The organism is Nostoc sp., assembly GCF_036916575.1.
GTDB lineage: Bacteria > Cyanobacteriota > Cyanobacteriia > Cyanobacteriales > Nostocaceae > Nostoc.
This window is the reverse complement of the sequence record NZ_JBALGC010000041.1, coordinates 1-115,343: the sequence shown is the minus strand read 5'-3', so window position 1 is coordinate 115,343 and position 115,343 is coordinate 1. Positions and strand designations below refer to the sequence as shown.

At 41.4% G+C, this 115,343-nt stretch carries 96 protein-coding genes and 2 pseudogenes; 57 read left to right on the top strand and 41 right to left on the bottom strand.

Going from position 1 to position 115,343, the window contains the following annotated elements; translation table 11 throughout:
• Window positions 1-128: 128 nt before the first annotated feature.
• The 3 genes from V7L29_RS10995 (at window position 129) to V7L29_RS10985 (ending at window position 5,263) form a co-directional block, all read left to right on the top strand.
• Complete coding sequence (locus V7L29_RS10995; RefSeq protein WP_334735479.1) at window positions 129-1,097, top strand: helix-turn-helix transcriptional regulator; 969 nt, start codon at window positions 129-131, stop codon at window positions 1,095-1,097.
• A gap of 313 nt (window positions 1,098-1,410) precedes the next feature.
• A complete protein-coding gene (locus tag V7L29_RS10990) occupies window positions 1,411-4,065 on the top strand; it encodes a TonB-dependent receptor domain-containing protein (RefSeq protein WP_334735478.1) in 2,655 nt (884 codons plus the stop codon).
• Between the two features lie 34 nt (window positions 4,066-4,099).
• Complete coding sequence (locus V7L29_RS10985; protein ID WP_334735477.1) at window positions 4,100-5,263, top strand: PepSY-associated TM helix domain-containing protein; 1,164 nt, start codon at window positions 4,100-4,102, stop codon at window positions 5,261-5,263.
• Window positions 5,264-5,484: 221 nt separating this feature from the next.
• Here V7L29_RS10985 and V7L29_RS10980 read toward each other — a convergent pair whose 3' ends face one another.
• Window positions 5,485-6,201 carry a Uma2 family endonuclease gene (locus tag V7L29_RS10980; RefSeq protein WP_334735476.1) on the bottom strand — a complete coding sequence of 239 codons (717 nt, stop codon included), beginning with the start codon at window positions 6,199-6,201 and terminating at the stop codon, window positions 5,485-5,487.
• A gap of 573 nt (window positions 6,202-6,774) precedes the next feature.
• Between V7L29_RS10980 and V7L29_RS10975 the strand changes: the two genes are divergently transcribed.
• The 4 genes from V7L29_RS10975 to V7L29_RS10960 all read left to right on the top strand — a co-directional run bounded on the left by V7L29_RS10975 (window position 6,775) and on the right by V7L29_RS10960 (window position 9,289).
• Complete coding sequence (locus V7L29_RS10975) at window positions 6,775-7,365, top strand: hypothetical protein (RefSeq protein WP_334735475.1); 591 nt, start codon at window positions 6,775-6,777, stop codon at window positions 7,363-7,365.
• Window positions 7,331-8,743, top strand: coding sequence for a TonB-dependent siderophore receptor (locus tag V7L29_RS10970; protein ID WP_334735493.1), 1,413 nt, complete (start codon window positions 7,331-7,333; stop codon window positions 8,741-8,743). The genes V7L29_RS10975 and V7L29_RS10970 overlap by 35 nt, the downstream gene beginning before the upstream one ends.
• A gap of 180 nt (window positions 8,744-8,923) precedes the next feature.
• Window positions 8,924-9,043 carry a PepSY domain-containing protein gene (locus V7L29_RS10965; RefSeq protein WP_334689117.1) on the top strand — a complete coding sequence of 40 codons (120 nt, stop codon included), beginning with the start codon at window positions 8,924-8,926 and terminating at the stop codon, window positions 9,041-9,043.
• A complete protein-coding gene (locus V7L29_RS10960; protein ID WP_334689118.1) occupies window positions 9,044-9,289 on the top strand; it encodes a hypothetical protein in 246 nt (81 codons plus the stop codon).
• On the opposite strand, the gene V7L29_RS10955 is transcribed toward V7L29_RS10960, so the two are convergent.
• Window positions 9,286-10,209 carry a nucleoside hydrolase gene (locus tag V7L29_RS10955; protein ID WP_334735474.1) on the bottom strand — a complete coding sequence of 308 codons (924 nt, stop codon included), beginning with the start codon at window positions 10,207-10,209 and terminating at the stop codon, window positions 9,286-9,288. The two genes, V7L29_RS10960 and V7L29_RS10955, sit on opposite strands and share 4 nt — an antisense overlap.
• A 15-nt stretch (window positions 10,210-10,224) precedes the next feature.
• Between V7L29_RS10955 and V7L29_RS10950 the strand changes: the two genes are divergently transcribed.
• The gene (locus V7L29_RS10950) at window positions 10,225-10,656 is read left to right on the top strand and encodes a nucleoside deaminase (RefSeq protein WP_334689120.1); all 432 of its coding nucleotides are present in this window, start codon (window positions 10,225-10,227) and stop codon (window positions 10,654-10,656) included.
• 192 nt (window positions 10,657-10,848) lie between these two features.
• On the opposite strand, the gene V7L29_RS10945 is transcribed toward V7L29_RS10950, so the two are convergent.
• Entirely contained in the window at window positions 10,849-11,973 is a 1,125-nt protein-coding gene (locus tag V7L29_RS10945) for a metallophosphoesterase family protein (RefSeq protein ID WP_334735473.1), read from the bottom strand.
• 399 nt (window positions 11,974-12,372) lie between these two features.
• On the opposite strand from V7L29_RS10945, the gene V7L29_RS10940 reads away from it, so the two are divergent.
• Both V7L29_RS10940 and V7L29_RS10935 read left to right on the top strand, forming a co-directional pair.
• Window positions 12,373-13,245 (top strand): S-methyl-5'-thioadenosine phosphorylase, encoded by an 873-nt coding sequence (locus tag V7L29_RS10940; protein ID WP_334735472.1) that lies wholly within the window; start codon window positions 12,373-12,375, stop codon window positions 13,243-13,245.
• Window position 13,246: 1 nt separating this feature from the next.
• A complete protein-coding gene (locus V7L29_RS10935; protein WP_334689123.1) occupies window positions 13,247-13,414 on the top strand; it encodes a hypothetical protein in 168 nt (55 codons plus the stop codon).
• Window positions 13,415-13,703: 289 nt separating this feature from the next.
• On the opposite strand, the gene V7L29_RS10930 is transcribed toward V7L29_RS10935, so the two are convergent.
• Together V7L29_RS10930 and V7L29_RS10925 are read right to left on the bottom strand one after the other, a co-directional pair.
• Complete coding sequence (locus V7L29_RS10930) at window positions 13,704-14,303, bottom strand: hypothetical protein (RefSeq protein WP_334689124.1); 600 nt, start codon at window positions 14,301-14,303, stop codon at window positions 13,704-13,706.
• A gap of 129 nt (window positions 14,304-14,432) precedes the next feature.
• The gene (locus V7L29_RS10925; protein WP_334735471.1) at window positions 14,433-14,969 is read right to left on the bottom strand and encodes a DUF6658 family protein; all 537 of its coding nucleotides are present in this window, start codon (window positions 14,967-14,969) and stop codon (window positions 14,433-14,435) included.
• A 342-nt stretch (window positions 14,970-15,311) separates the two neighbouring features.
• Here V7L29_RS10925 and V7L29_RS10920 point away from each other — a divergent pair, with 342 nt between their 5' ends.
• Window positions 15,312-16,232 carry a lysylphosphatidylglycerol synthase domain-containing protein gene (locus V7L29_RS10920; protein WP_334735470.1) on the top strand — a complete coding sequence of 307 codons (921 nt, stop codon included), beginning with the start codon at window positions 15,312-15,314 and terminating at the stop codon, window positions 16,230-16,232.
• Window positions 16,233-16,244: 12 nt separating this feature from the next.
• Here the strand turns inward: V7L29_RS10920 and V7L29_RS10915 are convergent, their stop codons facing one another.
• From V7L29_RS10915 to V7L29_RS10895, 5 genes are all read right to left on the bottom strand, one after another.
• Complete coding sequence (locus V7L29_RS10915) at window positions 16,245-17,561, bottom strand: hypothetical protein (protein ID WP_334735469.1); 1,317 nt, start codon at window positions 17,559-17,561, stop codon at window positions 16,245-16,247.
• Window positions 17,562-18,300: 739 nt separating this feature from the next.
• The gene (locus V7L29_RS10910; RefSeq protein ID WP_334735468.1) at window positions 18,301-20,322 is read right to left on the bottom strand and encodes an ATP-binding protein; all 2,022 of its coding nucleotides are present in this window, start codon (window positions 20,320-20,322) and stop codon (window positions 18,301-18,303) included.
• Window positions 20,323-20,470: 148 nt separating this feature from the next.
• Window positions 20,471-20,650 carry a hypothetical protein gene (locus V7L29_RS10905; RefSeq protein ID WP_334735467.1) on the bottom strand — a complete coding sequence of 60 codons (180 nt, stop codon included), beginning with the start codon at window positions 20,648-20,650 and terminating at the stop codon, window positions 20,471-20,473.
• A 103-nt stretch (window positions 20,651-20,753) separates the two neighbouring features.
• Window positions 20,754-21,056: a helix-turn-helix domain-containing protein gene (locus V7L29_RS10900; RefSeq protein ID WP_334735466.1), complete on the bottom strand. Its 303-nt coding sequence runs from the start codon at window positions 21,054-21,056 to the stop codon at window positions 20,754-20,756.
• Entirely contained in the window at window positions 21,053-21,610 is a 558-nt protein-coding gene (locus V7L29_RS10895; protein WP_334735465.1) for a hypothetical protein, read from the bottom strand. The genes V7L29_RS10900 and V7L29_RS10895 overlap by 4 nt, the downstream gene beginning before the upstream one ends.
• Window positions 21,611-21,728: 118 nt before the next feature.
• Here V7L29_RS10895 and V7L29_RS10890 point away from each other — a divergent pair, with 118 nt between their 5' ends.
• From V7L29_RS10890 to V7L29_RS10860, 7 genes are all read left to right on the top strand, one after another.
• Window positions 21,729-21,953: a ribbon-helix-helix domain-containing protein gene (locus V7L29_RS10890; RefSeq protein ID WP_334735464.1), complete on the top strand. Its 225-nt coding sequence runs from the start codon at window positions 21,729-21,731 to the stop codon at window positions 21,951-21,953.
• 295 nt (window positions 21,954-22,248) lie between these two features.
• Window positions 22,249-24,492, top strand: coding sequence for a type I restriction-modification system subunit M (locus V7L29_RS10885; RefSeq protein WP_334735463.1), 2,244 nt, complete (start codon window positions 22,249-22,251; stop codon window positions 24,490-24,492).
• On the top strand, window positions 24,489-25,637 hold the full coding sequence (locus tag V7L29_RS10880) for a restriction endonuclease subunit S (RefSeq protein WP_334735462.1): 1,149 nt from the start codon (window positions 24,489-24,491) through the stop codon (window positions 25,635-25,637). The genes V7L29_RS10885 and V7L29_RS10880 overlap by 4 nt, the downstream gene beginning before the upstream one ends.
• A 23-nt stretch (window positions 25,638-25,660) precedes the next feature.
• Entirely contained in the window at window positions 25,661-26,077 is a 417-nt protein-coding gene (locus V7L29_RS10875) for a XisH family protein (RefSeq protein ID WP_334735461.1), read from the top strand.
• Entirely contained in the window at window positions 26,065-26,400 is a 336-nt protein-coding gene (locus V7L29_RS10870) for a XisI protein (protein WP_334735460.1), read from the top strand. The genes V7L29_RS10875 and V7L29_RS10870 overlap by 13 nt, the downstream gene beginning before the upstream one ends.
• A gap of 650 nt (window positions 26,401-27,050) precedes the next feature.
• Window positions 27,051-28,775, top strand: coding sequence for a type I restriction endonuclease subunit R (locus V7L29_RS10865; RefSeq protein ID WP_334735459.1), 1,725 nt, complete (start codon window positions 27,051-27,053; stop codon window positions 28,773-28,775).
• A 39-nt stretch (window positions 28,776-28,814) separates the two neighbouring features.
• Window positions 28,815-30,263 carry a type I restriction enzyme endonuclease domain-containing protein gene (locus tag V7L29_RS10860; protein ID WP_334735458.1) on the top strand — a complete coding sequence of 483 codons (1,449 nt, stop codon included), beginning with the start codon at window positions 28,815-28,817 and terminating at the stop codon, window positions 30,261-30,263.
• A 12-nt stretch (window positions 30,264-30,275) separates the two neighbouring features.
• Here V7L29_RS10860 and V7L29_RS10855 read toward each other — a convergent pair whose 3' ends face one another.
• Window positions 30,276-30,485 (bottom strand): hypothetical protein, encoded by a 210-nt coding sequence (locus V7L29_RS10855; protein ID WP_334735457.1) that lies wholly within the window; start codon window positions 30,483-30,485, stop codon window positions 30,276-30,278.
• A gap of 1,117 nt (window positions 30,486-31,602) precedes the next feature.
• Here V7L29_RS10855 and ndhL point away from each other — a divergent pair.
• From ndhL to V7L29_RS10835, 4 genes are all read left to right on the top strand, one after another.
• Window positions 31,603-31,815, top strand: coding sequence for an NAD(P)H-quinone oxidoreductase subunit L (ndhL, locus tag V7L29_RS10850; RefSeq protein WP_334691763.1), 213 nt, complete (start codon window positions 31,603-31,605; stop codon window positions 31,813-31,815).
• Between the two features lie 24 nt (window positions 31,816-31,839).
• Window positions 31,840-32,151 carry a DUF3007 family protein gene (locus V7L29_RS10845; RefSeq protein ID WP_334735456.1) on the top strand — a complete coding sequence of 104 codons (312 nt, stop codon included), beginning with the start codon at window positions 31,840-31,842 and terminating at the stop codon, window positions 32,149-32,151.
• 131 nt (window positions 32,152-32,282) lie between these two features.
• The gene (trpA, locus tag V7L29_RS10840; RefSeq protein ID WP_334735455.1) at window positions 32,283-33,110 is read left to right on the top strand and encodes a tryptophan synthase subunit alpha; all 828 of its coding nucleotides are present in this window, start codon (window positions 32,283-32,285) and stop codon (window positions 33,108-33,110) included.
• 235 nt (window positions 33,111-33,345) lie between these two features.
• Entirely contained in the window at window positions 33,346-34,014 is a 669-nt protein-coding gene (locus V7L29_RS10835; protein ID WP_334691724.1) for a heterocyst differentiation related protein, read from the top strand.
• Window positions 34,015-34,181: 167 nt separating this feature from the next.
• Here V7L29_RS10835 and V7L29_RS10830 read toward each other — a convergent pair whose 3' ends face one another.
• Window positions 34,182-36,104: a serine/threonine protein kinase gene (locus tag V7L29_RS10830; protein ID WP_334735454.1), complete on the bottom strand. Its 1,923-nt coding sequence runs from the start codon at window positions 36,102-36,104 to the stop codon at window positions 34,182-34,184.
• A 163-nt stretch (window positions 36,105-36,267) separates the two neighbouring features.
• Between V7L29_RS10830 and V7L29_RS10825 the strand changes: the two genes are divergently transcribed.
• On the top strand, window positions 36,268-36,756 hold the full coding sequence (locus V7L29_RS10825; RefSeq protein WP_334735453.1) for a hypothetical protein: 489 nt from the start codon (window positions 36,268-36,270) through the stop codon (window positions 36,754-36,756).
• A 101-nt stretch (window positions 36,757-36,857) separates the two neighbouring features.
• Here V7L29_RS10825 and V7L29_RS10820 read toward each other — a convergent pair whose 3' ends face one another.
• A complete protein-coding gene (locus V7L29_RS10820) occupies window positions 36,858-37,118 on the bottom strand; it encodes a hypothetical protein (protein ID WP_334735452.1) in 261 nt (86 codons plus the stop codon).
• 136 nt (window positions 37,119-37,254) lie between these two features.
• On the opposite strand from V7L29_RS10820, the gene V7L29_RS10815 reads away from it, so the two are divergent.
• From V7L29_RS10815 to V7L29_RS10805, 3 genes are all read left to right on the top strand, one after another.
• The gene (locus V7L29_RS10815; protein ID WP_334735451.1) at window positions 37,255-37,950 is read left to right on the top strand and encodes a helix-turn-helix domain-containing protein; all 696 of its coding nucleotides are present in this window, start codon (window positions 37,255-37,257) and stop codon (window positions 37,948-37,950) included.
• Window positions 37,951-38,321: 371 nt separating this feature from the next.
• Window positions 38,322-38,615, top strand: a complete 294-nt coding sequence (locus V7L29_RS10810) for a BrnT family toxin (RefSeq protein WP_334735450.1) — start codon at window positions 38,322-38,324, stop codon at window positions 38,613-38,615.
• Window positions 38,602-38,898, top strand: coding sequence for a hypothetical protein (locus tag V7L29_RS10805; RefSeq protein WP_334735449.1), 297 nt, complete (start codon window positions 38,602-38,604; stop codon window positions 38,896-38,898). The genes V7L29_RS10810 and V7L29_RS10805 overlap by 14 nt, the downstream gene beginning before the upstream one ends.
• Window positions 38,899-39,053: 155 nt before the next feature.
• Here V7L29_RS10805 and V7L29_RS35485 read toward each other — a convergent pair whose 3' ends face one another.
• Entirely contained in the window at window positions 39,054-39,326 is a 273-nt protein-coding gene (locus V7L29_RS35485) for an ATP-binding protein (protein WP_442944173.1), read from the bottom strand.
• A 125-nt stretch (window positions 39,327-39,451) separates the two neighbouring features.
• On the opposite strand from V7L29_RS35485, the gene V7L29_RS10800 reads away from it, so the two are divergent.
• Window positions 39,452-42,910, top strand: a complete 3,459-nt coding sequence (locus tag V7L29_RS10800; RefSeq protein WP_334735448.1) for a GAF domain-containing protein — start codon at window positions 39,452-39,454, stop codon at window positions 42,908-42,910.
• Between the two features lie 409 nt (window positions 42,911-43,319).
• On the opposite strand, the gene V7L29_RS10795 is transcribed toward V7L29_RS10800, so the two are convergent.
• Complete coding sequence (locus V7L29_RS10795; RefSeq protein WP_334735447.1) at window positions 43,320-43,541, bottom strand: type II toxin-antitoxin system HicA family toxin; 222 nt, start codon at window positions 43,539-43,541, stop codon at window positions 43,320-43,322.
• Complete coding sequence (locus tag V7L29_RS10790; RefSeq protein ID WP_334691741.1) at window positions 43,531-43,737, bottom strand: type II toxin-antitoxin system HicB family antitoxin; 207 nt, start codon at window positions 43,735-43,737, stop codon at window positions 43,531-43,533. Before V7L29_RS10790 ends, V7L29_RS10795 begins: the two co-directional genes overlap by 11 nt.
• A 136-nt stretch (window positions 43,738-43,873) precedes the next feature.
• Here V7L29_RS10790 and ygfZ point away from each other — a divergent pair, with 136 nt between their 5' ends.
• Window positions 43,874-44,869, top strand: coding sequence for a CAF17-like 4Fe-4S cluster assembly/insertion protein YgfZ (gene ygfZ, locus V7L29_RS10785; protein ID WP_334735446.1), 996 nt, complete (start codon window positions 43,874-43,876; stop codon window positions 44,867-44,869).
• 89 nt (window positions 44,870-44,958) lie between these two features.
• Here the strand turns inward: ygfZ and V7L29_RS10780 are convergent, their stop codons facing one another.
• The 4 genes from V7L29_RS10780 to V7L29_RS10765 form a co-directional block, all read right to left on the bottom strand.
• Window positions 44,959-45,990 carry a DUF5331 domain-containing protein gene (locus tag V7L29_RS10780; protein ID WP_334735445.1) on the bottom strand — a complete coding sequence of 344 codons (1,032 nt, stop codon included), beginning with the start codon at window positions 45,988-45,990 and terminating at the stop codon, window positions 44,959-44,961.
• A gap of 54 nt (window positions 45,991-46,044) precedes the next feature.
• On the bottom strand, window positions 46,045-46,377 hold the full coding sequence (locus V7L29_RS10775; protein ID WP_334735444.1) for a (2Fe-2S) ferredoxin domain-containing protein: 333 nt from the start codon (window positions 46,375-46,377) through the stop codon (window positions 46,045-46,047).
• Between the two features lie 126 nt (window positions 46,378-46,503).
• Entirely contained in the window at window positions 46,504-47,478 is a 975-nt protein-coding gene (locus V7L29_RS10770) for a cysteine synthase A (RefSeq protein WP_334691745.1), read from the bottom strand.
• Window positions 47,479-47,808: 330 nt separating this feature from the next.
• A complete protein-coding gene (locus V7L29_RS10765) occupies window positions 47,809-48,393 on the bottom strand; it encodes a Uma2 family endonuclease (protein ID WP_334691746.1) in 585 nt (194 codons plus the stop codon).
• A gap of 279 nt (window positions 48,394-48,672) precedes the next feature.
• Here V7L29_RS10765 and V7L29_RS10760 point away from each other — a divergent pair, with 279 nt between their 5' ends.
• The 4 genes from V7L29_RS10760 (at window position 48,673) to V7L29_RS10745 (ending at window position 54,302) form a co-directional block, all read left to right on the top strand.
• Entirely contained in the window at window positions 48,673-48,990 is a 318-nt protein-coding gene (locus V7L29_RS10760) for a DUF3040 domain-containing protein (RefSeq protein WP_334735443.1), read from the top strand.
• A gap of 46 nt (window positions 48,991-49,036) precedes the next feature.
• On the top strand, window positions 49,037-51,118 hold the full coding sequence (locus V7L29_RS10755; protein WP_334735492.1) for a dynamin family protein: 2,082 nt from the start codon (window positions 49,037-49,039) through the stop codon (window positions 51,116-51,118).
• Window positions 51,119-51,177: 59 nt separating this feature from the next.
• Window positions 51,178-53,424 (top strand): dynamin family protein, encoded by a 2,247-nt coding sequence (locus V7L29_RS10750; RefSeq protein ID WP_334735442.1) that lies wholly within the window; start codon window positions 51,178-51,180, stop codon window positions 53,422-53,424.
• Window positions 53,425-53,627: 203 nt separating this feature from the next.
• On the top strand, window positions 53,628-54,302 hold the full coding sequence (locus V7L29_RS10745; protein ID WP_334735441.1) for a DUF305 domain-containing protein: 675 nt from the start codon (window positions 53,628-53,630) through the stop codon (window positions 54,300-54,302).
• Between the two features lie 234 nt (window positions 54,303-54,536).
• Here the strand turns inward: V7L29_RS10745 and V7L29_RS10740 are convergent, their stop codons facing one another.
• The 4 genes from V7L29_RS10740 to V7L29_RS10725 form a co-directional block, all read right to left on the bottom strand.
• On the bottom strand, window positions 54,537-54,761 hold the full coding sequence (locus V7L29_RS10740; RefSeq protein WP_334735440.1) for a hypothetical protein: 225 nt from the start codon (window positions 54,759-54,761) through the stop codon (window positions 54,537-54,539).
• 341 nt (window positions 54,762-55,102) lie between these two features.
• Window positions 55,103-55,681, bottom strand: a complete 579-nt coding sequence (locus V7L29_RS10735) for a hypothetical protein (protein ID WP_334691750.1) — start codon at window positions 55,679-55,681, stop codon at window positions 55,103-55,105.
• 644 nt (window positions 55,682-56,325) lie between these two features.
• Window positions 56,326-56,910 carry a Uma2 family endonuclease gene (locus tag V7L29_RS10730; protein WP_334691751.1) on the bottom strand — a complete coding sequence of 195 codons (585 nt, stop codon included), beginning with the start codon at window positions 56,908-56,910 and terminating at the stop codon, window positions 56,326-56,328.
• 117 nt (window positions 56,911-57,027) lie between these two features.
• Window positions 57,028-57,666 (bottom strand): peroxiredoxin, encoded by a 639-nt coding sequence (locus V7L29_RS10725; RefSeq protein ID WP_334691752.1) that lies wholly within the window; start codon window positions 57,664-57,666, stop codon window positions 57,028-57,030.
• A 283-nt stretch (window positions 57,667-57,949) separates the two neighbouring features.
• Between V7L29_RS10725 and V7L29_RS10720 the strand changes: the two genes are divergently transcribed.
• A complete protein-coding gene (locus V7L29_RS10720) occupies window positions 57,950-58,684 on the top strand; it encodes a hypothetical protein (protein WP_334735439.1) in 735 nt (244 codons plus the stop codon).
• Here V7L29_RS10720 and hpsP read toward each other — a convergent pair.
• The 6 genes from hpsP to glmM all read right to left on the bottom strand — a co-directional run bounded on the left by hpsP (window position 58,681) and on the right by glmM (window position 67,393).
• On the bottom strand, window positions 58,681-59,859 hold the full coding sequence (gene hpsP / locus V7L29_RS10715; RefSeq protein WP_334735438.1) for a hormogonium polysaccharide biosynthesis glycosyltransferase HpsP: 1,179 nt from the start codon (window positions 59,857-59,859) through the stop codon (window positions 58,681-58,683). The two genes, V7L29_RS10720 and hpsP, sit on opposite strands and share 4 nt — an antisense overlap.
• Before the next feature lie 77 nt (window positions 59,860-59,936).
• Window positions 59,937-61,112 carry a hormogonium polysaccharide biosynthesis glycosyltransferase HpsO gene (gene hpsO, locus V7L29_RS10710; protein ID WP_334691755.1) on the bottom strand — a complete coding sequence of 392 codons (1,176 nt, stop codon included), beginning with the start codon at window positions 61,110-61,112 and terminating at the stop codon, window positions 59,937-59,939.
• Window positions 61,113-61,213: 101 nt separating this feature from the next.
• The gene (hpsN, locus tag V7L29_RS10705; protein WP_334691756.1) at window positions 61,214-62,194 is read right to left on the bottom strand and encodes a hormogonium polysaccharide biosynthesis glycosyltransferase HpsN; all 981 of its coding nucleotides are present in this window, start codon (window positions 62,192-62,194) and stop codon (window positions 61,214-61,216) included.
• Window positions 62,195-62,439: 245 nt separating this feature from the next.
• The gene (locus V7L29_RS10700; protein ID WP_334735437.1) at window positions 62,440-63,513 is read right to left on the bottom strand and encodes a glycosyltransferase family 4 protein; all 1,074 of its coding nucleotides are present in this window, start codon (window positions 63,511-63,513) and stop codon (window positions 62,440-62,442) included.
• 86 nt (window positions 63,514-63,599) lie between these two features.
• Window positions 63,600-65,255, bottom strand: a complete 1,656-nt coding sequence (hpsL, locus tag V7L29_RS10695; protein ID WP_334691758.1) for a hormogonium polysaccharide biosynthesis protein HpsL — start codon at window positions 65,253-65,255, stop codon at window positions 63,600-63,602.
• Between the two features lie 668 nt (window positions 65,256-65,923).
• Window positions 65,924-67,393: a phosphoglucosamine mutase gene (gene glmM, locus V7L29_RS10690; RefSeq protein WP_334691759.1), complete on the bottom strand. Its 1,470-nt coding sequence runs from the start codon at window positions 67,391-67,393 to the stop codon at window positions 65,924-65,926.
• Between the two features lie 570 nt (window positions 67,394-67,963).
• On the opposite strand from glmM, the gene V7L29_RS10685 reads away from it, so the two are divergent.
• Window positions 67,964-68,680 carry a biliverdin-producing heme oxygenase gene (locus V7L29_RS10685; RefSeq protein WP_334735436.1) on the top strand — a complete coding sequence of 239 codons (717 nt, stop codon included), beginning with the start codon at window positions 67,964-67,966 and terminating at the stop codon, window positions 68,678-68,680.
• A gap of 298 nt (window positions 68,681-68,978) precedes the next feature.
• On the opposite strand, the gene V7L29_RS10680 is transcribed toward V7L29_RS10685, so the two are convergent.
• The 3 genes from V7L29_RS10680 to V7L29_RS10670 form a co-directional block, all read right to left on the bottom strand.
• The gene (locus V7L29_RS10680; protein WP_334735435.1) at window positions 68,979-71,066 is read right to left on the bottom strand and encodes a LysR family transcriptional regulator; all 2,088 of its coding nucleotides are present in this window, start codon (window positions 71,064-71,066) and stop codon (window positions 68,979-68,981) included.
• 23 nt (window positions 71,067-71,089) lie between these two features.
• Entirely contained in the window at window positions 71,090-72,139 is a 1,050-nt protein-coding gene (locus tag V7L29_RS10675) for an LLM class flavin-dependent oxidoreductase (RefSeq protein ID WP_334735434.1), read from the bottom strand.
• Window positions 72,140-72,218: 79 nt separating this feature from the next.
• Complete coding sequence (locus tag V7L29_RS10670; RefSeq protein ID WP_334735433.1) at window positions 72,219-72,485, bottom strand: hypothetical protein; 267 nt, start codon at window positions 72,483-72,485, stop codon at window positions 72,219-72,221.
• 231 nt (window positions 72,486-72,716) lie between these two features.
• Here V7L29_RS10670 and sfnG point away from each other — a divergent pair, with 231 nt between their 5' ends.
• From sfnG to V7L29_RS10655, 3 genes are all read left to right on the top strand, one after another.
• A complete protein-coding gene (sfnG, locus tag V7L29_RS10665; protein WP_334735432.1) occupies window positions 72,717-73,814 on the top strand; it encodes a dimethylsulfone monooxygenase SfnG in 1,098 nt (365 codons plus the stop codon).
• Window positions 73,815-74,074: 260 nt separating this feature from the next.
• On the top strand, window positions 74,075-75,283 hold the full coding sequence (locus tag V7L29_RS10660) for an SfnB family sulfur acquisition oxidoreductase (protein ID WP_334735431.1): 1,209 nt from the start codon (window positions 74,075-74,077) through the stop codon (window positions 75,281-75,283).
• Between the two features lie 247 nt (window positions 75,284-75,530).
• Window positions 75,531-76,583, top strand: coding sequence for a hypothetical protein (locus V7L29_RS10655; RefSeq protein ID WP_334735430.1), 1,053 nt, complete (start codon window positions 75,531-75,533; stop codon window positions 76,581-76,583).
• 151 nt (window positions 76,584-76,734) lie between these two features.
• On the opposite strand, the gene V7L29_RS10650 is transcribed toward V7L29_RS10655, so the two are convergent.
• Window positions 76,735-78,429 carry an iron uptake porin gene (locus V7L29_RS10650; protein WP_334735429.1) on the bottom strand — a complete coding sequence of 565 codons (1,695 nt, stop codon included), beginning with the start codon at window positions 78,427-78,429 and terminating at the stop codon, window positions 76,735-76,737.
• Window positions 78,430-79,068: 639 nt separating this feature from the next.
• Between V7L29_RS10650 and V7L29_RS10645 the strand changes: the two genes are divergently transcribed.
• Window positions 79,069-80,253, top strand: coding sequence for an acyl-CoA dehydrogenase family protein (locus tag V7L29_RS10645; RefSeq protein WP_334735428.1), 1,185 nt, complete (start codon window positions 79,069-79,071; stop codon window positions 80,251-80,253).
• A 453-nt stretch (window positions 80,254-80,706) separates the two neighbouring features.
• Here V7L29_RS10645 and V7L29_RS10640 read toward each other — a convergent pair whose 3' ends face one another.
• Window positions 80,707-81,123 carry a hypothetical protein gene (locus V7L29_RS10640; RefSeq protein ID WP_334735427.1) on the bottom strand — a complete coding sequence of 139 codons (417 nt, stop codon included), beginning with the start codon at window positions 81,121-81,123 and terminating at the stop codon, window positions 80,707-80,709.
• A 572-nt stretch (window positions 81,124-81,695) separates the two neighbouring features.
• Here V7L29_RS10640 and V7L29_RS10635 point away from each other — a divergent pair.
• The 4 genes and pseudogenes from V7L29_RS10635 (at window position 81,696) to V7L29_RS10620 (ending at window position 86,854) form a co-directional block, all read left to right on the top strand.
• A complete protein-coding gene (locus V7L29_RS10635; protein ID WP_334689256.1) occupies window positions 81,696-82,526 on the top strand; it encodes a phytoene/squalene synthase family protein in 831 nt (276 codons plus the stop codon).
• 572 nt (window positions 82,527-83,098) lie between these two features.
• Window positions 83,099-84,703 carry a serine/threonine-protein kinase gene (locus V7L29_RS10630; protein ID WP_334735426.1) on the top strand — a complete coding sequence of 535 codons (1,605 nt, stop codon included), beginning with the start codon at window positions 83,099-83,101 and terminating at the stop codon, window positions 84,701-84,703.
• 412 nt (window positions 84,704-85,115) lie between these two features.
• A pseudogene (locus tag V7L29_RS10625) lies at window positions 85,116-85,232 on the top strand (IS982 family transposase); the annotation flags it as partial.
• Between the two features lie 887 nt (window positions 85,233-86,119).
• Window positions 86,120-86,854 (top strand): FHA domain-containing protein, encoded by a 735-nt coding sequence (locus V7L29_RS10620; protein ID WP_334735425.1) that lies wholly within the window; start codon window positions 86,120-86,122, stop codon window positions 86,852-86,854.
• A gap of 245 nt (window positions 86,855-87,099) precedes the next feature.
• Here V7L29_RS10620 and recA read toward each other — a convergent pair whose 3' ends face one another.
• A complete protein-coding gene (recA, locus tag V7L29_RS10615; protein WP_334689260.1) occupies window positions 87,100-88,179 on the bottom strand; it encodes a recombinase RecA in 1,080 nt (359 codons plus the stop codon).
• A gap of 500 nt (window positions 88,180-88,679) precedes the next feature.
• Here recA and V7L29_RS10610 point away from each other — a divergent pair, with 500 nt between their 5' ends.
• The 6 genes from V7L29_RS10610 (at window position 88,680) to xseB (ending at window position 93,064) form a co-directional block, all read left to right on the top strand.
• Window positions 88,680-90,383, top strand: coding sequence for an ATP-binding protein (locus V7L29_RS10610; RefSeq protein ID WP_334735424.1), 1,704 nt, complete (start codon window positions 88,680-88,682; stop codon window positions 90,381-90,383).
• The gene (locus V7L29_RS10605; protein ID WP_334735423.1) at window positions 90,383-90,760 is read left to right on the top strand and encodes a hypothetical protein; all 378 of its coding nucleotides are present in this window, start codon (window positions 90,383-90,385) and stop codon (window positions 90,758-90,760) included. The genes V7L29_RS10610 and V7L29_RS10605 overlap by 1 nt, the downstream gene beginning before the upstream one ends.
• A gap of 217 nt (window positions 90,761-90,977) precedes the next feature.
• Complete coding sequence (locus V7L29_RS10600) at window positions 90,978-91,247, top strand: type II toxin-antitoxin system Phd/YefM family antitoxin (protein ID WP_334735422.1); 270 nt, start codon at window positions 90,978-90,980, stop codon at window positions 91,245-91,247.
• Window positions 91,234-91,515 (top strand): type II toxin-antitoxin system RelE family toxin, encoded by a 282-nt coding sequence (locus tag V7L29_RS10595; RefSeq protein ID WP_334735421.1) that lies wholly within the window; start codon window positions 91,234-91,236, stop codon window positions 91,513-91,515. Before V7L29_RS10600 ends, V7L29_RS10595 begins: the two co-directional genes overlap by 14 nt.
• Before the next feature lie 60 nt (window positions 91,516-91,575).
• Complete coding sequence (gene xseA / locus V7L29_RS10590; RefSeq protein WP_334735420.1) at window positions 91,576-92,844, top strand: exodeoxyribonuclease VII large subunit; 1,269 nt, start codon at window positions 91,576-91,578, stop codon at window positions 92,842-92,844.
• Window positions 92,837-93,064, top strand: coding sequence for an exodeoxyribonuclease VII small subunit (gene xseB, locus V7L29_RS10585; protein ID WP_334689267.1), 228 nt, complete (start codon window positions 92,837-92,839; stop codon window positions 93,062-93,064). The genes xseA and xseB overlap by 8 nt, the downstream gene beginning before the upstream one ends.
• Before the next feature lie 447 nt (window positions 93,065-93,511).
• On the opposite strand, the gene V7L29_RS10580 is transcribed toward xseB, so the two are convergent.
• Entirely contained in the window at window positions 93,512-94,522 is a 1,011-nt protein-coding gene (locus V7L29_RS10580; protein ID WP_334735419.1) for a chemotaxis protein CheB, read from the bottom strand.
• A gap of 443 nt (window positions 94,523-94,965) precedes the next feature.
• On the opposite strand from V7L29_RS10580, the gene V7L29_RS10575 reads away from it, so the two are divergent.
• Complete coding sequence (locus V7L29_RS10575) at window positions 94,966-95,136, top strand: hypothetical protein (protein ID WP_334735418.1); 171 nt, start codon at window positions 94,966-94,968, stop codon at window positions 95,134-95,136.
• Window positions 95,137-95,599: 463 nt separating this feature from the next.
• On the opposite strand, the gene V7L29_RS10570 is transcribed toward V7L29_RS10575, so the two are convergent.
• Window positions 95,600-95,953, bottom strand: a complete 354-nt coding sequence (locus tag V7L29_RS10570; RefSeq protein WP_334735417.1) for a hypothetical protein — start codon at window positions 95,951-95,953, stop codon at window positions 95,600-95,602.
• A 72-nt stretch (window positions 95,954-96,025) separates the two neighbouring features.
• On the opposite strand from V7L29_RS10570, the gene V7L29_RS10565 reads away from it, so the two are divergent.
• The 4 genes from V7L29_RS10565 to V7L29_RS10550 all read left to right on the top strand — a co-directional run bounded on the left by V7L29_RS10565 (window position 96,026) and on the right by V7L29_RS10550 (window position 103,661).
• On the top strand, window positions 96,026-96,784 hold the full coding sequence (locus V7L29_RS10565; protein WP_334735416.1) for a sucrose-phosphate phosphatase: 759 nt from the start codon (window positions 96,026-96,028) through the stop codon (window positions 96,782-96,784).
• On the top strand, window positions 96,784-97,416 hold the full coding sequence (ruvA, locus tag V7L29_RS10560) for a Holliday junction branch migration protein RuvA (protein ID WP_334689272.1): 633 nt from the start codon (window positions 96,784-96,786) through the stop codon (window positions 97,414-97,416). The genes V7L29_RS10565 and ruvA overlap by 1 nt, the downstream gene beginning before the upstream one ends.
• A 70-nt stretch (window positions 97,417-97,486) precedes the next feature.
• Window positions 97,487-98,683, top strand: coding sequence for an 8-amino-7-oxononanoate synthase (bioF, locus tag V7L29_RS10555; protein WP_334735415.1), 1,197 nt, complete (start codon window positions 97,487-97,489; stop codon window positions 98,681-98,683).
• Window positions 98,684-99,401: 718 nt separating this feature from the next.
• The gene (locus tag V7L29_RS10550; RefSeq protein ID WP_334735414.1) at window positions 99,402-103,661 is read left to right on the top strand and encodes a PAS domain S-box protein; all 4,260 of its coding nucleotides are present in this window, start codon (window positions 99,402-99,404) and stop codon (window positions 103,659-103,661) included.
• A gap of 61 nt (window positions 103,662-103,722) precedes the next feature.
• Here the strand turns inward: V7L29_RS10550 and V7L29_RS10545 are convergent, their stop codons facing one another.
• Together V7L29_RS10545 and V7L29_RS10540 are read right to left on the bottom strand one after the other, a co-directional pair.
• Entirely contained in the window at window positions 103,723-104,331 is a 609-nt protein-coding gene (locus tag V7L29_RS10545) for a hypothetical protein (protein ID WP_334689275.1), read from the bottom strand.
• A 192-nt stretch (window positions 104,332-104,523) separates the two neighbouring features.
• Window positions 104,524-105,111: a thylakoid membrane photosystem I accumulation factor gene (locus V7L29_RS10540; RefSeq protein ID WP_334735413.1), complete on the bottom strand. Its 588-nt coding sequence runs from the start codon at window positions 105,109-105,111 to the stop codon at window positions 104,524-104,526.
• A gap of 553 nt (window positions 105,112-105,664) precedes the next feature.
• Here V7L29_RS10540 and V7L29_RS10535 point away from each other — a divergent pair.
• The 4 genes and pseudogenes from V7L29_RS10535 to V7L29_RS10520 all read left to right on the top strand — a co-directional run bounded on the left by V7L29_RS10535 (window position 105,665) and on the right by V7L29_RS10520 (window position 112,105).
• A complete protein-coding gene (locus V7L29_RS10535) occupies window positions 105,665-107,023 on the top strand; it encodes a Mur ligase family protein (protein WP_334735412.1) in 1,359 nt (452 codons plus the stop codon).
• A gap of 110 nt (window positions 107,024-107,133) precedes the next feature.
• Window positions 107,134-107,948, top strand: a pseudogene (locus V7L29_RS10530) (type 1 glutamine amidotransferase).
• 84 nt (window positions 107,949-108,032) lie between these two features.
• On the top strand, window positions 108,033-108,647 hold the full coding sequence (locus tag V7L29_RS10525) for a Uma2 family endonuclease (RefSeq protein WP_334735411.1): 615 nt from the start codon (window positions 108,033-108,035) through the stop codon (window positions 108,645-108,647).
• 413 nt (window positions 108,648-109,060) lie between these two features.
• A complete protein-coding gene (locus V7L29_RS10520) occupies window positions 109,061-112,105 on the top strand; it encodes a COR domain-containing protein (RefSeq protein WP_334735410.1) in 3,045 nt (1,014 codons plus the stop codon).
• Between the two features lie 129 nt (window positions 112,106-112,234).
• Here V7L29_RS10520 and hetF read toward each other — a convergent pair whose 3' ends face one another.
• Entirely contained in the window at window positions 112,235-114,745 is a 2,511-nt protein-coding gene (gene hetF, locus V7L29_RS10515) for a cell division protein HetF (protein ID WP_334735409.1), read from the bottom strand.
• Between the last annotated feature and the right edge of the window lie 598 nt (window positions 114,746-115,343).

The following is a 115,343-nucleotide window of genomic DNA, read 5'->3' as shown; positions in this document are numbered from 1 at the left end:
AATACAAGTTGTTAAAATTGCTACAGATATTTGAGCATCTTTATTTAGAACTCTCAAATATTACCTTATTTAGTTGACAGTTATTAAGTATATTGGTTAATGAGGATCTCTAGCAGCTAGGGAAAAGTATGGCAAACATCATTTCACAATCAGATTATGCACAACTGTGGCAAGCAAATGTTCAATATTTAGATCCGTCTGATAATTCTGATGCTACTCAGGTTTGCCCGCAGCAATTCGGTAAAGGATATGAACGAGTAATTCAATTGCACGGGATAAAAGTGTTAATTATCAATGAAGAATTTCATCAAGATTTAGATGTAGAATACCCATCTGGCAAAACGGAAGGTTTAGTAGAATTTGGCTTTAATCTCACAGGTGTACGTGGTTGGATTCCTAGTTGTGTTAGTTTTCTGGAGTTGGCTGTACCTGGAGCCGATTGTGAAGAATATTTATCAGAGAGAAAAGCTGGAGAGCGTATACTCAAGATAGATATTGCCTTAAAACCTGCTGAATTTTTACAAAATTTTGCTCCAGAACATCTCACTCATTTATCCTCAGAATTAAGACAGTTTTTTGAAAAGCCAGAAGAAGAAATATCTGTTGATATTAATACAATCACTCCCCAAATGCGAGTAGCAATTGAGCAGATTTTTAATTGTCCTTTTCAGGGATTAATTAAACACCTTTATTTTGAAGCAAAATGTATAGAACTAATAGCTTTGAAATTAGAACAATTGAAACAAATTGAAAAAACTTCACTTAAATCAATTATTTTAAAACCAGATGATATTGATAGAATTCATTATGCTAAGGAAATTTTAATTCAAAATATAGACAATCCACCTTCATTATTAGATTTAGCTCGACAAGTAGGATTCAATGACTACAAACTAAAGCTAGGATTTCGTCAGGAGTTCGGGACAACGGTTTTCGGCTATTTGCATCTACAGCGTATGGAAAAAGCCCGTCAACTGCTTTTAGAAGGGCGAATGAGTGTGAAAGAAGTGGCGTGTACCGTTGGCTATGCGAACCAAAGTCGGTTTGCTGCTGCTTTTCGCAAACGGTTTGGGGTAAATCCTAAGTCGTATCAATAAACTTAGTGATGCGTAAATTATTTTTTGTCTCACACAAAGGTGCAGAGTCCTTCTAAGTAACGGACAGTTTGCTCAACGGGGAACCTCCGCACGCAACTGTCCTTGTCTGTACGTGAGTTTCTTGTCCATATATATAGCAAGTTGCTATCAGTTTTCTTAAAAATCCGTTTGTGGCTCAAAAAAATCCGTTTGGGATTCAACTCAGTTGTAAAAACAACATTCATTTCAGATAATCTTCTTGAAAGCAGTTCTTAACTAGAGTAAGCAAAAAACCTTTAACTCAGGCTTAAGAACGTTTATGTATGAGGAGATTATGGGGAAACAACCGCAACTGTTGATTAGTTTATGGTTAGCTGGGATAGTCATTGCTGCTCAACCAGCTTGGGGGAATGAAGCAAATAGAGCAATTCGCAATCTCAATAAACTAGAACGCCCTGCTACTACTGTTAAAGATTGGTTATCGCAAACCCCAACTACTCAATCTCCAATTATTATTACTGGTGTGCAGGTAAAATCCAGCGAAAAGGGTATTGAAGTAATTTTAGAGACAAATCTTGGTGACAAGCTGCAAATCACAAATCGCAGTGTTAATAATAGCTTTATTGCAGATATTCCCAATGCTCAACTGCGGTTAGCTAGTGGTAATAGTTTTCGGCAAGAAAAACCAACTACGGGAATTACGGAAGTTATAGTTACAAATCAGGATGCAAACACTATCCGAGTAATGGCTACTGGTGAGGCAGGATTACCGCAAGTTGAGTTATTTGATAGCAATGAAGGTTTAATTTTTAGTTTCATTCCAACTGCATCATCTTCGCAACAGCTACCGCAAACACAACCTACACCATCGGCACAAAAGCCACAACCGTCAGTACAAAATGACGAACCGATTGAATTAGTAGTAACAGCAACGCGGACAGAGGAAACCCTGGAAAACATTCCACGTTCTGTAACAATAATTACTCGCGAACAGATTCAACAGCAAGCTCAGTTGAATCGGAACATCACTGAGATTTTACCCTATTTGGTTCCGGGGTTTCTTGCTCCCACTGGTCGCCCTGGTTATGCTGGTCTGCGAGGAGGAGGTGTATCGGTGATTGTGGACGGCGTTCCTCAAGTCGCCAATAGTACTGATACTTTTGGTAGTAACGTGCTGACGGGAATTGACCCAGACAACATCGAACGCATTGAAGTAATTAATGGTGCTAACGCTATTTACGGAGGTCAGGCGACAGGAGGATTGATTAATATTATCACCCGTAAACCAAGCCGGGGGAAAGTAACTTCCACAGCCGAAATCGGATTAAATACATCGTTAAGAAATTCCGAAGACGCTTTTGGATCTAACCTGCGGTATGAACTTTCTGGAAATCAAGGCATATTTGACTTTTTTGGTGGCTTTTCTGTTACCACCCAAGGAGCATTTTACGATGCAGTGGGCGATCGCGTTGCGAATAACTTTGGTTTTGACGATACGACAACTATTAATCCCTTGCTTAAGGTTGGGGTGAACTTTAGTGAAGATCAACGTCTGGAACTGCGGTTTACTCACTCGCGTTTGTCGCAAGACACTGACTTTACTGATGACCCTAGCACCCTTGATATTCCAGGAATTCAAAAGGCACGTCGCATAAAGAAACCTGACGGATTACAGATTATCGGTTATGACGATGGATATACGCAAATCTCCACAGATACGACCTTGGTTTATACCAATGAAAACCTGTTGGGCTGTCGAGTACAAGCACAAGGTTTCTATCGAACCACCAGCAATGGTGGTTTTCTACCCTATGATAATCGCCTATTCGATGGGGGGACGGATATCACCAGCCAATCTGGAAAAACCGAGCAGTTAGGTGGAAGACTCCAAATTGAAACACCCTTCAACCAAAAGAAAACGATTAGTTTACTTTGGGGTGTAGACTATGATCGTCAGCAAATTTCCCAAACGGCAAATATATTTGACACCGCAGAGTATGATGCCAGTGGCGGACGGATTTATCGCAAAATCGGTGAAATTCCGTTCATACCCTCCTACACATTTAATGATTTGGGCATCTTTGCTCAGTTACAGACACAATTGGGTAATTTTATATTTAGTGGTGGAGCGCGTTACATTAAGTTGACAGCCAGTGTTGATAACTACACAACCTATAACTTTGGTATTACTGAACCTAGAGATATTGAAGGTGGAACTTTAACTGCTGATGACGTTTTGTTTAATCTTGGTGGCGTTTATAAAATCACCGATGAAATTGGTCTGTTTGCTAGCTTTTCCCAAGGTTTTTCTTTTCCAGATATAGGTCGAATTCTACGCCGTCCTGAGCAAGGTTTTGTCAGTCTTTCAGATTCTGTAGAACTAACTTCTCCCATAGATGTCAATAACTATGAAATTGGGATTCGAGGTAACTGGAATAATTTGCAGGCTTCTTTATCTGGTTTTTATAGCACGTCCGATTTAGGATTTAGTCTTGTCTACAATGAAAACGGAAGATTAGAGACAGTTCGCTCTCCCCAAAGAACTTACGGTATTGAAGCAAGTTTAGATTGGCAACCAATAAAAACTTTGCGACTAGGTGGCACTGTTGGTTGGACAGAAGGTGAAAATGATGAAGATGACGATGGTAAGTTTTTACCATTAAGTAGCTTAGACCCATTGAAGCTGACGGCATATATTGAGCATCAAACCACACCAGGATGGCGTAATCGTTTGCAATTACTTTATATAGGCAACCGCAGTCGCGCTTTTGATGAAGGAGTTGATCCTCTACCTGTCACTGAATACTCAACTGTAGATTACATCAGCAGTATCAAACTGGGTGGAGGTGAATTACAAATTGGTATCCAAAACCTCTTTAACACCTACTATTTTCCAGTTTATTCCCAAACAACTGCGTTTTATTACGATGCCTTGAACTATGCCGGTGCTGGTAGAAGTTTGAGTGTTGGTTATCGCATTAGTTGGTAATGCCAGATACAAGCAAATAAACAGAGTCTCTACCATGAAAGCAAAACAACTCCGCAACTTAGCATTCACGTTACATCGCTACATTGGATTAGCGATAGGACTAGTGTTGATTGTAATTGGCTTGACAGGGAGTTTACTGGTATTTAATGGGGAAATCAGTGAATTCATCACAACTTGCAAATTTGGTCAAGTGATTCCTCAAGCACAAGAGCAACTTATTGCACCTGAAAAAATCTTGAACATAGCTCAAGTTGCTCATTCAAATTGGCGGCTTCGGAGACTATTTCCTCCAGAAGATAATCACCATCCCTATACTGTGGAGATGACATCGCCTGATGAAAATCCAAACCTGTATGTTCATGGTTGGCAAGAAGTGCTAATCAATCCATACACAGGCGTTGTGATGGGCGATTACCCAGAGCGCTATAGCTACGATCGCTTCTTAGTCAACTTGCATTATCGCTTGTTTGCTGAACATATTGGCATTGCGATCGCCGGAATTTGCGGTTTACTTATGGTCTTTTTGACGATTACGGGTTTAATCTTATGGCCTGGTTGGCGCAAACTGATCTCAGGCTTCAAAATTAAATGGAACGCTCATTCTAAACGAGTTAACTTTGACATTCACAAAGTCGTTGGTGTAATTACTGCTGTGTTTTTGGTTCTAACATTCTTTACAGGTTTTTGCTGGAACTTTGCTGGATTTGTGAATCCGATCATTTATGCTGTCACCTTCAGTCCCCAAAAACCTGTTGAACATATTGAACCAGTTTCTCAACCCATTCCCGGCAAACAGCCGCTAACTTTGACTGAACTCCTTGATCAAGTCAACACTGCTTTACCAGGTGGTATTGTCAGCGAGATCGGAGGGTTTTCTACCCCAAAGGATGGATTGTACGTGAGCCTAACTTTTCCTCAGCAGTCGGCTGACAGCTGGGTAGAGATATATCTTGATAAGTATAGTGGCAAAGTTTTACAAATTGACAAGCACGAAGGAGCTTCGCAATCGCTAGGTGATAAAATTTTGAATTCCTTTGATACCCTACATTTTGGTACCTTCGGCGGTTTACCTACCCGGATTTTTTACGTCTTTGTCGGTCTTGCACCATTTATTTTATTTATCACAGGCTTTGTCATGTGGTGGTATCGCAAAAGACCTACGACTAGTTTACTTACACAAGCGAACGCTCAAAAGTAGAAACGCTTGTATTTTATCTCTCAACAATTTTTACATGCTTAAACACAACGCTGCAATGATATATGCGATCGCTTTGGCGATATGAGTAACTCTTATGAAGCTTGCAGCTATCTCTGCACAGATGCCACCATTAGCTTTGTGATTGTGTTGGTGGAGCTAACTTTCAGCTATGTGATGGCGTTTCTATTCTGGTAGGTGATTGGGGTCGATACCTGCGATGTCTAACGACAAGCCGCTTCGCGTCTACGCAAAAATGCTTCCAGTCGCTCTTGTTTTTGTTTTGCTTGAACTTCTCTAAGTTCTGCTTGCTCCTTAGCCTGTCGTTCTGCTTCTTCTGGCAACGGGATAAGCTGACCTTCGGTGCTAAACCAGCGCAACTGCCGCTGATGAATGCCTAAATATAGACTCAGTTGCCGACTCCATAGCCAGCCTGTGTCTGTGGGAGCGATTGCCTCATATCGACCATTGACCAGATCAAACCCCGCAAATTCCATAGTCTCTGGATGAAACCAGAAATAGTTAGGTACGCGCCACACATCCTGATATAGTTGCTTCTTTGCGCCTCGATCCACTGTGGCCGTCGAGCTTGAAAGTAACTCTATTACTACATTTGGGTACATACCCCCTTCTTCCCAGATTGCCCAACTGCGGCGATCGCGCTTCTCGGCTCCCAAAACCACAAATACATCTGGCCCTCGGAAGTCGCGCTTTTTTAGCTGTTGTTCGTTGTAGTATACTGTCAAGTTGCCAGAGATGTAAAAATCTGGGCGATCGCGCCACCAATACTTCAGCAGCCGAATCAATAGGTCAATCTGTTCGCGGTGAAAATCTGTTTCCAAGGGTGGCTCATCGCTATATAAATTGGTGGGAGGGAACTTAATTTCGTCAGTGACTTCCTCACAAACAGATGGTGGTGGATTAACATCAAGACCAACCATTGCACGGCTCTCCAGCAAGACTGTTGCTAATATAGCTTAACGAGAATTGAGCAATATTTCATCCTCACTTCTAAGTTAGCGATCGCAAAAGCCCTACGACTAATTTACCTACAGAAGCGTTTGCTGTTTGATTTTTCAGATTTTTTGTTAATCTGGAGCTAACTTTCAGCTATGCGATCACGGTTAACACCTCTTGACAACATCCATCGCATTTCCTCCCAGTTTTCATGTTTAACATTAGGTGCTCAAATTTATATTTTCCCCACCTACTTGAGAAGTATTATCTATAAATGCTAGTTTAAATCTAAAGCTAGCGGTATAAAGACAGCAGTGGTACACATCATTGACAAAGCCGAGTACGATAAACAATGGTGAGCAAATGCCCAATATTTAGATCCTGATGATAGTGCTGATATCACCAAAAATTGCCCAGAGAATTTTGGTAGAGGATATGAAAGAGTTATTCGACTGCGTGGGATAGAAATACTCATAATTAATCAAGTACTTTACCAAGATTTAGATATTTTTTATCCATCTGGCAAAGTCGAAGAATTGCTAGAATTTGGCTTTAATATGTCAGGTCAACGTGGTATCGTTCCGAGTTGCACAAATTTTCTGGAGTTTGTTCCACCAGGATGGGAGGATGAAGAACATATATCTGAAATGAAATCTGGCGATCGCATCGTTAAAATAGATATTGCTTTCAATCCTGCTGATTTCTTAGATAATTATGTTCCAGGATATCTGAGCAATTTACCTCCAAATTTAAGACAACTTCTGGAGTCTCCAGATGCCAAACCTTATTGGGAAAATGATGATACAATCACCCCCCAGATGCGAATTGCACTAGAGCAGATTTTGAAGTGTCCTTTTCAAGGAGTAACTAAACATCTTTATTTAGAAGCTAAGTGTTTAGAATTAGTAGCTTTAAAAATTGAACAATTACAGAGCAAAGAAGAATCTGTTGCTCAGTCTAACATACTCAAATCTGATGATATCAATAGAATTCATTGGGCAAGAGAAATTTTATTGAAAAATCTTGCTCATCCCCCATCATTACTAGAATTAGCCAAAGAAGTAGGACTGAATGACTACAAGTTAAAACTAGGATTTTGTCAATTCAGAAACAATTTTTATTGCTCCAACCTTATCCTGGCAAATTAGCCCGCGAACCAAGATTAGGTTTAACGCTGAATACAACCGATACAAAAGCATTTACGATTACGGTCTGATTCCAGAGCCAGAATCCTTGCTAGTGCCCATTAGCCGCTTTATTGGTGAACCAGATTATGGGGATATTAAGTTCGACTCTTACCGGGTTGGTTATCTTCTAGAACATCAATTTAGTGACAGTTGGAAGTTTCGGAATGGATTTACAGCCATCGTGAATGACAGTAGAACTCCGACAATTTTTGGTTTTGGTCTCAATGAAGATCGTCGAACTATTGATCGTTCTACAAACAACCGAAATAATTTCTACGCATCCTATTCGCTACAAAATGAGATTGTCGGTAAGTTTAAGACTGGCTCAGTAGAACATCAGCTTTTGTTAGGAGCAGAAATCTTCCGAGATAGTCGAACTGATGACTACTTTGACAATGAATCCACGATCGCCTCAATTGATTTATTCAATCCAGTCTACGGCGCTAGAGCAGAAAATACTGGGGGAGAAATTTATAGTCGATCCTATGTGGATGATGCACTTGGTTTTTATGTTCAGGATCAAGTCACTCTGACCAACAATCTCAAACTATTGTTGGGAGGACGATTCGATCTAACTCGATTGACCGCCCAAGATACCGAGGGAAGAAACGATGAAGCAACTGCCTCAGCCTTTAGCCCTCGTGCTGGGATTGTCTATCAACCGATTGAACCCGTCTCACTCTACTTTAGTTATGCAACTTCATTCTTTTCTCAACTGGATGCGGATGCACAGGGCAATCCCTTCGATCCAGAACGCGGTAGACAGTTTGAAGTCGGCATCAAAGCAGATTTAATTCCCAACCAACTATCCACAACAGTAGCAGCTTACCAAATTAAAAAACAAAACGTTTTGGTGAGCGATCTACAAAATCCTGATTTCAGCATTCAAACTGGAGAGCAAACTAGCCAAGGTATTGAATTTGATTTGGTCGGTCGCCCGCTAGATGGTTGGAACATTGCTCTTTCCTATGCCTACATTGATGCTTTTGTCAGCAAAGACACCGATCCCACGCTAGTGGATCAAAGATTAGTTGCCATTCCCAAGCACCAGTTTGGTCTATGGACAAGTTATGAACTCCAGCGTGGGTCTCTAAAAGGATTAGGAGTGGGTTTAGGACTTTACTATACCAGTGAAACTGAGGGGCAACTGCCTAATACTGCTTTGCAAATCCCCAGCTATTTCCGCGTTGATGCATCTGCTTTCTACAAACGGGACAACTGGAAGGTGCAACTCAATGTGAAAAACCTGACGAATATTGAGTACTACAGATCCAGTGGATACTGGATTGTGCCGCAAGAACCACTGACGGTTTTAGGTTCTATTTCATTTGAGTTTTAATTATCATCGGCCAGCCCTTTCAGGGAAGTCAAAAGGAGCCAGTGCGTTGGGCGGCTCTGCCGACTTGAAGCAACTGGCGTTCAAAAGTCAAAAGTCAAAAATAAGAATCCCATAAATAAATTTATTGGCTCTGTAACTTTTTCTTTCTGGCCAGTTTTATAATACTTGGGAGCGATCGCCATGAAATCTAAAATCTTTCGTCACTGGATATTCTTGCTACATCGCTATCTTGGTTTAGCTGTTGGCTTTGTGATTGTGTTGGTGGGTCTTACTGGAAGTCTGTTGGTGTTTCAGCCATAGTTGCAGCAATGGTCGCTTCAGGAAAAAATAGGTAATATTATTCCTCAATCTCAACGCATCTCTGCTAAATCTGCCATTGATGCCGTTAAAGCAGCCTATCAAAATAAGGGATTTACGCCCTTTTATATTCAGCTTCCAGGTCATGCCGAGCAGCCTTATAATATTTCACTAGAAAATATGGACAAAATGCCAAGCGATCGCAAGTGCTGCATAATTACTTGTAAATTTCAAATCTGGATTGTTTAACGTGCCCATTGCTGCAAAATATAACCATAAAAAGCCTCTTTATCTACCTGATCCATTGCATAAATTTTCCGACCACTAGAAACTACTTTAGTACGCCCCTGACTAAAACCACTGGTGATAATTTCTGTTTCCCATTCGTGCAATTGATAGAATTCTGGGTGTCCTAGATAAGCTGTTGCCAGTACATCCCAGAAATAATAATCTTGGGGGATAACTAGTGCATAACATTGTCCGGCTAAATCAGAGATGGGATAGTGGCGTTGTCGCCCTATTTTTTTCACTAATTCCGATGTGAATGGGACATTATTAGTTAAATCCAAAGGACACATAATAATTTCAATTTGGGTTTGCCATACCCGCGCTGCTGAAATTGAGTCCCAATAAACATTCCATTCGGCAGAACCATCTTGTCCTGCTTCCAGACTTTTTTCCACATTACCACCGACATTTAACGCACCTCCCATCCACACAATTTTGTGAATCTTAGCTTCAATGTCTGGTGCTTTGTCCAAAGCCACTGCAACCGTCGTCAACGGCCCAGTTACCATCAACGTTACGGGGTCTGATGCCTCCCGCAACACCTTGATCATAAAATCTTGACCTGTTTCGGCAACCAAAGGCGTAGTGATGGTTTCGCTTTGATTGAGAATGGGAAGATGGTCAACGATAAACGAATCACGGCGATAGAGAGTAGGAAATGGATTGATACCGCGTACAGTGCTTTCTGCAACCGAGATATGAGAAAATCCCATCAAATCTATAATTTTACGTGTGGCGCTAACAGCTGGTTGAATGTAGCAATCTGCTGGAGTGACGACAACACCAAGGAGTTCAATATGATCCATTGTCAACAGCAGCATAGTTGCTAAATAATCATCTACACCACCATCATGATCCATTAATACAAGTTGTTTTGACATAAAAGGAGAATTAATATGAATGAGTTTATGGAAGTTGCAATTCAAGAAGCAAAACAAGGCAGACAAGAAGGTGGAATTCCCATTGGTTCGGTTCTCGTCAAGGATGGCAAAATTCTCGGCAGAGGACACAATAAACGCGTGCAAGACGCCGATCCTGTCACTCACGCCGAAATCGATTGTCTCCGCAATGCTGGGAGAGTTGGCAGCTACAAAGGTACAACACTCTATTCAACTTTAATGCCGTGTTACCTCTGCGCTGGAGCAGTGGTACAATTTGGCATTAAAAAAGTCATCGCTGGAGAATCCAGAACTTTTCCTGGTGCTAAAGAATTTATGGTATCTCACGGTGTGGAAGTAATTGATCTTAATCTTGACGAATGCGAACAAATGATGAGTGAGTTTATTGAAACTAACTCGGAACTTTGGAATGAAGATATCGGTAATTAGTTAGGAGTAGCCTTGTTAAGGTGACTTTTGATCAGAGAATTATGGCAGGAGCGATCGCTATCTAAAAAGGAACACACAATAACAGGGTAAATACTGTGTGCAATCTTTGAAGGAGTTGTCGAACCAAGTCCAGTCAGCGTGCCAGTCAGCGTGATAGTCCGGGGGCTGATGCAAAGAGGCTACCGATCACTCCTAACCCAGCAAAAGTGTGCTGTTATTATCAATCAGGGTAAAAGTTCCATTAGTAGCCATACCTGGGTTGGGCTGCGCCAATGCATTATAGGTCTGAATATAACGCTGCACTTCTAGCGGAAAGTGGGGGTAATCTAATACTGCATCCCCATCGGCAATAATTGACCAGAAGTCTCGCAAACCAGGAGCTAATTCTTTTGCCTGTGATAATGGTAAGTTTAATGGAGAGTGAGTTAATAGCTTGACTAAGAAGGGAAAAGAGCGATCGCCCATCCACTGCCGCGATGACTGTTGCAAGTTGGGGAACTCAGGCACTGACTCTACCCGATGCGATAAAATTTGTAACGATTCTTTACCTTGGTTATCTCGATGAAACTCTAGCACCCGATAAGCGTGAGGATAACTAACTAAAGAGCCAGTGGTAATATCATATACTCCGTTTGAGTAAGCAATATCCTGAACGTGCAAATGCCCGGTAAACACTAGTTTGACTCCATAGCGCCTCAGCAACTGCAACAGTTGTGCTGAATTCGCCAACATGTATCGATTTGCCAGTGGATGGCTTGATTGATTGGGCAAATGCTCGACCACGTTATGATGCACCATCACCAAAACTAATTCATCACCAGACGCCGCCAGCACCTCTTCTAACCACCGTAGCTGTTTGGTATCCAAATACCCCACCTGCTCCCCCTGGTCATTAAAGGAGTTAGAATTCAGTCCAATCAGCTTAACTCCAGGCAATAACTGACGAATGTAGTAAATCTGCCGTGGATCGTCATAGCCAAACTTCGTGTAATAGTAGGGAAAATCCGCAAAAGCAATTGATTGCTGATCAGCCGACAGCACAGGAACGTCATGATTACCAGGAACAACATAGACGGGAAAAGGTAGCTGGGCTAAACATTGTTGTAACCAGGCGTGGTTCTCCGGTTCGCCGTGCTGAGTTAAATCTCCTGGTAACAACAAGAAATCTAAATCGAGTTGTGTTAAATGTTCTAATACAGTTTTAAACGCCGAGATGCTGACTTCCACTAGATGAAATCGGCTGGGATGATCCCAGATTGTGTGGGGAAGTGCCAAGTGTAAGTCGCTGACTACCGCAAAGCGAAAATTGAGAGCCATTGATTTATGAAAATGTTAAAAGCAGGGGTTAAAACAAGTCTTTTTCCAAAAGTATAACCCTTACTTTCTCTCCCTGATCAGGAGTGCGTCTACTTAACATTTATATACATTAAACATCAACGATTACACGCTATGATGACAATTAAGTGAAGGACTAATCATAACCATATAATCTGCAAAAATTATCAGAGATTTGATTGCTAAAAATTAATAATCAATCCTCGAATAATTGGGTGATGACTTTTATCTGCACGTAAACAAATTTTTTGACTTCCCCGTACCCCTCCGGGGAAGCAAGCTACGCGTAGCGTCTCCTAGAGTTGGGGCTGACTGCCTTTGCTGCTACTCCCATTTTCGATAAAATAACTTAGCAGATCAGCAAAGAACAGGTTCAGAATCATGCCTCAAGCTAGTATTGGGATTATTGGTGGTAGCGGTCTGTATAAAATGGACGCGCTCAAAGATATAGAAGAGGTGCATGTCCAGACTCCTTTCGGTTCACCATCTGATGCTTTGATTCTGGGAACTTTGGATGGTACACGGGTAGCTTTTTTGGCGCGTCATGGTCGCAATCACACGCTTTTACCGTCTGAGTTACCGTTTCGCGCTAATATCTATGCAATGAAGCAATTGGGCGTGGAATATTTAATCTCAGCTAGTGCTGTGGGTTCCTTGAAGGAAGAGGCAAAACCACTGGATATGGTGGTGCCAGATCAGTTTATTGACAGAACGAAAAATCGGATTTCGACGTTTTTCGGTGAAGGAATTGTGGCTCACATTGCCTTTGGTGATCCAATATGTAAGAATTTGGCTGTTGTGTTGGCAGATGCGATCGCATCTCTCAATTTACCAGAAGTTACCCTCCATCGCGGCGGTACTTATGTGTGCATGGAAGGGCCAGCTTTTTCCACAAAGGCGGAATCGAATCTTTACCGCAGTTGGGGTGCAACAATCATTGGGATGACGAATTTACCAGAGGCGAAGTTGGCAAGGGAAGCGGAAATTGCTTATGCAACTTTAGCGCTGGTAACAGATTATGATTGTTGGCATCCAGGCCATGACACTGTGACAGTGGAGATCGTGATTGGCAATTTGCTGCGGAATGCGGTGAATGCTCAAAGGGTGATTCAAGAAACTGTGCGGCGCTTAAGTGAAAATCCACCAACCAGTGAGGCGCATTCGGCGTTGCAACATGCGATTTTGACTCAGTTGGATAAAGCACCAACGGCGACGAAGGAAAAGTTAGGATTATTGTTGCAAAAGTATTTGTAAGTTGTGTCTAGCTGATAATGGTGCGATCGCACCATTATCACAAATCATACAAGCGATCGCTCTATCTCAACTCGGGCGTAAATCTCTTTGCGTAGGTCAATCAAAAGACCTTTCCCTAGTTTTACTACGCAAAACCGTCCCTCTCAGACTCAAAGAGAGACAGACTTGAACTTTAGTTCAAGGCAGGGAGAGGTTTATCACCTGCGTGTGCTTTTACTCAAACCTAACCCCCCAGTACCCTTTCCTTCATAGGGAAGGGGGAAAGTTCAAAGCCTCTCTCCTCTTACGAGAGAGGTTAGAATATTAAGTTGCACATCGCGTTAATTATGTTTTAACTGGGGAATTAAATCCCCCTAAAAACTCAAACAAAGCTTGCGTAGGCAGGCTTTGTTTAGGTAGCCCCAGACTAAAAGTCTGTGGGCGCTTTCATATTTTTATAGGAGATTGAATAATTAATTTCAATCAACGTCTTTGACTGTTCTCTTCACTGCGTTGCCTGCATCTTCAGCTGTGCGCTGAACATTTTTACCAGCATCCTCAGCTCCACGCTGAACATTTTTTGTCACGTCTTCGGCAGCATTCTGGGTATTACTCTTGATATTTTCAATTCCTCGCTGAGTTCCCTTAACAAGACCTTTGCGAACTTCTTCAGCTGAACTACCTATATCTTCACCCAGGTTCTTCACTCTTCCACCAAGAGATGTCCCTTGTTTGTAATTTTCGCCATATTGCTCTGGGCTGTCAGCTCCCTTCTGCTCAATATTTCTTTGAGCATTTTTTGCCAGCGCATCACCTCTGTCATTCGCTGCCTTTTCATCTTTCGCTCTAGGATCTACATCACTAAAGTTATTTATCCCACCAGCAGGAGAAGACAGAGGATAATCTTTTGTGGGATCATATCGTTCCATATTAGGTGCTTGAGCGCCAGGTTGTGGTGGCTGTGTTGCTATTCCTGGAGCACCACAAGCTTGTGTCAGAAATAAGAATATTCCTGCTAAAAAAACAGTTAAAACTTTCAAGGGACGAATGTTTTTCAGCCAATTCATTGCTTTTTTCATACTTCTAACTCCTTGCATTTTTCTGACTAAGTTAAACTTCAACCAAGATAGCATTTGAAATTAATTTTGTATCCCAAGCATTCAGACAAAATAAGGGTTCTATTTGTCTACTACTGGATTTAGTTGTAATTAAGGTCTTGCTTTAGCTTCATCTGGCTTCTTTTTCAAAAAGCCGGAAGCTTCTTCAACAGCCTCTTTTACAGTCTCAAGACGATCTTTAACCCGATCTCCTACATTTGATTCATCCTGAATCAAACCACCTGCTTCAGGCTGGCGAAAGTCCTTATCTGTGATGATTCGCAGTTCTGCTTCTTTCTGGATTCGACCTGCTGGTGTCTCAGCACCAGGATAAAGGATCTCAGATTCTCTATTTGTAGCAATCAACAATTGCGAACTTGGTTGTAAGCTAGCTTGGTCGCGTCCCTGATTGGCTTTTGGGTTTGTTATTTTCGGATCGGTGGACATTCTGTTGTTGGTATAGTTGTCTCCACCATTCTTATAAGGATTGTTTGCTCCACCAGCTTGTACAGCCGGATTTTGTGGATTTGCACCTTGAGCATTTGCCCCACTACAAGCAGTGCTAACTATCAACAATAGTCCAGCTAAAAAGATAGTTAATATCTGGCGCAATCTTATTTTTTTCAAGAATACTCTCACAGTGTTCACGTAGTCCTCCTTACCAAAATATTAATAAGCTAATAGTTTGCTGAATCATTGGATTGGTCAGCAACTTGTTGTGCTTGTTTTGGTTCGCTCAGTTTCGATAACCTCTACTAAGGATATGAATAATAAAATTAACTTTACCTCTAGCGCAGGCCACATTTTAATTAGTACCAATAGAATATTTTTATCTAACTCTAGAGAGATATAAAATAAAATAATATACTTTCTGAAAAAATAACTACATAAACCTGTTTAATACTTCAAAAGCTTTGGATAGGTAGCTGATGTACTGTAATAGTTGAGGTATTCAGCCTTTGTTGGTCTAACCGTTAAATTACTAAATTAATGAAGCAATTTTTACGCTGGATAATTTTGGGCGGAACGCTGTTTTTTTTAGGGAAAGCTTTGAAGGATAATTGGCTTGAAGTGACTGCTATCCGCATTGATCAGTTAGGATGGGCAATTATAGCGATCGCGACAGGCGTCACTTTACTAGCACATACTTGGGCTGGCTGGATCTGGACTTGGATTCTGCAAGAGTTAAATCAACCTGTATCATCTTCCCAGTTCATCCAAGTTTACCTAAAAACGAATATAGCTAAGTATTTACCAGGAAATATCTGGCATCACTACGGGCGAATTGTAGCCGCCAAAAACGCCAATATTTCTGCTGGTGCAGCCACCTTAAGCGTTTTGCTGGAACCGCTACTGATGCTAGCGGCTGCTTTAATCATCATTGTCCTATGCAGTAGCCAATTTGCGGCAGCTAATACTACCCTTGTTCTGCGAATACTACAATTGCTGAGTTTAGCTGTAGTCCTTTGTGCTATTCATCCTTGGTTTTTAAACCCAGTTATTCGCTTTTTGTACAGATTGAAAGCAAAAAAGTCTGCTGGCACCACTGAGCAAACTGTTCCCTTCAGTCTTAAAAGCTATCCCCTACGACCTTTGTTAGGAGAATTGGGCTTTATGGGACTGCGTGGAACTGGGTTTATATTAACTTTGTTCGCCCTGGATTCGTTGAATGCGAATCAAATTCCTTTATTGTTAGGGGCTTTTAGTTGCGCTTGGTTGTTAGGGTTTATCATTCCGGGTGCGCCTGGTGGGTTAGGTGTGTTTGAAGCGACTGCATATGAACTTTTACGACACCACTTTCCAGCCGCCCTAGTATTTAGTGCGATCGCTCTATATCGCCTCATTAGTATTCTAGCTGAAACTGCGGGTGCTGCCCTAGCTTGGTTAGACGAACGCCTTGCTAAATCATGAATCATGCGACACTCATTTTTGTCTATCTACCTTCATTTGTGAAAACACACGATAACCATCCAGATCCAACTGCGGATTACTGCTTTGTTCTTCTATCTTAATCAAGTTGTATTCTACGTTTTCTGCATGAATTGCAAACGTGATATTAAAAATCTCTATAAAATATATTACTCCTTTGCATTCTTCTTCTGAATACTTTTCATAAAAACGAATCAAATGAGCAATCCGAGTTTCTAAATGCCTGCGAGAATTTTTACAAATTAAAATAATCTTTAATAGTATAATCACCAATGTTAGAGAATGACCTTGGTTAAGCAATAAGATAAATAATGACGAAGGTTCTTTTCCATTTTCTGTTGTCAAGCAATCAATGGCTCGATTACAGCTTCTCAGGAGCAATTCTTTAGTGATAATTTTTTGATTATAATCCGTCTTCCATAAAGATAAAGTATCTGCAAATTGCTGCCGCCAAGTCTCGACTATTTCTTGATTTTCTACAGAAAAGAAGAGATATTTTCCTAGATTTATTTTAAATTCTTCAAGAGTTTGATTTTGAGTTTGCTTAATAAATATATGGGCAATATTTTCATGGCTAAACACACCTCTTTTTAAGACAATTGCTTTTATTAAACGCAGAACATGGTCTCCCAAAATACTGGGATTTGTGTAGCGTGTTGTGCTTGATACGGCAGATTGAGAACGAGCAATATACATTGCTAGTTCAAACTTAAATTTTTCTTTTATCTGTTTAGAAAGCCTTCTAGCAGCCTCTTGTTGCTCTTTGGGATTATTCTCATTAACAGATTGATCAATTAATAAATAAGAACTGTAGCGATTAGCCCAATGACCTTTAGATAATGCGTCATATTTAATAAAAAATAATTTCAGTTCTTGGTAGTCTTTGCTGTTGACAAAATTTTCTAGCCAGCTTTTACAAATTTTTACTCCTGAAGGATTATTGATATTTATCTTCAGATTTTCATTAACAAATAAATTAACTAATTTCTGAATATATTTGTCTTTTCTGTTGGTTTTCCAATTATTAATTATGATGTAGCAACACCGCTTAAGTGTATTACATAACTCCTGTTCATTATCATCTAGAAAAATGCTGTATATTCCAGGTGTATAAGCGGAATCCTCGGAATCAAGACCGTCTATAAATAAACCTTTGAATTCCCGTAAAACATCCTCTGGTGGCAATTTCCTGACAATTTCTACAAAGAAATTATAAACCTCCTCTTGTGCAATTTGCACATTTAGCTGTCTAGTGTTAGATGTAACACAACGCGGATCTTCCTGACTAATTGGTAAACTATTGGCGGTCATTCCAGTTCTCAGTACAAAAAGGCTTCCTGTTCATATTATTAACAGCTTAACCTTGGTGCACAGTAGCATCAATCTATTCTTCAGAGATTCAGTAATCTTTTTACACAAATTTGATAAACTCGGACTATAAATAAAGTATTAAACATAAATTGTTTAATACTTTATCAAATATTTCCGTTAAATTACTTAGTTTTAGCAATCAAAGGCAATACAAAACTATATGGACGAGTTGATTTACCATTAAATACAACCCGCCCATAATTTCTATAGGTGTGACTTTACCCATAACTTTGCCGTCAACAATACTATAACCCTCATTCTTGCGTCAGCTAATTTTGAATGAAATTGGCAGTTTGGAACCATAACTTTGCCGTTAGTCTAAATTGGAAGGATAAGCTTGCCGTGAGTCCATCAAGCATGGAAAGCAGGAAAGCACCGGATTTTTTAGAATGGATCACAAGCGTTAGGCGTTGCTCAACCAATCACGATTGCCCATCCTCTTTGAGTCTGAAGTGATTCGTGGCTTGATGCCGTTAGGCGTTGTTCAATCTTGCAAGATGAAGCGGCTAAGGCAATATAAATCGGTGTGGAAATGCGATCGCCATCAACTCAAGCTTTTAGCGAAGTGTCCAAATTGTGAAGCTCCTTTCAAAATGCCTGCGCTGTGGGAGGATGGGTGTTGTTATAGATGTCGAACACTGTTTGTAGAGATATTAAGTATCAAAAAAGCGCTTAAGTCCTAAAAATTATTACTGCTTGACTTTTTGGTGCGATATCCCTGATTGGGGTGAGTAGGTTTCTCAGGATATCGTAACTCCAGTTGACCTTTCTTTTGCATCTTGCTTAGGTAGCCAAGCCGTAATGTGTTATGAGAACGATTTAATAACTCTTGAAGTTGTTTGTGGTTCAAAAACCTTCCTTGGCAAAGCTTTAGAATTGTTACTTCCATAATATCTATTGATACCTTGCGCTTATTTCTGACAGTTGCTGCAATTACTAAAAGTAATTCCCAATCATCGGAGCTTGACTCCAAATCATCGGAGCTTGACTCCAAATCATCGGAGCTTGGCTCCAAATCATCGGAGCTTGGCTCCAAATCATCGGAGCTTGGCTTCAAATCATCGGAGCTTGGCTCCAAATCATCGGAGCTTAACTCTAAATCATCAAAAATCTCCTCTGGTATAATCCCTAACAACAAATCTTCAGGACTAGTTTTTTCTAAAAATTTATAGTTTTGAGCTACTAAGTCAACTTCTACGTTAGGAGGCTCGCCCGGAAAAAAATAGAAAGTTCCGCGAGCAATGCCGCTAGATTCAAGGAAGCCATCTCTAACAAGAGCAGATAATGCCTTGGTTAAATCGTGTGGGTGAGTAGCACTCATACACTTGAGTCGAGCATGAGTAACTTTCCCCTCAAGCGCTACCGTCACTAAAGCAAGGCGTTGATCGTCTGATAATTCTCGAAATTCGGAACCAAATCGTTCGTCAAGTTCTCTAAGAGTTTCCTCTGGCAGTAGGTTGACCATAAGCATTGCCAGTAGTGTTTGATCTGGCTCTACTTCTTCTAGCAACGCAGGTAGTCGCCAGTGCTGCTGGCTCCAGTTACGGTAAATTTTGGGAATACCTGAACCAGCTTGTTCTCCAATACCCACAAGCTGAAACATTTTTTGTAACTTGCGATTACGGCAATCACTTGTACCACCCTGTAACGCATCCTCTAGAGGTAGTCGCATTATGCCAGGGTTCCGAAATACAAACATATCTGGGCGCTTAATAATTTGTATTGGTACTCGTCCAGTATATTCGGCATGAATTATTGTGTTAATTAATGCTTCACGTAAAGCTTCGTGTACAGGTGTATCGTCTACTCGTTTTGCACCTTTGAGTTTGAAGGGAACTTTGAGTTCTGAGAAAAGTTTTTGGATAACCCGACGGTAAAAATCATAAAGATTTCCTGACCACGTTCCATCTGTAGTGACACGATCTACCCAGCGAGCCTCTGTTCTTGGCTCTGGACGTTCTTGATAGTCCACTACATAGTGAGGCACTCCCTCAAGGATTGACGGGAGTTTACCAAACATCAACAAACCTGCTACAGTCAATCCTTCTTTGCTTGTTTGGCGATCGCGTAGCCAACCACCAATGGATTGTAAAAATTCTTTATCATCTTGATCGAGCCAAGGATGATCGGGTTTAGTAGCTTTAAATTGATTTCGGTATGCTTTAAGTGTATTCAGGTCAATATCATCAAAACCATAGTTTTCCAGTAACCGGGCATCCCGCACTTCCTCTACTTGTTCTGCGAGCATCCGTTTAACAGTTTCTTCATCACAAAGGTAATCTCCCTCGTAGTTCCTTCGATAAGTACTTGTTAAAGGATTTTGCCCTACATAGACTGGACGCTGCGATCGCCTCGCTCGCGGAACGGCAATGCGAATTACTTGCCTATTTTGTACTTCGATTACTTCGACCATTTTATCAGTCAGCAAGTTAATACTGATTCGCTGGCGATTATTAAGCCCATCCCAAAGGGTTTTGAGGACGCGATCTGGAAGGGCAATACCTGTGAGACTAAATTTCCCTTTAGGTTTTTCTTCAATACCTAAAAAAATAACACCACCGTAGGTGTTAGCCATTGCGGAATAAGACTCAAAGAAACTTTTAGGTAGTTCACCTTGTCCATCCCTACCTGATGCCTGTTTGGCCTCAACGTCACAGCCCTCTGCTAGTTCTTCGATGTCCAGTATCGATAGGCTTGCCATCGTGAATCCTCAAACTGCCAAAATATACCCACACCAATTCTGGAAGAATCTGTTAATCAATATTAACAGTGGCGATCGCTACTAAGGGGCATTTCAGCAGTTGACGAAGGTATTAAGTTTTGCAAGTAGTATTTTATGCAGTTTGGTCTTACTGTTCCAGCATCACATTGAAAATTAGTGTAAAACTCAAGCTGGGGATAAGCCTACGTAAAACTTGTAAATGAGCTTCTGCATCACTGCGGCGACGAAAACGAGCTACAACTTGGTTTTGCATATTAGGTAAAAGCCGGACTATACACCAAGGACTGAGCTTTTCAAGATAAGTCATCGAATTCTCCTAGTAAAATCTGTAATTTCCAAGACAAAAGCCAGCCTACTGTGACGGTGGCTGGCAAGAAATATCATTTTGATATTGAAATTAGATTCAGTTTCTACTCACTCTTATCTGGAAAACACATCTTCTGCAAAAGTTCTTCGGGAATCTCCTCAAAGTGTTCCAGCAAAAAGTTCATCAGTGCAAAGTGGCGTAAATCGGCTGACATGGGACGGCGGTAGTTTTTACCTCTAGCAAACCAGCGTCGAACTGTAGACAGGGAACGATCGCAAATCTGCGCCATTTGTTCATGGTTCACTTGCCATTTGCAGTAAAATTGCTTGGGAGTCATACCCAATTGACAATAACTGTAGAATTGCATCAAATCTTGCTCTTGCTGCTTGAGTGGATGAGGATTCATAACTTTGTTTCCTCTCTGATTGGTTCTAAATCTTCTTCCCAAGCAATATCGGCAGATGTCCAAGCTGCACTGCGACTGTCTTTGCTCAACCAAATCAGGTAGCACCAACTCCAGCAGCAGCGATGATAAGCAAAGCTATAAAATCGACCAATGACAATGCCCCAGTCAGTATCACTTTGGGCAGAGATCCAACGCAAGCGATCGCCATATAAAAATCTGGGTGTCTTCGCTACATCAGGAAAGTTGACAGGAAGCTCAATAGATGCATCTGGATATTTCAGGTTAATCAAGCCTGGGACTATATCTTGGTTACTGTGCCGGATGAGATTGAGATAAGCAGCAATCAACTTACTATTGATACTCTGAGTTAACTGAGAAATCAAAATCGCAGCTAGAGTTTCTATTTCTTGCTGCTGGAGTTGCATCCAAGTGCTATCAAAGTCAGCATCAGAGTAATTTTTGAGCTTTGCTAGTAATTCTGTAATGCCGAAATCATCTAAAGCTTGTTGATAAGCTCTGTGTTCATCTGTTTTGTAGCTAACAGGCTTTAACATTGTATATGTCTCCTGTGATATGGGGGCCAAAAGCCAGCATCCGCCCTGAGAAAGTTGATGGCTGGCTTTTGACTTATCTGTAATTATACGCTAAAATAAAGTGTTTTTGTTTTAATTAGTGTATTTTAATGTATTTAATGCAAAAACAAACAAAATCGCTTATGATGCTGACATGGGAAAAGTAACTGTAACTCTTTATATGGAAGAAGAAGACAAAGAAGCCCTGCAATTGTTGGCTGATGCAGAGGAGCGTTCTTTGTCTCAAATGGCAGTGTTAATTGTGAAACGAGCAATTAAACAAGCTCAGAATGAGGGTAAAATCCCACCAAGTCAGGGGAAATGAGGTGTAAACGCTTAGTGGGTTTGAGTTGCGATCGCCTAGTGTGTCAAGAAATAATTAACGAATAGATTTGCTGTAGAGACGGCGATTTATCGCGTCTCTCTCCAACCGTCTGATCGTTGTTGGGACGTTATTTTAGGTTAAAAAATTCCGCTCAAGGAATTAAATGTGCTAAGTATATTTGTTTGGGCTAGCGGAAAAATAACAGATTCCCTGGTTGCCAGAACAGTTAATATGTAAATTCATAATTTTTTAGGCGAAGTAGACAGTGATAATTTCGCCTAAGCGCTAACAAACTATGCTCAATATCAGTCAACTTGAATCTTCCTTGTGGGAAGCCGCAGACCAACTCCGTGCTAACTCAAAACTCAATGCTAATGAATACAGTATGCCCGTACTTGGGCTAATCTTTCTTCGCCATGCGACAAATCGCTTCAATGCAGTAAAGACGGAGATTGAAAAGAGTTTACCATCGCGGGGTGGAAAAAAACGCCCAATTACCAAAGATGACTTTAAAGGAAAGTCAGCAATTTTTTTACCAGAAGAAGCTCAGTACGATCGCATCTTGAATTTGGCAGAAAACGCAGATATTGGCAAGGCGATCAATGCAGCCATGAAAGCGATTGAGGATGAAACTGAGATGTTGCAGGGGGTGTTACCGAAGGAGTACACCAGTTTTGAGCAGGATTTGCTGTATAATTTAGTGCGAATTTTTGACCGGGAAGAGTTACGGAAAGCCACAGGTGATGTATTTGGGCGAATTTATGAGTATTTTCTGAATAAATTTGCCATGAGTGGCGCACAGGAAGGAGGAGAATTTTTTACACCACCTTCTTTGGTACGCACAATTGTAAATCTGATTGAACCTGACCGGGGAAATGTCTTAGACCCTGCTTGTGGTAGTGCGGGTATGTTTGTGCAGACGGGACATTTTCTCGAAAATCGCGGTGAGGATGCAGCTGCAAAAATTACTTTTTACGGACAAGAAAAATCGGACACTAACACTCGTTTGGCGCGAATGAATTTAGCGGTTCACGCTTTAGAAGGGATAATTCGCCAGGGTAATACTTTTTACGATCGCTGGGAAGAGTTGCTAGGTGAATGTGATTTTGTCATGTCTAACCCGCCGTTTAATGTCGATGGGGTAAGTCCAGAGAAGGTGAAAACTGACCCCCGGCTGTTTACTGAGAAAAAGATACCAGGAATTGCTGCGAAAACTAAAGCAGTGAGCAATGCAAATTACTTGTGGATACAGTATTTTTACAGTTATTTAAATGAGCGAGGTAGAGCCGGGTTTGTAATGGCGAGTTCTGCATCGGATGCGGGACATGGGGAAAAGGAGATTCGAGAGGAGTTAATCGCTACTCAAGCGGTGGATATGATTGTTTCTATTGGGACAAACTTTTTTTACACAAAATCTCTACCTTGTACATTGTGGTTTTTCGACAAGGGAAAACCAGCAGAACGCCAAGACAAGGTATTGATGATTGATGCGCGAAATATTTATCGGGTAGTGACGCGCAAAATCCGCGATTTTAGTGAAGAACAACTCCAGAATATCACTGCGATCGCTTGGTTGTATCGTGGTCAGCAAGAACGTTATTTAGGGTTGGTGCAAGATTATTTAAACAAGACGCATCAAGAAGCGGCGACTATTGAAGGTGCGTTGATACAGTTGGAGTCACCTTTAACTAAGTTGACACAATTATTGCAGAATTTTAGCGATCGCCTTGGTGCTTCGCTTCCTTTATTAAAGGAGTTACCCGAAGTTGAGGGATTAGTTGCTGAAGATATCGCCAATGAGAATGTAGAGACTTTCCGCGCTAGTTTGTCTGAGTTAGAGGCGGGAATTAAAGAATTGGCTGAGGCGAGACAAGATTTAATTGGTGAATTACAAGTGCATCTTGCATGGTTTGCAGAGAATAACCTAACCCCCCTACCCCCCTTCCCTACAAGGGAAGGGGGGAAAGATAATTACTCCCCTCCCCTTGTAGGGGAGGGGTTGGGGGAGAGGTCAATCAACGAAGCGCAAAAAGACTGTGCAACAAGGTTTATACAATTTATTCCCCAATTGAAAACCCTGCAAAAGCACATCAACGAAGTGCATAAACTCGGTACTCGCGCTGTGGAACTGGCGGAGAAAAAGTTAGACGCACGTAAACAAGAAACTTGGGACGCGAAGGAAATTAAAAAACAACGTGATGCACTGGATACAGCGCGAGACACAGCTATTTCTGCTATTAAGTCTACGCTGTATGTGAAAGCGCAAGTTAGCTGGTTACAAACTCGGTTTCCCGAAGCGGCGTTAGTTGATGTACCGGGGTTGTGTAAAGTGGTAACGCAGGATGGAATAACCCAGCAAGATAGTAGTTTAACACCTGGGCGTTATGTCGGTGTGACCGCTTTGGATGGGGAAGATGAAGATGATTTTAAGGAGAGAATGCGGGAAATTCATTTAGAGTTGGCGAGTTTGAATGAGGAAGCGGTGGAGTTAGCGGCGAGTATTGCGGCAAACTTTGAGGAGTTGACAATAATAGGATGAGTTGGTCAATTGTTGAACTGGGAGATTTAGCAGAATTCAGAAATGGTATTAACTATAATCAAAATAATTTTGGTAGTGGGATAAAAGTTGTTGGTGTAGTGAACTTTCAAAACTATATTAAACCTCGATATAACGAATTAGAAGAAGTTAATCCTGAAGGAGTAGTTAAAGAAGAAGACATACTTCAAAATAATGATATTTTATTTGTTCGCTCTAATGGGAATAAAGATTTAATTGGTCGAAGTTTGTTTATAGAATCTCCTCCAGAACCAATTACATTTTCAGGTTTCTGCATTCGTACAAGATTTACTTCAAATCAAGCATTTCCTAGATTTTTTGCATATCTTTTCAGGTCTGACCTTATCCGAAAAACTCTATCAGCGTATGGTGGAGGTACGAATATTGCAAATCTCAATCAAAAAATTCTTAGTCGCTTACAAGTTCCTCTTCCTCCGCTACCCACCCAACAACGCATAGCTGAGATTCTTTCAACTTATGATCGCCTCATCGACAACAACAACCGCCGAATAGCACTGCTGGAAGAATCCATCCACCAGCTTTACAAAGAATGGTTTGTGCGATCGCGCTTCCCTGGCTACGAGTCGGTGAAGGTAGTTAATGGCATTCCAGATGGGTGGAGTCGTGTAGAGTTTGGTGAAGCTTTGATACTTCAGAGAGGTTTTGACCTTCCAAGTAAAAATCGAAAGTCTGGAGATGTCCCTGTATATGCATCAACCGGAATTAATGGATTTCATGATACACCTAAAGTAAAAGCTCCTGGTGTTGTGACAGGAAGAAGCGGAACAGTAGGTTCTGTAATGTATGTACAGAAACATTTCTGGCCATTGAACACAACATTATGGGTAAAAGAGTTTAAAAAGGTTACACCACCTTTTGCTTATTGCTTACTCTCGCAGATGGACTTAAACAGCTATCAAGCAGGTGCAGCCGTACCAACTTTAAATAGAAATGTAATCCACGAAGTTAAAATTCTTCTTCCTAGCGAACAACTCCAACGTAAGTTTGATAATTTTGCTAATTCAATTCTTATACAGATTGAGATATTAAAAAAATATAACTATAATCTTCGCCAAGCCCGCGATTTACTCCTCCCTCCCCTCATGAACGGAAGCATCGCCGTGTAGAAAATCCTTTATAATGCTATATCATGCCAGCCAGAGATATCTTTCACAACGCAGTCAAAAAAGGGCTAGAAAAAGAAGGGTGGAAAATTACCCATGATCCCTTACCCGTCAGTTTCGAGTTAGGGGATATGTACATAGACTTAGGCGCGGAAAGAATTCTAGCAGCAGAAAGAGAGGGTGAAAAAATTGCTGTTGAAATTAAAAGCTTTTTTAAAACATCTGCAATTTCTGAATTTCACACAGCTTTAGGACAGTTTATTAACTATCGACTAGCATTGTCTGAACAAGAACCAGACCGTACTCTCTATTTAGCAGTTCCCATTGATACATATACTTCCTTCTTCACCATCAGACTTGTACAAAATATTATTAAAACATATCAGCTTAAATTGATTACTTATAAACCTGTAACGGAGGAGATAGTTGAATGGATAAACTAAAAAAATACGAACAAATAATTCAGCAACTTCTCCAAGAATACGCTGAAATCTCCAGTCAAGATCCAGAAATTGAAACCCAATTAAATTTTGACACAGAACGTCACCACTATCAACTTGTAAATGTCGGCTGGAAAAATGACCGTCGTGTTTATGGTTGCTTTTTACATCTAGACATCAAAGATGGTAAAGTTTGGCTGCAACACAACGGTACAGAAAATGAAGTTGGAGAAGATTTAGCAAATTTAGGTATTCCCAAACAGGATATTGTCATCGGCTTTCATTCGCCATTTAAGCGCCAATTTACAGATTATGCTGTGGGTTAAATATCAGCTGCTATCTAGATAGCCAACTTCTACCCGCCGGGAAGCCACCCTACAGGTAGTCTACAAGCAGTCGCGGTTCTAAATCCAGCGATTAGTAAGTGACATTACACCCTACTGATGAATTTTCTATTGCATCACTTTAGTAAATTACTCAAATGAGAAAGCAATATGGCTTTTTGCTTGCTGAATCTACCGAAATCAGAAAGCAAACTCCAGTTTGAGAAAGCAATATGTCTTTTTGCTTGCTGAATCTACCGAAATTAGAAAGCAATATGGCTTTTTGCTTGCTGAATCTACTGAAATGAGAAAGCAATCAAGCATTTTGAGAAAGCAATAAGCCTTTTTGCTTGCTGAATCTACTGAAATGAGAAAGCAATCAAGCATTTGAGAACACAATCTGCCTTTTTGCTTGCTGAATCTACTGAAATGAGAAAGCAATCAAGCATTTTGAGAAAGCAATAAGCCTTTTTGCTTGCTGAATCTACCGAAATGAGAAAGCAATCAAGTATTTTGAGAAAATAATAAGCCTTTTTGCTTACAGAAAAGTTCAAAAAGAGAAAGCATATAAAATTATTTTGAAGGTGATACTTGCTACTTACCCAATCCCAAAGCTATCAATAGAATAGCGACCTGTATCACCTATCACCCCCATGAGTTCCGAATATTCCGAAGACCGCCTGGTGCAACAAACTACCGCTAATTTCTTTGAACAAACCCTGAAATGGCACTCAGTTTACGCATACAAAAAAGAAACCTTCGGCACTAACGGTACACTAGGACGCAAAGATAAACGAGAAGTTGTCCTCACACGCTATCTTCGCCAAGCACTGGAGAAACTTAACCCTGGTCATCCACAGCAAGTATACGACGATGCGACCCTTGCATTCACCACATCCAATATTTCAGACCAATTAATCACCATAAACCAGAAAAAATATCAACTCATCCGCGAAGGTATCCTAGAGAAACCCTACAAAAACTCAGAGGGTGAAACCATCAATCCCCGCCTGAAAGTGATTGACTTTCAAAACCCCGAAAATAATCATTTCCTGGTTGTGCGGGAGTTATCTATTAAAGGTTCTCTCTATTCCAAACGGCCTGATATCATCGGTTTTGTTAATGGAATTCCTTTACTATTTATTGAACTTAAAGCCACCCACTGCAACGTCAGAGTCGCTTACGAAAAAAACTACACCGATTACAAAGACACTATCCCGGAAATTTTCCATCACAACGCCATAGTTATGTTGAGTAATGGAATAGAGGGGAAAGTAGGTAGCATCACCAGTCGCTATAGTCATTTTCAAGAATGGAAACGTCTAAAGGAAGAGGAAAAAGGTAAAGTTGACTACCAAACAATGTTAATCGGGATGTGCCGTAAAGACAATTTCCTCGACATCATCGAAAACTTCATTCTCTTTGATGACAGTAGCGGTAAAACTATCAAAATACTGACTCGTAATCACCAGTTTCTTGGTGTTAACCGCGCATTTACCGCCGTTCAACAGCGAGAAGTCCGAGAAGGTAAACTTGGCGTTTTTTGGCATACTCAAGGTAGCGGTAAATCTTACTCAATGGCATTTCTGACTCGCAAAGCCCACCGCCAATTACCAGGTAATTTTACCTTTGTTATCGTCACAGACCGCCAAGAATTAGATAATCAAATTGTAAAAACCTTTGCTGGCGTTGGTGCTATCAAAGAGACTAACACCCAAGCCGCCAGTGGTGAAAAATTAGCTGAATTACTCAAAGACAACCATCGCTACGTTTTCACCTTAATTCACAAATTCAACAAACCAGGTGAGATTTACTCCCTGCGTCCCGATATTATCGTCATTTCCGACGAAGCGCACCGTACCCAATACGGTAAACTTGCGGAAAATATGCGTTTCAGCTTACCCAATGCATCTTTCATCGGCTTTACTGGTACACCCTTAATGGAGTCGGAAGAAGACCAACTTACCCGTCGAGTTTTCGGCGGTTACGTTTCCACCTACGATTTCCAACGTGCTGTCGAAGATGGTGCAACTGTTCCTCTGTACTACGACAATCGAGGCGAAGAATTATATTATGACGACAAAGGTAGTCAACGCCAGGTTGCAGCTTCGGAGGAATTAAATCAACGCCTCGCTACTGCGATTGAACAATTTGACCTCGACGCGGAACAAGAAGAAGCTGTCTATCGCCGCTTGGGGGGAGAATATCTCATCCTCACCGCCGAAAAACGTTTAGATCGAATCGCCCAAGACTTAGTAGCTCACTATACCCAACGTTGGCAAACAGGAAAAGCCATGCTTGTTTGTCTAGATAAGATTACCGCCGTGCGAATGTACGGACTTATCGATAAATACTGGAAACAAGCAATACAAGCATAGAAACAATTAGTCAAACAAGCTGCTGATGAACAAGAAGAAGTGGAACACCAGCAACATTTGCAATGGTTGCAGTCAACGGAATATTTAGTTGTAATCAGCGAAGCTCAAAACGAAGTTAAAACTTTCAAAGATTGGGGTTTAGATATAATTCCCCATCGCCAAATTATCAAAAGTCGCAATCTAGAGGAAGAATTTAAGAACGAAAAACACCCTTTCCGTTTTGCGATTGTCTGCGCCATGTGGTTAACAGGCTTTGATGTCCCCAGCCTTGCCACATTATATATAGATAAACCCTTGCAAGGACATACTCTCATGCAAGCGATCGCCCGTGCAAACCGCGTCTATGAAGGGAAAAATAACGGCTTATTAATTGATTACAACGGTATTTTAACAAGTCTCCGTGCTGCCCTAGCAAGATACTCTCGTGCAGAAGTTGGAAGTGAAGATGAAAGTATCACACCTTACAACGACCTAAATCAATTACAAGAAGATTATGCGATCGCACTTCAAAATTGTATTGACCACATCGCCAATCTAGGGTTTGACTTGCAAGAATTGGTAGAAACAGCAGGATTTGATAAAATTGCTGCTTTAGCAAGTGCAGTTAATACAGTTTGTACTAACGATGAATCTCGCGCTCGCTTTGAAGTTTTAGCCAGGGAAGTCTTTAAAAAGAAACAGGCGTTAATTACTGAACCGAAATTAACAGCACTTTACCAAGGAAGATATAACGCCATAGAGCAAATTTACAAATACTTACACGAACAACACAAAATATCTCTAGATATCAACGCTGTCCTCCGTTCCTTACAAGGTATTGTTAGCGAGTTCATCAACGTTGATACTTCCCGTCTTCCAGGTTCAGAGTCAGGCAAAACTTACAATATCAGCAAGATAGACTTTAAGTTATTAAAAGCAGAATTTGCCAATTCCCCAACTAAAAATACCTCAGTCCAAACCCTGAAAGAAGCAGTTGAACGCCAACTTCAGCGAATGATACAACAAAACCCATCTCGCATTGACTACTACACGCGCTATCAACAAGTTATTCAAAACTATAACCGCGAAACTGACCGAGTAGCCATTGAACAAACATTTGAGGAACTGCTGAAACTTGTCAATGACTTATCTGAAGAAAACACCCGTGCTGTCCGCGAAGGTTTAAGCGAAGAACATCTTGCCGTTTTTGACTTGCTTTGCTCATCTAAAGATAATTTGGATACCAGAATTAGAAACCGCGTCAAACAAGTTGCTCAGTCTTTAATTGAAGCCGTGAAATCACAATTACAGCAACTAGAAAACTGGCGAGATAAGGAATCTACAAGAGCCACAATTAAAAGTTTTATTTACGATTATTTATACAGCGAAGACACGGGTTTACCTGTAGATGCCTACGATGATAGCGATGTAGACAACCTTAGTAATATAGTATTTCTCCATGTTTATCAGCAGTATAAAAGTGCTAATAAGCATTCTTATGCAGCGTAATAGTACTTCATATTACTCGCTAAAGCGTTTGAGGTTTTGGTGTAAGAGTTCGTGAATGCGTTGGCGTAGCCCGCCGCAGGCATCGCACCAAAAGAGAATCACAGTTTGTCCTTGACAAAGTGCTTCTAGGGCAGCTTGTTTATCAAACTTTGCCATTTGCAAAGGTTCAGGACTTACGCAAAAAGGCAGTGAAAGCCTTGATTTATCGTAGGGGCAATTCATGAATTGCCCCTACATTTCGTACTTGATGCGTAAGTCCTAAGGTTGTTCATGCGATCGCGTGGCTAATAACATTAGCCGCTTCATCTTTTTAAATTTTTAATGGGGGTGGAGGGACTTGAACCCACACGACCTTTTACGGTCAACGGATTTTCATTCTCCCGCAGTTTTCACTGCTACCTGATGGCAATAGCCAACTCAGGTTTTGAAAATTGGACTCTCCCTTTACCCTCGACTTAACGTTAGGGTAGCTCCCGTCGGGTCTCTGCACCTTCCGAATAGTTAGGAGTTAAGAGTTAGGAGTTTTGAATTTACTCAGTACTCAGTACTCACGACTTTTTTCGGCTTGGCTCAGGATTGCCATGTCTGTCACCAGATTTAGGTTTCCCTGAGTTTGAGAGCTGCCACTTGAAAGATTTCTCCTCCAAGGCTCAGTTATCTAAGTCCGTAGCGTCTACCATTCCGCCACACCCCCGTTGGTGTTTGGCAACTAGTATAACTAGTTATTTTGTGAAGGCAGCAAATACCTCCTCATCTATTCCACCATCAATTGTGTCTTTTGTCCAACTAGATTGAAAATATTTTTTCCAGATTTTGCGATTGTTTTTCAAAGTTGAAAGTCTTGTTTGTTTCCTCGTAATATCTCAATGAGTTTTCGCTATTGTCTGACTAGAGTATTTGTTTGCTAGAGAATTTACCATAATAGCACGATATTAGCTTTTGTTATGATGTCCGTTGAATTGCCTATAGTAAAAGTACTCTAAAGAGCCAAAGCTGCGCTTTGGCTCCTCTAAGAGCTTGCAAGGTGGGGTTTTGAAGAATTCTGGTTAATTGAGCGGACATAATATAGCGGTTTGCAGTTGAGTCGAATACAGACCTAACCCCCAACCCCTTCCCTAACAGGGAAGGGGAGTAAGATTCAAAGCCTCTCTCCTCTTAGGAGAGAGGTTTGGAGAGAGGTCAAAACTGTACTGCACTCAAACGAGAACCGCCATATTGTCTGTCATCTGGACATAGACGAGGAATTATGGCGCAGTTATGTTGAAAGCATTATGACTATACTTCTCTAAGTCTGGCTCTTCAGCCTATGATGGAAAACAGATGCTTAGACAAAAAAGTTATGATTGTCGCCCTGCTGTATCTGATTTTGGCTGGAGCTTACCTTCTAGTAATCCCCGTTGCTATCTTGCTGTACCTGAAGCAGCGTTGGTATGTAGCTACCTCCATCGAGCGTACCTTTATGTACTTTTTGGTGTTTTTCTTCTTTCCGGGTTTGTTGGTTCTATCGCCGTTTGTAAATTTTCGACCTCAACGGCGACAAATTCAAGTTTAACGAGATTGGTAGGTCATAACTCTCATGCGACGGATTGACGCTATTGGAATTGGCTTGGGTGTTTTTATTGTCGGCGGCTTGGCATATGTAGGATTGCAGCTAGTCGGTTTGGATAATCAGAAAGCTGGTATATGGAGCCAAGTCTTACTAGTCAGTGGGTTAGTTGGCTGGTTAGCCAGCTATTTTTTCCGTGCGGTGGGACAAAAAATGACCTACCATCAACAGCGGGAACAGTATGAGCAAGACTTTCTGCAAAAGCGGCTAGAAGAGCTTACTCCCGAAGAACTAGCGCGAATTCAAGCCCAAATAGAACAAGAAGAGCAATCCCAGGTGTAAAGTTATCATTGGTCAGTTGTCGTTTGTCCTTTGTTAGTTACGAATTACCAACGACTAATGACCAAGCGCAAAGTCTGATCGGAGAAACCTCTGCTCAGAATTTTGTAAGAATGACTAATGACTAATGACTAATGACTGCAATTTCTGATTGCTTTGAAACCCTTAAGCAAAATCGTGAGTGCGCTCTGATTCCGTTTATCACTGCTGGCGATCCAGATTTAGAAACAACAGTAAAAGCGTTGCAGGTTCTAGATCGCAGTGGAGCCGACATTATAGAACTGGGCATACCCTACTCCGATCCTCTGGCGGATGGGCCAGTAATTCAAGCTGCTGCTACCCGCGCCTTGCAAAAGGAAACGAAATTAGAGCAGGTGGTGGAAATGTTGCAAGGGATTACTCCTAAACTGCGATCGCCCATTGTCCTGTTCATCTATTACAACCCAATTTTGCACCGTGGGATTGAAAAATTTCTTGGGCAAATTGCTGCTGCTGGGGTCTCAGGATTGGTAATACCTGATTTACCTTTAGAGGAAGCAGCAGGCTTGCTCCAAGCAGCTAGTAAGATGGGAATTGACGTAATCTTGTTGGTCGCTCCCACCAGTTCTGCCCAACGCATAGAAGCGATCGCTCGTTCTTCCCAAGGATTTATTTATTTAGTCAGCGTCACAGGGGTTACAGGGATGCGATCGCAACTGGAAAACCGCGTGTCTGATTTACTCAAACAAATTCGTAGTGTTACTGATAAACCCATTGGTGTAGGCTTTGGCATCTCCGAACCTACCCAAGCCCTTCAGGTAAAGGAATGGGGTGCAGATGCAGCGATCGTGGGTAGCGCTATTGTAAAACGGTTAGCCCAAGGGACACCAGAGCAGGGACTTTCGGCGATCGCCGAATTTTGCCAAAGTCTTAAGGCAGCCATCAAGACCACTAACACCAGCACAAATACTCCTCTTGATTAGACGGGTAAGTAGATTAAGAAGTATAACGGCGCAGTTTTTCTATCCTTACTTGGTAGACAATTTGACCGTTATGGTTTTGAATATTAACATCAGATATCAAGATGTAAAAAAAACCAGCTGATACGGTCGCTTATAGTTTGAGTATTATGTGAAATCGAGTAGGCATAATTTATGAGTGTGAGAGTGAGTCAGTCACAAATGGTTATAGTTACGTCGCAATCAAGGAGCAAAGGCGATGAGTGAGAGTATGGCATTTATCGGCGGAGTGGCCGTAGCTGGGCTGGCGGCTCTGGTATTGCTCAAAGGAACAAATATTCCCCTACAATCTAACTTCGCTGTTGCTCCGCAAATGCCAGGTACTGTAGTAGCGCCCCAAGGAATGCAGCCACAAATGTATCCTTACGGGCCTTATGGGCAACCAATGTATCCTAATCCTAATCAGCCATCAGTTGCTCCTAATACTGACCAGCGTCTAGAGATGGAGAAGCTGAACACGCAGATGCAGCTGGAGCGTTTAAAAAACGACAATGAACAGTTAAAGTTGCAAAATCAACAACTCCAAGGCCAAGTCCAAAATTTCAATACTCAGCAGCAGTGGCAATTAGCCCAGCAGAATAACCAACAAAAAACAGCAGCAACATTCCAACCGCAAAATACTTGGTGGTCTTCACCCGTGCTTTGGGCTGTGGGAGGTGCAACTCTCACTATTGGTGGTGGTGTTGTTGTCGCTGGGGTATTGGCTTTATTCTCACCACGGCAGCGTCCAGCCCGTACTGTACAAGTGATTCACCCTTACCAAGGAAATACGCCACCCTTGGTTCCGGTACGCCGTGCCGAGTTTCTGCCTGCTTCGCGGATGGAAGCAAGACGAGTTGAAACCCCGGAATACGACGAAATGCAGTAATAGGGAAAATAAAACCACAGATAAACACAGATTTAAAATCTCGTTTCCAGGTTATACTTGGAAGCGTTCTTCATTGGAGTGCTGCCGCTAATTCAGGAGGTAGAGCCTCCTTGTAGGCATTAAGAGCTAGAGGTTGGGAAGAGGAAAACAGTGTTTACTGATAACTGTTAAAATCCGTTTTTAGGAGTTTCTGTAGTATTAGGACTATCTTTAGTGGCAGGCTGATTAGTATCGGGAAGTTTCTGTGGGGTATTTTTCTGATTACCTTGATTTTCTAGTTTAATTAGTGCCTGTTTTGCTAGATTTTCGGCTGCTTGTTTAAATAATGGTTCTATTCTATTTCGCCAATATTGAGTATTAGGCAACTTTTCTGGATGGTTTCTATAATCTAAAACTTTATCCCACTTCCCATCATCTATTGCTTTATTTATCTCATTAGATAACGCCTCCGCCTTAGCCCAATCTTCCTGCCACTGGGCAATCATTTTGCGTGTCTCTTGGATACCAGAAGCAGCATTTGCCGGAATTGATTTCAAAAGTGCGATCGCTCCCACTATATCCCCTGAATCATACTTCTGTTTTGCTTGTTCTATAATATTGGCATTGTTATCACTAGGCTGCGATCGTTCTGATTTCTCAGCATCGTCAGTTAACCCTTTCGGCTTTTCTGGTAATGGAGTTGCTACATCCCTCGATTTTGCTTTTGGCTTGGGAGTCGGTCGAGTTGCAATCAGGGGACTATCATCTACTGTCTTAGTTGCAATGCCCTTTTCGCGCAGGCAAGAACTCCATTCTTGATTATTGGTTATCACATCCGAGTGTGCCCAAGCCAAACGACCAGACTTAAGTTTAACTTCTATCCAACCCCGTTTTGTTCGCTTGCCAGTCACCTCAAAATTGGTGTTATCGGCAACTGTTTGTAAAATATTATCAGAATTTATCGAACTAGGTTCAGAACGGATATTAGAATTTCCGACGACAACAGCCGAGCATTTGTTTGCTAAGGCGGTATCCTTACCTGTAAGATTAAGAGCTAAACTTTTCACATTTGGATATACATTTGCTACCAAAGCAGCCGCACCACCTGCTAATAATATGCCAATTAATATTGGCCATGGATCAGATTTGCTAGAGTCTTGACGAGCAGGTTTAACAGGATTTGCTGGTGCAACTGCAACCGTTTGCAGCCGAGATACTTGAGGCTGGGATTTAGCTGCTTGGTAACTTAAATTTTTGGCGGATTCTTGAGGTGTGGAAAGTGCAGGTACAGGATTAATTGCGTCTTTACATGCTTGCAGGGCTTCCGTGGCGTTTTGGTAGCGGTCTTTGAAGTGATAACGTATCATCTTGGACAACACTGCCGCCAGTTGATAGTTCACAGTTACTGAATGCTGCCAAATGATTTCACCCGTTTCCGGGTCTTCTTGCAATTCTGTTGCCGATAATCCTGTTAGTGCTTGAATAGCGATGATGCCAAGGGAATAGATATCACTATTGGGGCGAGGTTTACCTTGCCCTTGTTCTGTGGGCATATAGCCAGGAGTGCCAATAACTACTGTGGCAGAAAGTTGTCCGCCCACTGTAACCAGTTGTGTACGTAGTTGCTTCACTGCCCCAAAGTCCACTAAAACTAACTTATGATCTGAGGCACGACGGATGATATTATCCGGTTTGATGTCGCGGTGAATCACGCCTTGGCGGTGGACAAATTCAAGAATTTCTAGAACTTCTTGCAATAGTTGAACTACTTGGCTTTCACTCCAGCGCTTACCAGGTATAAGTTCTTCAGCGAGGGTATGTCCTTCAATATACTCTTGTACTAAATAAAATTCTTGGTTTTCATCAAAGTATGCTAATAGCCTGGGTATTTGGTCATGGTTGCCTAGTTTTTCTAAGGTTTCGGCTTCGCTGTGGAACAGGCGTTTAGCAGTATCAAAAACTCTGGGGTCAGTTCCGGGTTTGAGGTGCTTGACAACGCAGATGGGATTGCCGGGCCGCCTAGTATCTTGGGCAATGTAGGTTTGACCAAATCCTCCCGTCGCGAGGACTCGAATTACTTGGTAACGATGGTCTAGTAGCTTGCCTATCATATTCCCTCCCCAGAGTTATTACCTAATTTTCCAGCTGGTAATAAATATCTCCAAATTTTCTTCAATGAAATCCGCTATCTTGAGAAAAGATTTAGATTAAAAACGCAGCTTTTTAATAAACGCAGACTGTTTATTTTTCTTTTAGTGCCCCTGTTTATTACCAATGCCACCTAAAATAACAAATCCAGTTGCATGGCAGCAGGCTGAAATCCTCATGCAACCTGCTTTCATTCGCGTTATCGACAATATCCGCAAGTTGCTTGATGAATCTTCCTGGACGGGAACTTACCACGATGTCCTGATTTGGCCGCCTAGCACCACTGATGAAATCAAAGCATTGGTGACTGAACTGTTGCAAGCAATGGAAACTGCAACGCCCCAAGAAGCAGATGAAATCAAACAGACTCTGGCTCGTCTGCCGATGCCCCATCCAGGATATCATCTACGTTTAGAGCGTCAACAGCAAGAAGCGAGTATCGATTTGTGGGAACTATGTTATCAAGTGTGTTTTCTTGAATACACACTACAGGAGGAAGCTGCTGATATTGATACTAGTTTAATTGATGAATTCGGTGAAGTGGATTGGTTGCGTTTGGATGCTAAGGCAAAAGAGTTAGTTGAGCAGGCGTTTGCTAAATTGCCAGAAGGGTAAAGCCCTCAGAATAGAATTCTGGGGTTATACAAACGAAACCTACCTGCGTGCGCTTATGAGGTAAGGCGATGCCTACGGCGGGCTGCGCCTACGCTTTTTCTTCAAGCAGCAAAATCTTCACTCATGCGGCTGTAGTCAATTGAGTTAGTAGGTTCTGACTGTGTTTTCAATTTGGCAATAAGTTTTTCCATCCCTGGTATTTCTAATTGATGGAATATGATTTGATTGTCTGGACTGTTAGCCGAAATGTCTGTAATAGCTTGTAGAGTCATCTTGGTTGTTTCTGAGACAGTTTTCTTTTGGACAAGAAATTGCTCCATTCCTGGTATTTCTAATTGAACAAATCTAGAATTATTTTCCATTGCTTCACTCAAACGCTGCTGTATATATCATGCTCATTACGCAGATACGCAAAGCAATGGACACCCATAAAGCAAATAGAAATACGCGCAATACGCAAAATACGCAGATTAAGGAAAATGCGGTATTCTGAAAAGTATGAATAGTCCGCAGTTTAACGAAGCTCTGGAAAACCTAAGGAAAGCACCTCGTAAGGTAGAGGTGTTAAAGTTGTTGCTGGCTGGACACACTAATGATGAAATTGCTCAGTTTAGGGGTCGTGCAGAAGGAACTGTACGCAAGCAAATCTCAAATATATATAACGATTTTGGTATTAAAAATGAATTTCCAGGCGATCGCGCTTTAAGAGACAAGTTAAAGGCTCTATTTCTCAAGTACAAGCCTGAGTGGGTAAGTAATTCCTCTCTTGCTATTACTAATGAAGTTAGCAACCAATTAGAAAAAATAAACTATGACGGCGTGCCTTCTTTAGTTTTGTCAGGTGACGAAATTTTTGAAGAAGATTGGGAGGAATTGATGTTTTTGGCTACCAATATGCTTCAGCAGGTTGGTTTTGAGGAAAAGTTTAAGATGAGTAAGGCATCACAATGTATAGGGTATCGACTTAAAAATCCTGGAGAGAGAGATAAACGCTATCAAATCTTTTTCAAACAAAGTCTATACGGTTTAAGTGTTTCTATTAATAAACTTATTTTAGATCCATATCTGCTAAATTTCCAATATTGGATATATATTTATGAATATAAAGTTTTATCCGAGAGTATAGCAGGAAGATTCTTAGTATTACCTGGTAAAGAAAATTTATTTTTGGATTCACTTAATCCTAAATACTAGAATACCTTAGAAATTGAAAGAAAAACAGTAGGTAATTTTTATCTGAATAGCCAACAAAATCCAGAGTTTTATGATCATAATACAGATGAATTAACTACAATATATTTGGATGGATTTAGTGCATATGATCTGAGTGACAGGGAAACTTATCTATGTATTCGCGAAGATAAACAATTCGATTACACATGGGAAATGTTTATATATTCAAGGGAGGTATTACAAGAATTTATTAGGTACTTTGGAAAAATTTTATTAGATATGGACTTGTGCGAGATATCTAATGATATTGATATACCTTTTTAAGTAATTCAATAAATATAAGCTTGATAAAATATGACGGGGAGCGCTTAATCCAAAAGCAAAATTGATAGATGGATATTATTTATCGTCTACAAGGTGTTGAATTTGAATGGGATGAGAATAAAGCACGAAGCAACATCGAAAAACATAGTGTTACATTTGAAGAAGCTACAGAGGTATTCTTTGACCCCTTTTACCAAGTGGGTGATGCTACTGCTAATAATCAACAGCGTGATTTCATTTTAGGCTATTCTCTTTCTCAACGCTTATTGCTCGTAGTTTATCTAGAACGTAGTAGGCGAACACGCATTATTTCTGCCCGTCCAGCTACTAGCACAGAAAGAAAGTTATATGAGCAAGCATGATGAAGAACTCGAACTACACTTAAAGCCCCGTAGTACAGAAACAGTATCAATAAAAATACCAACAGATACATTAGAATCGCTCAAAAAAGTTGCAGCTAATCGAGATATGACACTTGAAGCATTACTCAAGTTTTACATTGGACAAAGTTTGCGACAAGATTTAGCTAAATTATTTTCTGAGCGGGTACTTGACTTAACCGCTGAAGTTCTAGCAAGGCACATCGAATCGGAAGAGGAAATTTTAACCATCATTCAAGAAATTCAAGCCAAAACAACTCTATAGTCAAATTACTACAAAAAGTAATAGATAAATTGAAGAATAAAACATGTCTAATCAAACATGCAATGGCGTAACCGCCCGCCGTAGGCAATCGCATGGTTTTTTCGATGCTTACCAGGTTCATAACTAATTTATTGACAAATTAGACAATAAGTGGATTAGTAAAAGTAAGAAAAGAAGATGCGAAACGCCATCGCTAGTTTTAACCCTGTGCTATCAGGAGGATGCAGTTTGTTAGAGTGATCAGCGCCAGCAAAGAAGTCAAAAATGCGCTCCTGGTCTTTAAGAGCGATGCCAATTCCTGTATCAGGAACTGCGATCGCCCATTGATTGCTGATCAGCGAATCAGACTCAATGGTGACGCAGCCTTTTTCTGTGTAACAAATAGCATTACTAACTATAATTGATATCCTCTGTGAGAATCTCCTCAGAGGAGCTTTGTTTTTGCTACGGTATATAACCGTATTTTTACTATGACTATAAAGATTAATTAATTACCAGAATAGAAAGTATACAAATCATAAAAATACTCAAATTTTTGATAACACTCAAATATATGGGATCGCTAACAAAGCAAGTAAGTCAAACTCAAGAAATTTTATTACATCGGATTGCGAGTCGTATCCGGCAATCTTTAGAACTGCAAGAAATTTTGTCGGCGACGGTTGCAGAAGTACGCTCGTTTCTAGACACTGATCGCGTCAAAATTTATCAGTTTCAACCTGATGGTCATGGATTAGTCATTGCTGAATCGATTCAGTCAGGTCGGTTGCCGCCTCTTGTGGGGTTAAATTTCCCCGCAGATGACATCCCACCCCATGCCCGTGAACTGTTTGTGCGAGCACGCCAGCGAACTATTGTTGATTTGACAACACAGGAAATTGGTATCAGTCCTCTTGATTGCTTAGAAACAGGCAAACTATTAGACTATCAAGATATTCGCTATCGTCCCGTCGATCCTTGTCATGTAGAATATTTGACGGCAATGGGCGTAAAGTCTTCAGTTGTGGTGCCGATTGTTTTAAAGAGCAAGGAAACAGGGAAAGATTTATTACCTTCTCTGGGGGAATCATCTCAATTGTGGGGACTATTGGTATCTCACCATTCCCAAGCGCGAGTGGTGACAGAACAGGAATTACAATTAATTCAGTCGGTGGTCGATCAGCTGGCGATCGCCATATCGCAATCGATTTTGCTCACTCAAGTGCGATCGCAAGCCCGTCAAGAAGCGATTATTAATCAAGTTACCGAGCAACTGCATACTACGCCTACTGTCCAACTGCAAGCTGCCCTTGAAGAAACAGTAGCTGCCTTTCAAGGCTCTGGAGGACGAGTCTATTTGCTGCCAGACGGCGAACAAACAGCAGAAATCTACACTTGTGGGATGCAGCCTACTCAACTCGATATCGGACAAGATAGACCGATTGAAGAGCATCGATTGTGGCAGAAATATCTCTATTCTGCCACTGTCTCATCCCCCGATTATCCAGAAAAGCAAAAGAACAAAACATGGTCAGTGAATTGGATGAGAGCAGTTTACGCTTTGACTCCTCCACCTAACGAACTCAGTTGTGACTCAAATTTGTGGGCGATCGGCGATCTTTATAAAGAACCTTTATTGCGATCACTCGTCCCCAGCTTTCAAGCAACGCAAATCCGGGCCTTGTTGATTATACCACTACAGCATGGTGCCACCGTCGTTGGCTGTTTAACCATCTTCCGAGATCAGGTGGATATTGAAACTATTTGGGCAGGTTATGTTGATACCGATTCTCGCCAACTGATACCGCGTCAGTCTTTTGCAGCATGGCGCGAATTGAAAACCGGGCAAGCACAGCAGTGGACAGAATCAGAAGTTAAGCTGGCGCAAGCATTAGGCGAACGCTTTGCAACCGCAGTAAAGCAGTATCGACTTTACAAACAAGTGCAGGTCCTGAATACAAACCTAGAGCAACAAGTGCGCGATCGCACCGCCGAACTGCAACAGACTAATACTGATTTGCAACGCTCGACTATTGAGCTACAGCGCTCAATGGAACGGCAACAAGCCCTAGCTCGGATCATTGCTAATATGCGACAGTCGCTGGACGTTACCACTATTTTCCGCACCACGACTGAGGAAGTTTGTCAATTACTTAAAAGCGATCGCTTAAGTGTCTATCGTTTTAATGCCGACTGGGGAGGTGAATTTGTCAGTGATTATGAATCTGCAAATCCCCAATGGCAGAGCAATGTCAAGCTGGGAGTAGGTATGGTGTGGGACGACACATACTTGCAGCAAACGCAAGGCGGACGCTACCGCAATAATGAAAGTTTTGTAGTTGATGATATCTATAGCCTCGGATTTAGCCAGTGCCACCTTAATATACTTGAACAATTTCATGTCAAAGCCTTCATGATTGTGCCGATTTTTGTGGGGCAAGAACTATGGGGTTTATTGGGAGCGTATCAACATTCAAGCACTCGGCATTGGGAAGCTTTGGAAGTCGAGTTTTTCTCTTCAATAGCAACACAGCTGGGAGTGGCGTTGCAACAAGCCGAGTACCTAGAACAAGTGCGATCGCAAACCAGACAATTGGCACTTGTGGCAGAGCAACAGCAAACTTTAGCAAGTGTAATTACCAAAGTTCGGGAATCACTGGACTTGAACGCGATTTTTGAAACCACAACCCAAGAACTCCGCCGAGTACTCAATGCTGATCGTGTTGTGGTCTTTCGCTTCTATTCTGAATCTAGCTATGACGGCGGCGAAGTCATTGCAGAAGATGTTGCGTCGCCTTTCCCATCAACCTTAACAGCAAAGGTGTACGATCACTGCTTGGGTGAGCAGTATACTCAGAAATTCTCCCAAGGCTACATTCATGCAGTCACTGATATTTATAACAGCGAGTTAGACGATTGTTATGTTTCGATGCTGTCTCGCTTCCAAATCAGGGCGAACTTAGTAATTCCCATGCTCAAGCAAGGGCAACTATGGGGTTTACTGTGTATTCATCAATGCCAAAAATCCCGTGAGTGGCAAGAGTCTGAAATTGAATTTGTCAGCCAAATTGCCTCTCAGTTAGGAGTTGCTTTACAACACGTAGTACTGCTCAACCACACACAGCAGCAAGCCAGCCAACTTTCCCAAGCGCTTGAACATTTGCAGCAAACTCAAGCTCATCTGATTCACACTGAAAAGATGTCGAGTCTGGGATTATTAGTAGCAGGGGTTGCCCATGAAATTAATAATCCAGTTAACTTTATTTACGGCAATCTCATTCATCTTCATGAATATACACAAAATTTGATTGAGATGCTTAATGTCTATCAACAGGTATATCCTGAACCTAATCTGGAAATTCAACGACAAGCAAAATTAGCAGATTTAGAATTCATCGCTGAAGATTTGCCTAAACTGTTTGCTTCGCTGAATCTAGGTGCTGAAAGAATTCGTGAAATTATTCTTTCCTTGCGAAATTTCTCTCGTTTCGACCAAGCCGAGGTAAAATCTGTTGATATTCTTGAAGGACTCGATAGCACTCTATTAATATTGCAGCATCGTCTTAAGGCTAATTCATTGCATTCAGGCGTTGAGATTGTCAAACAGTACGGCGAGTTACCGCTTGTAGAGTGTTTTGCTGGACAACTTAACCAAGTGTTTATGAACCTGTTAGCAAATGCGATCGATGCGCTGGAGGATTTATGCCGTCAGTCTGCGAAATCAGGTGCAAATAAACACCATCCTCTGATCACGATCAAAACACAGCTGATAGCAGATGATTGGGTGCAAATCTCCATTAAGGATAATGGAGTCGGCATGACAAAAGAGGTACAGACTAGGCTATTTAATCCCTTTTTCACAACAAAGTCTGTCGGTCAAGGTACAGGTTTAGGACTCTCAATTAGTTACCAAATTGTAGAAAAGCACGGAGGCAAATTACAGTGTCTGTCCCTACCTGGTGAGGGGGCTGAGTTTGTGATTGAAATTCCAGTTAAACAATCTGAGGTCAAAGTAGCAAATCTAAAAAGCTGATTGGTACGCCCGTTCTCATTAAACAGACCACCAGATGCGATCGCACTTCGCCTGTCCAGTTAAGTAAATTCATCTCTGGCAAGCTTTTTGGGGTTTTCTATCCGTCGAACTCACGTTTCTTAGGAGAAGCACGTGGCGTCAGAGGCTTTGAATTTACTCGCCTTCCGTTGTAGGGAAGCAGGGTGGTTTCATCCAAAAAAAGAAAAATACATAAGTCTTGATTTTTCGTGAAAGTGGCATGGCTTTTTCCCTCTCTCCAAACCTCTCCCCCACAGGGGGAGAGGCTTTGAAACCCAGTTTTAATTTTTTTCTGCTTGTATAAAACCACTCTGCCCTTCCGTTGTAGGGAAGGGGCTGTTCTTGTTAGGTTTGTATTCGACTCAATTGAGAAGCGCTATATCTGCCCCCCTTACAAAACCTCAAACTCTTCTAAACTTATCCCAGCTTGTCGTAAAATACTGCCCAGCGTACTGATAGTAATTTCTCGATAATGAGGCACAATCGCAGTACGGGTTCCTTCATTGGTAGATTTGGCAAACTTTACGTGACTACCCTTTTGGCTAACTTCCCCAAAGCCTACTGCTTCTAATCGACGCTTCACTTCACGATAAGGTAATGGTTTAAGCGGCACCTATTTCTACCTGAAGTGTCTTAATTTGAGGAATAATAGTAGCTACTGGTGGTTCAAAATGCAGTGACAAAGCTTCCTCAAGATTAGCCAATGTCTCAGTTTCAGTCTGACCCTGACTAGCAATATCAATCTCCAAACACTGTGCCACAAACCAGTTACCTTCCTGCCATACACTTGCAGTAAAAGTTTGTTTCATAAGTTTTTGTTGTTCGGCACTTTCTTTTGATTTGATTATACTCCAGAAGAAAACTGGAGGTACATTGAAGCTGCAAACGCTTATTTGCTAAGATTTCCAGTGCGACAATATTGAAACAGGGCAACTCTCCATTACCATGCCAACATCTACACTTGACAATAAAGACGTAGCAGCTATCCAAGCCGTAAAAGAAGGGGTTGCTATATGCGATCGCTCTGGCTGGGGACGCATTAAAGTATCTGGCGACGATCGCCTCAATTTCTTACACAACCAAAGTACTAACAATTTTCAAATACTCAAGCCCGGACAAGGTTGTGATACGGTTTTCGTCACTTCCACAGCCAGAACAATTGATTTAGCAACCGCCTACGTTAGAGAAGATGCGGTAATCCTGCTGGTTTCACCCAACCGTCGCCAGTTTTTGATGGAATGGCTGGATAAATATATTTTCTTTGCCGACAAGGTGGAATTATCTGATATCACACAATATACCAACACCTTTAGCCTGATTGGCCCAGGAAGCGACGCTGTTTTAGAAAAGTTGGGTATTGGCGAACTGATCGGACAACCTTACGGTAGTCACCAAGTATACACAATTGCTCCTGCGGAGGGAGTGCGGATTGCTGTGGGTAGTGGGTTAGCTGCTCCCGGATACACCTTAACTTTTCCCTATACTGACAAAGCAACGGTGTGGAACAAATTGTTAGAAGCTGGGGCAGTAGAGATGAGCGATCGCGCTTGGGATGTGTTGCGAATATTACAAGGCCGCCCCACCCCAGATGCTGAACTAACAGATGATTACAATCCTCTAGAAGTTGGTTTATGGCAAACAATTTCTTTTAATAAAGGTTGCTATATTGGGCAAGAAACCATCGCCCGGTTAAATACATATAAAGGTGTAAAACAACACCTGTTGGGTATCCGCCTTAGTGCCCCTGCGTCAGTTGGAAGTGCGATCACAGTCGGAGATGAAAAGGTTGGCAAACTTACCAGTTACACAGAAACTGCTGATGGTTATTTTGGACTAGGTTACATTCGCACTAAAGCTGGTGGCGTGGGCTTGAAAGTTAAAGTGGGAGAAACTGAAGGTGAAGTAGTAGAAATCCCGTTTGTTTCTCAGGAGTATCCATAAGCAATTCAAAATTTACCGAAGTTCAGTTCGGTTCGCCCTTGACGTTGGCGATGCTCTAGCGCCTCCTGTATTTATTTTGGATCGGAGATTCAAATATAAATATCTTTGTGTCGATCCCATGCAGTGCCGTGACAAAATTCATCTAACCAAGAAGCTAGACTTCGGGCATTAGTGGTTGGTAAATTCACTCTGCTTTTAACGTGTTGTGGTTGGATATTCGCTTGTTTGCCGTTGCTCTTAACCTCGGTAGTAATTGCTAGCGATGCTGCTGAAGGGAGCCGCCCCTTGGGCGATGTCTGACGAGAAGCTGCTTCTCTACGAGACGCTTTGCGAATGCAGCTACGCACTGGTTTACGGTTACTACAAATCTCAATGGTAGTTGCCAGCAATGCGCCTACAGGGATTCGGCCAGATGGTGATGTCTGACGACAAGCTGTTTTGTCGTTGCTCTTAACCTCGGTAGCTAATGCCACAGATGACATAGTTTTAGCTTTAACCTCAGCGGTCATTGTCAGTGATGCTTCTGAAGGGAGGCGTTCAAGGGGCGATTGTACTGGTTGATATTCGTTTAGTAAACCGGAGGATAGCGTTTTTACTGGAGTATCTGGAGCAATTTTAGTAGCAAATGCACTTACTAACTCCGGTTTCTGTGTCCGAACTACCTCAGTGGTAGCTGTAAATGATGGCACAAGTTCTTCGGCGCATGGCAAGTTGGAGTCTAGAGTCTTGACAAGAGAATCAGGCGCAATCTGGCTGGCAGTTACAACCGATGACACATGTTGATCTTCAGAATGCTTCTCATGTGGCGACTTGCTTTCAACTTGGCTTGTAGCCATAGAATGTTCTGATTTTATTAAACGTAACTCTTGATCAGGATTGAAGTTAAGACCTAAAACGGCGACTATTTTATCAGGATCGTTATTTAGATCCAGCATAAAAGAAAGTATTTGATCAAACTGGGGTTCCAAAACAGACAGTGTTGCCAAAATAAAACCGGATAAAGGACGCCGCAGACCATCGTAAGTACCCCAAATTCGGATTTTGACCAGCCAGGGAATATTTTGCTCGTAGTAACTCAGCCACTTTTGTTTTAAGGATTGACGCAGTTGCTGGATATTCATTGGATGCCTCGCTTCAGTCAACAAGATTGCACACCTTGATATTGTTAATTAGCTTTATTTCTGGGGATGAAACCGATAATAGAGCATCTGTTTGACTCTTTGACCACCTAGCAAATGATTTTCTACCAGTAGAGATACTTCATCGGGTTGAACGCCGCTATACCAGACTATATCGGGTAATACCAGCACCATCGGCCCATTGCCACATTGTCCCAAACAGCTGCTACCCGTTACCGTTACACCGGGGATTGGCAAAGCTGCAAAAGCTGCTAATACCTTGAGGGCACCTTGCTTTTTGCAAGTACGATTTTGACAAACCCGCACACATCTAGGAAAAGAGGGTTGGTCTATTATCGGGAAATTTGATGGTTGAGTTATGTTTGACATTTTTTAACGAACCACAGAGGAGTGGAAACAAGCAGGGGAAGCAGGGGGAGAGGAAGGGGACGGGACAAGGGAGAATTATTGAACAAGTTTCTTCCTTGTCTCTTCCCAATGCCCAATGCCCAATAACTAATCTATTGAAAGTCCTTTTGAGGCTAGCCATTCAAGGTTGAATATCCGCGATTGATAGCGGGAACCACTATCACACAAGATGGTGACAATGGTATGTCCTGGGCCCAACTGCTTCGCTATGGCAACAGCTGCGCCAACATTAATACCTGTTGAACCGCCCATTAACAGCCCATCTTGCCTCAGCAGTTGGTAAACTACTCGTAAAGCTTCTTTGTCATCGATTTGGATAGCATCATCAGCAGGTGCGCCTTCCATATTGGCTGTAACACGACCGTTACCGATGCCTTCGGTAATGGAATTTCCTTCAATCTTGATTTCCCCGGTTTTGACATAGCTATAAAGTCCACTACCCAACGGATCGGCAACAACGCATTTAATCGCCGGATTTTGTTCTTTAAAGTACAATGCCACACCAGCAAAAGTACCACCAGTACCAGTTGAAGCTGTCCATGCATCTATTTTACCATCTGTCTGCGTCCAAATTTCCGGCCCTGTGGTTTCGTAATGGGCGCGGCGGTTGGCTAAGTTATCAAACTGATTCGCCCAAATAGCATTTTCTAACTCAGCAGCGACTCTGCCAGATAGCTTGACGTAGTTGTTTGGGTCTTTGTAGGGTACAGCAGGGACGGGACGGACTTCTGCTCCGAGTGCTGTCAGTGCGTCTATTTTTTCTTGTGACTGAGTATCGGGAATAATAATTAGGCATTTGTAGCCTTTGGCGTTGCAAATATGTGCTAGTCCAATGCCAGTATTACCAGCAGTTCCTTCTACAACGGTGCCACCGGGTTTGAGTAGACCTTTCTCTTCGGCGTCTTCTATGATGTAAAGTGCGGCGCGGTCTTTGACGGAACCGCCAGGATTGAGGAATTCTGCTTTACCAAGGATTTCACACCCGGTTTCTTCACTGAAGCTGTTTAAGCGAATCAGCGGTGTGTTGCCAACAGCGCCGACGAAGCCATTTTTAATATCCATTTTGACTGTACCTATGTTTTCATCTATAAAAATTTTGGCTTATAGCGGTGGCATGATTTATAGCTGATTTGCCTAAAATCCAATGATGCGTACACTTTCGCGGTTGCCATTGGCATTCGCGTAGCGTCTTGTTAGAGAAGCCTCTAGCACAGAAGGCATCGCCTATTTCTATTTTCAAAGCAAGTACGTTGCAGTGTAGAGATTTATTGTAGGAGATTGTAACCACATCTTACCCAAATTTACAATGAACCTTGGTGAGGAGCGTAGTTTACCGCCGCAGGCATCGCTGCTTGTCATTTCAGATTTAAGTTTTCCATTATTATTTTGACCCTACCAAACTTTACTCATATTCAAAACAAACCCAGGCAATACCGATTCCCCCCTGACAGTCGCAGGATTTTCTAAACATTCCTCTGGTACACCAGGACGATAAATATAGACTCGGCGATGCTTGCGGTCAATTAGCAAGCCTAGCTGTACTCCTTGCTCTCTCATATATTCCTCCATTTTTTCCTTTAAGGGTTTGAGGTTATCAGAAAGCGACCTCAGTTCAACTACAAAATCTGGACAGAGTGGCACGAATTTCTCTTGCTGTTCTGCTGACAAACTATTCCAACGTTCTAGTTTCATCCATGAGACATCCGGCGATCTATCTGCACCTGTTGATAGCTTAAATCCGGTGCTGGAGTCAAAACAAATACCTGTCCCGTCTTTTTCTGCCCAAACATATAATTGACCGGCGATGCTGAAGTTACGATTACCTGTTTTTCCACCAGTGGGGGGCATAATTGATATTTCTCCAAATTGATTCCGCTCAATGCGTAAGTCACGATTAACCTGACAAAAGTCAAAAAACTGTTCGTCTGTCATTTGCATTGAGGGGGGAATTTGCACAACTAAAGGGGATGAAAGCATGATGATTTCCTCCAGGTTTTGCTGTCTACCCGACTGGCTTGTATTTCTTATTCTCACGCAAGTCATTCTTTTGGTGAGACGCTAATATTCGTTTTCGCCACAATTTTCCGGAAAGTAAGTGTATTTTGTGGTATTTAACTCCAGCTTAAGTTTAGCAGGCAATGATAAATAAACTAGTTAAATTACTGAGAATATTAAATAAATAAGTAATTTATTATACTCCGTAATTAAAGAGTTAATGCTGAGATCACTTCATTGTCTTAGATGGGATGGACACAGATGACATCTGAAAGCGTAGGCGTAGACCGCCGTAGGCATCGCCAGAAAGAACTTGAACACCGGGAACGTATACTACGAGAACGAGAAGTTGAATTGCGATTCCGGGAAATGGAAACTAAAATCCATGCTACCGATGCGGCTTTTGATCAAACTGTGAAGCATCAGCTAGAAAATTCCCACAAACCTTGGATGAAAAAAGTTATCCTCGGTGGAAAGCTGTTTGCTCTTGGTGTGGTAGCGCTGGTTGCAGTGAGAATAGCCTCAGTGCTGGCTGGGTTTATTATTATTGCTGCGCTAGGGTGGATGTCTTACAAATGATTTTTGGAATCCCAAAAAACCAATCTTTAATAAAGGTGTAACTATGATGAGTGATCAGGTAGCAACTGACAGATTTATTCAAGATTTAGAGCGTGTTGCTCAAGTGCGAACTGAGATTTCTGTATGTTTGAGTAAACTGGCTGAAACAATTAAAAAAGCTGAATTGGCTGGGGACTCTTCATCAGGAAAACTCAGTTTAGAACGAGATATTGAAGATATTACAGTAGCTAGTAAAAATCTCCGCAAAGGTGTATTTCGCCTTTTGGTGTTGGGCGATATGAAACGGGGAAAAAGCACATTTCTCAATGCCTTAATTGGAGAAAACTTATTACCAAGCGATGTTAACCCTTGTACTGCAGTGTTAACAGTTTTACGCTATGGGTCCCAAAAGAAAGTCACAATTCATTTTAATGATGGTACAAGTCCGCAACAGCTAGATTTTCAGAACTTTAAATATAAATATACTATTGATCCGACTGAAGCTAAAAAACTAGAGCAAGAGAAAAAACAAGCCTTTCCTGATGTTGATTATGCAGTAGTTGAGTATCCTTTAACGCTACTAGAAAAGGGAATTGAAATTGTTGATAGTCCAGGATTGAATGATACAGAAGCACGAAACGAATTATCCTTAGGTTATGTAAATAACTGCCATGCAATTTTGTTTGTAATGAGAGCTTCTCAACCTTGTACCTTAGGTGAACGTCGCTACTTAGAAAATTATATTAAAGGTCGAGGATTGACAGTTTTTTTCTTAGTTAATGCTTGGGATCAGGTGCGAGAATCATTGATTGATCCTGATGATGTCGAAGAATTAAAAGCATCTGAGGATAGATTACGGCAAGTATTTAACGCGAATTTAGCAGAATATTGTTATGTAGAGGGTCAGAATATTTATGATGAACGCGTATTTGAACTCTCGTCAATTCAAGCACTCAGACGACGGTTGAAAAATCCCCAAGCTGATTTAGAGGGGACTGGCTTTCCGAAGTTTATGGATTCGCTTAATACTTTTCTTACCAGAGAACGGGCGATCACAGAACTCCGTCAAGTCAGAACCTTAGCAAGACTTGCCTGCAATCATACCCGCGAAGCAGTTGCTAGACGTGTACCATTACTTGACCAAGATGTAAATGAATTAAAAAAACGAATTGATTCAGTAGAACCGGAGTTTAACAAACTCACAGGTATTCGGGATGAATTCCAAAAAGAAATTATCAATACAAGAGACACTCAAGCAAGAACGATTTCCGAATCTTTTCGCAGCTACGTTTTAAACTTAGGTAATACCTTTGAAAACGATTTCTTACGCTATCAGCCAGAATTAAATCTATTTGATTTTCTCAGTAGTGGTAAACGAGAAGCATTTAACACCGCACTGCAAAAAGCCTTTGAGCAATATATCACTGACAAATCTGCTGCTTGGACATTAACTGCTGAAAAAGATATTAATGCAGCTTTTAGAGAACTTTCTCGCAGCGCTGCACAATATGGCGCGTTTTACAGTCAAGTCACAGACAAAATTACAGAAAAGCTCACTGGACAAGACGTAAAGGTAAATACGACTACTACTGCTGAAGATGATAACTCTCCCAGCTGGGCAAAATGGGCAATGGGATTGTTATCTCTGTCTAATGGAAATCTTGCTGGTTTCGCATTAGCCGGCGCTGGATTTGATTGGAAAAATATCTTGTTAAACTACTTCACTGTAATTGGCATTGGCGGGATAATTACAGCAGTGACAGGTATTTTTCTTGGGCCTATCGGGTTTGCACTGCTAGGTTTGGGAGTAGGATTTTTGCAAGCAGATCAAGCGCGTAAAGAGTTAGTTAAAACAGCAAAAAAAGAGTTAGTTAAATATCTACCCCAAGTGGCGCATGAGCAATCTCAGGTTGTATACAATGCAGTCAAAGAGTGCTTTGACTCTTACGAAAGAGAAGTGAGTAAGCGGATTAACGATGATATTGTATCTCGCAAATGTGAATTAGGTAATCTAGTCAAGCAGAAAGAAACTCGCGAGATAAATCGTGAGAGTGAATTCAAACGTTTAAAAGATTTACAGGAAAATGTCATCGCTCAGTTGCAAAAAATTGAGGCTGCGTATAGCAACTTATTAGCTTACTATAGCTAATATATCTCATTACTCTCGTTCCCAGCTAGAAGCTGGGAACGAGGAACTAACGAGGAACTATGCAACAACAGTATGAAGGTTATAAGGATTTAGCAGATTCTCTCAAATCTGCATCTGCGTTACTGAATTTAGAGCGCAAATCGCAACTGCATCAAGATATAATTACTATTTGCAATCATCTAGTTAATCCTAACTTTCGGATTGCGGTATTTGGGCCTTTTAATCATGGCAAGTCTACCCTATTGAATGCCATATTGGGGAATCGCACCTTACCAATTGATTTAATTCCCACCACAGGCGCAGCGATTACTATCAAGTATGGCTCTGATGTGCAGACTCGCATCATGTTGGTAGATGGCACAGAAATCTATCGCAGTGGCACAGAAGTTTTACAGCAATTTGCAATTCTTGATGGCAATAGGCAGATGCGAAAAGATGTAGCATCTGTGGAAGTTTTTTGTCCGCATCCATTTTTGGAAACAGGTGTAGAATTGCTCGATTTACCGGGAACAAATGATCGAGATGAACAAGATAATTTAATTCGAGAACAACTCTTAAGTGCAGATTTAGTTATACAATTATTAGATGCACGTAAGTTAATGACTTTAGGGGAGCGGGAAAACTTACGAGATTGGCTATTAGATCGCGGCATTAAAACAGTTATATTTATTGCTAATTTTATTAACTTACTTGAACCCGACGAGCAAAAACAAGTTCAAAATCGCTTAGTGTTTGTTGCGGAAAGCTTTCGAGCCGAATTACCTTCGGGTTTTAGTAATTTATATCGCGTTGATGCTTTACCTGCCTTAAGAGCCAGATTAAAAGGTGATGTTGCTGCTGCTAATAGTAGCGGGTTAGCGGCTTTTGAAACAGCTTTGCAAAATATTGTGGGAATTTTGCAACCAAATCGTGGTAATGTGCGTTTGCCAAGAGTGGAGGCGATCGCTTCTAAAATCCAACTTTTATTAAAAGCTAAAATTGACCCGATTGCTATTGAAATAAAATCTTTTGATGATAAACAAAATACTAAAATTGAAATTAAACAAAAAGCAGCCAACTTAATTTATAAAGGTTTTGCTACTAGCGTGGGAGAGTTACGCGATTGGCTAGTATTACCCAAGCTACTCACAAAATATCAAGCTGATGCGGCAGTTGCATTGGCAGAAAATAACTTTAAAGCTTGGGAAACAAATACTCTTAAAAAAGACTTGAATCAATTACAATTGGCTGCGGTGAAATGGCTTTATCAAGCTTACGAATTTTTCCAAGAAGAACGACCGCAAGATTTATTAATTCCCTTTCCTAGCGAACCACAATTAATACTACCCTCAAAGCCAAGCACTACTGATGATTTAAGTGAACCTGGTTCCATCGCTGTTGGTGGTGGTATTGGTTGGTTGTTAGGCGGCCCAGTTGGTGCTGCTGTCGTCGGGAGTATTTCTTATTTGTTAAACAAGAATATCCAAAAACAAGACGAACAATCAGCAAAGGAATCTTATCATCAGGAAGTTGCTAAACTTTGTATAACTGCAATTGAAGATTATTTCTCTCGCTTCAGCAGTCAAGGCTTATCAATTTTAACTGAATATGAGCAGAAAGCCGAAAAAGTAATTTGTTTTGAATCCAGTCAAGAACCATTAGAAGTGACTAATAAGCGTGAAAAGTTGCAGCAGTTACAAAAGGGTTTTAATCAGTTGCTACGAGAGTTAGAAAAAGTGAAAATCCTCTTAAATCATCAACCTTATAAAGAAATACCAAAATACACAAATACTAAGATAAAATATTCGCCACAGCCAAAGAGAGTTCAAACTTCTCCTGAAAAAGATCCTGGTATTAAGCAACAACAGGAAAATACTGCTAAGAATACTGGGACAAGGGTAGAATCTGTTTCTCCACTACCACCGCCTAAAGCTTCTCCCTCTGCACGTCCAGAAGAGGTGGAAGCGAAATTTCGGGATTGGGAACTGAATGAGGAAATAGCGCGAATGAAAGCAGAGATGCGTAGCCCTAAGGCTTGTCGTCAGACATCGCCTAATTTTAAAACTGGCAAACAGCAAAATACAACTCAAAGCAATAAAGCGCCCAACCAACCAAAAACCCATGCAGAAATAGATAAAATTACTCGCGCCTACAGCATTTTAGGATTACAAACAAATGCTTCTTTGGCTGAGGTGAAGCAGGCTTATCGAACTTTAGTAAAAAAATGGCATCCAGATTTGTTTGTTAATCAGCCGCAACTGCAAAAACAAGCACAAGAGAAAATGCATTTAGTTAATGAAGCTTACACAATTTTGAGTGAAAAATGAAAAACCGGATACCCGGCTTATTAAAGAAGTTGGGTATCTTTAGATTTCATCAGTCGAATAAAAAACCTCTTCCTGGTTTTACTACGCAAAACCTGTCCCTCTCCGAGTCGGAGAGGGAAAGACTTGAACTTTAGTTCAAGACAGGGAGAGGTTCATCTAACTTACGTTAAATTATAGAATTAGGAAACTGTTATGTGAGACTTATGCAACTGCTATCTTTGAGGAATGGCTTTTTGGCGTTAACCTTGACTGCGATCACCTCAGCCGGTGGGTTAATCACAGCTTGTACCAATACTGCTTCCCAGAACGAAAGCCAAGCCCCAAACGTAATTGCTACCAATGCTAGTGACAAGCAGATGAATCACAGCATGGCAATGGATTTAGGCCCAGCCGATGCTAATTTTGATTTACGGTTTATCGACGCTATGATACCGCACCATCAAGGAGCTGTGGAAATGGCTAAAGAAGCACAGCAGAAATCAAAACGCCCTGAAATCAAAAAACTAGCAGACAATATCATCAAATCGCAAAACCAAGAAATCACTCAGATGAAGCAGTGGCGACAAGCTTGGTATCCCAAGGCGGGAGATAAACCAATGGCTTATGACAGTCAAATGGGTCACATGATGGAGATGTCATCTGACCAAATGAAAGCCATGATGATGAGTCAAGACTTAGGTGCAGCTGATGCTGAATTTGATCTGCGCTTTATCAATGCGATGATTCCTCACCATGAAGGGGCTGTAACAATGGCAAAAGATGTCTTGAGTAAGTCTAAGCGTCCTGAAATCAAGCAATTAGCCCAAGAAATTATCAAGGCACAAAATACAGAGATTAAGCAAATGCAGCAGTGGCGAAAAACTTGGTATAACCAGTGATACTAATTCGTAATTCGTAGTTTGCACAATCAGAGCAGGTCGTGTTTTAGCAGTAGTCAGGTTAAAATTTGAAAATAGTGGGAGCATCCCAAATATGCAAGTTTATTTTCATACAGTATTTTGACTTACAGCGTGTTTAAAATAACGTAGACGCTGACTCGGCTTGCCGCAGCCAAAGGTGTATCGCGTCGTTTCCCGCCTTTTGTGTTAGCGCAGCCTCTTCTCTACCTTGGGCTACGCCAACGACGCAGCGCAAAGTTTGAGCCGTACCACTTCGTGAAAGCAAGCTACGCGGAGCGTCTCCAAGAGTTGTGGCTGACCGCAGGTTAGAACATAAACCAAAGAGGTTTGTACAGGGTTTTTGTACCAGTCCTGTGTCTTTTGGCTTGCATTGGGATGCTCTCGAAATAGTAATAGAACAATATCACCTCGTTTAAATGTTTGTTTTAGCTGCATCATAGTTGTTATAGATACTGATTTTTGTGCTATCCCAGTCATCTGCAAAGGTTGCAAGATGCGATCGCAAAATCTCAGGCTGCACTTCGTTAATTGCTTGACAAACTAGGTAAATTTCCTCTGAGCGTATGGAAGTTATATACCAATACGCTTGGGTTAAGAATTTCTTCCTTCTCTTTGCGTCCTTTGCGTCCTTGGCGGTAGCCTGCGGCAAGCCGCTCCGCGTCTACGTTAAAAAAAATTGACTTGAAGAAAGAGTTTTAGCCTTAACCCAAGCGTATTGAGTTATATACAATTCTTCTTTATCGAATCCAACCAAATTATTAGATATGGATATACCTGCGCTATACAATCACACCTGTATACAATTGAATTATTTTTTTAGGAATATGTATTTTGCCCCAATAGTCATCAATAAACATTTTAAAGTCTGTTATTGAAGTCCAATAAAATTCTTCACCAATTGTTTCATTTGCATTAGCAGGATTGAAAATTACAGAATGAAGAATTCCCCAAACTATGTTACTGGAAATTAATAGTTTATCGCCATCCGTTCCCAAAGTTACATGATTACTAAAGATAAGATTTGGATCAATTGAGTTGCCATGAACTAAATCACACCTTAAAACGTAATAAATCAGTTGTTCTACAGAAACAGTATCACCTGTAACGCCTGGAAAAGATAACTTACCTCGTGGAACTTCTACATTCTGGCTCATTAATCCAGGCAGACCAGAATATGTGATCAGCCACATGAATTCCTTAAGAAAGCGTTGATAGTCCTTCCATGAAGATTTGGGAAGTTTATAGTACTTGATAGAAGTTGCATCAACAGCAATACAAGCATCAGTCAAAGCTAGCTCAATCTCACCTTTGTCCCAATGGTCGATAGCTGATTTTACTCTTTTAGCAATAGTAATCATTTTTGCAGTTTGGCTGTGATAATTATAAATTTTAAAGAGTAACTAAAAATTTTTATTTGATGTCTAAATAGTTATTATACGACAATTTGTATGTACTATAGTGCATTACTAATACCTTCCGTATGCATTTTGCAAGGGTACTAGTACCGCAAGGCGGAAGTCAAAAGCCAAAAGTCACTTATTCAAAAGTATTATGGAATGGGGTTTTTAGAGTTTTTAAATGGTTACTCGTCTTGCAAAGTTCTGATGCCTACGGCGGGCTACGTCAACGGCGGGAACCGCCGCTCAACGCCAGTTCCTTTAAGTGGGGGAACCCCACCAACGGACTGGCTCGACTTTGCGCTATTTACGCCGTGACGTACTAGGATATTGAGAGAATCCTGCCTAACAGTTTTCTTCCATAGGTTCAAGCTGCATAGCTGGCAATAATGTTTGATAGCGATCGCTCTCGTAAAACTGGTGGCTTTAGATTATAATTAGCGATCATTGAGGCAATGATTCAGCCACACCAAGGTAGTTTCAACGTGCAAACTGAATTAGGTAAAGGTAGTACTTTTATCATTACAATTACCCTTCGATGTTACCCAAATTTACTAATTGAAATTGCTATATTATCCCAAAGCTAAATTTAACTAAAACTTTCTCTACCAAACTTTACTCATATTGAGAATAAACCCAGGTAATAGCGACTCACCGCTAACAGTCGTAGGATTATCCAAACATTCCTCTGATAATCCAGGACGATAAATATAGACTTTACGCTGCTTACGGTCAATCAACCAGCCTAACTGTATTCCTGGCTCATTCATATATTCCTCCATTTTTTCCTTCAAAGTTTGGAGGTTGTCGCTGGGAGATTTGAGTTCGACTACAAAATCTGGACAAATAGGTGCAAATTTTTCTTGTTGTTTTGGAGACAGAGCATTCCACCGTTCTAGTTTAATCCAGGAAGCATCTGGAGAGCGTTCTGCACCTGTTGATAACTTAAATCCGGTACTAGAGCTAAAAGTTATACCTGTACCATCTTGTTCTGACCACACCCATAGCTGTCCTGAGATATTAACTTCTCGGTTTCCTGTCTCTGAACCAGTAGGAGGCATAATTACCAAATCTCCAAATTTATTCCGCTCAATGCGTAAGTCACGATTCACCTGACAAAATTCAAAAAATTGTTCGTCTGTCATTTGCATTGATGACGGAATTTGCAAAACCAAAGGAGATGAGAACATAGGGATTTCCTCCAGGTTATGATGCCTAGCCGAGTAACTATATTCTCACGCAAAGAAACAAAGACGCCAAGATAAAACTTTGCGCCTTTGCTTTTTTATCCAAAATCATTTTCAGATTTACTTGTTAGGCTGAGGAGTTACCCGCAAATAGGGTTTGACTTCCTCATAACCTTTGGGGAATTTCTGTTTAAGTACTTCTGGATCTTTGAGTGAGGGGACAATTACGACATCCTCTCCATCTTTCCAGTCAGCTGGTGTGGCCACACTATAGTTATCAGTCAATTGCAGAGAATCAATTACCCGCAACAGTTCATCAAAGTTGCGTCCCGTGCTGGGAGGGTAGGTGAAAGTGAGACGGAGTTTCTTGTTGGGGTCAATCACGAAAACCGATCGCACTGTCACAGCCGCATTAGCATTCGGGTGGATCATGTCGTAAAGGTCAGAAACCTTGCGATCCGCATCTGCCAAAATTGGGTAGTTAAGAGTGGTGCTTTGAGTTTCTTCGATGTCTCCCACCCAGCCTTTGTGGGATTCAACGTTATCAACACTAAGTGCGATCGCTTTGACATTGCGCTTGTCAAATTCTGGTTTTAGCTTGGCAACTGTGCCGAGTTCTGTTGTGCAAACAGGTGTAAAATCAGCAGGGTGAGAGAACAGCACTACCCAGCTGTCACCTGCCCATTCGTAAAAATCGATGTCGCCGTGTGTTGAGGCTTGCGTAAAGTTGGGTACTGTGTCACCTAGACGAAGAGCCATGTGAGATTCCCTGTAGTTAGAAAAGCATATGTGTTCTACTTTGCCATCATGACATAAAACCCCTATTCCCCAATCGGGCTTTAGCGGTTTGAAACAAAATTTTAGGTTGTCACCACTCTTAGATAATAGATCGAGGAGGTAAAGATTAGTCAAAAGGACTGGGGATTAGGAACTAGGCATTAGCTGACAAGCTCTAAAATTATCACCAGGGGTTTTCAAAGAAGATATTTTTGAATACTCTCTCAGTAGCTAGTGCCCAGTCTGTTTTATTTTTGAATCACTTATGACGATAGTAATATTTTTGGTTATTGGTGTTATCCTCAGCACAACTGCGAGTTTTGTTTTTGGAATTCCCTGGTTGATGCCGATTTTCGGTGCTGCTGTCCCCTATCCCATTTTATTTTTACATGTGCGTCATCAACAATATAAAAGTGCTTTTTGGTGGATGTTACTGTGGGGAGTGTTGCAGAGTATTGCCGTAATTGCAGCAACGACGATGTCTACGACGGGCTACGCCTACGCACCACAAACAGCAGCAAAAAATATTCTTCGTGGACAGTCATACACTACAGAGATGTTGCACTGGATTCGCACCGGAGAAGGTTCAGAAGGTTCACTCAGTTCATTTTTACCAGGTCATTTATTGTACTACGGGATTTTTTGTATTCTCTGCGTTGTTACCTTAAGTAGCGTGGCATTGATATTTGGCACTTGGATGCTGAACTACATGAATTTTTATGTTGCAGAATTGGTGAAAGTTAGTGCTAAACCTTGGTTAGCAGCTATTTTAGGGTGGTATCCTTGGTCTATTTTGCGGATAATCGGGTTTATCGCAACTGGGGTGGCTTTAGCTGCATTAGGATTAAATTTAGTAACTGGCATTAGAGGCGAAGTTCCTAAGTCTCCTTTTCCTAAAACTTATATGTTAATTGGGATTGGTTTTGTGATTGCGGATATCGTTGTTAAAGCAGTTTTAGCGCCTATTTGGCAAAAACTGCTGTTGTCTGCGTTGGGTTAAATTAATTTGTTCGTCAGAATTTTTTGGTAGGCTTGGATTGTTTGCCGAGCGATCGCATCCCAGCTAAAATTTTCCAATGCATATTTTTGGGCGTTTAGTCCCCGTCGTTGGCGTTCTGCAGGATTTTGCAAAGCTTCTTGGAGTAACTCTACTAGTGCTTGGACATCTGTTGCACATACCCAACCTGACTCGCTATCACGTATCTGTTGACAAATATGCACTTGGTCAGAAATTACCACAGGTATACCTGCTACCATCGCTTCAGCTACAGCAATCCCAAAATTTTCGTAGTAAGAAGGCAAGACAAATAAATCAGCAGCTTGTAGTAAACTAACTTTTAGTTCACCAGTGACAAAGCCAGTAATTGTAGTGTGCGATCGCAGTGGTGAATTTTGAATTTGGGATATTATCTTTTGTTCGTAATCTGGATCTTGGGGATTTGTTCCAGCTAAAACAAAATGAAACTTATAACCAACCGCTAACAGCTTTTCTAACGCTGGAATCAACAAATTTAACCCCTTTTTCGGGTCAATTCGTGACATAAACAGCACCAACGGTACATCTTTTGGTATTTGCAACTGATTACATACATTTTTAAGAGGATATTGAGCGGGGATAACACCCAAAGGAATCACCAAATCTGGCGTAGATACTCCAAATCTTTCTGATATTTTAGCTTCTTGATCGCTGGTAAAATGAATAGCCGCCGCACCAGCTAAATTTTGACGTTCTATAATTGCGACATAAAGCTGTTTTAATTGCTTTTTTTTACGCAAATCAGCCGGATCGAGAGTACCCAAAGGACGGAAAATATAAGGTAGCTTTTGCTGACGACACACAATAGCAGCAGCACTAATTATTGGGGAGAATAAAGCATGAATATGTGCGATGTCAAACTCGTGAGCATGACATTTTAGCCAGTTTAATAAATCTAGGGAAAATTTGTAGCGACGAAACGGGGCACAACGAAAGTAAATTATTTCATAGCCATCTTGTTTAATTGGGCGATTTAAAGGAACATCCAGAGGTGTTTGACCATTATCACCATTACTATCAGTTGTAAGAATTGTAACTTCTACTCCCTCTTTTACCAACGCTGGAGCTAATCCTAGTACCATTTGACTAGGCCCGCCGTAAATCAGAGAAATTGAGGGAACAATTTGTAATATTTTCATTTTTTTGTCATTTGTGATTTGTCCCTTGTCAATTGTCTTTTGTTATTCACTAATGACCAATAACCAATGACCAATGACTAATGACTATTAACCAATTCTTGATAAAATTCTAATTGCTGTTTAGCCAAAGCTTTATTTGTATATTTAATCATTGCTTTTTTATAACCCATTTCACCTAGAGTGTGAGCATAATAAGGTTTATCTATTAATTTAACTAAGCAATTAGCAAGGGCTTGAGCATCACCTTCAGGAAATACTAAACCAGCATCGCCAATTACATAAGGAATTTCACCAGAATCAGAACCAATTACAGGTATTTGGCAAGCCATTGCCTCAATTAGCACATGACCAAATTGTTCTTTCCAACCAACAGAAGTTAGGGTTTTAAACTTAGAAGTTGTTTCTGAAGGTAGTACTAAAGTACTCATTAAATTGATATAGTTTGTCACCTTGTCATGAGGGACACTTTCTACCAAAATTAACCTTTCTTTAATATTGTTGTCTGTCGCTATTTTGATTAATTCAGTTTGTAACTCTCCGCGTCCAAGTAGTAGTAATTTCCAAGGTCTATTTTTCAAACTTATTAAAGCTTGTAAAAGTGTTAATAAACCTTTTTCTTGCACAAATCGCCCAACAAAGCCTACCACAAAATCTCCTTTTCTAATGCCCAAATTAGCTGCTAACTCTGGTTGTCCTTTGGGAGTAAATAGATTTTCATCTACGCCCAGTTGTGGCATGATTTTAATTGCTCCTTGATATCCCCGTTGCCGTAAAATTTCTGCCCCATCCTGATTGCCAGAAATGATGCCGTGGCTGTGATTGAGGTTATATTTTTCTAACAAAGAAACTGGTAGTTTCAGTTCATAGGGAAGATTCCACCAAGTAAAAAATACATTTTTTGCCTTGAGTCTTAATAGCTTATTTAAAGCAATCATTTGAGTGTAAGCCAATGCTCTAGACCCTTGTTCTACCTGGATGATTTGCGGACGAAATTGCTTTAACAAGGATATCAAATCAGCACCAAAGGTAAGGAGTCCCTGATGATTTTGACTAAAATTAGAAACTGGAACTATTCTAAATGTGCCTTCATCACGGTATTCCGTTTGAATAATTCTGTTTTGCACGCCACCTGGTTTCCAGCGCTTTGGGACTACAACTGTCACTTCAACTCCTGGTTCGAGTTGAGATAAAGCGCGTAATTTTTCACAGTTGAGGTCTACGATATAAGTGTGACTAGCAACTAAGATTTTCATTGATATTTATTAATTGTTATTTATTCTTTGTCAGTTGTCCTTTGTTATTTACTAACTCCTAACTCCTGTACAGACGCGATTAATCGCGTCTCTACTCCTAATTAAACTTGTTCATCCAACCGACTGTAAATTTGACCATCGTTCCATATTGATTGGATGACAGTACCCAAGGCTTTAAAAAAACCCAAAGTGTAGAAAAAAGCCCGAGTGGCAATTTTGATGGGGGAACCGCTTTTGTTGCAAGGTGGGTGTCCCAGGACGTGACAGTCAAATAAACGGGCGTATAGGCGTAAAGCTTGAGTAGCAGTGAGGTTTTTCAGCCCCAGTAAAAAATGGTTGTGGTAAAAGGTGAGTTGATATTTGAGCGATCGCATACTAATATCATGACAACCCCCTGTTTCTTCGCCTAAATGCACCAAATGCGCTTCTGGGTCGTACCAAATCTTATACCCCGTCTGTCGCACTCGCAAACAAAAATCTGACTCTTCGCGCACTGCACTACCGCGAAACCTCTCATCAAACCTCAGTCCGTACTTAGTAAAAATTTCGCGGCGAAAAGACATATTACAACCCCTCGCTGTCAGTACTTGCTGGGGTTTGATGGTATGTACTAAATCAATATGATACCAAGCAATTCCTGGATCCATAGCTTGGGGAGGCAGATATTCAATCTGTAAATCTCCTCCAGAATCACCCAATTTCATTCTGTCAAATACCCGTCCGGCCACAGCCCCCACCTCTGGGTTTTGCAAATAATTTTTTGCATGGGCTGCTAACAATCCAGGGGTTAACTGAACATCATCATCAATAAATAATATTATTTCACCAAATGACCGCCGCACAGCATAATTCCGCGCCCCTGGCAAACTTGCCCAATCTAAGCGCAACCATTTAATTTTACCTGCCCCCGCCATCTCCTCTAGGTAGGCTTGAATTTCTGGTTGATGTTTTGGGGTTTGGTCTACCACCAAAACTTCAAAATTTGAATAGTCCTGTTTTAGGACATCCACAATGCTATCGCGTAGTGCTTCCTCTCTACCATAGGTTGGGATAACTACAGAAATTAAAGGATAATTATTCATGGTTTTTCTTAAAGATAATAGCCTTGTAAAAATTAATTTTCATAAAATTTAGTAAGCTGCGATTATTTTAATTTATATTTTGACTTTTTACGGGTTCTGCAAAACCTGTCTCCCAACCTCTCCCTTTCTAGGGGAGAGACTTTGAATTTTCCCCTTTACCTAGTAGGGAAGCTTGCTCGGTGGTTAGCTCTGGTGTTGGTTTTCCGCATAATCTAAAAAGTCATAATTCACATTCAATTAATTGTTTATACTGCTGCATATAGATTATCAAATAACTCATTTTGCTTTTCGGAATTATGCACAATTTGCGCTTGAGCTAATGCTCCTGCACTTAAAAATTCATAATGTTCTCGTTTATCGGTTCTATCAAAAAATTGGATGATTTTTTGCAATGCTTGCTCTGCCAGATAGTCATAGGTGCTATTGAGAATTTCCCAATATTCATTACTTTTGGTTTTATCTCCGTGTAGCCAATTACTCCAGTGCCTAATTTCATTAATTGGTAATTCTAAAATATAGCCATTTTCCCCATGATGAATCAACTCTGGTAAGGCGCATACATTTGTCGTAATTGCAGGAGTGGCAACGGAAAATCCTTCGATGATACTATAGCCATAAGTATCATGTAATGTCGCCATTAATTGAAAATGACTCTGCGATAATAACTGAATTACTTTTTCATTAGGAATGCTTTTATGAAAGACAACATTATTTAAATCCAGTAATTTTAAATCCTCTACATATTTGGTGCGATCGGGGAAATCCGTCGGCACTCCTGAACCATGTCCCAGTTCCGAAATTATATGTACAGTAATAGGTAAACCTAATTTTTCAGCTTTATTGGCGAGTCTTAAAGCAACAATTCCGCCTTTACGGGCAATATGATTTCCGATAAATATAAGCTGGAGATTTTGCTGCTCCTGATAAAGTTTCGATTGGTTAACCCTGACTGGAAAGTTGGAATGGATTACATCCACTTTCTTAGTTACTTTTTCTTCTATCTTCCAACCTTCTATCCGTTTAATTAATCTCAACTTGGCATAATCAGAGATAGCGATAATTTTTCGGCAATTTTCTAGTGCTAATCGATTATTTAATAAATCATAAATTGCCGCTTCACCTTTATTATGAGGATTTCTATATAAAACACGATGATCCTCAAAGGTGAGAAACCAAGGTTTATTTGTATATAAAATTCTATTGAAAGAATGAATTGCTTGGTATCTTTCCCATACAGGTTGCCAAGCAATAAAGCTGCCTAAAGGATACCAAATTTTTTCTATAGGATATCTGCCTGCTGGAAAAGGCTTGGGGCGCATGAGTGTATGCCGAGAATTTCGAGGTAGGTTTGGAATGCTGAGGTGTTTTTGACCTCCTATGATAACTTTTGCCATTTTTATTTCATTTAAATTGTTTTTAGACGTTTTTTCTGGTTTTTTTGCTGAGGGTTAGTATCTTCCTTATCTTGTTTCTCCAGCTCTGGCAATTTAAAAAGAACTCCTGCATAAAACCAATAATAGACAGCAACTGGATCAACATCCAGAGGATAGTAGTAGGTGTTGTAGCTAATAAACAATATAAACACCCACAAAGCTGCTCCGTAACTGCGGAAATTACGGTTCTTTATGGAACGATAGGTTTTAAAGCTAATAATTGTTAAACTTGTTGCCAAACTCAGAAACGCTAGTACTCCAAGAATTCCAACTTCATAAAGTAGTTTGGGGTAGTAGGTTTCCACAAGCTTAGTTCTACCCATTGCACGGGCGGAGTTAGTTGCTCGACCTAAGCCACTTCCCAGTGGTCCGTCTACGTTTTTCCAATTTTCTTCAAATTGCTGGACGATAAAATCTTGAGGTGGTGAAGCGTCCCAGCGACTGGTAAAACTCTCAGTTCTCTCTTGCACAACAGCAGGGTTAGTCACCATCGCAATTCCCAAAACTAGGGCAAGTCCTATCCCAATAGGGATAAATCGTTTAAGGTTACCAAGTTGTCCAGTGAGCAATAGCAAAATCCCGAAGCAGGTTGGTACTAAGGCTAAGGCGATTCTCTGTCCAGAGATTACAGCATTGATAAAGACTGTCACTAAAGAACCTAAACCGACCAGCCGCCATATTAGGGAAGGATCGGTAAAGCCGGTGGCAAAGGTAAAAAAGGTGCTGGCAATTAAGAACCATGCCCACTGCCAAGGAGCTACAAATGTCCCTGGTAGGCGAATAACCCCTTCATCGGGACTATATACTAACGCTCCACCAAAATAACACCTGGCTTCGAGTGTTGCTCTAAATAAGGCATCTCCTTCAAGACCTCTAGTGCCTTGACATGCACCAGTTAGTAGTAACAGATATTGAATAAATCCCAGTACACAGCAAATCAGTATGAGGACAATCTGGAGGCGTGATAAAAATAGAAAATCCCGCTTATCGCGAATTAAATAGTAGGCACAACCAATCAGGGGGACATAGCCTAAAAATACTTTTAGTCCCAGAATTCCCATACCTAAGGGTATTTCTTGGGGTGATTTTTCCAATAGTCCTACACTAGGCGGGTTAAACTGCTGTCCACCATTGATAAACAACAGTGTTAACAAACTGCAACCCAAAACAATATAAAGTGGGATTTTAATGCCTTGGGGAATAATTATGGGTAGCCCCTGTTTACGGCAAGTTTGCCAAAGTCCAATTAGGGCTGGAACATAAAAAGCATCTTTAGCTAATTGGAGTATGGGACTATTACCTAAGTAGTAAGTGATAGTACCCCCAACAGGTACGTAAATGATGAAGGCATATAGCGCTTGTCGCGGGTATTTGTAGGAAAGGGACATGATGAGTATCCCCAAGACACCAGGGATTGCTGCTTTAATTCCAGCTACGAAAAAAAGCAGAATGCCAACGAAGACACCGCCAAAGGTGGCGGTGGTAAGTAAGCTAGTGAGTTCTTTACGTGCTTGAGCTGCTTTGCGCTTTTGGGCTAACTGTTCTTTGAGGCTAAGGGTAGAAGTTTCCTTTTTAGCCTGTTTTTTCGAGTTTTTAGATTGCTGAGATTTTGACTTGAATTTTGGCATAGTGGTGCTGTAGCCTATCAGCCTCAGAAAATCTATTATAGTTGACAATACCTTGGCCAAAATTAGAGGGTTAGAGGTAGACAAAAAAGCTAAATTCCTTAGACACAAAGGGTTTCAGGCTTTTGAATTTAGGTTTCAACCCATAGCCCAAAACCCGCATTCTGCGGGCGTTCTAAAAAATTGGCGAAGGTATTGAGTTGACAAATTTCTTTGGATAGCTGTAAGTCGAATACGCTTGGTGTTAGTGATATTTTGCCCCGGAAGATCCTCCCAACCCACGCCACTTGCTCCACTTGGGAAAACCCCAGACGCTCTCTACGAGACGCTGCGCGTAGCTAGCTTCCCCGAAGGGGTACGCGGACTCGCTCTAAGCGTTCGCGTTCGCGTCTCGTAGAGAAGGGCTGTGGGGAGAAGACCGCAGTGCCTCCCCTTAAAAAGTGGGCTTAATTCTTAATTCCCTCCTTAAAAAGGAGGGTTAGGGAGGATCAAGCTTTAACCCAAGCGTATTAAATTATAGTGAGGCGTTGAGTTTTTGATAAGTAATTAGCCGGAGATGATCTAACAATACAAATACAAATATCACAGCTTCTACAGATAACCAGTTTTGATTATATGTAGAAGCTGTGACGGAAAATTGGCGCTTGTTAAAAGCTAAGATAATAGTTAATTTAGTCCATCAGATGCTGCTGCACTTGGGAAACTAATTCATTTGTCCAGTGATTGGCGAGTTCGGCATTGGCAGCTTCTACCATTACTCTGATGACTGGTTCTGTACCAGAGGCGCGAACCAAAATTCTGCCGGAATCACCCATTGCAGCTTCAGCAAGAGCGATCGCTTGTTGCAAAGGTTGGCAATCTTGCCATCCCAAACGGCGATCGCGATCTATGACTCGCACGTTCCGCAACAATTGCGGATAGGTCTGGAAGCTTTGATCTACCAATTCGCTAAAGGGAACACCCGCCTGTTTCAGTAAAGCTGCTATATGTAATGCTGTTAATAAGCCATCTCCAGTAACAGCATAATGACGGCAAACAATATGACCTGATTGTTCGCCGCCTAGCATTCCTCCAGTCCGCAACATTTCGGCTTGCACATATTGGTCGCCAACTGCGGTGCGAATCAAGTTACCACCAATTTGCTGCCAAGCTTTCTCAAACCCTAAGTTGGCCATGACAGTAGATACAATCAGGTTATTCGGCAGTTGCTGGTTTTGTTGTAACTGGCGTCCCCACAGATAGAGAATGTAATCGCCGTTAACTTGCCTTCCTGTATTGTCTACTGCTAAGACGCGATCGGCGTCGCCATCGAAGGCAAAGCCGATGTCGGCGTTGTGTTCTTGTACTGTTGCACAAAGAATATCTAAGTGTGTAGAACCGCAGTTTACATTAATGCGATCGCCATCTGCTTCATTATGCAAGCAGATTACCTCTGCCCCCATTTGTGTAAATACTGATGGTGCTAACCCGACTGCTGCTCCCCACGCCAAGTCTAAAACAATCTTCATTCCCTGAAGATTTAGGCCACTATTCAAAGGTTTTTTCAACGCCTCGCCATAATGCCCCACTAACTCCAAACGTGAGTAATGCCGTCCACAATTACTGATAGCAATAGGTGATATTTTGCCACGCAGTCCGGCTTCAATTTCTGCCTGCAATATTTGCGGTAACTTCCCACCATCCGCATCAAAAACCTTAATACCATTGTCTTCTGGAGGATTATGGCTGGCAGAAATCATCACTCCGCCGATGGCATTACTAATGCTGGTAAGATAGGCAACGCAAGGAGTGGGACATAGTCCCAAATACCAGACCTCTAATCCTGCTGCTGTTAACCCTGCACTCAAAGCCATTGCCAGCATATCGCTGGAGTTTCTAGAGTCCTGTCCGAGAATGACTGGCCCTACTTGAGTAGCATGGTTACGTAAAACAATCCCTGTCCAAAAACCAACTTGTAATGCTAAAGGCGCACTCAGTAATTCTCCGACTCGGCCGCGAATTCCATCTGTACCAAATAAAGGATTTGCTGGTAGTGGGATTAAATTCAGTGCAAAACTGCTCTCAATCCCTTTGCCCAATCCATCAGCTTCAAAAGCAGAACCCCCAGAAATGCCCAGTGTCCGAGTTATAGATGAAACCATATTTTTAAACACTCCACACAATCACACTGAAAAATAGCACTTAATTAAGACTTTATTCACCAATTTCGACATGCTTTTTCTCTTTAGAAATTCATTCTAGATTAGGCTTACTTACGTAATAATACTTAAGTTCTGCCTGTTTAATTGTAAATCTTTCATGAAAGTCAGTATTGGTTTTTACATTCTCAGTAAAGTCTTCACATTTTAGCTAATTATTCCTTTTAGGCCCTCAACTTTAATCTTGATTTTGATATAGATTAGCTCACACTTTACAATGCTACTAACAAAGAAAAAGCTGTAATAAATATTACCCTGTTCCATCACAAGTGTTTTTCAGGAAAGCTGAGAATGAAAGCAAAATTTAGCTAATACAAAAAATCAAAACCCCGAAATGTAAAGTTTTATTGCCTTAGCCTTGTTGCTATGCAAAAAACTACAAAATCTTTACAGCTTAAAAAATTTTAATATAAATTCTCATCAAATAGTTTTAAGGTAACGTTTTAATGGCTTCTTTAGCCGTTAGTGAATTAAAACTCCGGCAGTTAACTTTTTAAAGTTGAGAATTTTAGCATGAGCAGCAATTTAGCAACCAAATTACGTGTAGGCACTAAGAAAGCCCACACGATGGCAGAAAATGTAGGTTTTGTCAAGTGCTTTTTAAAAGGAGTAGTCGAGAAAAACTCTTATCGGAAACTAGTTGCTAATTTCTACTTCGTCTACTCAGCGATGGAAGAGGAAATGGAAAAGCATCGCCAGCACCCAATTGTTTCTAAAATTAACTTTCCTCAGCTAAACCGCAAGTCTAGCCTAGAGGAAGACCTGAGTTATTACTTTGGTGCCAACTGGAAAGAGCAAATCAAACTATCTCCCGCAGGTGAAGCTTATGTACAGCGCATCCGAGAAATATCTCAAACACAACCAGAACTGTTAATCGCCCATTCATATACTCGTTACCTGGGTGACTTATCCGGGGGACAAATTCTCAAAAATATTGCTGTAACAGCGATGAATTTGTCTGATGGGCAAGGAATAGCTTTTTATGAGTTTCCAGAGATTCCTGATGAGAAGGCATTCAAAGCCAAATATCGTCAAACTTTGGATGAATTACCCCTTGACGATGCTACAACCGATCGCATCGTTGATGAAGCTAACGCCGCCTTTGGCATGAACATGAAGATGTTCCAAGAATTGGAAGGCAATTTGATCAAGGCGATCAGTGTAATGCTATACAACAGCCTCACACGGCGACGGACACGCGGTAGTACTGAACTGGTCACAGCTGAGTAATTGTGTTGAGATTATGGAATATGGTGTGTAGAGTCATAAGTCCAGACAGCCTGATCAAAGATAATTCATAGGTGTTTTTGGGGAAAGAGCGATGCCTGCGGCAAGCTGCTTCTCGCGTCTACGCTAAAAACGCTCAAAATATTTAGGGGCAATAGCCCTGTGACTGCTTTTGATTCGTGAAAGCAAGCATGGAGAGATTGCCCCTTAATTATGATTGAAGGATTTAGGAGTCATTCAATTTTAGATTTTAGATTTTTCTTTCAATTCAAAATTAGGTAGTTTCTGCGCGATTTTCATTTTACATTGGATATTGCTGTATGATTGGATTGCTATCTTCATCTTGTAGCGGTAGATTATCTTTATCATAGAGAACTTTCATGTGTCTGCTAAACTGTTCCTCGACAAAATAGCTGCTAGAAAATTCACTTGCAAAAGAAACCTGATGAAAGTGATAATCTAAATTCAGCAAATTGTAGACAAGTCTTAAAAAATAATCATCTATCCAAAAATCTACATCAAATAGTGAAATGCCATATTTTCCTTCCAACCTGCGATTTAAAGTTTTCAGTAACCAAGACCATTGAGGCTTGAGAGTCGGATCGATGCGGTTACCAAATACAGGATTAAAAAATTTATTTACTTGAGTTTTTCTTACATCAATCATTTTAGTTAATAAATCTGCTGCATTGATTGGAGATGAATTAAACCAATAATTAGCAACTACTAAATCATGTAAATAAGCAACTACAATTTTAGGATTTTCTTTAATGAACTGCGAACGACAAACAATTCCCCTGATTGATGGAATTCTTAAACTAGTTGTTTGAGATAGAGGCAGCTTTCTGACAAAAGCATATCCTTCTAATATTGAGGCAAAAGTGTGACAACACACGTAAGCATCTATAGTTTTATTTGCCAAACTCTTACTTGCTTTCCGAGGATCTTCATTCACTAATCTGCAATCTTTACTGACATCCATATCATACAGGTCAAAAAGAGTAATGATGAACCTATGAGCATTTGAACCAAATAAGGTGGAAATTCGTTTACCTTTTAGATCCTGGATAGTGTTTATAGAAGAATCTTTATGGAAAACAATATTTATATCTTGACCCAAAATATTATACGAAGCAATCCCAATTAATTTAGAACCAAAACTTAAATCATCAAAGAATTGGCTACCATTATTTAAAAGAGAAATATCATCTAAAATACAAATATCTAGTTCTCCCCGTTTCATCTGTCTGTTCATTTGTTCCCCAGAGGCAAACGGGATAATTTGTAACTCAAAATCTCGATTAATTTCAATATTTTTGAAAATAGCCTGCTCAAGTGATGAGGATGCTCTCTGTAAATCAGAAATATACTTAGTCCCATACCCAGCAATAAACTGTCCAATGGAATCACTCTGAATACCTATCTTCAGAACATTTTCCTCTTTAGTAGAACAGTTACCTAAAAATAGATTTACATTTGGCAAACTTTCTAAGTTATCCTGATCGAGTCTAAAACTTCTCACCAAACCCTCTGCGGATATTAACAATTCACTAAAGCGAGGAACATGCAGATAAATCCCATATTCATTAACATCTTGAATAGGGAGAGTTAGGACTTGGTATTGAGATATTATGTCAGCTTGACAAAAATCAGGTAAAATCGTTATTTTTTGATTTATTGAAGTGTAGTTGAGTACATCTTGATAACTGTGTAGCACCTGAACACCACTTAATTCATTCATCAAAAATCCATTTTTAGATAGTTCATGGTGAACCTCATCTAAAAGTACAATATCAGCTAGATCAATATCATTTATTTTAACTAAGCTATGCTCATTGAGATATTTATTTGCCCTAAAGGAGACAAGCAGCATTTTATGAGTTGTTAATCTAGTACAGTGGTGTTCTTCCTTATATCCAGAGCAACTATTGAGCAAGAGATCCATCTCTATAACTTGAGAATTTGAGAAAAATATGCTATTTTTCACCGCTATTTCTTTGATATTTCTCCCTGGAAAACAAAGCTGAAATCGCTGTAAATATTGTTTGAGCCAGACTTCTAAGATTAAATTAGTAGCCCCCAATATCAAATCTTCACCTTCAGCGCTAAATGTTGCTTGAAATTCTTCTTGCAGATTTTCTACAGTTTCTACTACATTAAGTGTCTGAGAAATCAATTTCTTGCCTTTATTAGTCAAACCGATACAGCCAGGAGAGCGATTTAGGAGAATTACTCCGAAATAATCTTCTATTTGTTTGACTTTTTTACTAATTAGTGCTTGACTATACCCTAGCTTTTGTGCTGCTTTAGAGAAGCTACCACAGTCATCTACTGCTTTTAAAATTTTGATGTGATTTAGGGTAATATCTTCGAGTTTAATCTTATTCATGCTAGGTAAGGCAAGATTTTTAATTACAACGGAATTAAGCTGTTCTGCTGTGTATATTCGGAGATAACTAGTTTGTGGAAACGAATAGTGTCTTCCAACATAGATTCAAATTTGAGTACAATTAAGTCAACGCCAACAGCTTCGTATTCTTTCAGGCGTTGAATGATAGTATAGCGATCGCCAACGAGTTGAGCAGATAAACCCAGATTGGCTTCAATGGTTTGACTAATATCTAGTTTGTTGTGGGCAACTACGTTAGGATCGATTTGCTCTTGAAAGTATTTGATCTGCTGCTGATCCGCAGAACGATAAATCGCTGATAATTTGGCTTCAGCTTCGGCGGTATGTTTACGAACGATCGCAAACGCACTCATTGCCACTTTAATCTGACGCTGGTAGCGATCGCTAGCCAATCTTTTCACTTTCTGCACCAATGCTGCTGTTTTTTCAGGATCATCAGCATTGATAAATAAATAATCTCCCTGACGAGCCGCTAGGTCAATCGCCCGGTCTGATTCACCAGCAATGAAAATGGGTGGTGTTGGTGTAGGCTTATCTGTGAGCATACCACCTGCGATCGTGTAGTATTTGCCGACGTAATTAAAGGCTTCGACAGTCCATAGTCCCTTGATTACATCAATGTACTCTTCTAATCGTGCGTATCGTTCACTGTGGGGTAGCCAGATATCTCCATAGCTTTCTACTTCTAATTTCCACCAACCTGCAATACCACTCAGAGCAAATCTACCGTTACTAAGTTGATTTTGAATGTTTGCACTCAGCTTGGCAACGACCGCAGGCAATTTAAAACCGGGTTGTACAGCCGCAACAATCTTGATATTCTTGGTGTTCAAACTTGCTAAAGCTGCTGTAATCCAGGCATCAGCGACATTATAGTTAGGCCCATGAACTGCATTCAAGTAATGTTCAGGAATGTAATAGAAGTGATAACCTAACTCGTCTGCCTGAACTGCCAGCTTTACCAAATCTTGCGTGGATAAATTAGCCTCATGGTTGACAACCCGCAACCATCCACCACAGACCGGCGACCAAATTCCAAACTGAAGTGGCATAAATCTTTTTCCTGTGCCTTTTTCTACAAGATATTAAAATAAATACGGTATATATATCTTTTTACCGTAGTTTAGTAGTTCACACTACCACATTTATTTCTGCTGTGTATAGTTGCAGATTACACATAAAAAGCAGTTGCTTATCACGATATGGAATAGTATCGATACTTTGTCGAGTCCTGATTTCTGGTTGCTCTGACAGAATCAGGATGATAGCCAGCAAATATAAAATAATAATTAAATACTCAGCAAAAGTCGGCTGTATTCCATTTTGGAATATGGAAATGGAATTTAAGTATATCGAGTCACGACATCGGAAAAATTGTCGTGATAAAGTCTGATCCATTAAAAACTACGGTAGCGCGGTCGGGTTATGGTATATTACGACCATCAGAACCTGAAATTGTCTACTTGTAAACTCAGAGTAGTTTCCAGCCGCTCTCAAGCTTTAAATTCTGACTAAAATTTTGTCGGCTCAAATTTTAGCTGATTTGTTAGCGATCACAAATTAGACTTTGTTGCTTCACTTGCAAGCTTAAACAAATAACCAAGCAGTTTCAATTACAAACGCACAATTATGGTAGATATTAAGTTCGCATATTGGATTCCCAACGTCAGCGGTGGGTTAGTTGTGAGTAAAATTCCCCAACGGACAGATTGGACTTACGAATACAATGCTCAACTAGCTCAGACAGCTGAAGAAGTTGGATTTGAATATGCTCTAGCACAAGCCAGATTTATCGCCAGCTATGGCGCTGAGTACCAGTTAGAGGCATTGACAACCGTGTCAGCCCTGGCTCCAGTCACCAAGAAATTGAAACTAATTGCAGCAGTTCACCCTGGATTGTGGCATCCGGGAGTAGTTGCCAAAATGGGTTCTAGCATTGATTTTCTCTCTAACGGACGGTTTGCTCTGAATGTAGTTAGCGGCTGGTTCAAAGATGAATTCATTATATATGGTGAACATTGGTTAGACCATGACGAACGCTATCGTCGTTCAGAGGAATTTATCCGCGTTCTCAAAGGTTTGTGGACTGAGGATGAGTTTCACTTTAAAGGCGACTTTTACCGGATTAACGGCGGTTGGGTAAAGCCTAAACCAATTAATCAGAATCCACACCCGGAGATATTTCAAGGTGGTAACTCCAAGGCAGCGCGGCGCATGGCTAGCCGCGTCTCTGATTGGTATTTCATGAATGGCAACACCATAGAAGGGGTGCGAGAGCAGATTCAAGAAGTGTCTGCATTAGCTCGTCAAGAAGGACGCAAAATTAAGTTTGGTCTGAATTCCTTTATCATTGTGCGAGATACGGAAGCAGAAGCCCATGAAGTATTGCGCGATATTATTGCCCAAGCCGATGTAGAGGCGGTGAAAGGATTTGGCGAAGCGGTGAAACAGGCGGGATCTTCTACTCGTGAACGTCAGGGAATGTGGGCGAATTCCAATTTTGAAGACTTGGTGCAGTATAACGATGGCTTCCGTTCAGGCTTGATTGGCACGGCTGATCAAGTAGCTGACAAGATTCGCCAGTTTTATGAAGCGGGAGTCGATTTAATTCTTGGCGGCTTCTTACACTACACAGATGATCTACCAGCGTTTGGTAAGACAGTAATACCAATTGTGCGCGAACTAGAAGCCCATCGTCGGACAGCTGATGAGTTAGTTGTGGTCTAGCTGATTTTTGAGAGTTAACGACTGGGTGCAAGTAGTTGTGTAATTTATCCGGGCTTTAACTGGTAAATCGTTCAATAGTTAAGCCCCTCACGACAAAAATTCAGATTCAATCTGTTAGAAGTTACGCAAAATAACTTTCAAACTCTAATTCCTCCGTGTTACGGAGACTTCGCTCAAGTCGCAAGTGTCCTCCTCTGTGCTGGGAATGGTTTGTTTTTCCGTTGTCAGTTATTTAATCACAATCAACAAGGAGTTATATTATGACATCAGTAATTAATACAGAACAGAAAGCCCATATTATTCGGGATGACCAAGAAGCGATTGCGATCGCTCACGAACTAGCAGCTGAGTTTGCAAAGGGAGACTCAGAGCGCGACCAAAATCGGCGTCTCCCTGCTGAAGAAGTGCAAAAGTTCTCCCAGAGTGGATTGTGGGGGATTACAGTCCCTAAAGAGTATGGCGGTGCTTTTGTATCTAATGTCACCTTGGCAGAAGTAGTTAAAATCATCTCCGAAGCCGATTCTAGCCTTGGTCAAATTCCCCAAAACCACCTCTATATGGTGGAAGCAGTTCGCTTGGATGGTACAGATGAGCAGAAGAAGTTCTTCTTTGATTTGGCTCTACAAGGCAAGCGGTTCGGTAACGCCTTCTCAGAAATTGGCACTAAGTCTGTTACTGATGTCCAGACAAAGTTAGAACCAGATGGTTCTGACTTCGTACTCAACGGACGCAAATACTACTCTGCTGGGGCACTACTGGCACATTGGGTTCCCGTCATTGCCAGCAATCCAGATGGTAAAACAGTGGTGGCATTTGTCGAACGGGATGCTCCAGGATTGACCCTACTCGATGACTGGACGAGCTTCGGACAACGTACCACTGCCAGCGGCACTAGCATTATTGAAAATGTGAAAGTTAAGGCAGAACACGTGATTTCGCACTATTTAGCCTTTGAGCGGGCAACACCAATGGGTGCGATCGCCCAAATCATCCAAGCTGCTGTAGACGTGGGGATTGCCAAAGCCGCAGTCCGTGACACCATCTACTTTGTCCGCAACCATACCCGCCCTTGGGTTGACAGCAATTTAGAAAAAGGATACGAAGACCCGCTGACGCTTTATAACTTAGGCAATGTACAGATTCAGGTTCACGCTGCTGAAGCATTGCTGCGACGTGCAGGCGAGTTTATCGACATTGCCAACGAGTCAGGTTTAGAAGAACCCAAGGTAGTTGAAGCATCGATCGCAGTTGCTGAAGCCAAAGCCTTAGCCACCGAAGCATCACTACTAGCTACCAACAAGTTGTTTGAATTAGCAGGTACTAAGTCCACATTGGAGCAATTCAACTACAATCGCCACTGGCGAAATGCCCGCGCTCACACACTCCACGATCCCGTGCGTTGGAAATACTACGCTGTTGGCAACTACTTTCTCAATGGTGTCTACCCCCCACGCCATCCTTGGCTGTAATTGCCGCATTCTCTATTGGGGTGACTCAATTTTGGATTTGGGATTTTAGACTTTCCTGCGGAACGCTAGGCGTAGCTTGCTTCCACGAAGTGGTACGGCGTGAGCGCTCAGTCGAACGATTTTGGATTAGGAAATCTTTTCAATCTAAAATTGCAAATCTAAAATCTAAAATTCGGAGGGAATATTTAGTAGAATGCTTTGCCCCTGACAAATCCAAACATTATTCAACATTATTTAAGTTGATACTATGAGCGTTGCAAACCCAACCCAGAGGCGGAGCATTTGGAAAAGCCAGCCATTTAAGGGACTGCTTTTTATTGCTGTAATTGCTGTCATTAGCTATATTTTTGAACTCATGTTTGGTCAAATTATTCAACTGAACGTGGGAACAAAGTTGACTTACATCACTATATGCTTCGTTTGGTGGTGGCATCTAGGTTTTTCCCTCAACGGCTATCCAGGTTCTCGCTTTTCTTCTACCCGATTTGGACGAGGAACAGTGAATTTAGTAGTGCTGTTGGCACTAGTTTACATTACTGGAGAAGCTTGGAAGTTCATTTCTGCAAAAGCAATTCTTACTGATACATCCGTTGGCTTGTGGGGACAAACAGCAATTATTGCAGCAGCCGCCAGTTTGTTCTTCTTTGACAATACGATTGTCACCACTGAGGAAGTACGCAACTGGCATCCAGTTAGCGGCTTTCTCAATATCTTTTTTGCTATCTTCTTTATTGCCCCTGCTCTTACCTTTTTGCCACAAATGTGGGGACTTCAACCGTTTTATATTCCTTGGTATTGGTATCCTTGTTCAACAGTGTTCGGCAGTTTCTTTGAACGTTGGCCTTTGAACAAATTGGAACTAGAAATGCCACGTTTGGGGTTACTGCATACAGGTATTATTTTGTTACTCACTTTGATTACAGAATTGTTCCTCAAACAGCTAGGAATGGATTTGTTTACAACAACGGCAGGTCCAACGTTTGCAGCTATTTGGACAACTGTTGGTTTAGGATTTGTTTGGCAATTCAATATGTGGCCTTTCACAGAGCTATTACAGCCCACAAAAGGCATAGTTGCATCTGTTGCTAGTTTAATAATTTCGGTCTTGTTGTACCTGATGACAGTATCTCTAGTAGGTCAAGAAAATATTATCCAAGGGCTTTACTGGTGGTTCAATATCCTTTGGGTTCAAGTATTCTTAATGGCTCCAGGATTATACGACGGAATTAGCCTTTGGCAGGATGTACCGCCACTAGTTGAAGAACAGCAATCCTTCAGCTTGAATCGTGAAGGACGTTAAAATAATTCGTAATTCGTAATTTGTAATTTGTAGTTAAGAATTCAATTATGAATTCAGAGAGTTTTTTAGCTTTCATATCTGCAATGCTGATTAGAAGGATAAAAAACTCGCCGACTTTCGATGAATTATTCTTTGCACCTTTGCTGATTATCTAAAAGGTGAAGGTTGTTCTCACAGTGCCAATTACCGCATCCTGATTGTCATCGTTTTGAGCAGGAGCCGTGATCCAAATTACGCCAGGGGTGATGGCAATGTTATCTGTAAGCTGATACTTGTAAAAGCCTTCAATATGTAAGGATAAATCGTTTGCGGGTGCAGGATTACCACCCCGATAAGGTTCTGCACCCACAATAACACCACCAAGGTTGCCTTGTTTACCTAAATCTGGGAATGCCAATCCCAGAGCATAGTACCAAATATCTGCACTACCACTACCTGCCAAATTCTTGGCGTTAGTGTAGCCAAAGAACCCATTGACTGCAAATCGAGGACTAAATTTATAGAAAGCTTCTACTCCGTAGGAGTTGGTAATCGTCCGCTCAAATGGAGTATTGGCTTGAGCTGTCCCGACAAGTGTAAAACTACTACCCAGGTCAAATATTGCTCCCCGATTTTGGTAGGCATTTACATAGGTCAAACCAATGCCAGAGTTCTTGTTGGGGTTCCATGCTATTTGTCCAAATGCGCTATATTGACCATTAAAAAAACCTCTGTCTGGCTGAGGACTGGCATGATCTCCTGCTAAGTAACCCAAGCTCAATACCAATTGGTCACTGAATCGATAATTGAATCCTCCACCTGCACCACCACCAATACGGTAGATAGGACTAGAGGAAGCAAATTCTGTCAAAGCACGACCACCTCCTGAGGCACTCTCAAGATAGGGACTCAGAGTAGGAACAAAATCATAAAGTACTCCGTTCACAGCTCCTATGTAAGCATCGATTTTGTTGCCAACTGGGAAATAGTAAGAGAGCCAATCTAGGGACAGGTTGTTGTTACTAGGAGCAAGATTGAAGGTTTGCAAACCTTCGGCTGAACCACCAGGAAGCTGCAAAAGAGTAGTGTTTCCAGCAGTTAGACGAGTATATAGATTGTCTTTACCTGTAAAGCTAGTTTTGAAAACGAGGCGAACTCTATCTTGAAAAACTGTGTTATCACCATTAACTGAGCCTTGGAAGGCATTCGTAATCACAAAGATGGCTTCTGCAGAAAGCTTTGTAGTTGTTGAAAACTGATTTGCTTCTAGTTCCGCAGTCCGAGCTTCTAAACTATCAACGCGACCCTGTAGAGTTGCTAGTTCAGGGGAAAATTCTGCTTGTAGCCTTTGTAAGGTAGTTAAGTCTTCTTTGGTAACTAAATCAGATGTAGCTGTTGCAATTAGCTCGTTAATCCGAGATAAACAAGCATTTAAGCCTGCTGCAAATTCATAGCGAGTGATGGCGCGGTTTCCCCGATAAGTGCTATTTAAATACCCCGTAATACATCCATAACGCTCAACTAAAGATTGGAGTGCGCCAAATGCCCAATCAGTTGGCTGCACATCTGAAAACTGAGATACAGATGTTACCTGAGACATACTGTTTGTGTTTTGGACGCTTGCATCACTATTGATTGCAGGAATTTTAGGTGTTTGTGCGATGGTTGTTTCCAAAGAATTGTCCCCGAAACGTGGATGGTTGGGGCTTAGGGATAGCTTGGCGATGCCTAACACCAAATTATTTGTTTGAGTCCTAGTCACAGCCACTAAATTCCTGTCTTCAGCATGAACTGATGTGTTGGCTAACAAAGTAGCTCCCAAAATCATCGATTCCATGAATAAATTATGGAATGAACGATTGAACATTTCTATCACTCCTCACATTTTTGGTTTGAAAAATTTCGTGAAAAACATCAGACATTTCAGGTACTTGTCAAGCTAAAAATTTATGATTAGCCCTGAAAAATGTTGAATTACTCTAACACTCGAAAGTTTTCCCTAATATCGCTACACTTCCATAAATAACCAGATATATAAGTTAGTTACTGGTGTTGTCATCTGCGTATTTAAGTGTAGAAAAGACTTTTTCACACAAATAGAATCCCTGCACAAGATAGTCTATTTGCTTAAAGAATGTCTGTGGTTTTACAGATTAATCTGAATTTATCACAACTCAGTTATAAACTACTATAAACCTGTCAAGTAAAAGTAGTTTCGCGGATTTAAGTTAATAATATTGCATATATAGTCATAAAAAACAAGTAGATGAAAAAATTTATTCTCAAAAGTTGTTTTTTGCTTGACTCTCTATCAACTATTTTTGATACTGGACTAACAATTTAAAGCTTTAGCAAAATTTATTTTATTTAAACTTGCTTTATTAGTTGTACTATGCAATACTATTTTTATAGTACGATAAGTTTATCAAAATACTGTAAATTAAATTTTTCTAGCCAAATTTATAGTTACTCCTCACAAGAGGGTTAATAGGAGAAGTTGCAAAGTATGCAATTAATCGAAACTAAAGAGTCTCAAAATTATCTTGATTTAGCTAAGTTTTTAGCAAAGGAATTTGCCCAGACTGCTGTGGTTCGGGATGCCAAAGGGGGAACACCAAAACATGAACGCGATCGCTTGCGCCAAAGCAACTTGCTGAAACTGATCGTACCCACAGAGTACGGTGGTTTAGGACAAAGCTGGATTACCGTTCTGCAAATTACCCGCGAGCTTGCCAAGGTTGATAGCTCCATTGCTCACGTCTTTTCTTACCACCATCTAGGTGTAGTAATTCCTCATATCTTTGGTTCGGCAGAGCAAAAACAGCGATATTACTCAGAAACTATTCACAATAATTGGTTTTGGTGCAATGCCCTCAACCCTTTAGATAAAAGGACTACTCTGACACCGGAAAATAATTATTTCCGTCTCAACGGGATTAAAAGCTTTTGCTCTGGCTCCCAAGACTCGGATATATTGCCGATCACTGCCACTAATCAAGAAACTGATGAATTGGGTATTTTGATAATTCCCACCCAACGGCAAGGTGTTACTGTTCATGATGATTGGCATAATATAGGGCAACGCCAAACAGACAGTGGTAGTGTTACTTTTGAGAATGTGTTGGTATACCCTGACGAAATTCTTAGTAGTAAAGACAAACCCAGTCAGCCCTTCACCACCATTCGTGCCTGCTTAACTCAATTGAATTTTGCTAATATCTACTTAGGAATTGCACAGGGAGCATTTGAAGCTGCTAAAACATACACTTCCACTAATACAAAACCTTGGCTGACATCAGGTGTAGAGAGTGCGACCCAAGATCCTTACATCCTCCAGCACTATGGCAAAATATGGGTTGATCTTCAAGCAGCCGTGTATCTAACTGAGCAAGCGGGAGAATTACTACAAGCAGCTTGGGAGCGGGAATGGTCACTTACCGCAGAACAACGGGGAGAATGTGCGCTCTTGGTCGCTACTGCCAAAGTCGTCGCCACTAGAGTCGGTTTAGACATTACCAACCGCATCTTTGAAGTTATGGGCGCACGCGCTACTACGGCAAAATATGGCTTTGATCGTTATTGGCGTAATCTACGCACTTTCACTCTTCACGATCCAGTAGATTACAAAATCCAAGAGATAGGAAACTGGGCGTTAAATGATGAGCTGCCAAAACCCAACTTTTATTCATAGTAATATCGATTCTTTCACCAAGCCAAAGGCGGGCAAGATGCCATTAGTCTTATATTACTTGCTCAAATAGCCCGATAAACTGGTGTGCGGACGGGAGCATCCCAATGCAAGCCAAAAGACACACGACTGGTACAAAAACCCTGTACAAACCTCTTTGGTTTGTGTTCTACCCTGCGGTCAGCCACAACTCTTGGAGACACTCTGCGTAGCTTGCTTCTCCGTAGGAGTACGTGTCTATGCGTCCTTTGCCTTCGCCTGTCTTGAAAAGTGACGCTCTTACGTCGCTCTAAGCGTTCGCGCAGCGTCTCGAAGAGAAGCTATGCCGCAGGCAGGCTTTACGCTGCGCTAACAGTTCGCCTTTAGCGGGCTGCGCCAACGGCGGGAAACGACGCGATACACTTTTGGCTGCGGCAAGTCGAGTCAGCGTCTACGTTATTTCATTCTGCGTCTAAGTCAAAATACCGTATGAAAATAAACTTGCACATTTGGGATGCTCCCGCGCGGACAAGCTCCCAAGGCTTGAGATAGAGCTTGCCGACTCACCTGCATTGCCTCAACCCACATCAGTCCTTCCACTTCCAGGCAGCGTAGCACATCTGTTAAATGCTGTAATTGTCTATACACTAGACTCAATACTATTGCTGCCATCACTGATAGGGTGAGTAGACGATCGCGCAAGCTACGTTCTTTGTCTTTTACCCTTTTGAGGTTGGCAAATGTTCCTGGACTTCCCAGCGCCATTAACCGCAATTCTATCTCTTGGCTTGTTGGCGCTGGTACTGTCACTCGATGACAAAAGTCTGGATTTCCTAGTTTTTTCCCTGACTTACTCATGGTTTTTTTCAACACAAGGGTGTTGAATTTGAGCATTGAGTTATCCACACTTGGCAAAACTGTACTTTTTTTAACTTAACACCAACGGCAAACAGTCCACTGTTTTATTATCAATCTCGTAAATATACGGGAACTTTTTGTTCTGGGTTATAGTCACTTTATGTTACCTTGAACAGCAGTACAGTTACTGTTATCCGTTGTCAGCTTTTACTGAATTGTCTTTATATATACAATAATTACACTTTGTTAGTCAGATTAACGCAGACTTAAAACACTTTTAAATCCCGAAAATGGATGTTTGGTCATAGGAAAATTTGGCGGTAATCAACCAAATATTACCATAATTATTTATATCTATACTAAAAGTTTCTGAAAGCTATATCAAACGACACCTTACACATTTTTGCAACCAAAACCCTATATACTAGACTAGACTTTGATAAATTTGAGAGTTTTGTTAATTGCAACACCAAAAACTATTAATTTTTAGATGAAATACTAGCGTATCTTATAGTCTATAGTTTTTAAGGTTTAGTCAAAACTATATCCAGTATCATCAAAAAACTGCAAACTTCATGTGGTGCCAAAATCAAGCGGGGAGTGAAAACATGAATTTACGTAGAGATGCATTGCAAATCCTCAAAGAAACTAGCCGAACTTTTTATATCCCAATTAGTCTTTTACCGCCAGGATTGCAAGAAGCAGTAGCATCAGCATATTTGTGTATGCGTGCTATTGATGAAATTGAAGATCATCCCGAATTAGATAACGCTACTAAAGCAAAGCTGTTAAGAACGATTAGCCTGACATTACAGGCAGGAGTTGATGGCTTCGCGGTAGATGCTTTCTTTGCAGGATTTAGTGGGTATGAAAATATCTTAGAAGAAGTCACTGTGAGGATTAGAGAATGGTCGCTGCTAGCACCAGAGACCATTGCACCTCGAATTTGGGATGCCACTGCTGCAATGGCAGACCGGATGACTTACTGGGCAGAAAGAAACTGGAAAATTTACACAGAATCTGATTTGGATCGTTATACCTTTGGGGTTGCAGGTGCAGTGGGATTGTTACTATCGGACTTATGGACTTGGTACGATGGAACCCAAACTAACCGTACTCAGGCAATTGGGTTTGGTCGGGGTTTACAAGCAGTTAATATCCTGCGTAATCATACTGAAGATTTAGGGCGTGGGGTAGACTTTTTCCCGGAGGGTTGGAGTGCAGAAAATATGCAAGAGTATGCCCGGCGCAATCTAGCCCTGGCAGAAGCTTACACTAAAAACCTTCCTACCGGACCAGCCTTAGATTTTTGCCAAATTCCCTTAACCTTGGCTAATGGCACTCTTGACGCCCTTGCTAATGGTAAAGAGAAACTCAGCCGCAGTGATGTTTTTGCACTTATCGAACAGTTGATTAGTGTGAACATGAAAGCCAGCTAATAGTCTCTTAACGACTAATGGAGATGATTTTAAATTGCCTCCAAATTTGGGCATCCAAAATCCTACAGCAATTTTCTGTAGGGAAAGCCAGTGCGGTGAGGCTGTATGGTCTTCTCCCAAAGAGAGACGCTTTAGCGCTATGCGCTAAAGCGTCTAGGGTCTCCCTAAGTAGAGCAAGTGGCGTCAACTGGCGTTGGGCACTGGCTTGCAATGCCTTTAAATACCAATTCTCTAAAATAAGACTACAAATACAATCATGCAAAAACCCAGATTAAAGCTGACTTTCTCAATTTTGAATTACGTTAGCGAGTCGGGAGAGCAGCACGCTGAACGTAGTAAGCTTTAAGAGAACGTCATTACAAATTAGTATAAAGTAGCTTAAATACTATTTAACAGTCTAAGTATAATAAACATTTTGTTTCGGCGATCGCTTTACGTAGTCTTAGCTAAACTTTAGAAACTCTTCAAAGGATTTCCAGCAAAAATTACCTGGCAAGAGTTGATTAATATCTAAATAATTGAAACAGAGTATAACACTCCCCGTGATTATTCGTGCAGCGAGTTGACAGTGCATGAGCTACTGCTTAAATCCTACTTGTCCCAATCCAGAAAATTTGGTATATAGCCAAAGGTGTCAGTCTTGTGGCTCGCAACTACTGTTGCGCTCGCGCTATCAGGTAATCAAACCATTAGGTCAGGGTGGCTTTGGAGCAACCTTCTTAGCCTATGATCAAGGCTTACCAGGAGAACCGAGTTGCGTAATCAAGCAATTACGCCCATCAGGAAGCGCGCCACACGTTTTACAGATGGCTAGAGAACTGTTTGAGCGAGAAGCCAAAACTCTAGGTAAGGTTGGCAATCATCCCCAAGTACCAAGATTGTTAGACTATTTTGAAGATCATGAACAATTCTACTTAGTTCAAGAATACATCAGTGGTGATACCTTGCAGGAGGAGGTCAAACTTAACGGCATCTTCAGCGAAACTGGAGTCAAGCAATTTTTGAGCGAGATTTTGCCACTGCTGCAATACATCCATGAGCAAAAGGTGATTCACCGTGACATCAAGCCAGCTAACTTAATTCGCCGCACTCAAGATGCCAGAATGGTACTCATCGACTTTGGTGCCGTCAAAGACCAAGTTAGCCAAGTTGCGACAAGTCAATCGGGACAGACAGCATTAACTGCATATGCCATTGGTACTCCTGGTTTTGCACCTCCAGAGCAAATGGCTATGCGTCCAGTCTACGCCAGTGATATCTATGCACTGGGGGTGACATGCATTTATTTATTGACTAACAAAACTCCTAAAGATTTAGATTACAATCCCAACACTGGCGAGATGATGTGGGAGCGGCTTGTGCAAGTGAGTGACCACTTGAGCAATGTATTGCGAAAAATGTTAGACGTGTCTGTACGTAATCGCTATCAGTCAGCGGCAGAAGTTCTTAGAGCATTGGAAATAGAACCATACTTAGAAAGTTTAGCAAAGGGTTTACTGGTTAAATCTGATACTGGAGCTCAAGAGCGACCACACAACCATCTGGAAAATTCTGCTGTTTTATGTAACAGCTCTTCTGCTGCTGTTACCAGTGTAGGAGTGGCACAGGTAGCGGCAGCAATTCGTGCTAGACGAGCCAAGGCAGCGGAAGCGGCTGGATTACACCAGGGTTCTGGGATGGCAAAATCAACGACTTTAGCTAACAGCAACAGCAATAGTTCGCAAGTTCCAAATTCTAAAGTTAAGCGTAAGTTAGATACCCAAGCTTTATTAACAGCCTATCTGAAGGGAAGACGGGATTTTGCCCTACATAATTTAAGTTTGCTGAATCTGCAAGGTGCTGACTTATCCCAAACAAATTTCCATTCTGCTCAATTGCAAAAAACCAATCTCCAGGGAGCTAATCTCCACAATAGTGACTTTGGCAGAGCCAGTCTTACTCAAGCAAATCTCAAGGATGCTAATTTGAGCAAAGCATACTTTAACCATGCTGATTTAGAAGGGGCAGACCTGCGAGGAGCAGACCTCAGTAATGCTTATCTCAGCAATGCTAACCTCCGAGGAGCTAATCTATGTGGTGCTAATCTTACCAGTGCCAAAATTTCTGATGAGCAGCTAGCACTAGCAAAAACAAATTGGATGACCGTCCGCCCCAATGGTAAACGAGGGTTATTGTAAGTTGAAAGTTTAAATTTGGGAGCCACTTGCTTGCTCTGGTTGCTAAAGTTGAGCGAAGTGGCATGATTTTTAGATTGGGTGACTTGATTTAGATATTAGATTTTATACTATCTTTACAGATGCATCCTTTTTGTTAAAACCGATTATTTAGATTAGGAAAATAGCCTCCCTGCTTTTTAAGCTATCGATTAATTACATTTTTCTTAACAATTCTCAAACATTTATTTTCTAAGAAACACAAGGCTTATATTTTTTCGCTAACTTTGAAAATCAAACCTGATTACTCTTGATAACAACTCAGATTTATTCAGAATAAACCAAGTAGATATTATAACCCAAGTTGCTAGTTATTGATTCAGGTGATCGCTTTATGTAATAAAATCCCCTCCACATGTGAAAAACGGAGGGGAATATGCTAAACGAAATAATTACCGTCTATGCTATCATTGATGACCCGTTAAAGGCGATGAGGCTAGCGCTTGACTGTCGCAGAGAGATGATTGATGCAGAAATTACTACAACGGTAATAACCCTCTTCTGTCACTTTCTATAGATAAAAATCTGAAATACTTGCTGCACAAGGGTTTCAGTCTCAAGCAATGATAACGTTTATCATATTAGGAAATAAAGTCACAAACCCAGTCCCAGTCCATTCGTGAGAGGTTAAGGTTAGATACCATTTGTCAATAAGCAAGAGTACTCAAAATATGGCTGAAAAGTGGGGTTGGAAACACTATTTTTGAGCAGGCGATGCCTACGCCTACGCATAATCTAGGGCGTTTCATTCATTTTTTACCTATAAGTTCAGTACAAGAGTTAACTTAATACCTCTGCTTTTTCCAAATTTTCAGCATAATTTCTAATTGACAAAAATAATATTATCTTAACCTCTCACCGATGGTCCCAGTCAAAGTTTTAAACATTCCTTTTGATTTTTGTTTTCGGAGAGTGACAAAAGCGGGTTAACTCCGGTGACTTAATACTTGGAAAAGTTTTTTAAAATTGACAAGTAGATAAAGAGCAACCACCATAATTTTTCAATTTGGACTGCTTACCCCAATCCCCAATCCCTAGTCTCTAGTCAAGAGTCCCTTTTACGAAAGATCCAGTTTTTTAGCAAAAATACGCAGATATTTGAGAATTCTTAATCAAATCTTCATAATTATTATCTGTTACAAATAACAAATGATTATTTACAATAAACAATAAAGGATCATAATAATTTTTAAAGAGATTTTCATGCTTTTTATGGCTAGAAACAACAAGGAATCTCGCACCTAAAAGTTGTAAAACATAACGCTTTTAAGCCACTCAAGTTTTCAGATGGCAGCGGAAAGTGAAAAATCAATTATTCCTGATTGTAGGCTAGAGCAGAATATTCATAACTGAAATCAGGTAGTACAAGGTTTACGTATAATGGCTGACTTTGCACAAACAGAAATAGAACGGCGATTAATTTTATATCAGGTATTCCTCAAGTTGTATGAACACCACAGCAGCCTTCTAGATGAAATTCTTCAGCTAAAAAACCTATCTCAACCGTCGTTTACGAGAGTGAAACCATGTTACGTACATGGTGTAGTGGATACTACTGCTGTTTATTTGATGACTAACTTGTGTGACAATCAAACTCAAAGTTTACGACAGCCACAGCAGATCTGGACGATCGGTCGTCATGGCAGCAGTGGTATTTGCATTCCTGATAGTCATATATCTCGTCGCCACGCTGCTATTCAACATATTGATGCTCAAGGCTTCTACTTAATTGATTTCAACAGTACCAATGGCTCGTTTGTGAATGGAGAACTCGCTGAACGGCCGATCAAGCTCAAAGATGGCGATCGCATCCGTTTAGGCAATATAACTTTTGATTTTTTTGTGAATTATACATGCCGTGTTTTGCCAACTGTAGCGATCGATTTATTGATGCAGCTTGTGCGTCGAAAGAACGATAATCAAGTAGAAATACTTGCTTATTCCCGTGACAGACAAAAACCTCTACTTGAAAAAGCAGATGAAAATTTAGAGATTTTCAGAAATTCCAGACTAGTTGAGAAGTTTGAACATTGGTATGATAACTTCAGTTCAGAACAGAAATCAGAAATTTTAGACCGCTTCTTTAGCAAACAAATACCATACAATCGCAGCTAAAAAATTGGAAAGTATAGCAATTTTCAATTGCCTGAAATATACACAATTCGTAGAGGCACAACGTTGTTGTGCCCCTAGTTTTACCTGATTCCAACGAGAAACGCTTAACGAAATGATTGCTCGTCATATAGTAGAAATCATTTCGTTAGGCTTGCTGAAACTCATCAATACCTTTCAAAAAGGTGGTTAGCTGTCTTTGTAACCTACTACACATTAAAAGTTGCAGATTAATAAATCCGCATTCCTTATTCTTCTGGTTCTAAATCCAGTTCTTCCTCTTCATCTTCTTCATTGGCTTTAGCTACGGAGTTAGCAGAAACAACAGCGCCTTTATCTAACTTTTCACGCACCAGTTGCTTAATTTGTTCAGCAAATTCAGGTTTTTCTTCTAAATACTTAATTGCGTTGTCTCGTCCTTGGGAGATATTATCGCCGTTGTAACTATACCAAGCTCCTTTGCGGACAATAATGCCAGTTTCTTCTGCTAAGTCAACAAGACAACCCAAGGTAGAAATACCTTTACCAAAAATAATGTCAAATTCCGCTATTCTAAAAGGCGGCGCTACTTTATTTTTGGCGACTTTGACTTTAACACGGTTACCAAATTCATCTGTACCTTTTTTCAAGGTTTGAATTCGGCGAATATCCAAGCGCACCGAAGCATAAAATTTCAATGCATTACCGCCAGTAGTAGTTTCTGGGCTACCGTAAGTAACACCGATTTTTTGCCGCAACTGGTTGATGAAAATAACTGTACAACCAGATTTACCAATATTGCCAGTAATCTTACGTAGGGCTTGGCTCATTAACCGCGCTTGCAGACCAACGTGGGCGTCACCCATATCGCCTTCAATTTCAGCCCGGGGAACCAGTGCTGCTACTGAGTCAATGACTACAATATCAACTGCAGCAGAGCGAACAAGCTGATCGACAATTTCCAAAGCTGATTCGCCTGTGTCAGGTTGGGAAATCAGTAAATTGTCAATATCTACACCCAATGCCGCAGCATAGGTAGGGTCAAGGGCGTGTTCAGCATCAACAAAGGCAGCAATACCGCCATTTCTTTGCACTTCGGCGAGCGCATGTAGCGCTACTGTAGTCTTACCGGAACTTTCGGGGCCATAAATTTCAATTACCCGCCCTTTGGGTAAACCACCACCCAATGCTAGATCCAAAGTGAGCGCCCCACTGGAAATCGTCTCCACCCGCATCCGGGTGGCATCGCCCAGGCGCATGATTGCTCCTTTACCAAAGCTGCGCTCAATCTGGTTGAGCACCATAGTCAGCGCTTTTTGCTTGCCAGAAGTATCGGTGTTGATAGCCATTCCTGCCTCTAATGCCTCTTAATATATGGTTTTAAGGAGTGTTGCTCTGGGAGTTGGAGTAGAACAGATATACTATTTTAACCAGAAAATTCTGGAATAGGACTTCTCAAATCAAAAAAAGGGTGTAACAAGATCGTAACTTGATCGCTACCAAATTAGGGTAGTCTTGCACAATGATACCAACTTGCATTTAGAGATAGCTTTTTTTGGCTGGGTAAGCAAGCGATTTTCAAAAAAAAATAAATTACCTAAACAACACTGTCAGTAGAACCGTACTCGTGAGCATTTGCGGAGGTTGGTATAATTAGAAGCGATCGTCTTACCCTCACTCAATGCTCAGTGACGGATTTAGTGGGAAATACCACTTTTAGTAGATATACTGAAATTATTAGACTGCCTCTGTGTATAGTGCAACTTACTGGGAATCGGTCAGCCTATCCACCCAGATCAAGGTGATACACTGACAAATTTCCATCTATTTGTTTATTAGAAACAAAATTATGCCTACAACATCAGGAAAACCTTTGCTAGAGCTAGCTACAGCATATAACTCTTTGAGGGATTCTGGTTTCGATTTCTCAACTGCTGTTGGTGAACCAATTGATAACGCTATTCAAGCACAAGCAACGAAAATATACATTATTACAAAGACAATAGAGAAAGATAACCCTAACTCTAAAAAAAAGTTACCTGTTATCCAACGAGTAGCCATTATCGACAATGGTTATGGTATGAACGCTGATGTGCTTCATAGTTGTCTTCAGCTAGGTTATTCCACAAGATATAACGATAGGGAAGGTATTGGTCGCTTTGGAGTAGGAGCAACCCTCGCAGCTATTTCTCAATGTAAAAAAATTAGTGTTTTCTCCCGCGATAAATCTACAGAAGATTTTCTATCAACATACATTGATATAGATGAAATTGCTAACAAATATCAATTAGAAATACCATACCCTGTAATTACAAAACCATCTATAAAGGCAAATCCTCTTCTAAATCAAGACTCTGGAACAATTATTGTGTGGGATAAATGTGATCGGCTAGAAACTGATCCTAATGGAAAGCCTATAAATTCTAAGCTTTTATTAGATGAACTTGAAGAATGGATATCACGTGCATATAGATATTTTTTATGGGATAAAAGAGAAATCTACTTAAATGGCAAATCAATCATTGCTCATGATCCTCTTTATTTGAATCCAAAAGGTACAAAATTATCAGAGGATGAGCCAGCTAAAGTAGAATTTTCTCATGAGCTAGAGTGGCAAATTCCAAATAATCCCACTAAAACTTCTAAAATAAAAATTACTCTGACATTACTACCTGAAAGTTTGAGACCTAAACGTGGTGCAGGTGGTGAGCCTCCTGCAATAGAAAGAAGGATTGATGAAAATGAAGGAATTTCACTTCTTAGACATAAACGAGAGGTTGCATTTGGAAATTTCTACCCTATGCTTCCTAGTGTTATTGAAATAGATAGATGGTGGGGATGTGAGATTAATTTTGAACCGGATTTGGATGAATGCTGGGAAATCCGAAATGTTAAACGCGGTGCTCGTCCCATAGCTGAACTCAGAGAAGCTATTAAAAAACTACTCAGCAAAAAAGTTCTTGATTTAAGAAAAGAAATTCAGGAATACTGGAAAAGAGTCGATGCTGCAAACGCTCAAGAAAAAGGTGTCCATACACCAGCAGAAGATATTGTTAAGGAGGTGGAAAATACTGTTAAACCTGCTGTTCAGGCAGGAAAAGTTTTATCTCCAGAACAAAAGGAAGAGAAACGACGAGAAGTCATAGAAGACCCAGAACTTCCTGAACATGAGAAAACAGTGTTGCGTCAAAAAGTTGTTGGGCCAAGTCCACTACCAATTTCAATCAAATCAAAAGCAATGGCAGGCGCAGAGTTCATGGAAACAGACCATATAGGGAATGGTCAAATTGTTCTTACTTTTAATAAAGAGCATCCATTTTTTAGTGAAATTTACAGCAAACTTGAAGAACTGGAGCAATCAGTTGATGAAAATACACAAACTACAGCTTTAGTCATTAGGTATGCCATCGATTTACTACTTATGGCTTATGGACGCGCTGAAAGCATGATTGATCTAGATAATCCGACAATTAATGAAGTGATGACTGAGCTTAGGAGCTATTGGGGTGTTCAATTGAGGAAGTATATTAAGAAGCTTGCTGATGAGCAATAATGGAAAGAGCATATCAACTAGCTCCAGACATACTACGCAGTCTAATTCCAAAAGATAAGATTGGTGTATATATATTAGGAAATATAGGTCTTAATCGTTTTTATCCAATTTATATAGGTCGTTCTGATATATGCTTGTTAACTAGATTGTTAACCCATAATCATAGAGATAAAGCAACGCATGTAACTTGGCGATTGACATCATCAATAAAACAAGCGTTTCACCAAGAGTGTTGCTTATATCATACCTATGAAGAACAGAACTTTTTGAATGGTGTTCATCCAGCAAGCCCCAAAGAAAGCGGACTAATTTGCCCAGTATGCTCTTGTACAGAGCTTGATATTCAAAGTCTTAAGGAGAGAACTAAAGAAAACTAGGAGTACAGGTAAACAAATATCTTGATTTTCATTCATCAAGGGTTGAGCTAGGAAAAATCATTGATAGGACTTACGCATCAAGAAATGTAGGGGCAATTCATGAATTGCCCCTACGGGAAATTAAGGCTTTTACTGCCTTTTTGCGTAAGTCCTAATTGAGATGAGAAGATTTATCTGGTAAAATATAGTCAAAATGTCTAAAATAGTCACAATTACTATGCAGACCTACACTTTGACTGATGCTCGTAACAAACACGGTGAGGTTTTTGATAAGGCTGCTACTGAGCCAGTTCTATTAACCAAGCAATCACGACCTAGCCATGTGATTATTTCAGCCGAGAGCTACCAAAAATTAATTAATCGGCTGGAAGAATTAGAGGATATAGTTTTCGGTAAAGCTGCTGAAGTTGCTCTGAGTGAGTCCAAAATGATTGGTACAGAGGCTTTTACATCTGCATTAAAGCATTTAGCTAATGGCGAAGCTTGATGGTCTGGCAACTGTTCTTGATTTTCTGAACGGTTTGCAGCCTAAAATAGCAGCACAGATTGCAAAAAAGGTTTTGGCTTTGAATGTTGAGCCTTTACCCGCTGATTGTGAGCAGCTATCTGGTTATCAGGGTTTATATCGAGTTGATAGTGGTGAATATCGAATTGTTTACAGGTATTTTCCTGATCAAGATTTAGTAGAAGTGATTTTAGTCGGTAAGCGCAATGATGATGATGTCTACAAAAGATTAAAGCGTTTACTAGCATAAACTTCTGTTTTCATTAAAATGCTAAAATCGCTCCAGCACAAATGCTTTCAGGCATCTTTGATGACTTTTGACCTTCCCGACTCTCTCATTCTCGATACTGCACTTTCAGTTTCTGGATTAACTGACTATATCCGCTTGCTGTTAGAGCAAGATGAACAATTACGGCAAGTTTGGGTAACTGGCGAAGTTTCCAGTGCTAATAATCATCGCAGTGGTTTATTTTTCACGCTGCAAGATACCGATCGCACCGCCGGAATTAAGTGTGTGGTATGGAATAGCCAATTGCCAAAACTCGCCCAGATACCCGTTCCTGGTGAGCAGATAATCATTTTAGGTAGTATTCGCCTGTATCCACAACGCGGAGAGTATCAGTTATCAGTTTGGCAGACTTTACCTGCTGGTGTTGGTTTACAAGCGCTACGCTATCAACAACTAAAAAATCGCTTGCTGGCTGAGGGATTGTTCGACGCGCAAAGAAAGCGATCGCTCCCCATTCACCCCCAAACGATCGCTGTCGTCACTTCACCAACGGCTGCTGCTTGGGGTGATATTCAAAAAACCTTGAAGCAAAGGTATCCAGGTTTACACGTTTTATTTTCTCCGGCGACAGTACAAGGTGAGCAAGCGCCGGAATCTATCGTCAAAGCAATTGAGCGAGTGGAAAGAGATGGTCGCGCCGAAGTGTTAATTTTATCGCGGGGTGGTGGCGCAGTTGAAGAATTGGCTTGCTTTAATGATGAACGTGTGGTGCGATCGCTTGCTAGTTGTTCCATTCCTGTAATTACTGGGATTGGTCATCAACGGGATGAATCTTTGGCAGATTTAGTTGCAGATGCTTGTGTGCATACACCCACTGCGGCGGCAGAAATGGTTGTGCCGGCACTTTCAGAGTTGTATACTGAGCATCGGCAGCGAGTTGTGGCTTTACATGAGGCGGTGCATGACTCTGGGGAAGATGCTCTTAATAAACTGCAAGTATTGCGGAATCGTTTGCGACGTTTGCGGTTGGATCGGCAAGTGCAACAAGAGGTGGACAAGCTAGCTTGGAAGCGTCAGCATTTGGTGCAAATCACGACGGGGCGATCGCAGCAAGCAACGCAGCATCTAGAATTATTACGGCAAAAGTTGGCTAGTCTTGATCCGAAAGCTGTGTTACAGCGTGGTTATGCGGTGGTGAGGCGAGAAGATGGGGCGATCGTTCGTTCGGCGTCGGAGTTGGCTGTGGGGCAAGAGTTAATGATTCAGTTGGGGCAAGGTGGGGTTAAAGTGAAGGTTATGGAAATAAATGAACCGCAGAGGCGCAGAGGACACAGAGAGTTGAATGGTTAAACGTAAGGGTGCTTCTAATTCTGAAGAAGGTTGGAATTATGAGGCGAAGGTCGCTGAGATAGAGGGAATTATCGCTCGTATTGAGGCGGGTGAATTGGAATTGGAAGCTGTGTTTGAGCAATTTGCAAGTGCTGTTGAATATTTGCGTCAATGCGAAAGTTTTTTGCAGCAGCGACAGCAGCAGGTAGATTTGTTGATTGAAACGTTAAGCGATGAGTAGAAGCGAGAGCCTGCTGGTGAGGTTATTCGGGTTTAATAAGTAATCAAGCAGAATGATATTAGAGGATGCGTAAGTAGGTCGGCGTAAATAATTATTGTTGGGATAAGGCAGTTCTTGCTGGGCTTTTAGCCAATACGCTTGGGTTAAGAATTTCTTCCTTCTCTTTGCGTCCTTTGCGTCCTTCTCTACGAGACGCTGCGCGTTGGCGGAAGCCTCTCGCAGAGAAGGCGGTTCGTTAAAAAAATTGACTTGAAGAAAGAGTTTTAGCCTTAACCCAAGCGTATTGGGCTTTTAGCTGGGGGAGAAAGAGTTTGAGCCATATTTACTTTTTTTTACACAGTTTGGTTTTATTGCACCGACTTACGTAGACGCTCTTTACGGCTTGCCGTAGGCATCGCGTTTTAGATATCCAATCTAATACAATCCAATCCACGCAAATACACACCTTCAATCAACATCTGTGTTTGTATCGTCTTTCAATAGCACTTCTCGAATAATGGCGGCGCGTACAAGAGCAGCCTCCGCCTCGTGTTTCAATCTTTCTGCTGACAATGATAGATTGCGAGCCTCCATCCTTAAAGCCATGCGATGTGATAAAGAAGCTTTCTCTTCCAATGCCCTTAAAGCGACCCATAGCGCCTCGTCCAAGGCATCAGACTGTGTGGCCAGTAAAGTTTTTGCTGAAAAAGCATGACCCGTGCGGCACCGAAAGCGCAACAAATTTCCCTCTTGGATTTCCCAGAGGATACCGCCGCAGTCAGGACAGCCAAAGGTTGATGGTTTACCGGGTCGGTCGCTTTCGTTTTCTACTGCTTCCAAATTCAATTTGGCTATTTCAGATTCAAACTCCATCTTGCTAGGTATGGGCTTTTCTGTTTCTACTTCCATTGGCGTGTTAACTAAAGCTGCGAAAATAGAAGGAATATCTGAAAGTGGCACAATATGGTCAATATCTTCTACGTTCTCGATCGCATTACGTGGCATATCAGGATACAAAGCATCGTCGGGATTTTGGACAATTGCCACACCGCCTCGCATTTTTACAGCCACTAGTCCCGCCGTGCCGTCGTCAAGCATACCTGTTAGTAGCACAGCAATCACTCGCTGCCCATAGGTTCGCGCTGCACTACGAAACAATGGATCAATAGCGGGACGACAACGATTTTCTTTTGCTCCCCGCGTCAAACGCAAATATCCCGGTTCTAGTATTAAGTGGTAGTCAGGCGGAGCGACATAAATCCAACCAGGAACAATAGCTTCGCCGTCCTGGGCGTGGGACACTGGAAATTTGCCAACGCGACTTAATATTCTTGGCAGAGCACTCTTGCTGTGACTGGGTACATGAAGAACTATAATCACAGCAGCATTCAGATCGGGCGGCAAATGCTTGACTAGATAAGCCAGCGCCTCAACTCCACCTGCTGATCCTCCAACGACGATAATATTTTGTTTAGCCATTAAATTAACTAGGTAGGCATCAAAATTTATAATTGGAATAAAGCAAGTGGCAAAAGACAAGAGGGTTTTAATCTAATTTACCGTGGCTGAAGGGAACAATGGTTTAAAACCCCGACCAAATTAAAAATTTGTTTGCTCTTATTAAGCAGAGGTCTGAATCCGCTTCTTAATCAAACCTTCTGCCTTTTGCCTTTTCAACTTTCTTTAGATAGTTTGGTTTTATTGTGCCAACCTACTTAATTATTTAATTTAGATAGCAGCGTGGGTAACAATAGCATATTCACCACCAGCATTGAGACTAACGCAGCCAAAAAATTTGCTCATCTATCTTTGAGAGGATTTATTCTTCTTTGAGAAATAGGACTTGAATAAACTCGGTCGGTTGAGAAGATTAAAAGGGGTCAACCACCAGACTTAATTACAAAACGCTTCACAGTTTAGCGATGTCTGCCTTTAAAAGTTTGGATGCCTGCGGCGGGCTGCACCAACGGATAGCGCAGCGTAAAGTCTACGGCATAGCGTCTCGTACAGAGCGTTGGAAGCCTCCGCTCCAATTTTTCGCTACGACGGGCTACGCCTACGCTCAAATTCAAACACTAGCTATCACAATCTGAACTGTTGTAGCTAATATAGCTTGATTCATAAGTAATGTTTAAGCGTTAGTAGGTCATCTATAAGCAGTTGCTGCAAACACTTTAACCTTTGTAACAAATCCTAGTTCATCTATAAGCAATGCTTAAGTCTTTGTAGTAAATGTATAAGCAGTTGCTGCAAATAGTTTAACCTTTGCAACAAATGCTATTTCATTTATAAGCAATGCTCAAATCTTTGTAGTAAATGTATAAGCAGTTGCTGCAAATGCTGAAGCGTTTGCTGCTAATGTTGCATGATTGATAAGCAACGCTTAAATCATTGCAGCAATCATTACAGCAGTTTTCATGTATTTGAACCACATCTATCGTAGGGGCACAGCAATGCTGTGCCCCTACCGCGTGGTCTATTTACCTGAAAATAGCTGTAACCCTCTTCTGTCACTTTCCATAGATAAAAATCTGAAATACTTGCTGCACAAGGGTTTCAGTCTAAAGCAATGATAACGTTTATCATATTAGGAAATAAAGTCACAAACCCAGTCCCAGTCAAAGTTTTAAACATTCCTTTTGATTTTTGTTTTCGGAGAGTGACAAAAGCGGGGTAATATTCGTAGATAATTTTTTCAATCCACTTGTGGGTTGCTATCTTTTGAAATCTTTCCAATAAAGCCGCCTGCTCAACCATCTCGGCGAAAGACAGAGTATCGCCAGTATCGGCGTGCAAAAAGACACAAGACAAATTGTTTAAATTACGCTTTTGCACAGTGGCGACAATGGTTGTTTTGCCGACACCAGATACACCAGATAAAAACAGGATAGCTGGTTTTTTGGACGACATCTATGTTTTCTTTAGATAAGTGCAAAAAGGACATGAACTTTTTGATGGTAAAGCGAAGCATAAGAGATGATTATGGCTAAATTTCTTTTTGTAACAGACTTGGATGACACCCTCGTGTATCGCACTGTGGGCGATGACAGCGCCTTAGCAGAACTGAATCAATTACTGAGTCAACATCGCCAAAAATACGGCACTAAAATTGTTTATGCTACTGGGCGATCGCCTGTACTTTATAAAGAACTCCAAGCTCAAAAAAATCTTTTGCAACCGGATGCTCTCGTCCTTTCTGTGGGTACTGAGATTTACTTTGATACTACTGATACTCCAGACTCAGATTGGTCAGAAATCCTCTCTACGGGGTGGGAACGAGAAACAGTATTATCTCTTACTAGAAAATATCCTGAGTTAATTCAGCAACCAGATTCAGAACAGCGTCCCTTGAAAGTGAGTTTTTTCTTACAACAAGAAGCATCTGTCAGAGTCGTACCACAACTTGAGGCAGAGTTGCAAAAAAATAAACTAAATGTAAAGTTAATCTACAGTAGCGGAATAGACCTTGACATTGTACCCCATAGCAGCGATAAAGGTCAGGCAATGCAGTTTTTACGCCAAAAGTGGAAATTTGCAGCTGAACAAACAGTTGTCTGTGGTGATTCAGGTAATGATATTGCTTTATTTGCTGTAGGCAACGCACGGGGAATCATTGTGGGGAATGCCCGAAAAGAGTTACTTCAATGGCACAATGAGCATCCCGATGAACACCGCTACCTGGCTTCATGTTTTTGTGCAGGTGGAATTATCGAAGGTTTAAAATATTTTGGTCTCTTGTAATGATTAGTTATCTAAAAGGTATAGTCGCTGGTATCCAAACAATTGGCGCTAATCGCGTAATTTTGACTTTGGAAGTCAATGGCTTGGGGTATGATTTGCAAGTTCCTCAACGCCTAGCAAACCAGTTACCAGCGTCGGGAGGAGTGACGCAAATTTTTACCCATTTTCAAATTCGTGAAGAAGTGCCCTTCCTATATGGCTTTGCTTCGCCAGCCGAACGCGATTTATTTCGCCATTTGCTGACTGTCACCGGTATTGGTGCAGCCTTAGCGATCGCCCTCTTGGACACTCTGGAACTACCAGATTTAGTTCAAGCAATTATCGCTGGCAATACACAGATATTAATTCAAGCTCCCGGTGTCGGTAAGAAAATTGCCGAACGCATCTGTTTGGAACTGAAAAGCAAGTTAGTCGAGTGGCGCAAGTCAGCCGGGTTCTTCGTCGCCACAGATGGCCCAGCACCGGGAATTCTTGAAGAAGTGCAAATGACTCTCTTCGCCTTGGGATATACTGCCCATGAAGTCAGTCACGCCTTGCACGTGGTGAGTGAAGATATCGGACTACCTAAAGACGCTTATGTAGAAGATTGGATTAAACAAGCGATCGCTCATCTGAGCAGCGAACAAGTTTAATAGTCATTAGTCATTAGTCATTAGTCATTAGTTGTTAGTTGTTAGTTATTCTCCCCCTGCCCCCTGCCCTATGCAAATTGACCCTTATGCTTGGCTAGAACAGTCCTTAGCAACAATTCATCGGGCAGACTGGTATCGCTCAGTACAAACAATCCACGGTCGTCCGGGTGCAACGGTGATTTTAGCTGGGCAAGAGGTAATTAATTTTGCCAGTAATGACTATTTGGGGCTTGTGGAAGATCAGCGGTTGAAGGCAGCAGCAATTGCTGCGATCGCTGAATTTGGGACTGGTAGCACTGGTTCGAGATTACTCAGCGGGCATCGAGAATTACACAGAGATTTAGAGGAGGCGATCGCATTTACCAAACAAACAGAAGATGCCTTGGTATTTAGTTCCGGGTATCTAGCCAATTTGGGTGCAATTACTGCCCTCGTTGGCAAGCGTGATTTGATTTTATCTGACCAATACAATCATTCCAGTCTGAAAAATGGGGCGATTCTCAGCGGTGCAACAGTTGTGGAATATCCGCACTGTGATGTTGCAGCACTAAAAACTCAGTTGAATTGGCAGCGACAAAACTACCGACGCTGTTTGATTCTTACTGATAGCGTCTTCAGTATGGATGGTGATTTATGTCCGTTACCTGCACTGTTGGATCTCGCTAATGAATTTAACTGTATGCTGCTAGTTGATGAAGCTCATGCCACTGGGGTACTAGGAAAAACTGGCGCTGGCTGTGTCGAACATTTTGGGTGTACAGGAAAGCAATTAATTCAAGTTGGCACTTTGAGTAAAGCTTTGGGTAGTTTAGGCGGGTATGTGGCAGGAAGTACCGCCCTAATTGACTTTTTGCAAAATCGCGCACCCACTTGGATTTACACCACTGGGCTTTCACCTGCTGATACAGCCGCGGCCTTAGCAGCAATCAAGATAGTCCAACAAGAACCGCAACGCCGTGCCCAATTGTGGCAAAATGTACATTACTTGAAAAATTTACTGCAACAACAGTTACCTAATCTAAAATTACTGCCTTCGGAATCATCTATATTATGTTTTCAATTGCCCAGTGCGACAGATGCCCTCAAAGCTGGAAAACAGTTAAGAGATGCTGGCATTTTTGCTCCAGCAATTCGTCCCCCCACAGTGCCCACAAGTCGGATCAGAATATCTTTAATGGCAACTCATCAAGCAGCACATATTGAAAAATTGGTAGCAGTGCTGAAGGATATCAATTACAACGAATTTTTTGTGAATAGACCAAAGTAGGGTTGGGGATTAATTGGGGAGCATCTCAAATGTGTAAAAACATATTTTGTCATTGCGAACGCTTCATTCGCAATGACAACTCATCATTTTGGTAAATTTGCAAAATTGGGATGCTCCCCGTAAATACAAACAGAAATCGACAGTCAAATAAGAGTCTGTGTTTGATTGCGATTAATTTTAATTCAGCCACATCTCATAGTCAGATTTAGTGTTTGAGATGGAACCAGAAGATATATCAATACGCTTGGGTTAAGCATTTCTTTCTTCTCTCGGTGTTCTCTGCGCCTCTGTGGTAGCCTGTCTTGAAAAGTTCAGATCGGCGGGAACCGCCGCTCCGACTTTTCGCTGCGGCAAGCCGCTTTGCATCTATGTGAAAAAAACTGACTTTGACAAAGGATTCTAGCCTTCACTGAACTGTATTGGAAGACATATCGGATATTTAAAATCATCTTGATTTTGGGAATTTTGGGATTTTTTATAAACTTAGGTTACTGCATCTCTTGGAATTGAGTAGTTATGATCAGCAAACTGATGTTATGCATATAGATTAATGATAAACTTTGGCTCTTATACTATATTACCGAGTAATTAACCTCTAACAAAAGAAGTTTTTCTAAATAAATTAAAATCTATCTGGAGATAACTTACTAAAATTTGCAAACTAGCGTAGGGTATCTACAGCCTCGGCAATAAATATTGCTTGTTCCAAGACATTTTCATGCCTCAGATTCATTATTTCCAGTTACTGCGTTATGGCATTGTTGTATCAATTGTCGCACTAACATTAGTGTTAATGTTGATACTAGATCCTTGGTTAAGCATGAGTGGAACTCCTTTCATGCTGTTTTTTAGCGCTGTAATGGTGAGTGCTTGGTATGGTGGTTTGAAGTCAGGGCTGTTAGCAACTTCCTTGTCTGCGTTACTAAGTAATTACTTCTTTCTCCCCCCAGCTTCTGATCTGAGTTTTGACTTATCCAATTTCGTGCCAATTGGGTTGTTTGGATTACAAGGATTGCTTTTTAGTATCTTATATGAGGCATTAAAGGCTGCTAAAAGACGGGCTGATGGAAATCTTCAAAAGCTAAGAGTTAGTGAGGAGCGATTTCGATTAGCCTTAAGTAGTTTAGATATCCTCGTGTTTCAGCAGGATCGCGATTTGCGATATCAATGGATTCATAATCCTCAAAGTCTAGATACTGCTGAGGAAATGTTAGGTAAGTCTGATGATGAATTATTTCCAGCTTTAGTAGCAGAGCAATTGAGGGCAATTAAGCTGAAGGTATTAGAGACTGGTGTTTCAACTCGTCAAGAGGTTGATCTGAGAATTTGTGGAAAAGACAGCTATTACGATTTGCTGGTTGAACCGCTAAGGGATGTAGACAATACGATTCAGGGTATTACCTGTGCAGCTGTGAATATTACAGAGCGTAAGCAGGGTGAGGAAAGACTTCGCTATATCGCCGAAATTAGTAGTATACTCTCTACTTCCCTAGATTATGAAGAAACTTTACAACAAATCGCCGAAATCTCAGTTCCCCAGCTAGCTGATTGGTGTAGTGTTGAGATTTTAAATGAAGATGGTTCCATTCGCCGTCTACCCATTGCTCATGCAGACCCATCGAAAGCGGAGTGGGCGCGTAAACTTCAGCAGTATGTACCAGATCCCAAGGGTACGAATGACATCGCTAGAGTACTGCAAACTGGGCAACCAGAATTAATTCCGGAGGTATCTGACTCCTTTTTAATGGCGACTACTGAGAATGAAGAACACTTAAACATTGTTCGGCAATTAGGGATTAAGTCTACGATCATTGTCCCTTTAGTAGCACAAGGGCGAGTTCTGGGCTGCATCAAGTTTGTCACCGCTCAATCAGACCGTCGCTATGATCGCTCTGACCTAACTTTAGCAACAGATATTACCCATCGTGCAGCCTTAGCAGTGGAAAATGCCCGACTTTATCGAGACATCCACCAGGCTTTAGTGAATTACGCCGAATCTTTATCTCTTCTAGATGCGCTGTTAGAAGCTGCTCCCGTTGCAGTATGCTTTTTTGATCGGGAACTGCGATATATCAGAATTAATCAAGTTTTCGCTGAGATTAACGGTTTGACCATACAAGAACATCTAGGACGCAAATTTGGCGAAGTGTTGCCAAATATGGCGGCTGAGTTTGAGCTACATTTACAGCGCGTGTTGGATACTGGAGAACCCCTGCTGAATATGGAAATCAGCGGTGAGACAAGAGGACAACCTAGAAGGTACGGCTACTGGCTGGGCAACTTTTACCCGGTAAACAACACAATGGGCGAAACGGTAGGAATTGGAATTATTTTGGCAGAAGTGACAGCAGCAAAGCAAACAGAAGTTGCCTTGCGGGAAAGCGAAGAAAGGTTCCGGGCAATGTTCAACCAGGCAGCTGTCGGTATTACTCTAGTAGCGTTGGATGGAGGATTAATTCAGGTTAATCCTGCTCTGTGCGAAATTACGGGGTATAGCCATGAAGAGTTAATTCAAATGAACTTTCAGGAAATTACCCACCCTGACGACTTAGAAGTTGATTGCGAGAATGCTCGGCGAGTTTTGGCAAGAGAAATTAGTGGTTATTCCCTAGAGAAGCGCTACATCCGCAAAGATGGTTCTATTGTTTGGGTAAACCTAACTTCATCAGCAGTTTTGGATGCTAACGGACAACCAAAGTATGCATTAGGCATTCTTGAGGATATTAGCCATCGCAAACGAGTTGAAACGACACAAAACTTTTTAGTCGAAGCCAGCATCTTACTAGCTGCCTCATTCGATTATGAAATCACCTTGGAAAGTGTGGCTAATCTAGCAGTTCCAACGCTAGCCGACTGGTGTATTGTAGATGTTTTCCAGGAAGATTGCTCAAGTAAACAAATTGCGATCGCAATTGCCGATTTCACAAAACGAAATATTTTAGACGAAATCCAACGGCGTTATCCATCCCAAACCAGAGCAAAACAACTTGTGCAGCAGCTAAGGCGAGGAATATCTGTATTTTACTCCGAATTATCTGAGCCTCATCTTATACAGATGGCTCAAGACGATGAACATCTGCAATTATTGCGAAGCCTGGGTATTCATTCTCTAATGGTGATTCCAGTTCGTTCCCGTGGGCAATTATTCGGAGCAATCTCTTTTTTTACAGCCGAGTCAGGTCGGCGCTACAAACAAACAGACTTGGCTTTAGCAGAGGATATTGCTCGTCGGGCGGCGACAGCCATCGATAACGCCAGACTCTACCAGGAAACTCAACAGGCAAAACAGGCAGCTGAACGGTCTGTCAATCGCACGCTACTTTTACAAAGAATAACTGCTGCCCTCTCAGAAGCGCTAACTCCCCAACAGGTGGCTGATGTAGTGGTAAACCAAGGGATTACCGCCTTAGAAGCCACTGCTGGTTCTGTTGTCTTACTGACGCAGGGAGATACTACCCTGAAAGTTGTGCAAGCAAATGGCTATCCGCAATCATTCATAGATGCCTGGACAAATTTTCCGATCACTGCACCTAACCAAATAGCGGAAGCAGTCAGAACTAGGCAGCCGATTTTTTTAGAAAATTCAGCAGCCATGATTGCTAAATATCCAAACTTAGCGGATGCTGTGGCTCTTACACAGAATAATGCCTGGGCTGCCATTCCCTTGATAGCAGAAGGCAAAGTGATTGGGGCACTGGGATTAAGCTTTGCCACTGTACAAATATTTAACGAAGAAGACCGGGGATTTTTATTGACAGTGGCACAGCAGTGTGCTCAAGCGATCGCCCGCGCTCAACTTTACGAAGCCGAAAAGACTGCAAGGGCACAAGCCGAAACAGCCAACCGTATTAAAGATGAATTCCTCGCTGTTCTTTCCCATGAACTCAGAACTCCCCTGAATCCGATTTTAGGGTGGGCAAAGTTACTCCGAACCCGCAAGTTCGACGAAGCCGCTAGAATCCGGGCTTTGGAAACAATTGAACGCAATGCCCAGTTACAAACCCAACTTATTGGAGATTTACTTGATGTTTCGCGGATTTTACAAGGTAAAGTCAACCTAAATCTTTACACAGTAGATTTGAGAGTGCCGATCGCAGCTGCACTAGAAACAGTGCGTTTAGCAGCAGAAGCTAAGTCAATTCAAATTCAAACGGTGCTAAGTAATGATATCGGTAAAGTTCTCGGCGATGGCGATCGCTTGCAACAAGTGATGTGGAATCTCCTCTCCAATGCCGTTAAATTCACACCCACAGAAGGACGAGTAGAAGTGCGTCTAGAGAAAGTTGGGTTAGATGCCCAAATCCAGGTGATTGATACAGGTAAGGGAATCATCCTGGAATTTTTGCCTTATGTATTTGACTACTTTCGACAAGCAGATGCCAAAACAACCAGGATATTTGGCGGATTGGGATTGGGACTGGCAATCGTGCGTCATCTAGTAGAACTTCACGGTGGTACAGTTCAGGCAGAGAGTCTGGGAGAAGGACAAGGGGCTACTTTTACAGTCAGGCTACCTTTGCTGAAAAATTCTGAGTTACGAGGTGAGAGTGCTGAGGCTTCTCAACCAGAACTCAGTACTGAGGACAGATTACTTGCTGGAGTGCAAATCCTGCTTGTGGACGATCAAGCTGATGTGCGAGAGTTTTTTAGCTTTGCGCTAGAACAATATGGAGCGAATGTAACGGCAGTTGAATCAGCAACCGAAGCCTTGGAAACAATAGCCCAATCAAGGCCAGATATCCTGTTAAGCGATATTGGAATGCCCTTGATGGATGGCTATATGTTGCTGCGCGAGGTGAGAAAATTACCGCCAAACCAAGGCGGACAAATTCCAGCGATCGCTTTGACTGCTTATGCTGGAGAAATTAATTACAACCAAGCAATGGCCGCAGGATTTCAAAAACACCTACCTAAACCCGTCGATCCAGTGGATTTAGCTACAGCGATCGTCAGTCTCATCGGGCAAAATCAAGCTTGAGCTTATTAGGAGGCACAGCAATGCTCATTGCTATCAAAAAGAAATCCAAAAAATCGGTACGTCAACCAATGGGGCGATTACCAGGATTGACTGCATGAATATATTCACTACCCGATCGCGGTCTTCCTCGTTTATAATAAGCCTCTTCTGGTTTACCCCATCCTAGCTGCAAAATCATTTCCAAAAAGCTAGAATTTTCCCACTTGCACAAACTTGCCCATTCTGTTCTTTGAACAATTCTCTCTACATCAGATGTGACAATTTGTTGGTATTGTTTACTATTATTGAAACTCAAGTATAAATCCATCTCCATAGAGACTTTATACCAAAATTCTACGATAGAATTTTTCGCAGCTTTTAATATCTCTAAATCACTGTTGAGGGCTATTAACTCGCTATCTACTTCGGGATAGTTCAAGTTTTTACCTTTGACTGTTACCTCCCGCCAGATAATACCTGAAACTTGATTTTCCCTTTGATAATCATGAATTGCAGTTTTGAAATCTTGATAGGCAGTGAACTGTTGCAGCCCATCATTTTTGAGAAACTGGTCAATTACAGGATTGCCAGAAACTGTTATTTCTAATTTTAAGCGTTTTCCCTTCAGGCAGGCTTGACGTTCATCTGCCAAAATTTGAATTAGCTCCTGGGTGGTGTAAACTTTTGACATCAGAATACACTTTAGTTAGTCATTGGTCACTGGTGATTGGTCATTAGTCATTAGTCATTTGTGACGGACTATAGACTATATAACTTTTTAATCGGTTAACACAGATATTTAAATATTATGCTTTGGCATCGGCAGTAAATGTAGTAACAAGCACTAAAAATTAGGGCAGACCAATTAGGTCTACCCCATAAGTTACTTAGCTAACTCACTACTGAACTCATTGAAGGCTCGCCGCTTTAGCTGTGCTGTTTCCGTGCGTGGTAATAAATCAAATATTTTGCGAAATTCATCGTCTATATCTTCAAAAGGTACTTGACCCTTCTTATTCAAAACTACCTCACCTGATTTATTAAACACCACGACTTGAGGAACACCCCCAGAATAGTAATATCCTGGTTCGCTAGGGTCGTAGGTCTGTTTAGGCAGGATATTATCTACATTAATAGGCATAATCTCTACTACCCGACCATAGAATTCTTGTACCCGTGAAATGGAAATGGCATATCTTTTGGAATCGCTGCTGTCATCCACATAAAATGCCAAAAATATGGGTTTATGTTCCGCTAAAGTCTGTGCAAGTGTCTGTCTGGGAGGAACCAATGAACCATTGCCAGCATAAACGACAAAGATGTTGCCATCATATAAATCATTATTGAGACCAGCATATGCAGGTTGCATACTTATAATGAAAAGACTTGCAAGCAACAACAGGCATTTGGACAACCACCTTCGCCAGCCAGTAATTTGTTTATGTAAAAAAAGAAACTTAATGCTATTCATCAAAAGGAACCTTGCAAGCTACTACTTGTCGTGATTTTGTACTGAATTCAGCAAACTGGGCTGGATATGTAATTACGCCCACCCACTATTTTTTAAGATAACGCTTACTGAGATTATCTCTCGTAAGTGGGAAATGGGGGATGAGGGAAAAGTTAGAACTTAAAGTGTCAGCCTCAAAGGCTCAAGTTTCGGCTTCAAAGGCTCAAGTGTCAGCCTCAAGGCTCAAGTGTCAGCCTCAAGGCTCAAGTTTCAACCTTAAAGGCTCAAGTTTCAACTTTAAAGGCTCAAGTTTCGACCTCAAAGGCTGAAGTTTCGACCTCAAAGGCTCAAGTGTCAGCCTCAAAGGCTCAATCTCCCATTTTCCCGACTCCCTCCTCATCTGACTTTTCACGTCATGCGGAAAAAAGAAGCGAAACCTAACCCCCCAGCCCCCTCATTCCCTGCATCTTAATTTTCAGGCTGGCTTTTTAAGCTAGGATTCGCTAAACTCACAAGATTAAATTTGCAATTAAATACTTTCAATTAGCAACTGCCAGAAGACTAGGGTACGGATGTGGGAAACAAAATACAATTCATAGATAGGCTGCGACTGGGTTTCGCGGTGTCAGTGGCAAAAAGTGTGACGTTTATTGTGCGATGTCTTCGACGGGCTGCGCCTACGCTCCGTCTGGGTGCTGGTAGTGTATTACCAGGCTCGATTGCTCGTCGCATTGAACCGAGACTTTTACAATTATTGAGTCAGCAAGTTAAAAACGGGGTAATTTTAATTGCTGGTACTAACGGCAAAACCACTACAGCACTGCTTTTATGCACGATACTAAAACGCAAGGGTTACCGCATCGCTCATAATTCTACAGGTGCAAATCTGGAAAATGGCTTGATGACGGCGCTGTTGGAAACCACCAACTTACTAGGCATACTAGATATTGATTACGCCATTTTGGAAGTTGATGAAAATATTGTACCAAGAGTATTAACGCCACTCCAGCCGCGAATTATTCTCTGTTTAAACTTGTTCCGCGACCAACTCGATAGGTACGGGGAAGTAGACACAATTAGTAAGCGTTGGACAAAAGTTATTTCTACCCTACCAGCAGAAACGGTGGTAATTCCCAATGCTGATGACCCAACTTTATCTCACCTCGGTCAGCAGTTACCCCAACGGGTGTTATTCTTTGGCTTAAATGAACCAGAACATTATCTGGAAGCTATTCCTCACGCTGTTGATTCTATCTATTGTCCCAGATGTGGACATTCTTTAGATTACAAGGGTGTTTATTTGTCTCATTTAGGAGATTTTACTTGTCCCAAGTGTGGTTTTAGTAAAAGTAAACCGACTCTCGAAAGTAGTGAATGGTCGCAAATTCTAGTTGGTTTGTACAACAAATATAATACTTTGGCTGCTGCTACTGCGGCTATTGAGTTGGGAGTTGATGAAGCAACAATTAGAGATACTATTAACAACTTCCAAGCTGCGTTTGGTCGAGCTGAAGATTTAGTAATTAACGGTAAACGAGTGCGGATATTGTTATCAAAAAATCCTGTGGGAACGAATGAAACCATTCGCGTAGTTACTCAAAGCACAGATAAAACCACACTGCTAGTATTGAACGATCGCACACCTGATGGCACTGATGTATCCTGGATTTGGGACGTGGATACTGAAAAATTAGTCGAACGCGGAGGGACTTTAGTAGTGAGTGGCGATCGCGTCTACGATATGGCACTACGTCTACGTTACAGCCAAAAGTCCCCTGAGAGTACGTTAAATTTAATAGTTGAAGAAGATTTGCGACAGGCGATCGCTACCGCATTAGAGCATACACCAGAGAATGAAACTTTGCACATTCTGCCTACCTATTCAGCCATGCTAGAAGTGCGAGAAGTTTTGACTGGCCGTAAAATTCTTTAAATTGGGGAATGGGGAGTTGGGAGTAGAGACGCGATTAATCGCGTCTGTACAGGAGTTAGGAGTAGAGACGCGATTAATCGCGTCTGTACAGGAGTTAGGAGTTAGGAGTTATGAGTTTTCCAGAGTTGGAATTAACAATAGGTTGGCTTTATCCGACGCTGATGAGTACCTATGGCGATCGCGGTAATGTAATTACTATAGAACGTCGCGCTCAGTGGCGGGGATACGATGTTAAAGTGTTACCCCTGGATCAAAATGCCACAGCCGCAGATATTAAAACTGTAGATGTAATCGTTGGTGGTGGCGCACAAGACCGTCAGCAAGAAATTGTCATGCGTGATTTGCAAGGTGCAAAAGCTGACGCCATGCGCGATAAAATTGAAAATGGAACACCGGGAGTATTTACTTGTGGTTCACCCCAACTGCTAGGACATTATTATGAACCAGGCTTGGGACAGCGGATTGAAGGTTTGGGAATACTCGATTTAGTTTCCGTCCATCCTGGTGAAAATACTAAGCGCTGTATTGGAAACTTGGTAATTGAAGTCACAGCCTCACGTCTGGCGCGGGATTTAAAAGACATGACAGGTAGCACACCATATTTAGTAGGCTTTGAAAATCACGGTGGACGTACCAAGTTGGGGAAAGTGGAAGCATTGGGACGCGTGGTGTATGGTTTGGGAAATAATGGTGAAGATGGGACAGAAGGAGCATTTTATCAGAATGCGATCGCAACTTATTCCCACGGCCCTTTGTTACCCAAAAATCCTTTGTCGCCGATTGGTTAATTCAAACAGCATTGCGGCTAAAGTATCAGCAGGAAATTACCTTAGAACCTTTTGACGATAATCTTGCTGTACAAGCGCGGGAAGCGATGTTTAAGCGGTTGAAAGTAAGTTTACCAAGTGTTGCGGCGAAAGTTTAATCTCAGTTCCCTGATTAAGCCTCTCTCCGACACGGGGAGAGGTTTGGAGAGGGGTCAAATTTGATATAAAGCAAGGGGCAAAGTATGACTCAAGTCTTACGCAAACTAGTAACATTTGATGAATTTATCGCCTGGTATCCCGAATCTTCAGACAGGCATTATGAACTACATGATGGGGTAATTGTTGAAATGCCTAAGCCAACAGGGAAGCACTCAGAGATAGCTGGGTTTATTAATGGTTCTTTGTTTCTTGAAATCACCCGTTTATCTATTCCTTGTTTTATCCCTAAAGAATGCGTCATCAAGTCAGTTAACACTGATTCAGGTTATGAACCAGATGTCATCGTTCTGGATAGACAAGCTGTTAAAGATGAACCACGCTGGAAAAAAGAATCTATCATTACGCAGGGTACTTCCGTTCGTTTAGTTGTAGAAGTTGTTTCAACCAACTGGAGTGATGATTATGCTTTGAAGCTAGAAGATTACGAGTCTTTGGGCATTCCTGAATATTGGATTGTAGACTACCTTGCCTTAGGTGGTAGACGATTTATTGGCAATCCTAAACAACCAACTATCTCGATTTACCAACTAATTGAAGGTGAGTATCAAGTTAGACAATTTAGGGGAAATGACCGCATTCATTCGTCAGCTTTCCCAGAGTTTAATTTGACTGCTGCTCAGATTTTTCGGGCTGGATAAGTTGCGTAATTTAGAGACAGATTGAGGTTTTACATAACAAGCAACAGGCAAATATGACTCAAGTCTTACGCAAATTGGTAATGATAAATTCTGTTTAAAATCCCGTAAAAATTATTAGCGTTCGTGTAGTGTTACCCAGCATAGTAGATTGCTTTGATATCTTGCAGTATTCTCAGTTAGTAGCTGCGAACGCCTGAAACTCGAAGTTCTAGGAAACAATAGCCAAAGCCACTCAAGTAGACAAAAACCTAAGTCTGGAAAGAATTTAGTCCTCTTTAGAGGAGTTTCGCTATTAGCCATAGGTTTCTAACCTGTGGCGGTTGTTAGGATTAGTGCAAAATATTAGTAGTTGCGAGATTGTCCAGCAAATTAAGGGCATTAAATATAATTTTTGTTGACAGGTGAACTTCAGTATGGCAAACACGCCTCAACGTTTCCTTGAAAAAATCCGAGAAGCGAAAGAGAAACAGCTTAAACGATTAAATTTAAGCAATGATTGGAATACTGATAACAAGAAAAAATTAACAGAGATTCCTGCTGAGGTGTTTGAACTGGAATGGTTAGAGGTTTTGAATTTGAGCGGCAACCAATTAACCACTCTGCCAGAAGCGATCGCCCACCTGGAACAACTCACCTCCCTGGATTTAAGCGGCAATCAAATAATAACGCTACCAGAAGCGATCGCCCGCCTGCAACAATTCACCTCCCTAGATTTAAGAGGCAACTACTTAACGACGCTGCCAGAAGTCATCACCCGCCTGCAACAACTCACCTTTCTGTATTTAAGCCATAACCAATTAAAGACGCTGCCAGAAGCCCTCAGCCGCCTGCAACAACTCACCTTCTTGGATTTAAGCTACAACCAATTAATAACGCTGCCAGAAGTGATCGCCCACCTGCAACAACTCATCTTCTTAGATTTAAGCTACAACCCATTAATAACGCTGCCAGAAGCGATCGCCCACCTACAACAACTCACTTCTTTGTATTTAAGCGGCAACGGATTAACGATGCTGCCAGAAGCAATTGCCAGTCTGCAACAACTCACCTCCCTGGATTTAAGCGGCAACGGATTAACGACGCTGCCAGAAGCAATTGCCCGCCTGCAACAACTCACCTCCCTGGATTTAAGCAGCAACGGATTAACGACGCTGCCAGAAGCAATTGCCAGTCTGCAACAACTCACTTCCCTGGATTTAAGCCGCAACCAATTAACGACACTGCCAGAAGCAATTGCCAGTCTGCAACAACTCACTTCCCTGGATTTAAGCAGCAACCAATTAACGACACTGCCAGAAGCAATTGCCCGCCTGCAACAACTCACTTCCCTGGATTTAAGCAGCAACCAATTAACGACACTGCCAGAAGCAATTGCCCGCCTGCAACAACTCACTTCCCTGGATTTAAGCAGCAACCAATTAACGACACTGCCAGAAGCAATTGCCCGCCTGCAACAACTCACTTTTCTGGATTTAAGCGGCAACCCCATCGAAAAGCCACCACCAGAAGTTATTGCAAAAGGTATTAAGGCAATTAAAGATTATTTTCGACAACTGGAAATAAAAGGCACAGATTATCTGTATGAAGCAAAGTTACCAATTATCGGCGAAGCAGGAGCAGGGAAGACAACACTGGCGAAGAAAATTGAAGACCAAAATTATCAACTCTGCGAGGAAGACCCTACGAAGGGAATTGAGGTAATCCAGTGGCGTTTCCCAATGGAAAACGGGCGAGAATTTCGAGTCAACATCTGGGATTTTGGGGGACAAGAGATTTACCATGCAACTCACCAGTTCTTTCTTACCAAGCGCTCACTCTATGCTTTGGTGGCAGACACCCGCAAGGAAGACACAGATTTTTATTACTGGCTAAATGTCGTGGAACTGTTGAGCGATAACAGTCCGCTGCTAATCATCAAAAATGAGAAGCAAAACCGCCACCGTGAAATTAATGAACTCCAGTTACGGGGGCAGTTTACTAATTTGAAGGAGACTTTACCAACAAACCTTGCTACCACTAGAGGTTTAGAACAAGTTTTAGAAAAAATCAAGCATTACGTTAAAAACCTACCCCATATTGGCAGTCCGCTTCCCAAAACCTGGGTTAGAGTTCGGGAAGCTTTGGAGAGTAACTCATGCAATTACATCAACTTGGATGAATACCTGAACATCTGCCAACAAAATGGGTTCACCCAAAGAAATGACAAGTTGCAGTTGAGCAGCTATCTGCACGATTTGGGAGTATGCTTGCACTTCCAGGAAGACGCACTTTTGAACAAGACCGTCATCCTCAAACCCAAGTGGGGTACTGATGCAGTCTACAAAGTCCTGGATAATGAAAAGGTAATTTGCAACCTGGGCAGTTTTACTCGGTCTGACTTGGCAAACATCTGGTGTGAAGACGAATATATCACGATGCATGATGAACTCTTGCGCCTGATGATCAACTTCAAGCTGTGCTACGAAATTCCTAGAAGCCAAGGAAATTATATTGCCCCACAATTGCTATCTGCTAATCAACCCTCCTATGACTGGAATGAAATCAACAATCTGATCCTGCGTTACACTTACGATTTCATGCCCAAAGGCATTATCACTCAGTTCATTGTTGCCATACATGAGTTGATTGCTGAACAAAAATGTGTCTGGAAAAGCGGCGTCGTTCTCAGTAAAGACCAGACGAAGGCAGAGGTGATTGAATATTACGGCAAGCGGGAGATTAAGATTCGAGTCTCAGGTCGTCACAAAAGAGATTTGATGACCATAGTTACACATGAACTCGATAAAATTCATGCTTCATACAAGCGACTACAGTACAACAAGTTAATCCCCTGTAATTGCTACACCTGCAAAGATAGCCAAGAGCCACATTTTTATAAGCTTGAAAATTTAAGAAATCGCCTTGCTAAACAAAAATATGATGTTGAATGTGATATTAGCTATGAAAAAGCAAATGTTTTAAGCTTAATTGATGATGTGATAGATAGGGATAAAGAGAGGTTGTTTGTAGAACAGTTAGGGGTTGAAACAAATCCTCCTCAATCTCCGCAAATACTATCTAATGTACATATCAACCTAAATCAAGTTCAAGAACAACAAAATCAAATTCGTCAAAAGGAAAATAGTTCAATGTCAACAGTAAATCAATATGGCTCTGGGGATAATATTGGCGGCGATAAAGTTATGCGTGATAAAATCGGCACTCAAATCAACAACTCCCAAAATTTGGCACAAGCTGCAAAAGATATTAAAGAACTTTTAAATCAACTGTCACAAGAATATTCTAATACTGCGATTGTTGGCGTCAAAGCAGTAGAAGAAATAGAACGTAAGCCAACACTGAAAGCTCGAATTGTCAATGCCCTGAAAGAAGCAGGATCAGAAGCTCTGGAAAAAGCAGTTGATCATCCTGCTGTCAGCATTGTCATAGCAGCTACTAAGGGCTTTATAGATGGTTGAAGATATGGTAATTTAATCAGGCTGAAAAGTAAAATTTACCGCCCAAATACTAGCTTGTTTTACTAGAAACTTGAATGGTAAATTTCTGTTTTTATTCAGAGTCACATAACTCCTGACTCCCGATTCCTTCTACTGTTCTTCACCTTTTTCCTCAAGGAGCGATCGCCAATCTTCAATCGCCTTCTCCGTCCACAGCCAATTTTTAGCTAATTTATCTACCTGGAAATTTACTGGATCAGACTTAACTACCATTTGCCGCAACTTGATCGCTTCATTCAGATATTGTGCCTGCTTACCATTAGATTGACTAAGTGCAGATTTATACAGTCCGAGAGCTAAACCAGCATAGGAAGTTAAAGCATCCTGAGGCACTGCCGTCTTTGTGGATGTTGAGCGTGTGTTCTGTTCTTTAAGAGCTAAATTCAAAGCTTTGAACCAAGAGTCATTAGCTCGATTCAGATTGTTTTCTGTATAGTAAGCAAATCCCAAAGCGTTATTATACAAAAGCGATTCTGGTTTAGCTTTTGCAGCAGTTTCCCAGTAACGGCGGGCATCATCGACGCTATAGTTATTGTCTTTGGTTTGGATAGACTGCCAAGCTAATCGTCCCTTGTAAAAGTTAACAGATGGATCATCAACTTGTTTATTTGGAATTAGTTTCAGGGCAGTTTCAGCCGCAGCCAGTGCGCCACGATTGAGTAGTTCTTCTACAGCCAATAACCCACCTTGCAAATCACCCTGGCTCAATTTTTCTGTAGCAGTGGCGGTGACAATTCCAGTCGCTGCTGTTTCTAAATCGATATTTTGCTGCTTTTGAATGGGTAGAGACTGGGTAGGAATTACTGGTATTTTAAGCATTGCTTGGGGTCGATTTTGCCACCACCAATTTAAACCGATCGCAGCTGCTAACGCACTGATTCCCACAATACCCAGAATCGGCCACAGCCTACGACGTCGCATAGGAAGTCTTGGTGCGGCTGATTGCGAGCGCGAAAAATCATAATTTTCCCAATTTCTTTGAAAGTTCCCAGCAGTTTGAGGTGGTGGTGCTGGGGCTTCTCCCCACAAATTTGCTTGCTCTTGCAAAGAAGTTATTTCTTCTGAAACTTGCCTTTGCTGAAGACTATTTTCCTGAATTTGTTGATCTATTTGAGTTGGAGCTTTTTGATTATCTAGTTGACGAAACAAATCCGAAACTATAGCAGAATCTTCTGCATAGTTTGGGTCATCATACTCAATTTCATCAACGAGATCGCCCCAAGTATCTTCACCCAGCCAGTCCAACCCAGAATCACGCGCCAAATCAGAAGGGATCATTTCCTCCATTCCTAAAGGCATCTCAGTATCATCTGCGATCGCAGAATAGATCGTGGAAGTTGTCCCTAAAGGCGAACTATACTGGTTGAGCGACTCCGCACTTTCAGATAACTCAGTTTCCTCACTCAAGAAACCGTCAAATTCTGGCTGGAGATATAAAATCGGTAATGCCCAGTACATCTGGTGAGAACCATAGGCAGAAATTAATCCTTGGCGCACCCGACTTACACACAAATCTACTGGATATCCCTGACTCAAGTTGCGGTAAAACAATTGTGTGAGCGTCAACGCCACTTGATCAGGAATCCGTTCTGACATCGCCAAAACGCTTCTAATTCCGCGCTTCACCAGACTTTCTGCCAGGTTTCGTTCGCCAGTATCTCCAGAAGGATTGGATGCAGCTGTGTACGCCCCCAAGCAGGAGTTAAACACTGCCATTTGGATGTTATTGTTGACGAGCAAACCTGCCAGATCGTCCCCAGTTAAGATTTCCGTTAAGCCAGTTCTGCGACTAGCAAGATAAATTTCTCCGCCATTAGACCCTAAGTTACTATGACCAGAGTAATGGAGAACGTGGTATCTGCCTTGTTCTAGAGCTTGCGTCAGTTCTTCTCGTCCTGGTTGGTCTAGCACCGTCAGGTCAATTTCTGGCAAACGATTGTTACCTTCAGTCAGTCGTGATGTTTGACGGTGAAGTTCAGCTTGCAGTTTGATAGATTCTTGTTTGAGTAAGTCAAGGCTGACTTGATCTGAGGGGGAAGCAATTACCATCAATACTTTTACACCACCTTGTTCTAGTGGTGTGGGCATATTTCGCGTAGGCGTAGCCCCCCGCAGGGATCGCAAAGGGGAAGCTCCCAAAATTCCACTTTGGAAGCGAGAAAAAGCGACATAAGGCCCAGTAGCCAGAGGGCGATCGCCTGCGTGCATCACTTCCCAAGGCAGACGAGCTAACCTAGTATCTTTTAACCCCAAGCGCAAGCGTAGTACTTGTTGATGGTTTTGGGCAATACCTTGGGCAGTAATCCAACTATCTCTGAGAGTGCCTTGAAATAGGGCGTTATAAAATTGTTGACCTAACGCCACCAAGTTAACAGAGTTTCTGGCGATGTCGCTTTCATGCCCACCAGGGGCAAATGGATCTCCCTGCAACACCGACTTTAACGGGTCATTCATCAAATGCCCAGCAGCGATCAACCAATCAGCTACAGGCCAAGTCACCAGTTCTTCTGCCAATGGCACCCCAGGCGCGACTTGTTCCGTCCGCACCAAGTAGTCATTTTGCCCTACAGGAGTTACCGAAATGTGGAATTCCTGGGTCACAACTTCTCCTGTCCGCCTCCTAAATCTGGTTTGAAACGCGAAAGTTTCAAGTCGATTTTTCGCTCCCTCTGATAACTTAGATGCATTCCACCCCTGAATGTTTCTGATTCTAGTTGTTTTGCTTTTTCTGCCTTTACAACTTTATCCGGATCGGATTACTTGGGTCTAGAACACTTAATTGGTAGATGCACCTTGATCTTCAACTCCCCTAGTTGGCTAATACCCACTGGGGGTTTTTTTCAATTTTGGCAAACAACAGCAACTTCTGACGCAGATATTCTCTACCATAAAATAGTGCTTAACCCTAGAATACTTGATTAATAGATGGATGTACCTTAATCTTTAACTCCCCTAATTCAGTTAATATCCACTCTTGTTTTTTTGACACACGACAACAATCAATTTTCTAATAAATTTATCCGGAGCATGGTGGTTAAACCTAGAACATTTAATTGGTAGATGCACCCTGATAACTAGCTCCCCTGGTCGGCTAAAACCCACTGGGGGTTTTTTTATGAAGGTAGTAATACCAATTCTCTAGAAGCTTGCACTAAATAGTTACCTCTATCTTCCTTGGCGTTCTTGGCGTTCTTGGCGG

Bases quoted from the DNA above. Each gene is read 5' to 3' on its own strand.
- V7L29_RS10845 (WP_334735456.1), top strand. From the start codon at position 31,840: ATGCGACGGATTGACGCTATTGGAATTGGCTTGGGTGTTTTTATTGTC.
- V7L29_RS10570 (WP_334735417.1), bottom strand. From the start codon at position 95,953: ATGTCGTCCAAAAAACCAGCTATCCTGTTTTTATCTGGTGTATCTGGT.
- V7L29_RS10755 (WP_334735492.1), top strand. From the start codon at position 49,037: ATGAGTGATCAGGTAGCAACTGACAGATTTATTCAAGATTTAGAGCGT.
- V7L29_RS10575 (WP_334735418.1), top strand. From the start codon at position 94,966: ATGTCTGCCTTTAAAAGTTTGGATGCCTGCGGCGGGCTGCACCAACGG.
- V7L29_RS10975 (WP_334735475.1), top strand. From the start codon at position 6,775: ATGTCAGGTCAACGTGGTATCGTTCCGAGTTGCACAAATTTTCTGGAG.
- V7L29_RS10895 (WP_334735465.1), bottom strand. From the start codon at position 21,610: ATGTTAAAGCCTGTTAGCTACAAAACAGATGAACACAGAGCTTATCAA.
- V7L29_RS10660 (WP_334735431.1), top strand. From the start codon at position 74,075: ATGACATCAGTAATTAATACAGAACAGAAAGCCCATATTATTCGGGAT.
- V7L29_RS10825 (WP_334735453.1), top strand. From the start codon at position 36,268: ATGCCACCTAAAATAACAAATCCAGTTGCATGGCAGCAGGCTGAAATC.
- recA (WP_334689260.1), bottom strand. From the start codon at position 88,179: ATGGCTATCAACACCGATACTTCTGGCAAGCAAAAAGCGCTGACTATG.
- V7L29_RS10565 (WP_334735416.1), top strand. From the start codon at position 96,026: ATGGCTAAATTTCTTTTTGTAACAGACTTGGATGACACCCTCGTGTAT.
- V7L29_RS10855 (WP_334735457.1), bottom strand. From the start codon at position 30,485: ATGAATTGCCCCTACGATAAATCAAGGCTTTCACTGCCTTTTTGCGTA.
- V7L29_RS10805 (WP_334735449.1), top strand. From the start codon at position 38,602: ATGAGCAAGCATGATGAAGAACTCGAACTACACTTAAAGCCCCGTAGT.
- V7L29_RS10885 (WP_334735463.1), top strand. From the start codon at position 22,249: ATGCTCAATATCAGTCAACTTGAATCTTCCTTGTGGGAAGCCGCAGAC.
- V7L29_RS10720 (WP_334735439.1), top strand. From the start codon at position 57,950: ATGACGATAGTAATATTTTTGGTTATTGGTGTTATCCTCAGCACAACT.
- V7L29_RS10655 (WP_334735430.1), top strand. From the start codon at position 75,531: ATGAGCGTTGCAAACCCAACCCAGAGGCGGAGCATTTGGAAAAGCCAG.
- V7L29_RS10635 (WP_334689256.1), top strand. From the start codon at position 81,696: ATGAATTTACGTAGAGATGCATTGCAAATCCTCAAAGAAACTAGCCGA.
- V7L29_RS10880 (WP_334735462.1), top strand. From the start codon at position 24,489: ATGAGTTGGTCAATTGTTGAACTGGGAGATTTAGCAGAATTCAGAAAT.
- xseB (WP_334689267.1), top strand. From the start codon at position 92,837: ATGGTTAAACGTAAGGGTGCTTCTAATTCTGAAGAAGGTTGGAATTAT.
- V7L29_RS10875 (WP_334735461.1), top strand. From the start codon at position 25,661: ATGCCAGCCAGAGATATCTTTCACAACGCAGTCAAAAAAGGGCTAGAA.
- V7L29_RS10820 (WP_334735452.1), bottom strand. From the start codon at position 37,118: ATGGAAAATAATTCTAGATTTGTTCAATTAGAAATACCAGGAATGGAG.
- V7L29_RS10835 (WP_334691724.1), top strand. From the start codon at position 33,346: ATGAGTGAGAGTATGGCATTTATCGGCGGAGTGGCCGTAGCTGGGCTG.
- V7L29_RS10645 (WP_334735428.1), top strand. From the start codon at position 79,069: ATGCAATTAATCGAAACTAAAGAGTCTCAAAATTATCTTGATTTAGCT.
- V7L29_RS10640 (WP_334735427.1), bottom strand. From the start codon at position 81,123: ATGCTCAAATTCAACACCCTTGTGTTGAAAAAAACCATGAGTAAGTCA.
- V7L29_RS10985 (WP_334735477.1), top strand. From the start codon at position 4,100: ATGAAAGCAAAACAACTCCGCAACTTAGCATTCACGTTACATCGCTAC.
- V7L29_RS10870 (WP_334735460.1), top strand. From the start codon at position 26,065: ATGGATAAACTAAAAAAATACGAACAAATAATTCAGCAACTTCTCCAA.
- V7L29_RS10920 (WP_334735470.1), top strand. From the start codon at position 15,312: ATGAAGCAATTTTTACGCTGGATAATTTTGGGCGGAACGCTGTTTTTT.
- V7L29_RS10930 (WP_334689124.1), bottom strand. From the start codon at position 14,303: ATGAAAAAAGCAATGAATTGGCTGAAAAACATTCGTCCCTTGAAAGTT.
- V7L29_RS10605 (WP_334735423.1), top strand. From the start codon at position 90,383: ATGGAAAGAGCATATCAACTAGCTCCAGACATACTACGCAGTCTAATT.
- V7L29_RS10630 (WP_334735426.1), top strand. From the start codon at position 83,099: ATGAGCTACTGCTTAAATCCTACTTGTCCCAATCCAGAAAATTTGGTA.
- V7L29_RS10745 (WP_334735441.1), top strand. From the start codon at position 53,628: ATGCAACTGCTATCTTTGAGGAATGGCTTTTTGGCGTTAACCTTGACT.
- V7L29_RS10900 (WP_334735466.1), bottom strand. From the start codon at position 21,056: ATGAATCCTCATCCACTCAAGCAGCAAGAGCAAGATTTGATGCAATTC.
- V7L29_RS10830 (WP_334735454.1), bottom strand. From the start codon at position 36,104: ATGATAGGCAAGCTACTAGACCATCGTTACCAAGTAATTCGAGTCCTC.
- V7L29_RS10770 (WP_334691745.1), bottom strand. From the start codon at position 47,478: ATGGATATTAAAAATGGCTTCGTCGGCGCTGTTGGCAACACACCGCTG.
- V7L29_RS10945 (WP_334735473.1), bottom strand. From the start codon at position 11,973: ATGGCTCTCAATTTTCGCTTTGCGGTAGTCAGCGACTTACACTTGGCA.
- V7L29_RS10965 (WP_334689117.1), top strand. From the start codon at position 8,924: ATGAAATCTAAAATCTTTCGTCACTGGATATTCTTGCTACATCGCTAT.
- xseA (WP_334735420.1), top strand. From the start codon at position 91,576: ATGACTTTTGACCTTCCCGACTCTCTCATTCTCGATACTGCACTTTCA.
- V7L29_RS10990 (WP_334735478.1), top strand. From the start codon at position 1,411: ATGGGGAAACAACCGCAACTGTTGATTAGTTTATGGTTAGCTGGGATA.
- V7L29_RS10520 (WP_334735410.1), top strand. From the start codon at position 109,061: ATGGCAAACACGCCTCAACGTTTCCTTGAAAAAATCCGAGAAGCGAAA.
- hpsO (WP_334691755.1), bottom strand. From the start codon at position 61,112: ATGAAAATCTTAGTTGCTAGTCACACTTATATCGTAGACCTCAACTGT.
- hpsN (WP_334691756.1), bottom strand. From the start codon at position 62,194: ATGAATAATTATCCTTTAATTTCTGTAGTTATCCCAACCTATGGTAGA.
- V7L29_RS10740 (WP_334735440.1), bottom strand. From the start codon at position 54,761: ATGATGCAGCTAAAACAAACATTTAAACGAGGTGATATTGTTCTATTA.
- V7L29_RS10670 (WP_334735433.1), bottom strand. From the start codon at position 72,485: ATGGATCAGACTTTATCACGACAATTTTTCCGATGTCGTGACTCGATA.
- V7L29_RS10780 (WP_334735445.1), bottom strand. From the start codon at position 45,990: ATGAATATCCAGCAACTGCGTCAATCCTTAAAACAAAAGTGGCTGAGT.
- ygfZ (WP_334735446.1), top strand. From the start codon at position 43,874: ATGCCAACATCTACACTTGACAATAAAGACGTAGCAGCTATCCAAGCC.
- V7L29_RS10600 (WP_334735422.1), top strand. From the start codon at position 90,978: ATGCAGACCTACACTTTGACTGATGCTCGTAACAAACACGGTGAGGTT.
- V7L29_RS10865 (WP_334735459.1), top strand. From the start codon at position 27,051: ATGAGTTCCGAATATTCCGAAGACCGCCTGGTGCAACAAACTACCGCT.
- V7L29_RS10550 (WP_334735414.1), top strand. From the start codon at position 99,402: ATGCCTCAGATTCATTATTTCCAGTTACTGCGTTATGGCATTGTTGTA.
- ruvA (WP_334689272.1), top strand. From the start codon at position 96,784: ATGATTAGTTATCTAAAAGGTATAGTCGCTGGTATCCAAACAATTGGC.
- V7L29_RS10540 (WP_334735413.1), bottom strand. From the start codon at position 105,111: ATGAATAGCATTAAGTTTCTTTTTTTACATAAACAAATTACTGGCTGG.
- V7L29_RS10915 (WP_334735469.1), bottom strand. From the start codon at position 17,561: ATGACCGCCAATAGTTTACCAATTAGTCAGGAAGATCCGCGTTGTGTT.
- V7L29_RS10980 (WP_334735476.1), bottom strand. From the start codon at position 6,201: ATGGTTGGTCTTGATGTTAATCCACCACCATCTGTTTGTGAGGAAGTC.
- V7L29_RS10995 (WP_334735479.1), top strand. From the start codon at position 129: ATGGCAAACATCATTTCACAATCAGATTATGCACAACTGTGGCAAGCA.
- V7L29_RS10950 (WP_334689120.1), top strand. From the start codon at position 10,225: ATGAATGAGTTTATGGAAGTTGCAATTCAAGAAGCAAAACAAGGCAGA.
- ndhL (WP_334691763.1), top strand. From the start codon at position 31,603: ATGATTGTCGCCCTGCTGTATCTGATTTTGGCTGGAGCTTACCTTCTA.
- V7L29_RS10765 (WP_334691746.1), bottom strand. From the start codon at position 48,393: ATGCTTTCATCCCCTTTAGTTGTGCAAATTCCCCCCTCAATGCAAATG.
- V7L29_RS10810 (WP_334735450.1), top strand. From the start codon at position 38,322: ATGGATATTATTTATCGTCTACAAGGTGTTGAATTTGAATGGGATGAG.
- sfnG (WP_334735432.1), top strand. From the start codon at position 72,717: ATGGTAGATATTAAGTTCGCATATTGGATTCCCAACGTCAGCGGTGGG.
- V7L29_RS10580 (WP_334735419.1), bottom strand. From the start codon at position 94,522: ATGGCTAAACAAAATATTATCGTCGTTGGAGGATCAGCAGGTGGAGTT.
- V7L29_RS10910 (WP_334735468.1), bottom strand. From the start codon at position 20,322: ATGGCAAGCCTATCGATACTGGACATCGAAGAACTAGCAGAGGGCTGT.
- V7L29_RS10815 (WP_334735451.1), top strand. From the start codon at position 37,255: ATGAATAGTCCGCAGTTTAACGAAGCTCTGGAAAACCTAAGGAAAGCA.
- V7L29_RS10525 (WP_334735411.1), top strand. From the start codon at position 108,033: ATGACTCAAGTCTTACGCAAACTAGTAACATTTGATGAATTTATCGCC.
- V7L29_RS10650 (WP_334735429.1), bottom strand. From the start codon at position 78,429: ATGTTCAATCGTTCATTCCATAATTTATTCATGGAATCGATGATTTTG.
- V7L29_RS10775 (WP_334735444.1), bottom strand. From the start codon at position 46,377: ATGTCAAACATAACTCAACCATCAAATTTCCCGATAATAGACCAACCC.
- V7L29_RS10735 (WP_334691750.1), bottom strand. From the start codon at position 55,681: ATGATTACTATTGCTAAAAGAGTAAAATCAGCTATCGACCATTGGGAC.
- V7L29_RS10545 (WP_334689275.1), bottom strand. From the start codon at position 104,331: ATGTCAAAAGTTTACACCACCCAGGAGCTAATTCAAATTTTGGCAGAT.
- V7L29_RS10675 (WP_334735434.1), bottom strand. From the start codon at position 72,139: ATGCCACTTCAGTTTGGAATTTGGTCGCCGGTCTGTGGTGGATGGTTG.
- hpsL (WP_334691758.1), bottom strand. From the start codon at position 65,255: ATGCCAAAATTCAAGTCAAAATCTCAGCAATCTAAAAACTCGAAAAAA.
- V7L29_RS10620 (WP_334735425.1), top strand. From the start codon at position 86,120: ATGGCTGACTTTGCACAAACAGAAATAGAACGGCGATTAATTTTATAT.
- glmM (WP_334691759.1), bottom strand. From the start codon at position 67,393: ATGGTTTCATCTATAACTCGGACACTGGGCATTTCTGGGGGTTCTGCT.
- hpsP (WP_334735438.1), bottom strand. From the start codon at position 59,859: ATGAAAATATTACAAATTGTTCCCTCAATTTCTCTGATTTACGGCGGG.
- V7L29_RS10905 (WP_334735467.1), bottom strand. From the start codon at position 20,650: ATGACTTATCTTGAAAAGCTCAGTCCTTGGTGTATAGTCCGGCTTTTA.
- V7L29_RS10800 (WP_334735448.1), top strand. From the start codon at position 39,452: ATGGGATCGCTAACAAAGCAAGTAAGTCAAACTCAAGAAATTTTATTA.
- V7L29_RS10730 (WP_334691751.1), bottom strand. From the start codon at position 56,910: ATGTTCTCATCTCCTTTGGTTTTGCAAATTCCGTCATCAATGCAAATG.
- V7L29_RS10940 (WP_334735472.1), top strand. From the start codon at position 12,373: ATGCCTCAAGCTAGTATTGGGATTATTGGTGGTAGCGGTCTGTATAAA.
- bioF (WP_334735415.1), top strand. From the start codon at position 97,487: ATGCAAATTGACCCTTATGCTTGGCTAGAACAGTCCTTAGCAACAATT.
- V7L29_RS10700 (WP_334735437.1), bottom strand. From the start codon at position 63,513: ATGCGCCCCAAGCCTTTTCCAGCAGGCAGATATCCTATAGAAAAAATT.
- V7L29_RS10750 (WP_334735442.1), top strand. From the start codon at position 51,178: ATGCAACAACAGTATGAAGGTTATAAGGATTTAGCAGATTCTCTCAAA.
- V7L29_RS10685 (WP_334735436.1), top strand. From the start codon at position 67,964: ATGAGCAGCAATTTAGCAACCAAATTACGTGTAGGCACTAAGAAAGCC.
- V7L29_RS10955 (WP_334735474.1), bottom strand. From the start codon at position 10,209: ATGTCAAAACAACTTGTATTAATGGATCATGATGGTGGTGTAGATGAT.
- V7L29_RS10790 (WP_334691741.1), bottom strand. From the start codon at position 43,737: ATGAAACAAACTTTTACTGCAAGTGTATGGCAGGAAGGTAACTGGTTT.
- V7L29_RS10610 (WP_334735424.1), top strand. From the start codon at position 88,680: ATGCCTACAACATCAGGAAAACCTTTGCTAGAGCTAGCTACAGCATAT.
- V7L29_RS10680 (WP_334735435.1), bottom strand. From the start codon at position 71,066: ATGAATAAGATTAAACTCGAAGATATTACCCTAAATCACATCAAAATT.
- V7L29_RS10760 (WP_334735443.1), top strand. From the start codon at position 48,673: ATGACATCTGAAAGCGTAGGCGTAGACCGCCGTAGGCATCGCCAGAAA.
- trpA (WP_334735455.1), top strand. From the start codon at position 32,283: ATGACTGCAATTTCTGATTGCTTTGAAACCCTTAAGCAAAATCGTGAG.
- V7L29_RS10595 (WP_334735421.1), top strand. From the start codon at position 91,234: ATGGCGAAGCTTGATGGTCTGGCAACTGTTCTTGATTTTCTGAACGGT.
- V7L29_RS10725 (WP_334691752.1), bottom strand. From the start codon at position 57,666: ATGGCTCTTCGTCTAGGTGACACAGTACCCAACTTTACGCAAGCCTCA.